The sequence below is a fragment of the uncultured Sneathiella sp. genome, assembly GCF_963976355.1.
GTDB lineage: Bacteria > Pseudomonadota > Alphaproteobacteria > Sneathiellales > Sneathiellaceae > Sneathiella.
Genome location: NZ_CAXBKA010000003.1, coordinates 227844 through 339708 on the forward strand (window position 1 = coordinate 227844; position 111865 = coordinate 339708).

The following is a 111865-nucleotide window of genomic DNA, read 5'->3' on the forward strand; positions in this document are numbered from 1 at the left end:
GCGCGAAGGGCGATATGGCACCCCGTATCGGTGGCAACCGGTGCCATCTCCGGGCGGGCATTTATCCAGAATTCCGGAAATTTCTTGCCATAGCCGATGGCCTTGGGGCGATCCGCAATCCGCGTCATGCCGAGCGGGTCGAACACCGCATCATAAAACGCCCCGCTCTTCGTCAGATCCGTCACCGCAACGGAAATATGGTCTATCGCCATGGTCACCCCTCCCCTGTTGTCCGGCATCCCATAAAAAAGGCCGCCCGCAACGGACAGCCTCTTTCACGTCGTTCCCCTCATATATCGATCAGAACGGAATGTCGTCATCAAAATCACCGCCCATGCCGCTGCCGGCCGGGCCGCCGTAGCTGCGGTCGTTGCCGCCGGAGGCTCCGCCTCCACCGTAGTCGCCGCCACCGCCTTGACCGCCGCCATAACCGCCGCCGCCCTGGCCACCGGCACTGTCGAGCATGGTAAGTGCCGAGTTAAAGCCCTGCAGCACAATCTCGGTCGAGTATTTGGTGATGCCGTCCTGCTCATACTGGCGGGTCTGGAGCTGCCCTTCGAGATAGATCTTGGAGCCTTTCTTGAGATACTGCTCGGCGATCTTGCAAAGCCCCTCGTTGAAAATGACGACGCGGTGCCATTCCGTCCGTTCGCGCCGCTCCCCGCTGTCGCGGTCGCGCCAGGATTCGCTGGTCGCCACGCGCAGGTTGCACACGGGCTTGCCGTTGTTCATATAGCGAACTTCGGGATCCGCGCCCAGATTTCCAACAAGAATGACTTTATTAACGCTGCCCGCCATAGTGTTATCCGCTTCCGATTCTGTATTGCCTTAAAAGATTCTGGCCAGACAATAACGTGCAATGCCGCCTCTGGCCAGAGGAATCAGAAGCTTTTGTGAACCGTGAACAAAATGAAAACATAATTTGTCATTATGGGTGGTAATTTCACCCGTTACCTTATAAATTCCGGCTCAGATTCAAGCTTACATCAGGTATATTATCCGAATGCAGAAAATTCTCAGCATCCGCGGCGCCCGCGAACATAACTTGCAGAATGTCAATATCGATATCCCCCGCGATGAGCTGGTGGTGATCACCGGTCTCTCAGGGTCGGGCAAGTCGTCGCTTGCCTTCGATACCATCTATGCAGAAGGGCAGCGCCGCTATGTCGAGAGCCTGTCGGCCTATGCGCGGCAGTTCCTGGAAATGATGCAGAAGCCTGATGTTGACCATATCGATGGCCTCAGTCCCGCTATCTCGATCGAACAGAAGACAACCTCGAAGAACCCCCGCTCTACGGTCGGCACGGTCACGGAGATATACGACTATCTGCGCCTGCTCTATGCCCGCATCGGCGTGCCCTATTCCCCGGCGACCGGCCTGCCGATTGCCAGCCAGACAGTCAGCCAGATGGTCGATCAGGTTCTTGCCATGGGGGATGGCAAACGGCTTTACCTGCTGGCCCCCATCGTGCGCGGCCGCAAGGGCGAATACCGCAAGGAATTTCTTGATCTTCGCAAGCGCGGGTTCCAGCGGGTCAAGGTCGATGGCGAGATTTACGACATTGAGGATACCCCCGAGCTCGACAAGCAGATCAAGCATCATATCGATGTGGTTGTCGATCGGGTCGTGATCAACGCAGACATTCAGGGTCGCCTTGCCGATTCGATTGAAACGGCGCTCGATCTTGCTGATGGGCTCTTCGCGGTGGAAGATGCCGACTCTAAAGAACGGACAATGTATTCCTCCAAGTTCGCCTGCCCGGTCTCCGGCTTCACGATCGAGGAAATCGAGCCGCGAATCTTCTCCTTCAACAACCCTTATGGCGCCTGTACGGCCTGCGGCGGCCTCGGCACCGAGATGTTCTTTGATCCCGACCAGATCGTGCCCGATGTGACGCTGACCCTGCGCGAAGGGGCCATTGCCCCCTGGTCGCGCTCCCAGACACCGGCCCCCTACTATATGCAGACACTGGAAGCCCTCGCCAAGCATTACGGCTTCACGACCACGGAGCCGTGGGAGGACATCCCGGAGGACGCCCGCAACGCGGTCCTGCATGGCACCGGGGAGGAGAAAATACAGATTACCTTCGATGATGGCTTGCGCACCTACAAGACCAACAAGCCGTTTGAAGGCGTGATCCCGAATATCGAACGGCGCTGGCGCGAAACCGACAGCGCCTGGGTGCGGGAGGATCTGGAGAAATACCAGGACAAGACCAACTGCTCCAAATGCGGCGGGCACCGGCTGAAGGAAGAAAGCCTCGCCATCCGCATCCATGACCATCATATCGGACAGGTTTGTGAGAAATCCATCCTCGATGCCCGTAAATGGTTCAAGGAGCTTTATGGCGTGCTGTCGGAGAAAGACAATTCCATCGCCGAACGGGTGCTGAAGGAAATCAATGAGCGGCTCGGCTTCCTTGTCGATGTCGGCCTTGAGTATCTGACGCTTTCGCGGGGTTCCGGCACGCTGTCGGGCGGAGAGAGCCAGCGTATTCGCCTTGCTTCCCAGATCGGTTCCGGCCTGACCGGCGTCCTCTATGTGCTCGACGAACCCTCTATCGGCCTACATCAGCGGGACAATGCCCGACTGCTCAAAACCCTCGTCAACCTGCGCGATCAGGGCAATTCCGTCATCGTCGTCGAGCATGATGAAGAAGCCATCCTGACTGCAGATCATGTGGTCGATATGGGGCCCCGCGCCGGCCGTCATGGCGGCCGTCTGATCGCACAAGGCACACCCGACGACATCATGAAAGCGCCAGAAAGCATCACCGGCAAGTATCTTTCGGGCGAGATGGAGGTACCGCTTCCCAAACAGCGGCGGGAGGTGAAGGAATCGCGCCAGATCCGCATTATCGGCGCCCGGCACAATAATCTGAAGCGCGTCAATGTGAATATCCCGCTCGGCACCTTTACCTGCGTCACCGGCGTATCGGGGGGCGGCAAATCCTCCCTGATTATTGAGACGCTCTACAAGGCCATCGCCAAGAAGCTCAACAACAACCGCAATCATCCCGGGCCGCATGATCGGATCGAGGGGATCGAATGGCTCGACAAGATCGTCGATATCGATCAGTCCCCCATCGGGCGGACCCCGCGCTCCAACCCGGCGACCTATACCGGGGCCTTCACGCCGATCCGGGAATGGTTTGCAGGGCTCCCCGAAGCCAAGGCGCGCGGCTATAAATCCGGCCGTTTCTCCTTCAACGTCAAGGGCGGCCGCTGCGAGGCCTGCAAGGGCGACGGCGTCATCAAGATCGAGATGCATTTCCTGCCCGATGTCTATGTGCAATGCGACGTCTGCAAAGGGGAGCGCTATAACCGCGAGACGCTGGAGATCAAGTTCAAGGACAAGTCGATCTATGACGTGCTGAACATGACTGTCGATGATGCGGCGGTCTTCTTCAAGGCGGTTCCGAATGTCCGCGAGAAGTTCGAAACCCTGCAACAGGTTGGCCTCGGCTATATCCATGTGGGGCAACAGGCGACGACCCTCTCCGGCGGTGAGGCGCAACGCGTCAAGCTGGCGAAGGAGCTGTCCCGCCGGGCGACAGGCCGCACGCTCTATATCCTTGATGAGCCGACCACGGGCCTCCATTTCGAGGATGTGCGGAAATTGATGGAGGTGTTGCAGGCGCTGGTCGATGCCGGGAACAGCGTCCTTGTGATCGAACATAACCTCGAAGTCATCAAGACCGCCGACTGGGTTGTCGATATGGGCCCGGATGGCGGCGATGCCGGTGGATATCTGGTTGCAGAAGGCACCCCGGAAGAGGTGGCCAAAGTGCCGGAAAGCTATACGGGGCAGTATCTGAAAGAGATTCTCGCGAAACGGCCCGCCGTCAAACAGGCGGTCGGAAAATCGAAACCGAAGAAGATAAAGAAGACGAAAGCCGCGTAATCCCATGACTGCCGAACTGAAACCGGTCCATGTCGTTGGCGGCGGCCTCGCGGGGAGTGAGGCCAGCTGGCAGATTGCAGCCAAAGGCGTGCCGGTCATCCTCCATGAAATGCGTCCCGTGCGCGGGACCGATGCCCATCTCACGGATGGGCTGGCGGAACTCGTCTGCTCCAATTCTTTCCGCTCGGACGATGCGGAGAACAACGCCGTCGGACTTCTCCACCGGGAAATGCGGGATCTCGGCTCGCTCATCATGGAAAGTGCGGATATCAACCGGGTGCCGGCGGGCGGCGCCCTCGCAGTCGACCGTAACGGCTTCTCCGCCTTTATTCAGGAGAGGATCGAGGCCCATCCGCTTATTACCCTCGCGCGGGAAGAAATCACCGACCTGCCGCCTGCCGACTGGGGCCAGGTGATTATTGCGACAGGCCCCCTTACCTCCGGCGCGCTTGCCGAAAAGATCCATGCCGCGACGGGCGCCGATGCCCTCGCCTTCTTCGATGCCATAGCCCCGATCGTCTATAGGGACAGCATCGATTTCAAGACAGCCTGGTTCCAGTCCCGCTATGACAAGGGCGACGGATCGGATTACATCAACTGCCCGATGACCGAAGCGCAATACAGGGAATTTATTCAGGCTCTTCTCGACGGCGGCAAGACGGAATTCAAGGACTGGGAGAAGAACACCCCCTATTTCGACGGCTGCCTGCCGATCGAGGTAATGGCGGAGCGCGGGCCGGAAACCCTCCGTTTCGGGCCGATGAAGCCGGTCGGCCTCACCAACCCCAATGCGGATGAAAAGCCCTACGCGGTTGTCCAGCTCCGGCAGGATAACAAGCTCGGCACCCTCTATAACATGGTTGGTTTTCAGACCAAGCTCACCTATGGGGAACAGAAACGCATCTTCCAGACCATCCCGGGGCTGGAGAAGGCGGAGTTTGCGCGCCTCGGCGGGCTGCACCGAAATACCTTCATCAACAGTCCCGAAGTACTGGATGAACAACTTCGCCTAAAGGCTTATCCTTACATTCGTTTTGCGGGCCAGATTACCGGTGTCGAAGGCTATGTCGAAAGCACGGCCATCGGCCTGATGACCGGCCGTCTTGCGGCCGCAGATGTCACGGGCGATCACTTCGCCTTGCCGCCTGCAACGACGGCGATGGGCGCGATCCTCGGTCATATCACCGGCGGAGCGGACGCCAAGACCTTCCAGCCGATGAATGTCAACTTCGGCCTGTTCCCACAACCGGAAGGCCGGGTCAGGAAAAAGGATCGCAAGCAGGCCTATACGGGACGCGCCGCGACGGATTTTTCAGACTGGATGTCACAATCCGCTCCAGTTGAACAAACCCGGCCCTAAACGCGCAAAGCCGCAGCTGCCTTACATTTCATCCGCCTTGGTAACCTTTTGTATAGAATATCCTTCTATACTCACGGACAGGTAAATATGCGGCAGTCTTCCAAACATCGGGCAGCGGCATAAGGACATGGCACTGAACCGGAAACAGGTATGAGCAACTTGCAGGCAAATCAGGTGGACGCAGAGAACGCGGCATCTGATTCAGGAGATGAGAAACGCGATCCTAATGTATATTTCGCGTTTGACCATAAGATATTCAAAGTCGCAGGCAGCTATTTCCGTCTGACTCACGACACGCGGGAACCCTGTTACTATGTCAATCTCGGCGAGATGAAGGGGGCAATCCCGACAAAGACCCTGTGTGGCGAATTCGGCATCGAAAAGGACAGCTCCGATGCGCAGCTTCTCGCCACGATTGGCAGCGCGCTGAAATTCGTCAATGAAATCCGCCCCAATGATTCCATCCCGCGCGAGCTTCTGGATGGCTCCGCCTCCTGGTCGATCAGCGATTCCCACAAGGAAATCGCCCGCGGCCGTATCACGGTGCAGCTCGTTTCCTGGATGAGCGGGAATGAGGAAATCGTCCATAACATCAAGGAATTGGAAACGATCTCCAATGACCCGGAGACGAAAGAGAATGTCCAGAAAGCCTTCCGGGAAATTGCTGAAAAACTCGGCATCAAGCGTGAAGACGTGGTTGCCAAGATTGACGACGTTATCCGCGAACTCGCCTATATCGAGGCGCTGCGGGACTATTACACCGGTATCAAGAAGATCAGCACAAACCTCCAGCGGCTGGCCTCGCTGTATCGGCGGGACCGCTCGACCTCGGAGGAACTGAACCGGATGCAGATCCTGATCGATCCGGTGATCAAGAAATTTGATCGGACCTTTACGGAAATTGACGGCCAGACCTGCGAGGTGATGGTCATCCTGAAGAACTTCCAGCCGACAGTCGACACCATCCGGCGGACCCGCGATGACCTGCATCAGCGGTTCATGGTCTGGCGTGACATGGTGGATAGTTGGGATGGCGTGATCGTCGAGGAAGGACCGGAAGTCGAACGGCTGTTGAAACTGACTTACCAGTTCCTCGCCCGGAACTTCATGCAGTCACAGACCTGGCGTCTGGGCGGCTTGTAAGCCGAAGACATCGTTACCGGCCCAGAGACAACGCCATAATTTTCCGAACCGGACCGATCTCCATTTTCGAATGCGCGGGATCAAAGCCCGCCGCGCGAAGGCGGCTGAGATACAGCGATGTCAGCGCGGCAAGCCGGAAGGCAGGTTTCTCGGATTTCGGGCGCTGTGCGACAAGCTTGCCCGCGATCTCCTGCTCCTGCCTTGCCAATTCAGTCAGTTTTCCCACGATTTTGAAGAACGCCTGCCGGTTCTCCGAACTGAACAGACTTTCCGCCGTGAGACTTTCCGCCCGGATCATCTCATCGGGGATACGCAAAACATCCTGCGCAACATGATGGGGAATGGCGCGGATAATACCGGTCAGGGCATAAGCCTTGCCGACGGCGCGCGCCGCAGCTTCCCCCTCCGTTTCCCTGCCCCCTGACATTCGGAAAACGAGACGGTTGAGAAGACCACCCGTCTCGTCCGCATAGTCGAGCAGTTCCCCGGCAGTTGCAAACGGCAGCGGGTCGAGGTCCAGCGCCCGGACATCAATCATCCGCAGCAGCATCGCAGGATCGAGTTCGTGCGCCGGAATGATTTCCGCAAGAGATTCGGCGACCGGATGGACAGGTGGCTTTCCCTGTTCCTCTATGGCCTTCAGGGCATCACGCCACCATTGCAGGCGAATATCACCCAGAAGCGGCTCCGAGACGGTTTCGCGCACGCGGGCGATCTCTGCATGAAAGGCGAGCAGCGCGAACAGCCCCGGCCGGACGGACGGCGGCGCAAAAAGCGTGGTCAGCCAGCGGTCGTAATCATAGCGTTTCACTTCGCCGGATAAATAGCCGTTCTGGTCCGTTTCCGTCACAGATGTTGTCATCTTTTAAATAGAATCATTATAAAAAACTGGAAGCCTGCTTAAATTGGTATATATCTGTAGGGACAACATATAGCGAGTTCTTTCCCCTGTCAGGGGCTTGAATTTTCACCGAAGAATAAACAACGATTTGACCACTAAAAACGGTAAGAGGATAATCATGGCTTTTGAACTTCCCCCCCTCCCTTATGCTAAAGACGCTCTGGAGCCGCATATTTCCGCAAACACGCTGGATTTCCATCATGGGAAACATCACAACACCTATGTGACGAACCTGAACAACATGCTGGAAAACGACTCCCGGACGCTTGAGGAGATCATGAAGGACACAGCCGGAGATTCTTCCAAGGCCGGTGTCTTTAACAACGCTGCCCAGGTCTGGAACCATACCTTCTACTGGCACTCAATGAAGCCGGGTGGCGGCGGCAAACCGGCCGGTGCAATTGCCGCGAAAATCGATGAAGATTTCGGTTCCTACGATAAATTTGTCGAAGAATTCAAAACCGCCGGCGCGACCCAGTTCGGAAGCGGCTGGGCCTGGCTGGTTCTCGACGGCGGCAAGCTGAAAGTCACCAAAACCCCGAATGCAGAATGCCCGTTGACCGATGGAAAGACACCGATCCTGACCATGGACGTCTGGGAGCATGCCTACTATCTCGACTATCAGAATGCCCGTCCGAAATATATCGAGACATTCCTGAACAGCCTGGTGAACTGGGATTTCGCGAACGAAAATCTCTCCAAGGCATAAGACATAGCTTGTCGAAACAAAGGCGCTTCCCGCGGGAAGCGCCTTTTTTCATGGCTGCCGTTAGAACAGGTTCTGCGCTGACACCATTGCATAGAGCATCGGGATCGATAGCAGAGTATTCGTTCTGGAAAACAGCATCGCGGTCCGGGCTGAGGCCGCCTTTGTCGCCGCATCTGCATCGACAATACCAAGGGCCTTTTTCTGGTTGGGCCAGATCACGAACCAGACATTAAACCACATGATAATGCCGAGCCACATGCCGATCCCAATGGCAAGGCTCTTGTCAACGACGAAGCCTTCCATGGCGCCAAGGGTGAGCGCATCGAGCAGATATCCGTTCATCATCGCCAGCAGTAACCCGGTGACAATCGTCGCCATCGCCGCCCAGCGGAACCAGAAGAGAGCGGCCGGCGCGATCACCTTGCCGATTGCCGGTTTCTGCTCATCGGGAATATTGGGCATATTCGGGATCTGCACGAAGTTGAAATAATAGAGCAACCCGACCCACATGACGCCGCTCAGGACATGCAGCCAGCGCATAATGAAGGCACTATAGGCATGTCCGCCCATGTCGAAACCACCGCCCGTCACCGCGCTGACGATAACCACCATGATGATGGTCAGGACGATGCCCGCAATAACCGTATTTCTGAGGTTTGATAATATCGCCGCCATAACCTTTCCCCTTTCCAAGGACACTACTGAAGGGGAATCATAAGTCTGGCTGATGGTAAATGTAAAGTCTCTAATATATAAGCGGGATCAGACGGCGATCAGCGCCGCAGCAACCTTCCGGCGCTCCAGCAGCAGGACATTGTAGGTCCGGACGGCGGGCCCGGTTCCCATGGCATCGATGACGATCCCTTTGTCCCGCAGGGCCGTGCGAATATCCTCCTCGATAAAGGCCATGGATGTGCCACAGCCGATCAGCAGTATTTCGATATCCTCACTCGCCGCGATCAGCTCCGACAGACTTTCCAGTGTCAACTGATCGATATCCTCAATCGGCCAGGGCCGGGTCTCCTCCGGCATGACAAGGACCGAACCATCATAACGGACCCCGCTCACACGAAAACCTTCATCTCCATAGCTGTTGATGAGTTGCTGTCCTTCCCTCGGAAGGCCGGAAATGTCCTGCATGCCGTCTCCTCAAGCGGACGCCGGGGCGTCAGCTTTTTTCTTCGGCGTTATCATCTGTTCTCTCGGCGCCCTGAAATCCGTCATCTTCCTCTTTCTGGTGAGTAAGACCGATATGCAGGAGAATCGGTGCGGCGACAAAAATCGACGAATAGGTACCCACGACGACGCCGAAGATCATGGCCATCGCAAAACCCCGGATCACCTCTCCCCCGAAAATGTAGAGCGCGAGAAGGGCGAGTAAAGTCGTCAACGAGGTCATCGTCGTCCGCGTCAATGTCTCGTTGATCGAGAGATTAATCAGATCCTTTACCGTCAGCTTCTTGAAGCGCCGGAAATTCTCGCGAATCCGGTCATAGACAACCACCGTATCGTTGATGGAATAGCCGACAATCGTCAAAATCGCCGCAACAGAGGCAAGGTTGAACTCAATTCCGGTGAGCGAGAACATGCCAATGGTCAGTACGACGTCATGCACCAGCGCAATTACCGCGCCCACCGAATAATGCCATTCAAAGCGGAGCCAGATATAGATCAGCATCGCCAGAACCGCGACGATCACCGCTTCCGTCGCGGCGATCACCAGTTCCTCGGACACGGTCGGGCCGACAAACTCCACCCGGCGATAGGAAATGGCCTCGCCATAATCAGATGCCAGCTGCTGCTTGATGATATTAACTGCCTCTTCCTGAGCGGAAGCATCGCCTTCCTGCCGCTGCACCCGGATCAGGATTTCAGTGTCGCTGCCAAAGGTTTGCAAGGCAATCTGCCCAAGCTCAAGGCCGCCGAGGGACGAGCGCATATCACTGAGTTCCGGCGGCGTTTCAGTCCCGATTTCAATCAAGATACCGCCCTCGAAGTCGATGCCCTTGTTCACGCCGACGGAGAAGAACATGATCGCCGACCCCAGCATCAACAATGCGGATAAGGTAAAGGCCAGCATCCTGAATTTCAGGAAAGGAATATTGGTATTGTCCGGGACCAGCTTGAGTTTATACATCTTTCCGGTTCCCCTAAATCTCGAGTGTCTTCGGCCGCTTGCGCTGCATCCAGAAGGATATCAGCATGCGCGAGAGCATGATTGCCGTAAACATGGAACAGATAATCCCGATCAGCAGCGTTACCGCAAAGCCCTTGACCGGACCGGAGCCCATAACAAACAGGATAATGGCGGCAATACCGGTCGTCACGTTCGCATCGACAATCGTCGTAAAGGCGCGGGAAAAACCAGATTCCACAGCGTTCAGTGGAGATTTCCCAACTCGAATTTCCTCCCGGATACGCTCGAAAATCAGAACATTCGCATCCACCGCCATACCGATAGTGAGCACGATACCGGCGATACCGGGAAGCGTCAGCGTCGCGCCGAGGACCGAGAGTACCGCCATGATCAGGAAGATATTCATGGCCAGCGCTACATTGGCGATAAGCCCGAACAGGCCATAGCTTGCGACCATGAAGACCGCGACGGCGATGATGCCGATGATCCCGGCAACCTCACCGGCGGCAATGGAGTCCGCGCCAAGGTCAGGCCCGACGGAGCGTTCCTCCAGAATATCAAGGGGCGCCGGCAAGGCACCGGCGCGGAGTAGCAGCGCGAGATCCTGCGCGCCTGCCACGTTGAAGCCGCCGCTGATGACGGCCGAGCCGCCCAGAATGGGTTCATTGATCCGCGGTGCGCTGACGACCTTCTCGTCGAGGACAATCGCAAAGGGTTTTCCGACATTATCGGTCGTTGCCCGCCCGAATTGCTTGGCGCCCAGCCCGTCAAAGCGGATGGAAACCACCGGCTGACCGTCCTGGAAAGTGGCCTGCGCATCCTCAAGGTTTTCGCCGGACACCATGACCCGGCTCTTGATGATGTAGTCCCGCCCGTTCTCCTCAAGCGCGGGAAGCCGTTTCGATCCCGGCGGCACCCGTCCCGCAGCCCCGACATCTGCCGTCAGATCGACCAGATGGAAGGTAAGCTGCGCAGTCTCGCCGAGCAGCCGCTTGATCCGGTCAGGATCATCAACGCCCGGAAGCTGGACCAGAATCCGGTCCGTTCCCTGCCGCTGGATGGTTGGTTCATTGACGCCGGTTTCATCGACGCGGCGGCGGACAATCTCGATCGACTGATCGACAGCGGCGCTGAGACGCTGAATGATGGCCTGCTCGCTCGGCGTTAGGGTGACACGCCCACTGCCATCAACTTCGATCACTACATCGCGCTGCCCATTGGCCATGATATTGGAGAGGCTGGATAGCCGCTCACGCGCCTTGCTTTCATCCGCCGGGTTACGCAAGCTGAAAGAAACCGCCGTCCCGTCATGCGCTAAATCGCGATAGCCGACATTGTCGCCCTGCTGGCGCAGGCTGTCGCGCACGCCATCCACCAAGCTGTCCATCATCTTGGTCTTGACGGCCGCGGCATCGACCTGCAACAGCAGATGCGAGCCGCCTTGCAGATCAAGTCCGAGGTTTAGCTGCTTCGACGGTATCCAGTCGGGCAGCCCGCTTAAGCTGGATTTGCTGACGAAATTGGGAAGTGTATAGATTATCCCGAAGGCGCAAACAATCGCGACAACGATAATCTTCCACATCGGGAAGCGGTTCATAAGGCAGGGCCGTTATTTTTTGAAAAACTTGGAGACCGGATTGCCTCCCTCGGGCTTGTCCCCTTCTGTCTTTGTCTCTCCTGCAGGTGCCGCCTGAGCGGGCTCACCCTTGGCCTTGACGTCGGTCAGGGTCGATTTCACAATATCGATACGGACATCCGGCGCCACTTCAATCTGGACAACGCCATCCTCGCGCACCTTTGTCACCTTGCCCATGATACCACCGGCAGTCACGACATTGTCGCCACGGCGCACGGCATCAATCATCGCGCGGTGCTGCTTGGCACGTTTCTGCTGCGGGCGGATGAGAAGGAAGTAAAACACGACGCCGATCAACACCAGCGGCAGAAGTTGGGTAAGTCCTTGGTCCATTGCAATCGGTCCTTTGGTACAAATCGTGACGAAGAGGCCGCAAACCGGCACGACCTCCATGAATTTCCTGAACGACTTTTATATTGTTCCTGCCCCGCAATGCAAGCCGCAATCCTGAATCCGCGTACAATTGAGGAGGCATCCCTGCATCTGTCATTATCGGACGCTTGAACATTCCGCCGTATGGTGGCATTTATGATGCCTGTCCCGTAAATTGGGGTCCGCCCCGTCCGATTTCAATTGGTGAATATGAGTAACGAACAAATTCTCGCGCAATTGCAGCGCATTGCCGACAGCCTAGAGCGGATGACACCGCCGGAACGGGCAACCTCCGATATCAACAGCGGCGATGCATTCGTCTGGGAAGCCGAGAGCAACTGGCTCCGTCCGATCCCGAAGGTCAACCATGTGGATATGTCCATCCTGCACGGGATCGACCGAGTGCGCGATATTCTGTATGAGAATACTCTTCGCTTTGCCAAGGGTTTACCGGCCAATAATGCACTTCTGTGGGGCGCTCGCGGCATGGGGAAAAGCTCCCTTGTCAAAGCCTCCCATGCCCAGGTCAACAGCGACCTCGACACGCCGCTGGTCCTGATCGAAATCCATCGCGAGGATATTCCGTCCCTGCCGATCCTGATGCAGCAACTGCAAGCGACGAAGCGGCGCTGCATCATTTTCTGCGACGACCTCTCCTTTGACAGTGACGATTCCACCTATAAATCACTCAAGACCGTGCTCGACGGCGGGCTGGAGGGACGTCCCTCCAACGTTCTATTCTACGCCACCTCCAACCGCCGCCATATGATGCGCCGGGACATGATCGAGAATGAGCGCTCCACGGCCATCATGCCCTCCGAGGCGATTGAGGAAAAAGTCTCCCTCTCCGACCGTTTCGGGCTCTGGCTCGGCTTTCATAGTTGCTCGCAGGACGAATATCTGGAAATGATTCGCCGCTATCTCAAGCATTTCAACATCCCGATCAGCGAGGAGGAATTCGTTCCCGAAGCCATTGAATGGACGCGGACGCGCGGATCCCGCTCGGGCCGCGTCGCCTGGCAATATATTCAGGATGTCGCGGGGCGCACGGGAACGACGCTCGGCTGAGCGCGGAACTGGTCTAGATGGAAGGAGACGGCAATTGGAAGCGGATTTCTGGCATGACAAATGGACGAAGAATGAAATCGGCTTCCATCAAACCAAGCCCAACACGCTGCTGGAATGCTATTTCGACAAGCTCCCGCTGACGAAGGGGCAGCGCGTCTTCCTGCCGCTCTGTGGCAAGACACTGGATATCGGATGGCTGTTATCGCAGGGTTTCCGGGTTGCCGGCGCGGAATTGAGCGAGGCCGCGATCAAACAGCTCTTTGACGAGCTCGACATGAAACCTGATATCTACGATGTTGGCCCGTTTCAGCATTATCACGCGAAAGGCATCGATATTTTCGTCGGTGATATCTTCGAGCTCACCGCCGATATGCTTGGGCACGTCGATGGCGTTTACGACCGCGCGGCGCTTGTCGCCCTGCCGGCCGACATGCGCGGCCCCTATACGCAGCATCTTGCCCGGATCACGGGCACCGCGCCGCAGCTCCTGCTTTGCTTTGAATATGACCAGACGCAGATGAGCGGTCCGCCCTTCTCCATAGACGGACAGGAAGTCATGCGGCATTATCAGGAAAGCTACGATATTACCCTTCTGGAGCGATCAGAGCTCAAGGGTGGCTTCAAAGGCAGGATACCGGCGGAGGAGACCGCCTGGCTGCTGGAGAGGCGCTAATTGAGGCCTGATCATTACCTCCGGGGTAATTGTCTTCGCTACGCCCAGAGGTAGACTGACGGTATTCACCATTGAGCAGAGAAGAAAAACATGTCCCAGAATGACCTGACCGCCTATATCCACGAAAGAATGCCGCTGACGGCAACGCTTGGCATTCAATGTACGAAGATGTCTCCGGAAGAAGTTATCCTGACCCTCGAGTGGGCGTCAGGCCTTTGCACCGGAGCCGGTATCCTTCATGGCGGCGCGATCATGGCGCTCGCCGACTCCGCGGGCGGCGCAGCGGCCTTTGCCAACCTGCCACAAGGATCCGGCGGGACCTCAACCATTGAATCGAAAACCAACTTCCTTGGCGCCGTTCGGGAGGGAACCGTCACCGCAACGGCAAAGCCGCTTCATATTGGCGGGTCGACCATCGTCATCGAGACGGAATTGCGCAATGATACCGGGAAACTGGTGGGCAAGGTGACCCAGACGCAGACCGTGCTGCGGCCCCGCGCCTAATCCAGCATGGCGACCGGGTTGATGGCCCGGCCTTTTTTACGGATTTCGAAATGCAGCTGGCTCTCGGTCACACTGCCCGATGATCCGGCATAAGCGATGATGTCGCCTTTCTTGACCGCATCGCCCTTGGCAACCACGGCCCGGTCCGTATGGCCATAGGCGGTCACATAGCCGTCCGCATGGGAAATCAGCAAGAGATTGCCGAACGACCGCATTTCATTGCCGACATAGGAAACAACGCCGTTTTCCGCCGCGCGGATAGGCGTTCCCTGCTTCACGGCAATATTCAGCCCGTCGTTATGAAAGCCAGTTTTCTTCTTGCCGAAGCCGGAAATAATCTGGCCTTTTACCGGCCAGGCGAAAGACTTGCCGCTCCGTTTCGGCGGTGTCTTGATGGAATATTGCCGCTTCGGGACCGGCGGAATATCAAGCTTCGCGACCTGATAGCCGGGCTCTGTCTTGGCGGGCGCCGCTTTTGGTGCAGGCGCAGCGGCGCTTGGCGCCGATGTCACAACGGCCGGAACCGTTTCCGATTTCGGTACATCAACGACTTCCGGCAGGGAATTGATCACCACCGCCTTTTTCGCCTGCGGTGCGGCGGTCACTGTCGGCGTAATCCACTGGGTCGAGGACGCGGACGCGACCCGTACCTCCCCCTGGTTCTTGATCGGGATTTGCAGCTTCGCCCCCGGCATCAGGGTGTAGGGCGCCGCCAGAAAATTGAAATGGGCGACCTCCGCCGTTTCCAGATCATAGACCCGGGAAATGGCATAAAGCGTCTCACCTGGGCGTACCGAATGATTGCGGAACGCTGGTATTTTCAGCTGCTGCCCCGGATAGATCCGAAAAGGCTCCCGCATATTGTTCATCGCAATGACGGCCTGCACCGGCACATTGTTCCGCTCTGCAAGGCCAGAGAGCGTGTCGCCGCTGTTCACGGTGATATGCTGATAGGAAAGTTCCTGATAAGAGGGTGAGAAATCGGCAGGCATGGAGACCTTGGTCGCCATCGGCTCCGGCCGCGGCACATTAATGACCTTGGCGTTCCGAACCCGCGGCAGATAGTCGTCATAAAGGCAGCCCGCCAGGATTGGCAGCAACAGGCATACACAGGTAACGCGACTGAAAAAGGATACATACCTCGCCATAATAGCGCCAATATTAAGCATAAACGGCCGCGAATCACAACAAAATTTACCACATACAACATATAGTGCTAAATTAAGATTATTCAGCAACCCCTTGAACCATTGGCACGAATCGAACCGGCAACAGAACCTCTTCCGAGACGTTACCTTTCTCATCCTTGGTTACCCGCAGGATATGCTGATCGGCGGAGTCCTTGCCCACCGGCAGGATCATGATTCCGTCATGTCCAAGTTGATCGAGGAGGGCTTCGGGCACTTCCTCGGAAGCGGCGGTCACGATTATCCGGTCAAACGGCGCCTGTTCCGGCCAGCCTTTGTATCCGTCTCCGTAGCGGGTGGTGATATTGGTGATTTTAAGGTCCTCGAACACCGCTTCGGCCGTCTCCAGGAGATTGCGGTACCGCTCGATCGAGTAGACCCGGCGGCATAGCCGCGCCAGGATCGCCGCCTGATATCCGGACCCGGTCCCGATCTCCAGCACCTTGCGCCGCTTGTCTAGCTTTAAAAGCTGCGTCATATAGGCGACCACATAGGGCTGGCTGATGGTCTGGCCGCTGGAAATGGGAAGGGCGATATTCTCATAAGCGCGGTCGCGGAATGTCTTCGGCACGAAGGCATCGCGGGACACCCGCTCGACTGCCGACAGAACGTCGGTATTGCTGATCCCCTGCCGGCGAAGCTCCATAATCAGGCGGATTTTCTGGGCCGGGTTATCGATCACGCAAAAACACTCTTTATCCGGTCCGCCAGCGCCACCTTGGTCAGGTTCAGCTTGAGCGGGGTAATGGAAACCCGGCCGTTGGCGACGGACCACAGATCCGTTCCCTTGGGCGGATCGCCGAATGACGGCCGGTACCCGAGCCAGAAATATTCCCGCCCGCGGGCATCGACCCGGTTGTCGATAGAGAGATTGGAAAGATCGCGCTTGCCCTGCTCGGTCACATCGATGCTCTTGACCTGGACCTTCGGCACCGCCGGGAAGTTGAGATTGATCAGGACATCCGGTCCCCATTCGAAATCCAGCAGCTTGCGGATGATATCGGGCGCCAGCGTCTCCGCCGTGTCCCAGTGGAAGGTGGCACCGTCCGGAGCGACACACTGGCTGAGCGCAATGGACCGCACGCCCAGCAGCGCGCCTTCGCTCGCCGCCGCGACGGTGCCGGAATAAAGCACATCCTCGCCAAGGTTTCCGCCCCGGTTGACCCCCGACAGGATCAGATCGGGCCGCTCATCTTTGAACAGGTAATTCATCGCCATCATGACGCAGTCCGTCGGCGTTCCCTCAACGGCATATTCCTTGTCGCCATGTTTGGTGATGCGGATCGGGTCATGCAACGTCAGGGAGCGCGAGGCGCCGCTTTGCTCTTTTTCCGGGGCCGCCACATAGATATCGTCGGAAAGCTCCGCCGCGATGCGCCTCAGCGTTTCCATTCCGGGCGCATGAAACCCGTCGTCATTGGTCAATAGAATTCGCAAAATACTCTTCCTTTTCTTATTCTTTTTCTGCCCGGATTTCCGTAACGCCGCCCATATAGGGCACCAGGACATCCGGGATTTTAATGACACCATCGGCCTGCTGGTAATTCTCCATCACCGCAATCAATGTCCGCCCGACAGCAAGACCGGAGCCGTTCAGGGTATGGACGAAATGCGTCCCCTTGCCGCCGTCAGGGCGGTAGCGCCCCTTCATCCGGCGCGCTTGGAAGTCGCCACAGTTCGAACAGCTTGAAATCTCGCGGTAGGTATCCTGCCCCGGCAGCCAGACCTCAATATCATAGGTCTTGCGCGCACCGAAGCCGGTATCGCCGGTACAGAGCACAACCACCCGATACGGCAGGCCCAGCCGTTTGAGAATATCCTCCGCGCAGGCGGTCATCCGCTCATGTTCTTCGGCGGATTGCTCCGGCGTCGTGATCGAAACCATCTCGACCTTCGCGAACTGATGCTGTCGCAGCATACCCGCCGTATCCTTGCCGGCAGAGCCCGCTTCGGAACGGAAACAGAGCGTATGGGCGGTAAAGCGCTTCGGCAATTCAGCCTCGCTCACAATACAGTCGCGCACGAGATTGGTGAGCGGCACTTCGGCGGTCGGGATCATGTAATGCCCGTCCCCCGTCTTGTACAGATCATCCTCGAACTTGGGGAGCTGTCCGGTGCCGAACAGGCTGTCACCGCGCACCATCACCGGCGGGGAGACTTCGAGATAGCCCTTCTCCTGCGTATGCACATCGAGCATGAAGGCCGCCAGCCCGCGTTCCAGCCGGGCAATCTGGCCGCTGGTAACGACGAACCGCGCACCGGAGATTTTCGCCGCCGTTTCAAAATCCATCAGTCCCAGAGCATCGCCAAGCTCATAATGTTCCTTCGGCTTGAAATCGAACGCCGGAATATCGCCAACCCGGCGCAACTCGACATTCTCCGCCTCGCTCTCACCGTCGGGCACGTCCGTATCCAGAATATTGGGCAGCACGGAAAGCGCCGTATCAAGCTCCGCCTGCAGATCGCGCTCGCGCGCCTCCAGCTCTTGCGCGGCACCTTTGAGGTCCGCGACCTCCCGGATCAGGGCGTCGGCATCCCCGCCGGACGCCTTCGCCTTGCCGATTTCCTTCGCAACCGCATTCCGCCGGGCCTGCACTTCCTGCATGTCCGTCTGGATTTTCCGCTTGTCCGCATCGAGGGAAAGAAGAGCCCCGGACTGCGGCGGCAGGCCACGACGGGCCATGGCGGCATCAAAAGCTTCCGGGTTTTCCCTGATCCATTTTAAATCGAGCATAGATACGTCATTTCGGTTTCTGAAGGATGGATGTCCTGTGTATAAGGGCGCGGCCGCCTGACGTCCAGAGGGCTTTGCGCCGTCCGCCAAAATTATCTCAAAAAAATATGATGACAGACCCACAGGACAGACGGGAAATTACAGATCGTCGTCCTCTTCCGCCTCACGCGCCTCGCGCTTCTTTTCGACCATGCGCACACTGACGATGGAGATTCCGTAAAGCACGATAATCGGAATGGCGAGGGTGATCTGACTAAGCGGGTCCGGCGGCGTCAGGATCGCCGCAGCGATAAAGGCAAACACAACCGAGTATTTGAATTTCGCCTTTAACCCCGCGGAGGAAACAATCCCCACCCGTCCGAGCAAGGTGAGCAGGACCGGCAGCTGGAAACACAGGCCGAAAGCAAAAATCAGCTTCATCGACAGGCTGAGATACTCGCTCACCCGGGTTTCCGACTGGATCGGTAGCGACATGGGTTCCGCCGGAGTCGGCAAATAGCCGCCGAGGTTCGGGAATTCCTTGACCAGGGCGGCAAAGGCGCGGGCATAGAGCGTCGCCTCGCCGCTGCTCTCGAAGCTGAGGAGGAATTTCCACGCGAGCGGCATGACAATCTCATAGGCGAGCGCACCGCCCATAAAAAACAGGATCGGCGTTACGATAAGAAAAGGCAGGAAAGCAGATTTTTCATTCTTGTAAAGACCGGGCGCCACGAATATCCATATCTGGGAGGCGACAACCGGAAAAGAGACAAAGACCGCCGTAAAGAACGCTATCTTGATATAGGTGAAGAAGGCCTCATGCAGACCGGTGAAGATCATGCGCCGGTTCTCCACGTCATCACCCATCGCCTCCACCAGAGGACGGACAAGAAAGGCAAAGAGGTCTTCCGATACCAGATAGCACAGGATGAAGGCGATAAGCAGCGCCAGAACCGAGTAGACCAGCCGGTTACGAAACTCGATCAGATGCTCCATCAACGGAGCTTTACCCTCTTCCATATCCGTTTCGCTCACGATACCTTGGTTTCCGGGTTGTTGACGGGCTTGCTCTCAGCGGGTTTTTCCGCCGTCACCTCGGTCCCGGTCGCAGCCGGTTTCTGAGCCGGCTTCTCGGCCGGGGCATCGGTCTTTGTCGGCGCCTCCGCCGCGGTATCGCTTTTCGCCGGTGGCGCGGAATAATTGTTGGCGCTGTCGCGCGGGTCCTTGATCTGCGGTTTTATATCGTTGAACAACCCGTCTTTCGATCCGGTCGGATCAACCGCATCCTCCACCTGCTTCTTGATGTTGAAGCTGGAATCCTTTTTAAGGTCCTTGGTAATTTCATCTATTTCCGTCTCGCGGGCGAGATCATTGATGCCGGACTGGAATTCCCGCGCCATGCTGCGCGCCTTGCGGATATATTTGGTGACGGTCGAGATTGCGCGCGGCAGGTCCTTGGGCCCGATCACGAGGATCGCGATCACCAGCACAAACACCATTTCCGACCAGCCAATATCAAACATGGCTTTTCACTTCATCCGATTTGAAGGGTTTCACGATAGAGCCGCGCGGCACTCAGCCTTGGGCGGCCTTATCCTTTTTTTCCACCCTGTCGTCGTTACTGGTGGATTCAAGCACTTCGGTTTTCTCGCCTTCGGCGCTTTCCGGTTTGTCTTCTTCAGTCATGCCCTTTTTGAAGTTCTTGATGCCCTTCGCCAGATCACCGGCGACACGGGGCAGCTTGCCCGCTCCAAAAATGATGAGCACGATGACAAGGATCAGTATAATTTGCCACGGACCAATACTCATGTTCTAAGCTCCCGTTCTCATATCGAGAATATCATATATTCATTTGCCTCCCGCCCTGCCCGATCTCTACCCCTATTCGGGGTATTTCCGAAAGAGCATTGGGGAAACGTCCTTTGCTTTATATAAAGGTCTATAAGGGTTTATACGACAATTAATTGACGTTTGATACGGGTTTATCAAGGATTTTGGCATTTCCATCGGGCGGAAAAACAAAAACACCGCTCAGATTGAGGACAATAGAGCAGTTTTCCCCGACGTTCGGCTGATAGGCGGAGGCCACCCGCGCCGTGACGCGGTTACCGCCTGCAAACTCGATGTCGACCAGGCTATAGGCCCCAAGATTGCGCGACAGCACGACCTTGCCCCCGGGTTTTGCGGAATCAACCTCCTGCAGAAAGCGTATTGCCTCGGGCCGGACAAGGATTTCACTCACCTTTTTGGCATTCACGCTGGACGGCACCGGGATTCGGCCAAGATCGGAGATAAGTTCGCCTCCCTCTTCCTGCACCGGCAGGCGGTTCACATCGCCGAGAAAGGACGCGACGAATTCATTTACCGGATGGTTGTAGAGATCGGCGGCACTTCCCTTCTGGACGATCCGGCCCTGCTGCATCAGCACGATTTCGTCCGCCATCCGCATGGCCTCCTCCGGATCATGGGTCACCATCAGCACCGTCGTCCCCATTTCCTTGAGCAGCGCCAGCGTCTCGTCCCGCACCCGGTTGCGCAGCACCACATCCAGCCCGGAGAAAGGCTCATCCATCAGCATGATCCGCGGATTGGGCGCCAGTGCCCGTGCCAGCGCCACCCGCTGCTGTTCCCCGCCAGAGAGCATATGGGGATATTTCCTTGCGGATTCGGCAAGCCCCACGGTTTCCAGCATATCGCGGGCACGCTTCCGCCTTGCGCCCTGCGACTGGTTCGTGAGGCCGAAGGCGACGTTATCCTCCACCGTCAGATGCGGAAACAGGGCATAATCCTGAAACATCAACCCGACACGACGATCTTCCGGCCCGACGAAAACCGCCTCATTCGCCATCACCTCACCCTGGATGCTGATTTCCCCGGAAAAAGGGACCTCAAGTCCGGCAGCGAGGCGCAAGGTCGTCGATTTCCCGCAGCCCGAGGGCCCGAGCAGGCAGACCACCTTCCCGGCCCCGACTTCCAGATGCTCGATATTGACGGAATTGACGCCGTCATAGCGATGCCGGACATTTTTGAAGACAAGATTACTCATGACATCCGGCGATCCGCTTGAAGTTTCTGGCCCGGCCGGGAGCGCGCAATCGCCCGGCTGAGGATGATAACCGGCAGAATGCCGACGATAACGATGGCGAGGGACGGCCCCGCCGCATCGATGAGCCGCTCGTCACTCGCCATTTCATAGGCCTGTATCGCTAATGTATTGAAGCCGAACGGCCGCAGCACCAGCGTTGCCGGCAGTTCCTTCATGACATCGACGAACACCAGCAGCAGCGCCGTCATCAGGCTGCCGGAGATGATGGGAATATGCACGCGGGTCAGCTTGCCAAGGCCGGTCACACCCAATGTTCGCGCCGCGCGGTCCATGTTTGGCGTGATGGTGTCCGCCCCCGCCTCCACCGTGTTCAGGGAGATGGCGAGAAAACGGACGATATAGGCAAACAACAGCGCCGTCATCGTTCCGCTCAGCAGCAGCCCCGTGGAAATGCCCACCGTCTCCCGCATCCAGTGATCGATCGTATTGTCGATAAAGCCGAAGGGCAGCAATATTCCGACGGCCAGCACCGGCCCCGGCACCGCATAGCCCATGGACGCGATTCGCAAGGCGCCCTGCTCCGTCCGCGAAGGCGCCCCCCGTTCCCGGCGCAGGCCATAGATCAAAACCAGCGCCAGCAGGAGCGACAGGATCGCCGCCAACAGGGCCACCCCGACGCTGTTCAGCACCAGCACGGGAAAACGCGCGTTGAAGATGATATCAAAATGCGCATAGCTGTCTTTCACCAGCCAGCCCGTCGGCAGCAGAAATCCGAAGAAAACCGGCAAGGCGCAGGCCAGTATCGCCAGCAGCTGGCGTCCCCGGCCGAGACGATAGCGGGTGATCTTCTGATAGCGGCCCGTCGCCTGATGGAACTTGCGCTTGCCGCGATTGAACCGTTCGATCAGGATCAGGGAAAAAACAAACAGCATCAGAACCGCCGCGAGCTGCGCTGCCGCCGCCGGCTCCCCAAGGCCGAACCATGTCCGGTAGATCCCGGTGGTGAAGGTATCGACGGCGAAAAACTGCACCGTGCCAAAGTCGCTCAGCGTTTCCATCATCGCCAGCGCGAGACCGGTGACAATTGCCGGGCGCGCGAGCGGCAGGGCGATCGAGAAGAAGCCGCGCCATGGCCCGCGCCCAAGGGTCCGTCCGACTTCCAGCGCACAGATCGACTGCTCCAGAAAGGCGGTGCGGCTGACCAGATAGACATAAGGGTAGAGCACAAGGCCGAGCATGGTAATGGCCCCGCCCAGCGTCCGGATCGCCGGGAACCAGTAATCGGCACGGCTCCAGCCGAAGGTCTCGCGCAGGACTGTCTGCACGGGCCCCGCGAAATCGAGCATGCCGGTATAGGTATAGGCAATGATATAGGCGGGCATGGCAAGCGGCAGAAACAATGCCCAGGAAAACAGCTGTCGCCCCGGAAACTCGCACATGGTGACGAGCCAGGCCGTCCCCACCCCGATCACCAGAACGACCGCCGCAACGCCAAGCCCCAGAAACAGCGTGTTGAAGAGATACACCGGCAGGACCGTGCTCGCCAGATGCGCCCAGACATCGCCCGCGGGCACGAAGACATAGCCGAAGACCACCAGCACCGGTATGGACAGCACCAGCGCCGTCAGCAATACAAGCACTGTCGCCGCCGACATGCCCGTGCGCCGCCGCCCCTGACGGATCAGGGGTTGCTGATTTTCAAATTCCAGTACGGCCAATGATTACCCTCTTTGCAGATTGCGGTGCGCGGCCTGCATACGCTGTCCGGCACTATTCGTAAATAATAATCAGTCGCAATGCGAATGGGAAGGTCGATTTAAGTGGCAATTCGCCGCGCCGGAGGAATGGCTGCCTCCCTCATGTCGATTACATTCAAGGCGGCTTCTCTTGTTGAATATAAGATATTGATTTCAATGTGTATTTATAAAAATAGCATCGTCAGAACCTCTCTGAAGAGTTCAAAAAAGCTGCTCATTCTGATTGGAAGCAGGAGAACCGGCTTTATTTGTCCGCCAGATGTTTTGTTAACTATTTTCCGATATTCATTAGGGAATGGTTTTTCATATCTGCAATAGGTCATTTCATAACCGATTTCGGGGAAACGGCTTTAATATGGCTGCACATATTTTCATGCACAGCTTCAGGTCGGTTTCAGCCCTGCTCACCGTTTATCTGTTACCGACAACTTCACTCTGGGCGGAAACATCCGGGATCGGGAACAGTCCGGCAAAAGGACAATCTCCAACAGATGGCTTGGCCTATTTGGAAATAGGTGCAGGTACTCTCCTGCTTGTCGTTGTGGGCCTGTTGGTCTGGATACGGAACCTGAAAAAAGAAGCTCGTGCGAAAACCCGAGAACTGGAACAGCAGCTGTCGATAAATCAGAAAACTAAAAAGGAATTGCGGCTTCAAAGCGGTTTAACACAAGAGGTCAGCACCCTCGCAGATGTCGGTGGCTGGCAATATGACACAACGACATCAAAACTCATTTGGAGCCCAATAGTTTACAAGATTTATGAAGTTGCGGACGACTTCATCCCAACCCCGAAGACAGCGACCAGCTTCTTCGCCCCGGAAGTCCAGGACCAAGTCCAGGAAGAATTTCGTAAGGGTGTTGCCGACGGCTCAGGCTGGGACATCGAACTTCCGATTGTCACCGCAAAAGGGAACCGTAAATGGGTCCGTTCCCGCGGTAAGTGCGAGATGAAAGACGGCGAGGTGGTAAAAATCTATGGTGCTGTCCAGGATATATCGCGCCGGAAAAAGAACGAACTGGAAGTAAAACGCCAGAAAGACCTGCTGGAACAGATTGGCGCCCTCGCAACCATCGGAGGCTGGGAAATAAATTTGCGCGCGAATGAGCACCGCTGGAGCAAAACCATATATAAAATCCATGAGGTCCCTGAAGATTTCAATCCAAATGTCGAGAAGGTAATCGAGCTTTACGCACCTGAGGCCCGGGACACCATTCGCTCAGCCTACAACCAGACCCTCATCGACGGCAACGGCTGGGATCTCGAAATCCCCCTTCTGACAGTCAAGGGAAATCGCAAATGGGTCCGATCGCGCGCTCAATGTGAAGTGATGGATGGCAAAGTCGTTCGTCTCTACGGGCTGACGCAGGATATTACCAATTACCATGAAGCCGAAACACAGCTCAAAAAAAGCCAGGAAGAACTTTCAAACCGGATCGTAGAAATGGAATTTTCCCGCCAGCAGATCGAAAAGCAGGCGGAGGAACTCGTCGCCCTCGCCGAAGAACAGAACAATCTCCGCGCCAAGGCGGAAATTGGTGAGAAGAGCAAGGCTGAATTCCTGGCTATAATGAGCCACGAGATCAGGACCCCCATGACCGGTGTCATCGGGATGACCGACCTGCTGCTTCTGGAATCCCTCACGGACGACCAGCGCCAGAAAGTGCAGACCATCAAGAATTCAAGCGAGCTGCTTCTGACAATCCTCAATGATATTCTTGATCAGTCAAAGCTCGATTCCGGCAAGTTCGAGCTCAGCAATATCGATATCCACCTGCCTGAGCTTATCCGGGAAACCACCGATCTGATGAAGGAGAAGGCGGAAAGCAAGGGCCTTACTCTTGATTACGTTCCAGCCGATGATCTGCCTGCCGGCATCAATATCGATTCCATCCGGCTGCAGCAGATCATGATCAACCTGATTTCGAACGCCATAAAATTTACCGATACCGGCGCCATCAAACTAACTGCGGCTCGCTCTGCATCGGTGGACGGTGAAGAAAGCCTGTGCTTCGAGGTGATTGATAAAGGGATCGGCATCTCCGACGATCTTCTCTCCCGCCTCTTCATGCGATTTGAACAGGCCGACGCCTCGACGGCCAGAAAATACGGCGGCTCCGGCCTCGGTCTGTCCATCTGCCGGCAGCTTGTCGAGTTGATGGGCGGGGAGATCGGTGTGGACAGCAAGCTCGGAGAGGGCAGCCGCTTCTGGTTTACCCTCCCCCTTCGTGAAGTAGAGATCGGACAGACTACCGATACCACGAGCGAGCTTTCCGCCAGTGAAAGCGGGCCGTTACATATCCTGCTCGCCGAAGACAACAAGGTGAACCAGACCCTCATTTCCACCATGCTGGAATATGCGGGACATACCGTCGAGGTGGTGGAGAACGGCCAAATGGCGGTTGACGCCGTTGCAGACGGCGCATTCGATCTCATCCTTATGGATGTTCGCATGCCGGTGATGGAAGGGCCGGAAGCCACGCGCCAAATTCGCGGCAGTGGCCATAAAAACGCCGACATCCCGATTGTCGCACTGACGGCCGATGCCGTAAAGGAAAACCTCCCGCGCTACTTCGACGCCGGAATGAATGCTGTGGAATCTAAACCGATCCAGCTGCCAAGACTTCTCCAGACAATCGACAACGTCATGGCGGAAAGCGGCACGAAGGTAACACTCGATGCGCCGGGCCTTCTGCCGGTCGTGCCCTCGCCCGAGGTGGAAATCGGCAACACCGCCAATATGGTTGAGCTCAATAATTTGCTGAATGACGACGCGATGACCGGCCTGATCACGGATGCCGCCCAGTCTGTTGCCAGCAATATTGCACTCATGAAATCCGCCATCACCACGAAAAGCGATGACGATGTTCAACGTCTCGCCCATACGATCAAGGGGATGAGTGCGTCGCTTGGGGCCATCCGCCTTGCCGAGGAAGCGTCCTTTATCCAGGAAAATATCGACGATCTTGACCAGATAGAGGCATTTCTGCCGAATTTCGAGGCAACGGCAGAACAGACGATCGCCTGGTGGCAGCAGTTTGCCCTGACCAAGCAACGGAAGCTTGCCTGATCTACCCCGCTATTACCCGATGCCGAGAAGAATCTCGCTGAGCTTGTCCGGGCTGGAGACGAAAGGGGAATGGCTGGTGTTCATTGAATGGACGATGGTTTTGGAGCCTAGCTCCGCATCCACCGTCGCGATCATATGACGCTGACCGTCGATGGGGATCGCCCGGTCATGGAGGCATTCAATAAAATGCCGCGGTACCGTGCCGAAATTCTCCCGTGTGATGGTGGAGGGTTCACTTGTCACCTGCGCCGGTTCATCGCAATGCAGGCTGGCGGTCACCTGGTCAAAGGTCTCAACGTCAACATCCCCGTAGAAGCATTCCTGCATGAGGGCGCGGTAATCCGCATCCTCGCTCCGGGTGTTGAGCCGCAACGCCCCCACCCTCTTCGGGCTCGCGCAGATAACGGACGGGATCATCTCCTCGGCCATGGAAACATGCTTGGACATGGCGTGGGCTGACATCCCGTTCACGAGCAGCATCGCTGTGAGGTAAACGGCCGCGGCGATCTCTTCCGGGATCTCCTCCGCCACCTGCGACACCGTCAAGCCGCCAAGGGAATGACCAACGAGGATGGCCTTGCCGCCGGTCTGGTTGTTCACGGCGCGAACGGCAGCGATGACCGCCTCGGTCCGCATGCGCTGTGTTATGTCCGCATTGGGAGAAGGCTCTGTCCGGAATGCCTCCGGATCGAAGGGGCGACGCATCAGGGATTTCGGCTCAGCCGCGTTCGGACCGGCCCCCGGAAGATCGACCGCGTGGAAGACGTGCCCTGCCGCCTCAAGGCGCGACTTCAGTTCGCGCCAGGTTTCGCTGTTGTGCCATGCCCCATGGATGAAGACATAGCCCTTGCGATGAGACATCTCGTTTCCTTTCGCTGCGCCCCGCGCCGGTTTCTTGTTGTTATTGGAATATCAGGACGTCTGGGCCCAAGGCCCTAGAATTCCTCTTCCTCCTCATCCTCCAGCTCGTCTTCCTCCGCCTTGGCGAGATCATTGAAAATGCCGCTGGGTTCGGTGCTGAGCAGGCCTGCGGCCTTCATTTCATCAAATCCGGGAAGGTCCTTGATATCGTCCAGTCCGAAATGGATCAGGAAATCCTCGGTCACGCCATAGGTGACGGGGCGGCCCGGCGTCCGACGCCGTCCGCGCGGCCGGATCCAGCCGGCCTCGAACAGGACATCCATGGTGCCACGGCTAAGACCAACGCCGCGAATTTCCTCAATCTCGGCGCGGGTCGCGGGCTGGTGATAGGCGATAATCGCCAGTGTTTCCAGCGCCGCCCGGCTCAACCGGCGGGTCGTCTCCCGTTCCTCCTCCAGCAGCCAGGAAAGATCGGGCGCCGTGAGAAAGGTCCATTTGCCCGCGAGCCGCGTCAGGTTTACCCCTTTATGGCGGTACTGTTCCTCAAGGGCTGCCAGAATGGCCGGAACCTCCGCCTCTTCGGGCAATCGCTGGGCCAGTGTTGCCTCATCCAGCGGCTCCTTCGCCGCAAACAGCAAGGCTTCGGCCATTCGCACATGTTCGGGATCGATACTCATTCCCCGCTTTTCCTCTTTTTCACCTGAATGGGACCGAAGGTTGATCCCTGCCGGAGTTCCAACTGCCCCTCCTTCACCATCTGCAAGCTCGCCAGCAGGGTCGACGCCTGGGCCGAGCGGCGGCGGAACGGATCGGTCAGGTTATCGGGCAGATAGGCCATCAGGTCCGTCCATTCGGGTAATGTGCCCAGCATTTTTTCCAGCCGCGCCAGCGCTGCCTCCACCGAGAAAACCGCATCGCGCATCAATCTCAGCGGATTGTCATTGCCCTTGCGCTCCTTCTGGGCGGCGTAGGCCTGCAGCAGATCGCGGAGCGAGCAGTCGAATTTCGAGTGGCGGATGATCCGCACCCCTTCCGAGCGCCCGCGCTGAAACCGGTCGCGCCCGACGATACTGCCGTTTGTCAGCTTCTCTGCCGCGGCGCGCATGGCTTCCAGCTTTCTCAGCATGAAGGCCAGCCGGTCCGCCAGTTCTTCCCCGCTCGGGCCGTCTTCCTCCTCCGTCGGGAGCAGAAGGCGTGATTTCAGATATGCCAGCCAGGCCGCCATCACCAGATAGTCCGCCGCGACTTCCAGGCGGAGCGCATGGGCCTGCTCGATGAATTTGAGATACTGCTCCGCCAGTTCGAGGATGGAGATTTTCAGAAGGTCGACCTTCTGGTCGCGGGCGAGCACCAGAAGCACATCCAGCGGCCCTTCATACCCATCCAGATCGACAAGCAGCGCATGGGTTGGCAGCGGGATGACGTCGGGGTTTTTCTGCCCCGCTTCCTCGAAGGAGCCCTTATCCACGGCGCACCGCCGCGCTTGAAAATCGTGACCCTGTTAACATGTCCAAAACTTAGACCAGACCGGCAATATTGGCAATCAGATTGACCACATATCCGATGGGCACCGTCAACAGCCAGCGGATCGGGTCGAGCTCCATGCCGAGGCCCCGGGTAATCATGGGCAGCAGGAAAATCGCACCGATCAGAATGAAGAAGCCATAGCGTTCCAGCCGGGCGAGCGGCAGCGCAAGGGAATCCGGCAGGAGGCCGACGGCAACGCGCCCGCCATCGAGCGGCGGCAGAGGAATGAGATTAAAAACTCCCAATATCACATTGAGAATAATACCATTTTTGAAATTATCCGCGAACCAGAGCGCCGTATCCTGCGGCAGCAGCGGCAGGAGATGAAAGCAGAGCGCGAACAGCAGCGCCAGCGCGAAGTTCATCCCCGGTCCCGCCAGCGCGACCCAGACCATATCCCGGCGCGGGTTGTTGAGACGGGCAAAATTCACCGGAACCGGCTTGGCATAACCGAACAGGAACGGCGCTTTGACCAGCAAGAGAAGACCCGGAATGATCACTGTGCCCAGAGGATCGATATGCTTGAACGGATTGGAGGTCACCCGCCCCTGCTGCTTGGCCGTATCATCGCCAAGCTTCCAGGCAACGAAGCCATGAGCGGCCTCATGCAGGGTGATCGCGGCCAGTGCCGGGACGATCCAGACGGAAATCTGGTAAAGAATACCGCTAATGTCCAAGAAATTGTTCCTACTCTGCGCCCAGAAGTTCTTCAAGCCGGGCCTTGTCGGCCTCGGTATCAATCGGCGGTGGTGTATGGTCGAACACCCGGTTGCCAAGATCAATCCGAGACAGCGCCTTGTCGCCGAGTTTCGGGCAGACCGCGGCGACCGCCTTCATTTCTTCCAGATTGCCGGAACAATGCAGGACGATATCCACCCCGGCGGCCAGCGCCGCCTTGGCCCGTTCGGCGAGATCGCCGTTCAGCGCCTCCATATTCAGATCGTCGGTCAGCAACAGGCCGTCAAAGCCGATAATCTTGCGAATAACGCCGTCGATCACAGCCTTTGACTGGGTCGCCGGTGCCTCCGCATCGATATCCTCGAACACGATATGGCTGGTCATCCCCCACGGCAGGAGGGAGAGCGCCTTGAACGGCGCAAAGTCAGCCTCCTGCAGCTCCGTCACCTTGGTCGCCACATGAGGCAGGTCATGATGGCTGTCGACGGTGGCGCGGCCATGGCCGGGCATATGTTTGACAACCGGAATGATCCCGGCGGTCAGCATCTCCTCCGCCACCACAGCGCCGAGACGGGCAACGACCTGCGGATCAGCGGCAAGCGCACGATCGCCGATGGCGTCCACCGTCTCCGGCAGGTGAAGGTCGAGGCAGGGCGTACAGTTCACCGTAATGCCCGCCGCCTGCAAATCCGCCGCGATCAACCGCGTCGTCAGCCGTAGCGCCTCGATCGCCCGGTCGGGATCGGCCTCGTAAAGTTCGCCGAAAAAGCCGAGCGGCTTCGCCTCGAACCAGTCCGGTTCGCGAAGCCGCTGCACCCTTCCGCCTTCCTGATCGATCAGCACCGGCGCATCGGGACGCCCGACCGCCGTTCGCAGGGATTTTACCAGCTTTTTCAGCTGCTTGGGGTTCTCCACATTACGGGCGAACAGAATGAAGCCGAGGGGCTGTTCCGCCTTGAAGAACTTCTTCTCGGCCGCGGTGAGTTTCGTGCCTTCACAGCCGAAGATGACGGCCCGGCAGTTTGAGAGATCAGCCGCTGACAACGAGACAATCCTGCTTCTGCGCCTTCAAGTCATTGCACAGCCGGTTCGCGCCATCGCGGCTGCTGAACGCGCCGAGCTGCAGGCGGAAATAGGTCCCCTTGTCCTCTACCTTCACATCCTGCACGCGGTGGCTGACATCGGACAGCATGGATTTGAACTTGCTATTCAGCATCGCCCACTGCTTTTCCGCTGCATCCTGAGAGCGGAAGGAGCCGACCTGGACCCGATACATCGGACCGCCGGTCTGGGGTTCCTCGACCTTCTTGGGCACAGGCGCCGCCGCAACCTCGACGGTCTTCTCCTCGACCTTCTGTTCGGTGGCGGGCTCTTCTGTTGTCGTCGCCGAAACGGTTTCCTCAACCTTCTCTGCAGTGCTTTCCACGACTTCCTGGGCCTTTTCCCCGGCCTCGGCCGCGTCCTTCGTCACCTTCTCGACCAGATTGTCGAGCTTGTTTTCATCCGCGGCTTTTTCCGCATCGGTCACGATCAGCTCGGCCTTTTCCTCCGGCGTGGCATCTTCCGGCGGCGGCATCAGCTTTTCAACCTTTTCCGGCGCGTCGCCCGATTGCAGAACGCTGAAGACCTGCTTGTCCTGGTTAGGAATATCCATGCCGCCCGGATCCTCTGGCTTTTCCTTGATCGGAGAGGTATCAGCGCTGATGATCGGCGGGGCCAGTTGTACGCCCTGTTTCACCCCCTGATCATAGGCATACCAAATGCCGATGCCGAAGCCGCCAACGATCACAACGGCAAGCGCGGCGCCGATCCATTTCTTCCGGTTTATGCCCGGTTCCTCGTCGCCATCATAGAAATCATCGTCAGGATAATCATCTTCGCCAACCACTACGCATACTCCTTTACCATGTCGACGCCGAGAACACGCACGCCGTCGTTTATTACCGCATCCAGGGCGCCCAGCAGTTGCCGCCGTGCAGGCCGCGTTTCTGGCGCCATCAGATATGCCGAAGACACAGGGTGTACAATGTCAAAAAGACGGAAGAAAAGCAAGGAAAGCTCCTGCAAATGCGCCGCCAGATGAAACCCGTCCGCCGTCTTCAATGCTTTTTCCGCAGCCAGCGGCCAGTTGCACAGTCCGTGCGCCAGCGCCACCTCTTCCGGTAGTTTGAAGACTGTCATGTCCACCCCGTTCTTCGCCTCTTCCCAAGTGGTGCCAAGTCGGGCCAGCATCATCCGCATATAGGGAATGGCGAAAACCGGGTTGTCATAGGCCTTGTCTATGGCCAAAATAGGGCTGAAGGCGTCGATAAAGCCCGCCGGATTGGCAATCAGGGCGAACCGCGTCTTTGCCTCCGTGCATTTGCCGATGGCCGCCGCGAGGGGGAACCCGGCCGCCACCCGCGGCGAGAGGAGTTCGTGCCGCATATCAATGCCGGCAAGCAACGACAACCTTTCAAGCGCCGCCGCGTTCACCTGCTGACGGCAGCTGAGCAGGTCATTCACCTCCGCCGGCACCGACACAGCGGCCGCCTTAACCCTCATACCGTCAAGCCCATAGGCCGCGCCCTCCTCAAGGATAAGGGGCAGCTGACCCAGCCAGAAATCCGGCCGGTATCTTATGTTGATATAGTCATTTCCCTCATGACGCACCTCGGCCACCCCTTCAAGCGCCTCGAACGCAGAAACAAGGGTATTCTGCGCCTTTTTGAAATTAATTTCTGTCTTTGATTTCAACAGGATGAGGATATTTGTTGATACATCACCCCAGCTCCGCTCCCGCGGCGGGCGCAGCACGGCTTCCGTCAGGATTTTCGCCCGCGCCGACTCCGGCAGGGCGTCGATGCCCGAAAGCGCTGTTTCCTGCGCCGCTCGGGCCGAATTAAGGTAGCTGATGGACATGGCGGGCGTTACATTTCCGGAGCGTCGATTGACAAACAAGCATAGGATTAATACATCATTTAATGTATAGTCTCTATAACGAAGGGCGCGTAACTTCGGATTTTAGGAACAAAGTGAACATGTCAGCCATGGATAATATAGAGCCGCCGGTCAAGCTTTCGGCCGAGGCCGCCGACCGGATCAACGCCATTGTCGAGGAAATGAACTCGGACAAGAAGATGCTGCGCGTTGCCGTCAACGGTGGCGGCTGCTCCGGTTTTCAGTACAGCTTTGATCTTGAGGATACGCAGAACCCGGATGACGTGGCCGTCACCAACAATGGCGCGACGCTGCTCGTCGATCAGCTGTCCCTGATGTATCTTGCCGGATCGGAAATTGATTTCGTCGAGGATATGATCGGTTCCTCTTTCCAGATCAAGAACCCGAACGCAACCGCCTCCTGTTCCTGCGGATCGTCATTTGCCATTTGATTGAGGCGGCAAAGATGCTAGAAAAAAGGCCCGGTTTTCGCCGGGCTTTTGTTTTCTGCGAGGGGTAAAATGAAGATAGCCAGCTGGAACATCAATTCGGTGAAAGCGCGCCTGCCGCGGCTCGTCGGTTACCTCAAGGACTACAAGCCGGATGTGCTCTGCCTGCAGGAACTGAAAGTCATTGACGACAATTTCCCGAGGGAAGAAGTCGAGGAACTCGGCTATAACGTCGAAACCCACGGCCAGAAAACCTACAACGGCGTGGCGATCCTCTCCAAATTTCCGATCGAGGATGTCAGGCGCGGCCTGCCCGGCGACGATGAGGATGAGCAGGCCCGCTATATCGAGGCGACGGTGAACAACGTCCGCATTGCCTCCATCTATCTGCCAAACGGCAACCCGACGGACTCGGAAAAATTTCCCTACAAGCTCGGCTGGATGGACCGGCTGATCAAGCATGCTGAGTATCTTCTCTCGCTCGAAGAGATCACCGTGCTTGCGGGGGATTACAACGTCATCCCGCAGGATGAGGATTGCTATGATCCGAAGGCCTGGGAAGGCGACGCCCTCACCCGCCCTGAGAGCCGCCACCGCTTCCGCCAGATCCTCAATCTCGGCTATACGGACGCCTACCGCGCCTTCACGACCGAGATCAACTATACCTATTGGGATTATCAGCGCGGCGCGTGGCAGAAAGACCATGGCATCCGCATCGACCATCTCCTTCTCTCGCCGAAGGCCGCCGACCGCATGGATCAGGTCGGCATCGACAAGGGCCCGCGCGGACAGGAAAAGCCCTCCGACCATACCCCGATCTGGGTCGAGCTTGCGGAGTAGGGTCAGGACCCTAGATCAGAAAAATATTAAGGATTTCCGGTTATCTTTAGTGCCTCCCGTGACCAAGGAGGTGCGAGACTATGGGCCGGTATGGAAAAATCGAGCTGATCACCGAGACGGAAGCGCTGCAGAATCCGGCGCTTCTGACTGCGAAGATGTCCTGGATCGGGCATTTGATCGTCGGGCTCTTCTTTCTGGGATGGAGCGTCGGCTTTCCGCTCTTTCTCTCGAGCAATGGCGTGTTCAGCGCGGGCGATACCTTTTTCAGCCTGATGTTTGCGGGATTCATCTGGATTTTCTGCAGCGTGATTGTACTGACCTGCGTACTCGCCGGTCTCGTCTTTCTTTTTTCTGCGCTCGCGGCCATGAAAAAAAGCAACTGGACCCTTCGCGCGGCGCCCGAGGGGATCTATCTCAAGCTCCGAAACTATAGTGATCACCGCTTGAATGCCGCAGATCCCATCGTCGCCTTTATCCCGAAGCGGGAAATCCGCCGCCTCAAATTTGTCGGGCAGAAGACCCGCATGGTCGCCGATGCGGACGTGCCGGAGGATAATCAGACCTATAAAGAAGAAAGCCTCGAGATTGCGCTCTATGGAGAGGACCTCTCGCTCATCAAGACCGCGCTTGAGGAAGAGCGTACCCGCAAGGGGCCGACCCGGATCAAGGGGGTGACGGCACGGGCAAAAGGCGCAGCGCTCCGGCTGTTCCCCGAAAGCGGCGTGATCCGCGTTGACTGGAAAACCCGCAAGACCCGCCTCACCCCGTCGGTGAAGACGGCCATGGCTGTTCTGGATGGTCTCTATCAGACAGAGACGGAAGAAATGCCAGAGGAAGCCCCGCTTCTCACCCTCTCAAAAGACGAACAGGAAGACCGCCTCCGCGAGATGGTCCGCCGCGGCGACGCCATCGGCGCCACAGCGTTGGTGCGCGAGACCCACGGCCTCACACTCACCCAGGCGCATCAGTATCTGAAAAGCCTTTAGCGCTTCAACTGACTTACGTCGCGGACGGCGCCGCGGGCGGCGCTGGTGGTCAGTGCGGCGTACGCACGCAGCGCCTGCGAGACTTTGCGGGCGCGTGGTTTCGTCGGTGCCCAGGCAGCATCGCCCTTCGCATCCATCTTAATCCGACGGTCGGCCATTTCTTCATCTGAGACGCGCAAGTTGATGGTCCGGTTCGGGATGTCGATATCGATGATATCCCCCTCCTCGACCAGGCCGATCGCTCCGCCTTCCGCCGCTTCCGGGGAGGCATGGCCGATGGAGAGGCCCGAGGTACCGCCGGAGAAGCGCCCGTCCGTCAGCAGCGCGCATTGCTTGCCGAGGCCCTTCGATTTGAGATAGGACGTCGGGTACAGCATCTCCTGCATGCCCGGGCCACCCTTCGGTCCTTCGTAAACGATCACGACCACGTCCCCGGCGACAACCTTGTCCCCAAGAATAGCGTCGACTGCCGCATCCTGACTCTCGAACAGGCGCACCGGACCGGAGAATTTGAGAATGCTCTCATCCACGCCCGCCGTCTTGACGATACAACCTTCAAGCGCAATGTTGCCATAGAGCACGGCAAGGCCGCCATCCTGGCTGTAGGCATGCTCCTTGGAGCGGATGCAGCCGTTTTCGCGGTCGGAATCAAGATCGGGGTAGCGTTTTGACTGGCTGAACGCCTCGGTCGTACGCACACCGCCCGGACCCGCGCGGTAAAATTCCTGCACGGTGTTGCTGCGGGACCTGACGATATCCCAGAGCTCGATCGCCTCCGCCATGGACGGCGAATGCACCGTCGGCACATCATCATGCAAAAGATCGCCGCGGGACAGCTCGCCGAGCAAACCCATAATACCGCCCGCGCGATGCACATCCTCCATATGATACTGCTGAGTTGACGGCGCAACCTTGCAGAGGTTCGGCACCCGGCGGCTCAGTCGATCGATATCCTTCATGGTGAAGTCAACTTCCCCTTCCTGCGCGGCGGCAAGCAGATGCAGCACCGTATTCGTCGAGCCACCCATGGCGATATCGAGCGACATGGCATTCTCAAAAGCGTCGAAAGAGGCAATTTCGCGCGGCAGCAGGCCCGGCTCGTCCATCTCGTAATGACGGCGGGTGATGTCGACAATGGTCCGCGCCGCATCGAGGAAGAGCTGCTTGCGGTCCGCATGAGTGGCGAGCATGCTGCCGTTTCCGGGCAGCGCCAGCCCCAGCGCCTCGGTCAGGCAGTTCATGGAGTTGGCGGTGAACATGCCCGAGCAGGAGCCACAGGTCGGGCAGGCGGAACGTTCGACTTCCGCGACCTGCTCATCAGAGACATTCGGGTCGCCCGCCTGGATCATCGCATCGATCAGGTCGAGGCCGATTTCCTTGCCGTCGGCCATGCCTTTCCCGGCCTCCATCGGGCCGCCGGAGACAAACACCGTCGGAATATTGAGCCGCATTGCCGCCATCAGCATGCCGGGCGTGATCTTGTCGCAGTTGGAGATGCAGACCAGAGCGTCGGCGCAATGGCCATTGACCATATATTCCACCGCATCGGCGATCACCTCGCGCGAGGGCAGGCTGTAGAGCATGCCGTCATGGCCCATGGCGATCCCGTCATCGACGGCGATGGTATTGAATTCCTTCGCCACACCGCCGCATTTTTCGATCTCCCGCGCGACCATCTGGCCAAGGTCTTTCAGATGCACATGGCCGGGCACGAACTGCGTAAAACTGTTGGAAATAGCGATGATCGGCTTTTCAAAATCTCCATCTTTCATGCCGGTGGCGCGCCAGAGCGCCCGGGCGCCCGCCATGTTGCGTCCCTGTGTCGTGGTTCTTGATCTGTATTGGGGCATGTCGCTCTCTTCTTTGAAGTTTATGCGTCAAGGGTCTGTTTCCTACCTAATACGATCCGCAGCCAAGAACAAGCACAAGCCCTGATATCTATCGTCCTATATGAATTTTATCGCATTTTTTCTACTTATACTTGTTTATAAATATTTATTTACTATTTTTAGGATTATTTAAAACGATAGAACAAGAGGCATCCAACCCATGCAATGCGAAGGAATAACACGCGCCGGCTATCGCTGCCGCAACAGGGCGCTTGATGACGAGATATTCTGCGAAGTCCATATGCGGGTGAACCGGACCTATAACCTGGCCCTGCTCGTCCCGTTCCTGACGACCCTGCTGCTCTGTTATTTCTTTGTCTTTGGGCTCTTTTTTGAGACCCTTCATTACGGGGTGTTCGATCTGAACTACCTGAAATACGCCGGACTCACCGATCTGCTCATCAGCATGTTCCGCACCGGCGGCATGCTGACCGTCGTTGTGCTAAAGCTATGGGTGATCTACGCGGTCATTGTCGGGATAATCTTCGGCATCTGGCTGATTGTGAGCGTTACCCGAAAAACCTCGCACAAACATCTAAAGCCGGTACGACGCCTCAAGATCATCGGCCTCAGCCTTGGCATTTTTTTCCTCAATATCCTGCACCGCTTTGTCGTTCTGGTGCCAAAACGAAACCGACGGCATCCGTCACAGATTCTTGTCGGGCGGGAACATCTGGCCCTCTCGCTGCAACGCCATAAAAAAGCGCTGGCGCCGGTGGACGGGCCCGATCCGTTCCAGGCAGCCACGGACATTTACCGGCGCTTTCTGGCGGTCAGCACCTTCAACAACCACCGGTTTTTCGTCACCATTCTGATGCTGGCGCTGGCGTCCAGCGGCTCCATCATCTATGCGGGCCATGAGGCCCAGAAAATGCGCAAATGTATTATTCAGGTCGCGGACAAGAAGATCGTTCCCGCCGAGGAGGTTCCTGCGTCTTCTCTCTATCCGGGACTGAATATGTCCCCGCTCTGCCAAAACTCCCTGTCGGACCTGCCCGAAGAAGTGGATGTCTCGGATAAATTCAGGCGGAGCCTTACGAGCTTCTTCACCTTCCCGGTTGTGCTTCTCGCCCGCACGGATGAGACAGATCCGCTCCTTTATCTCGGCGCGACGGACCGTTTCGAGCTCTTCTTCAATGGCAAGACCCGCCTGCCCTTCTCCGTTCCCAATGAAAATCTGGAGGCGCTGTATGGCAATGGCGACGCCGCAAGTTCGGGCCGCCTCAAAGAACTGGAAACGCGGCTGGATGACGGCATCAAGAAGATGGAAACGCGCCTGAGCGGCCTGGAAGAGATGGCGCAGCGCAACGGCAAGGCCATCGGCATGCTAGAAAAATCCACTGAGAAGCAACGAGCCGCGAATACGGCAAATCTCGAGCGCAAGCTGCTTGAACTGGAGCAGAGCGCGGAGGAGTCCGGTTTCATCCTTGCCGGTCTGCAACAGGGTCTGGACCGCATCGGCGATGTGCTGAACACGGTGGAAATGGATCACACGAAACGCATCGTCGGCACCATTCCCGATTCCTGCTGGCAGACCTCACCGCATATGGTGGTCACCTTCAAGGTCGGCTCAACCCAGGTGACCGGTGCGGAGACGAAAGAGCTGATCCGGCGTCTTGCGACCGATTACACCGTCAAGGAAAGCCGCTTCATCGTCATTTCCGGTCATTCGGACCCGAGCGGCTCGACCTTCGATAACTACCGCCTGTCGCGCGCCCGGGCGGAAGAGGTTCATGCCCTGATGCGGGATGCCGGAATAGACAGCAGCGCGCTCTATATGATCGGTCGAGGCGAGGATCACAGCAACAGCCTGCCCCGCCGGCGGGTCGAGATCAGGGATTGCACCCCTGCAGGCTAGAGGATTGGCAGGCCCTAGCTGACCTGCTTCTCCTGATCCGCCCAGTAGGGCTTGCGCAGTTCCGTCTTCAGGATCTTCCCCGCCCCGGAAAGCGGCAGCGGATCACTCACGAAGGCAACGCTGCGCGGGCATTTGAACCCGGCGATCAGGGTATGGCTGAACTCGATAATGGCCTCCTCCGTCGCGTCCTGCCCCTCATGCAGGCGGACAACCGCATGGACCTGCTCGCCCCAGGTTTCATGCGGGATGCCGATCACGGCGCATTCGGCGACCGCCGGATGCTGATAGACCGCATTCTCGACCTCGGCGGAGTACACATTCTCGCCGCCGGAGATGATCATGTCCTTCACCCGGTCGACGATATAGACGAAACCCTGCTCGTCCATATAACCACCGTCACCGGAATGCATCCAGCCGCCGCGCAGCGCCTCTGCCGTCTGCTCGGGCTTGTTCCAGTAGCCAAGCATGACATTGGCGCCGCGCACGCAAACCTCGCCGACGGTACCGCGAGGTACTTCCTCGTCATTCTCGTCAAAAATCCTTACCTCGCAGGCATAGGCCGCCCGGCCCGCCGACTTGAACCGTCCGGCATTCGGGCCTTCCAGCACATGGAATTCCGGCCCCGTAAAGGTCGAGAGCGGCGCGCATTCGGTCTGACCGTAGGCATGGGTGAAACCGGTATTGGGCAGCACCTCCAGCGCCTTGCGGATAACCGCTTCCGGCATCGGCGAGGCGCCATAGATGATGTCTTTCAGGCTGGACATATCGTATTTGGCGATATCGGGATCATTGACCACCATATTGACCATGGTCGGCACCAGCAGGGTATTGGTGATCCTGTATTCCTGCACGGCCTCCATGGTGCCCTTCGGCGTGAAGCCCGGAATGAACACATGCACGCCGAGGCCCATGGTCGCGCCGAAGACCGCCGCCCCGTCCGCAATATGGAACATCGGCGCCACATGCAGCCAGCGGGCGTCTTCTTCAAAGCTGAAACAGGGCATGGCGTTCAGCGTATTGGTGAGAAAGTTCGTATGGCTGAGCATCACACCCTTCGACACGCCGGTCGTCCCGCCGGTATAGAACAGCCCGGCGAGATCATCAAACCCGCGGCCCGCATCCGGGACCGGATCATTTTTTGCCACCAGTTCCTCATAGTTGAGCATATCCGCCGGGGTCTCCCCATCCCCGATATAGATCACCTCCCGCAGCTCCGGGACGAGCTTGCGAAGCTCCGGCACGACGCCCGCGAAGTTATCATCGACCAGCAGGATTTCCGAGCCTGAGTCATTCAGCCAATAGGCGAACTCCGGCACCGCGAGGCGTGTATTGACCGGCACGAACACGCCGCCCGCCCAGGGCGTCGCATAATAGAACTCCAGATAACGGTCCGAGTTATGGGCGAGGATAGCAACCCGCTCCCCTTCCGTAATACCATGCGCCCGGAGCGCCCCGGCAAATCTCTGCACCCGCTCGGCGAATTCGGCGTAAGTATGCTCCCGCCCTGCGCAGATGGTAGCGACGCTGCCGCCTTTCGTCTGGACGGCCCGCGTCAATAGTTGTGAAATATACATTCCCTGCTCCCTGTTTGTTTTCTGGAAGTATCAGAGAAATCGCGCCGAAGGTAAAGAGGGCGCGTTCCGGCGGACAGATTGGATATTGCCTGCCGGGGGAACATGGGCCATCCTGTTCCCTCCCTTTTGTCAGCAAAACAGGCCCGCAATGACAGCCATCTCAATCAAGGAAGCGGAAGACTTCTATGACAACAGCTTTGCTCCCTGGATCAAGGCACTGGACATCAGCTTTACCGATATCGGCCCGGACAGGGCGACGCTTCGCATCCCGGCCTCACCCAACATAAACCGTTTGGGCGGCATGATGTGCGGACAGGCGATCATGGCGCTCGCCGACACTGCCATGGTGTTTGCCGTCGCCGCCAGCGCGGGGTCCTTCGTCAACATGACATCGGTAAACATGCAGACAACCTTTCTCCGCCCGATGGAGGGCGACGAGCTGTTCGCTGAGGCGCGGGTCATCAAATCCGGACGCCGCCTCGTCTATGGAGAGGTGAACATGCATGCGGGCGATCCCGAAAAACCGGTTACCCATGTCACAACCAGTGTCATGCTGCTTTAGCGGCCACGGCCGTTATTTGCGAAAATACGGCTCCTGCCGGGCGTCATCGATGAGACTTTCCGACAGCTTGGGGGTCGCCAGCCGGAACTTCTGCGACATAGGGGGCTTCCTGCCTTCGAAAATCTCGTCGAGATTGTCATTGTCCCCGGCACCCATCCTGATCACATTCTCCGTTGCCTCGCCAAAGCTGTGACGGACCGGCCGAAACCCGCGCGCCAGCAACGAATGGTAATGCCAGGCATTATAGACAAAGATGAAAACCGGCAGGGAGAAGCCCAGCGTCGCAAGATTCATCAGCGACATGCCGACGAAGCCGAGAACATGCCCCCGGTAAAGCGCCGGAAAGGGTCCGAAAAACAGGCATGTCCAGGAAATGCCGGTATAGGCGGTCGTGCGTTTCTGCGTTTGCGGCTCAATCATCGGAATGGCATACGCCATTGTACCCTCCTGACCTGATATGCGGTTCAAGCCAGGTCCGCACCAATTTTCCGAAAATCAGGGGGGCCTCGGCGTTCATGCACTTGCCCCAAGAGATACCAAGATTTCGTAAACAAAATCTTGCGATCAACGTCCAACTTTAGGCAAGTTTTACACACACTTACGCTACTGGAGAGAAATCACCCTAAAATCAGATAGTTAGAATTGAGAGGCGGAATTAAGGCATTTTCGCGATCTTTCATGTCAGGAATGTGCCGGTGGCGGCGTGAATCCGCCGAAGGTCACCTCGATCAGTTGGCAGAGCCTGAGCGCAGTGCGATCCTCGCCATAGGCCGCGACGGCCTGAAGCCCCACGGGCAGGCCGGCGGGCGTCATCCCGGCAGGAACAACGGTCGACGGCAGGTCCACCATGTTGGAATAGCCCGCCCAGAACATCTGGTCCGTGCTCGGCTGAAGAGTGCCATTGATATCGATCATGCGGTCCTGCCGCTCTCCCGCCTGATTCTGCGGGAAGGCGGGCCCGGCGGCGGCGGGACAGATCAGAATGTCATAATCCTCGAAAAACGCCTGCCATTTGCGGGCCATCAGATGCCGCTCGTTATTGATGCGGAGCCATTCCTTATGCGGCAGCGTGCCCGCCCGCGCCATCAGGGTGAGATAGCTTTTATCGTCCGCATCGGCCTCGGCCACGATTTTCCGGAACCGTTCCAGCTGTTCCTCGTTCAGGGCGCCGGAGGTCGCCGCCCGCAGCAGCAGGATATAGGTTTCATAGGCGGCATCAATGGGGATATCCGGCCGCGCATTCCGGTCTACCCGCGCGCCCGCCGCTTCCAGCTTGTCGGCGATGTTGTTCAGCGCCGCCTGATAATCGTTATCGACATCGAACCCTTCCGCCGCCGTCATCAGGGCGATGCGGAAGTCGGAAAGACGCCGGTGACGCGCCGGCTTCAGATCGAGTTTCCAGGCGGCACTCTGCGGGCGTCCCGCCCCGGCCATCACATCGAGCGCGATCTCCAGATCGAAGGCGGAGCGCGCGATCGGACCCAGCACCGCAATATCGCTGTCGGCAACGATTCCCGGCGGCTTCTGGCCATGACCCGGAATAACGCCATAGGTCGGCTTATGCCCGCAAACGCCGCAGTAGTGGGCGGGATTGCGGATGGAAGCGCCGATGTCGGAGCCGGTCTCGATCCCGGAAAGGCCCGCGGCCATCGCCGCCGCCGATCCGCCGGAAGAACCACCCGGCGTCCGCATCAGGTCCCAGGGATTGTTCGTCGTTCCGTAAATATCATTGAAGCTCTGCCAGTCGGCAAGCATGAAGGGCACATTGGTCTTTCCGAAGATATTTGCCCCTGCATCCAGAAGGCGCTGAATACTCAGGGCATTTTCCTCCGGGAAGTGATCCTTCCAGGCCGGGTTGCCCCAGGTCGACGGGCTGCCGACAAGGTTGTAGCTCTCCTTGATCGTCATCGGCACGCCCTGCAACGGCCCGAGGCGCTCCCCCCGGATACGAGCTGCATCCGTCTCCCGCGCGCGCTTTCGTGCCGTTTCCTCATCCATCCAGATCACGGCGTTGAGGTCACCGTTATATTTGTTGATCCGGTCCAGATAATGATCAAGCAGTTCCTCGGCACCGATCTCTCCCTTGGCGATCATCGCGGCCTGCTGCCGGGCGGAGGCAAAATGTATGGCTGTCATGGCGGGGTTCTCCCTGTTGCGGCGCCGGTTTGTCTCCGGCTTTTCATTGAAATTCTTGACGGGGCAAGTCTAGAGTGAATTCGCCGCCTTACTCAATCAAAATATTGGGGCTTGAGCTTGCCCCGGAAAACCCGCTATATGCTCCTGTCGGGGTGGGCGTCCGCGCCGATATTGTCTGAGACCGCTGAAGGATCGCAAGTGTATCATGTCCAGTCCCGCTTCCCGGCTTAGCCGGTCGATCTTGCTGCTGATCGTCTGCAATGCGCTCGCCGCGTTCCTGCTGGTCTCCAATTTCACCGGTCTCTATGATATTATCTGGTCTGGCCTCGACACCCAGATTTTCCGCACTTTGAACGCCACCGTTACGCCGGACGGGATGATGACCCATTTCTGGGCCTGGACGAACAGCAAGACTTTCGATCAGGGCACCTTCGTCCTGATGCTGCTGATCTGTATCTATCTGGTGCTGTCGGCGAAGCGCGAGGACCGGATCGAGGTGATGGCGAAGCTCGGCGCAATTACCTTCCTCATCCTGCTTGCCTTGCTGATCTCGAAGCGGATTATCGGTGAATTTTACCATCCGAGCCCGGGTCTCGCCCTGCGGCCCTATAATGACATCAATGACTTCATCACCGGCTATACGGTCAAGACGTCGTCCGACAACTCCTTTCCCGGCGATCATGCGATGACAAGCGCCCTGTTCGCGGGCGGCGTGATCCTGCTGTTCAACCGGCCCTATGTGGCGATTTTAAGCGTTCTCTTGATGATTTTCGTCAGCCTGCCACGGCTTGCGGGCGGCGGCCACTGGTTCACCGACGTGATCATCGGCGGCGGCGCGGCCTGTCTGATCCTGCTGCCCTGGCTAAAAATCAGCCCGCTGGTCCAATGGATCGAACGCGTCCTAAACTGGGCCTGGAACAAGGCCCCCGCTTCTCTTAAAAGGTTTTAGACGGGCGGCCACGCCGCCCGTCCGGTCAGGTTATAGTTCCGCGAGGCGGGCTGCGGCGTCGTTGAGCTTGGCGAGCTGGGTTTCGGCATCGGCGAGCTTGGCTTTCTCGCCCGCGACCACCTCTTCGGGGGCGTTGGCGACGAATTTCTCGTTCCCGAGCTTCTTGTTGAGCTCCGTCATATAGCCCGACAGCTTGCCGATCTCTTTTTGAAGCCGCGCCTTTTCCGCATCGATATCCATGGTACCGGCGAGCGGGAGAACAACCGTCGCGCTCTTGTGCACGAACTGCAGCGCGCCCTTCGGCACCTCCGTATCGACCGTGCGATCCTCCAGCCGCGCCATGCGGGCAATGATATCCCAATGGCGCTCCAGCCACGCCTTGTCTTCGGCACTGCCCTCATTGAAGATCAGCGGGATTTTCGCGCCCGCCGGGACATTCATCTCGCTGCGCACGCCGCGGATGCCGGTAATCAGCTCCTGCACCCATTCCATCTCCCCGGCCGCAGCGGCATCGATGGCCTCCGTCGGATAAACCGGCCAGTCGGCAACGATCAGGTCGCTGCTCCGTTTTGCCGCGACGCTGCCCCAGAGTTCTTCTGTAACAAAAGGCATGAAGGGATGCAGGATTTTCAGGGTCTGGTCCAGCACCCAGGCCGCCGTCGCCTGCGTCTCCGCCTTGTCATTCCCCTGGAAGGGTAGTTTCGCGAACTCCAGATACCAGTCGCAGAACACATTCCAGGTAAAGGCATAGATGGCATTGGAAGCATCATTGAAACGATAGCTTTCCAGTGCGTCACGCACCGCTTTCTCGCATTTCACGGTTTCACCGACGATCCACCGGTTGATGGTTTCCTTGACCGCAAAGGGATCGAAACCTTCGGGAACGGCACATTCATTCATCTCGCAGAAACGGGCGGCATTCCAGAGTTTGGTGGCGAAATTGCGATAGCCCTCCACCCGCTGCTCGGAGAGGCGGACATCGCGGCCTTGCGCGGCGCTGACCGAGAGGAAAAACCGCAGCGCATCGGCGCCGTATTTATCCATCAATTCCAGCGGATCGACGACATTGCCCTTGGATTTCGACATCTTCGCGCCATGCTCGTCGCGGACAAGCGCATGGATATAGACCGTATGGAACGGCGCTTCCTCCATGAAGTGCAGGCCCATCATCATCATCCGGGCGACCCAGAAGAAGATGATGTCGAAACCGGTGACCAGAACATCGGTCGGATAATAGCGCGCGAGTTCCGGTGTCTTCTCCGGCCAGCCGAGGGTCGAGAACGGCCAGAGCGCGGAGGAAAACCAGGTATCGAGCACGTCGTTATCCTGCGTCAGATCCGTCTGCTTGCCGTAATGGTCCTCGGCGGCCTTGATGGCTTCCTCTTCCGTCTCCTCGACGAAGATCATGCCGTCCGGGCCGAACCAGGCGGGAATGCGATGGCCCCACCAGAGCTGGCGCGAAATGCACCAGGGCTGGATATTGCGCATCCAGTCGTAATAGGTGTTGGTCCATTTCTCGGGCACGAATTTTGTCTTGCCGCTCTCCACCGCGCGGATGGCAGGCTGGGCGAGCGTTGCCGCATCGGCGAACCATTGATCGGTGAGCAAAGGCTCAATGACCACGCCGGAACGGTCGCCATAGGGCACCGTATGCGGATGATCGTCAATTTTCTCGAGCAGGCCGAGGCTTTCAATCTCGGCGACGACCTTCTTGCGCGCCGCAAAGCGTTCCAGGCCCTGATAGGCGTCCGGCACCGCGTCATTGAGATGCGCGTTCTCATCCATGATGTTGATGACTTCCAGCCCGGCGCGCTTGCCAACCTCGAAGTCGTTGAAATCATGGGCGGGGGTAATTTTCACCGCGCCGGAGCCCTGCTCCGGGTCCGCATACTCGTCCGCAACAATCGGGATGCGCCGCCCGACAATCGGCAGGATGGCGAATTTGCCCACCAGATCGGTATAGCGCTCGTCTTCGGGATGAACGGCAATGCCCGTATCGCCCAGCATGGTTTCTGGCCGGGTGGTCGCGACGGTGATGAAGCGTCCCTCTTCCCCCTCGACCGGATAGCGGAAGCGCCACATATGGCCATTCACTTCCTGCTGCTCAACCTCCAGGTCGGAAATCGCCGTGTGGAATTTCGGGTCCCAGTTGACCAGCCGCTTGTCGCGATAGATCAACCCTTCCTTATAGAGCTGAACGAATACCTTGCGAACGGCCTTGGAGAGCCCCTCGTCCATGGTGAAGCGTTCGCGGTCCCAGTCGCAGGTCGCGCCGAGACGCTGGAGCTGCTGGAAAATCTGGCCGCCGGACTGGTCCTTCCATTCCCAGACCTTGTCGATGAATTTTTCCCGTCCGAGATCATGTCGGGTGATATCCTGCTCGGCCAGCTGCCGCTCGACCACCATCTGGGTCGCAATGCCCGCATGATCCATGCCCGGCTGCCATAGCGTATCCTTGCCCCGCATCCGCTCGAACCGGATCAGCACATCCTGAAGGGTATTGTTGAGGGCATGGCCCATATGCAGGCTGCCCGTCACATTCGGTGGCGGAATGACAATCGTGTAGGTATCGTCTGTCTTGGCGCGTCCACAGGAAAACGCCCCTTGCTCCATCCATTTTGAATAGAGTTTTCCCTCGACCTCATCGGGTCGATAAGACTTGTCCAGCATCGCTGAACCTCTCTTTATTGATTAGTCGGCAAATTTCGGAAGTAATATAGTCGGCTCACTACCCGGGAGAAAAGGATTTTATTCCTCTTCGTCTGCCCGGTCAGCGAGCTTGCTCACTTCGCGCTCCACAATGCGCTGCACGATCTGGGGGAGGTTCTGATCGAGCCAGTCCTTCAATATCGGACGGAGCATATCCTTGACCATATCTTCCAAAGTCGCATTTTTACCCATTTGCAGTCCTCGTGATGATGCAACGGCACCGGCCAGGCTGGCGAAGGCAGTCGTCGTTGCGGCAATTGTCGGGTCAGCCAGCAGGCTGCTACTTACTTTCTCGGTCGTCTGGGCAACCATTTCAGGCTCGGGGTCTGCCTCTTCCGGATCAGGCTCCGGTTCAACCTCCGGCTCTGCCTCTGCCGCAATCGCGGCATCAATCTCGGCTTCGACGGCGTCCTCCTCGAATTCCTCGTCAAGGGTGAGAGGTTCTTCTTCCTCCTCTTCCTCAACCGCATCCGTCAGTTCAAGGATATCCTCGTCATCGTCCGTTTCGGGTTCTGCTTCCATTTCGGGTTCAGGCTCTGGCTCCGGATCAGGCTCCGGTTCTTCCTCTGCAGCGGCCTCAACCTCCGCTTCGTCTTCCATGGTTTCGGCGGCCTCTTCCTCTGCGGCTTCCGCAGTGGCGCCTTCCTCCTGACCCTCTTCCTCTCCATCTTCGGAAATGATCCGCCGGATGGAGGCAAGAATCTCTTCCATCGTCGGTTCTTGTTCTGTCGTTGGATCGCTCATCGTCAATTCACCATTGAAACCGGGGCTCTAGTTCACGAAACCTTAATCTCGTATCGATATAAACCGCTCATTCCGCCAACTATGGCCGGTTTACTTTAATTAATTGTTAATCCAATCCGCCATCCGTACCGAACCACTTATCACGCACCCTGTCGTAGTTGACGGTCGGATCGTAGTAATCGACATTCAGATTGAGATCACGGGCATTCAGCTTGCCGATCGCCGCCAGAACGGCATACAGGGCAACATACTGATCCCGCTGCGCCGTCACCAGATCAACCTTGCTTTGCAACAGTTCCTGTTCGGCGTTCAACACATCGAGGGTCGTGCGTGAGCCGACCTGGGCTTCCTGCTCAACACCTTCAAGAGCGATCGTATTGGCCCGGACAGCCTCTTCCTTGGCGCCAATCCGCGAGCGGGAGGTTTCAAGCTGTTCCCATGACTGGATCACCGCCTCACGAATGGCCCGCACCGTTTCTTCAATTTCCTGCATCCGCTGGCTGTTGACCTGCCGCGCCTGCCGCACCTGGCTGTAGACGGAGCCGGACTGATACAGCGGAATGGTCAGAACCGCACCGATACGGGCCGTATCGTTTTCCGTTCCGGATCCGACGACATCCCGGCCCGTTGACAGGCTACCTTCAAGATCAAGAGACGGCAGCAATTGTCCGGAGGTTGCCCGAATGGTATAGCGGGAGCTTTCCTCGTTAAACTTCGCGGTTTCAATATCCGGGTGATTGGTCAGGGCGGTTGCGAGAGCGGCCTCCTCCGATTCCGGGAAGGCCTCCGGCACTAAAGGGGTTTCAAGATCCAGTGGCGGGCGGCCGACGATCCGCTCGAAATTCGCGCGGGTGGACCGGAGGTTACCCTCCGCCTGAATGACGTTGGAAATCGAGTCGGCAAGACGCGCCTGCGCCTGCGCCACGTCGGTGCGGGTAATCTCCCCCACCTCGAACCGGTCATTCGCCGCATCGAGCTGACGGCGCAGGACAACGGAGTTGTTCCGGTTCAGCTCGACCAGCGCCTCATCCCGGAGGACATTCATATAAGCCTCAACGGCGAACTGGAAAATTGTCTGTTCCGTCGAGAGCAAATCCGCCCGTGCGGCCTTCACCTGCGCTTCCGCAGACTTGGTCGAGGCGACTGTCTGGCCACCGGAATAGAGCGGCTGGGAGACGATCAGAGAAGCTTCCCGCGGGTTGGAGCCGCGGCTGGTGCCGGGTGTCGACGGATTGACATCGGAATGCTGCGAGGCAACCTCACCCACGGCATAGACTTCCGGACGCCAGCCTGACAGCGCCTGCGGCACATTTTCATCAACGCCCCGGACACTGGCGCGCTGCGCCTGCAGGGATGGATTGTTCTGATATGTCGACGCCAGTGCATCCTGCAACGTCTCGGCATTCGCCCATGACATCGGCATCGTAAGGGCGATTACAGATGCAACCGTCAAAGCTACTTTTTTCATTAAACTCGCCTCTCGAACCTAAAATTCAGGCCGTCCAGAAATTAACCATAGTCAAATTTAGTCTCGATACCGGTTTCGATCAACAATTTTAAATAAATCGTCTGATCTCTCTCCGGCCCCGGAACTCCGCGTATTTCATGCCATGCCCTTCCTATAATAAAGAAAAACATGGCAAAATTGTAACACCCCGCACAGACTCTCAGAACTCGAACCGGGCCTCATCCTGCATATCGGGCAAGGGCGGCACCGACGCATCGAAGGCCGCATGCGGGAAAAACCGGTCTCCCAACCGGCGGTATACTGTCGCGACACCCGGATTGTCCCCAAGCACGCAGATCAGGCGCCCGCCTTCCGCCAGCTGATCGAGCAGGCTTTGCGGCGCCGATGAAATCGACCCGTTGATATGAATGACATTATAAGGCCCCTGCTTGGGGTTCCCCGCCGCCAGCGCACCTTCGACAACGGCGACATTGTCGCATTCCAGCCGCACCAGAATATCAGTCGCACGAGCCACAAGTTCCGGATCGCTCTCGATCGCGACGACCGCCTGACCGAGAAAGCCGAGAACCGCAGAGGAATATCCCGTGCCGCAACCGATATCCAGAATAACATCTTTCGGGCCGATATTCGCCTCCTGCAGCAAGCGGCCGAAGACCCGCGGCTCAACCACGAAACGGCCCGGCGCCACCTCCAGATCCTCATCGAGATAGGCAACGCCCTTGAGTTCCTTCGGTACGAACTCCTCCCGCGGCACCGTATCCATGGCCTCCGCCACGCGGCCATCCGTTACCCGGTTCGGCCGCAACTGACTGAGCACCATATGGTGGCGCGCCTCGGCGAATTTTTCTGAAATCATGGTCGTCCCGATCACCCCTGAATAAAACTACCGTGGTTATACTGAAAAAGCGCCCCGATACGCAAGTCATAAGGTAACGGAAATCCGCCGGTATATGACAACCGCACGGCCCTAGAACTTGAAATCGGGAAGCGAGCGGAACGCTTCTTTCAGCGCCTCTCCCCATCCGGTCGAAATCTGGTTGAAATAGGGATCCTCCGCGGCAATCTGCTGTTCCCGCGTGATCTGGAAGCTGTCATTCTCATAGACCTGCAGGTCAAGCGGCAGGCCGACCGAGAGATTGGCCTTTATGGTCGAATCAAAAGACACCATCATCAGCTTGATCGCATCTTCAAAGCTCATATCCGGATCATAGGCCCGCACCAGGATCGGACGGCCGTATTTCGTCTCGCCGATCTGGAAGAAGGGCGTCTCGGATGAAGCTTCAATGAAGTTCCCTTCCGGATAAATCAGGAAAAGCCGCGGCGGGCTGCCCTTGATCTGGCCGCCAATAATCAAAGTTGCGTTAAAGGAAGAGTCCGCCTCCTGTCCTTCAAAGCTGTTGGCGTGGATTTCCTCGCGCACCGTTGCCCCGACAAGCCGGGCCACCTGGAACATCGACGGCGCCTCCAGGATCGAAGGCTTGCGGTCTTCCGGTGCCTTGGAACGTTCATCAAGGGTGCTGATAATGGCCTGCGTCGTCGCCAGGTTGCCCGCCGTCATCATGGTGATGACCCGCTCCCCGGGAATGATCCAGCTATGCATTTTCTTGAAAACGGAGATATTGTCGACGCCGGCGTTTGTGCGCGTGTCCGACATAAAAACGAGGCCCCTGTTGAGCCTCAAGCCGACACAATATGTCATGTTCGTTTACTTTTCCGTCCTTGACCGTAAATAAAGCTACTGTTGTTGAACCTGTATCGAGACATCCATGGATTCACCCATCGATCCTGTTCCATTGCCGATGCTCAGCCCCGAAATAGGGGCAGCGTCCTTGTAATCAAGGCCCGTCGCCACGCGGATGTAGCGATCATCCGGGGAAATGCCGTTGGACACATCAAAGCCGACCCAGCCGATGTCTGGAATATAGGCTTCGGCCCAGGCGTGGGTTGCCTCCTGATCGATCCGGTCATTCATCATCAGATATCCGCTCACATAGCGGGCCGGAAAGCCCATTTCACGCACCGTTGAAATAAAAATATGTGCATGGTCCTGACAGACACCGTTGTGCGCGGCGAGAGCCTCTTCCGCTGTCGTTTCCGAATGGGTTTCTCCCGTCTGATAAGGAACGATTTCCCCGATCAGGCGGGACAGCGCATGCATCATTGTCACTTCCGTATCATAGCTGTCCCGGCCAATCTGCTTGATCAGCTTCTGCACCCCGCTGCCCGCTTGGGTCAACGGCGTTGAGCGCAGGAAGAACCAGAGCGGCGCGAAGCCATAATTCTGGCCGATAATGCCATGCAGATCCGTCGTCTCGACTTCCCCCTCACATGTGATGGAGATTTCTGTCTGGCCCGGATCGATATTGACAAGCATCGCATGATTATTGAACTGATCGTCAAATTCCAGTTCCTTCACGCCGCCGTCCACCGTGACATCCCAGCGATTTACGTTCTGTCCCACACCGCTTCTGGGCATAAGACGAAGCTGCTGCAGCGCATAATGCACTGGCTGGTCAAAACGATATTTCGTCAAATGCGAGATTTTCAGAAGCATAAGGTCATCCGATAAATCGATAGTCCTGTTCAACCTGTTGTCCGAGTGCCATATTGTCCCGGATGAAGGCGGAGAGAAATTCGTGCAATCCTTCATCGAAGATGGAATTGATCGAGCTTTCCTTCAGTCTTTTCAAGATGGGGACCGCCATTTCGTGGCAATCGAGCCGGAGACCGTAATCATCCTCCAGATAGCCGAGATTATCAACTATTTTCGAATAGCAAAAGACCAGAGATCGCGGCAGGCGCCGGTCGAGAATGATGAACTCGGCGATGCTCATCGGGTTGATTTCCCCGGGATTGAGCCAGCGGAAAGCCCGTTGCGCCGAGACCGATCGCAGGATCGACTCCCACTGCACATTATCGAGCGAGGAGCCGACGAAAGAGGCCGACGGCAGCAGCACATAATATTTCACGTCAAGGATTCGCGCCGTGTTATCCGCCCGTTCCAGAAAGGTGCCGAGACGCGCAAAGTCAAAAATATCATTCCGCAGCATCGTTCCATGCAGCGCCCCGCGCACCAGCGCACTCTGCTGGCGAATCGTTCCCAGAACTTCCGGCAGGTCCCGCTCCGATACGGGCGAAGACAAGAGGTCCTTCATGGTGATCCAGCATTCGTTCGTCGCCTCCCACACTTCGCGGGTCAGGGCCGTGCGCACCATCCGGGCATTGTTGCGGGCGGCATCGATCACCGACCAGACACTCGACGGATTGGTTTTATCGCGGAGCAGGAAGTCGATGACATGGCGGGCGACATACTGATCATATTTTTCCGTGTAAGCCTGGGTCGATCCCGCAGTCGCCACCACAGAGGCCCATTCATTCTCGGCCGCAGTCGAACGGGTGAGCGCGATGCGGAACCCGGCATCGAGTAGCCGCGCCGTATTCTCGCTGCGTTCAAGGAAGCGGAACATCCAGAAAAGGCCGCCGGCGGTTTTTCCCAACATGCCGCTATTCCTCCAATACCCAGGTGTCCTTGGTGCCGCCCCCTTGGCTCGAATTGACAACAAGCGACCCGGCTTTCAATGCCACCCGCGTCAGGCCGCCCGGCGTAATATCGATCCGCCGCGGCGAGACCAGCACGAAGGGGCGCAAATCCACATGGCGGGGCGCCAGACCCTTCTTCGTCAGGATCGGACAGGTCGACAGCGCGAGCGTCGGCTGCGCAATGTAGTTGCCGGGCTTGGCCTTCAGCTTCGTGCGGAATTTGGAGATTTCCCGCTTGCTGGCGGCCGGACCGACCAGCATGCCGTAGCCGCCGGAGCCATGTACTTCTTTCACCACCAGCTCTTCGAGGTTGTCGAGCACATAGGCGAGCGCGTCCGGTTCGGCGCAGCGCCATGTCGGCACGTTTTTCAGCATCGCCTTCTCGCCGGTGTAGAATTCGACAATGTCGGGGATGTAGGAATAGATTGCCTTGTCATCGGCGATGCCCGTGCCGGGGGCGTTGGCGATGGTGATGCCGCCCGCGCGGTAGACATCCATGATCCCGGCAACGCCGAGCTGCGATTGCGGATTGAAAGTCAGCGGATCGAGAAAATCATCATCGACCCGGCGGTAGAGGACATCGATCGGATCATAACCGCGCGTTGTCCGCATGGCGATGCGTCCGTCAACTACGCGCAGGTCATGCCCCTCCACCAGTTCCGCGCCCATCTGGTCGGCAAGGAACGAATGCTCGAAATAGGCGGAATTATGGATGCCCGGGGTCAGAACAGCGACGACCGGTTTGCCCTCGCAGGCCGGCGGCGCGCAATCGCCAAGCGAGCGGCGAAGAGTCTTGGGATAGTCGCTCACGGACCGCACCCTCACCTGCGTAAACAGTTCGGGGAACATATGCAGCATGGTCTCGCGGTTTTCCAGCATGTAGGAAACGCCCGACGGCGTGCGCGCGTTATCCTCAAGGACGTAAAACTCATCCTCACCCGTCCGCACAAGGTCGGTGCCGACAATATGGGTATAGACCCCACCCGGCGGAGAAACCCCGATCATCTGCGGCAGGAACGCCTCGTTATTGGCAATCAGTTCGCGTGGAATACGCCCGGCGCGCAAAATTTCCTGCCGGTGGTAGATATCATGAAGGAAGGCATTGATCGCCCGCACCCGCTGTTCGATCCCGCGTTCAAGCCGCGCCCATTCCCGGCCGGAAATAACCCGGGGCACGATATCGAAAGGGATGAGTCGCTCTGCCGCCTCTTCGCGTCCATAGACGTTGAAGGTGATGCCGGTACGGCGGAAGAAGGCTTCGGAAGCGGCGGATTTGCGATGCAGTCTGGCCGGATCTTCTGTCTCCAACCACTTCTGGTATTCCTGGTAGGGATAGCGGACGTCGCCTGCCTCCCCGTTCATTTCATCAAAAACATTTTGTGTTTTTTGCATCTTACTACAGTAGAGGATTTGTGTTGCAGCGCAACAGTAAAATTTTACGCAACCCCCGAACTTCTGCGAAAAATGAGTCTCTAACCGTCTTTCTCATCCGGATCGTCAGACGCGCTCTGCGCATCGGTCGAAATCCGCGAGAGGACTTTCTGCAGCAGGGCCTCGGTTTTGCGCCGGTCCGCCGGGGACATGTCTTTGAGGTTGATATCAAGCTTGAGATTCTCGTTTTCTTCCTGAATGACGTCCAGCACCTCCGGCGCGTGATCGAGCTCCTGAAGCGCGGCATAAGTATGCACCGGAAAGCGGAATCCCTTGACCGTGATTTCCTCGCGCTTGCCGCACAGGATCACGTCCTTCACATTGACATAGGTCTCATGGGAAATCTGGATTTCGCCGGTATTTGCCGTCGATTCCAGTCGCGAGGCGAGATTGACCCCATTGCCGATGGCCGTATAGTCCATGCGCTCGCTGCTGCCGAAATTGCCGACGGTGCAATAGCCGGTATTGATGCCCATGCGGCATTGCAGGGGCCGTTCCAGCCCGATGTCGAACCAGATGTCATTGAGTTCCGCGAGCCGCTTCTTCATGGCGAGCGCCATGCGTACGCAGGCGATGGCGTCCTGCTTGACGCCCCTGCTTTCCGGATCGCCGAAAAAGATGACAATGGAATCGCCGACGAACTTGTCGATGGTCGCGCCGTATTTCAGCGCAATCTCCGACATTTCGGTCAGATACTGGTTGAGGATACGGGTCAGGTCCTCCGCCTCCATCCGCTCGGTGATCTCCGTGAAGCCGACGATATCGGAAAAGAAGACGGTCAGCTTCTTGCGGCGGCTGGTGATGTCGCCCCTGTTGCGCCCCTCGAAAATGGAGGCGTAAACCTGCGGCGAGAGATATTTCGCGAGTTGGTTGGAGAGCCTTTCTAATGCCCGCGACTGTTCCGAGATCGCCTGCTCCTGCTGCTTAATCTGGGTAATATCAGAATAGACGGCGACGGTGCTGCTGTCCTCCGTCTTGCGCTCGTTGATCAGGATCCAGCGGTCATCGGCGCGTCGCTGCATTTCGGTGCTAAGCCGCTTGCGGTGATTCTGTAGCCGTTCGCGCAGCCAGTCTTCCTCGCGCTCCCAGGCATCCTGGATCAGGCCCTGCATCGCGGCGCGGCGCATGATCTCCTCAAAGCTCTTTCCGATTTCCGTCTCGATAATCTTTTTCGGAAAGAACAGGTCGCGATAAACGCTGTTGCAGACCACCAGCCTGTCGTTGGAATCATAGAGGGAGAAACCCTCGGAGATATTTTCGATCGCGTTGATCAGGCGGCGGCGTCCCTCCTCGATCTCGCGGTGGTTGGATTCCTGGATTTCAATGGCGGTATCGCGGAACACCGCCAGCGCATTGGCCATGTCGCCAACTTCGTCATTGCGCTCCCGCCAGGGGATTTTCACGCCCGTATCCCCCGCCGCCAGCCGGGTCATGGCCTCGGTGATATTTTCAAGCGGACGGATGATGCGCGGGCGGATATAGAGGAACATGACCAGCAGCGCCGTCGCCAGACTTGCAATGGCAACCAGCGCCAGCAGATATTTGCCCAGCTCGATCACCCGCTCCGAATTGCTTTCGGCAAGGCCGCCCCGTTCCCGCGCGGCCGCAACCAGCTTGGCGACTTCCGTCTGCAGGCTGGCGGAAAGTTCACGGCTCTCCATCAGAGCCGCCGCGGCGCGGCCGCTACTCTCAAGTTCCGCCCGGTGGATATCGAACAGGTTGTTGTCCCCCGACCCAAGGGCGAGCAGGCTCAAAGTGACATTCTGCATATCATCCGTGGTCAGTTCGGCCAGCATGTCGCGTATCCGCGCTTCCGATGCCTCGAACCGATCGGCAAAGGGTTCTATGCTGGCGACATTCGGCACATTCGACATCTCCCCCAGAATGCTCGCCACCAGATTGCCCTCGGCGCGTAACGAGAGGAGGACATGCAGGTTGTTCGCCCCGTCGAGGATGAGCTTGCCTAGTTCCGTGCCCGATTGCCGGGCCTCCCTCTGGAAGCTGATCTCAAGGTTTTTGACCACATCGACGACGGCCTTGGAATAGACCGTATGAAAACTCTCATGGGCAAGCCGCAGGAGATTTCCCTTCTGCACCAGCCGCGGCGAGAGGGTTGTGTTCTGCCCCTCCGGCGTCTGCCAGAGTTCCTGCTCTTTCAGGATGAAGACGTTGTCGAGGCCGCGCCCGAAATCGATGATATTCTGCGCAAGCTCGACAAAGGCCGGTTCCCCCGCCTGCGCCGCCCAGGTCGCGACATTCTCCTCGATCTCCGCCTCGAGATCGTTATAGCGGGTCTGAAGCGGACCGAAGCTCTCAAGATCGGAGGCCAGTATCACCTCCGACAGGACCCCTTCCAGATCATCGATGCGATCGCCGAATTGCAGAAACTCGCTGACTTTTTGCGTCGAGTTTTCCACGAGGTCGGAGATATACACATTGCTCTTGGCGGAGAGCCATTCCCCCTGCATGACAAAATCGAACACCGCATCGTCGATCATCGGCTCCGTTTTCAGGAGAAACGCCTCATGCAGCCGGCTGAGCTGATCGGTCGCGGCATTGCGCGCCTCCCGCTTCGCCAGTTTTGTCTCGACAGCGGATTTGAGTACATCGAGGCTCTCGACCAGTTGCCGCTCGATCTCGCGCAAGGTCGAGACACTCTCCGTATCTCCATAAATATCGCGGGACCTCTCCGTCAGCGCCGACAGCTCGAACGCCCGGCGGTTCAGATCCGACACCGATTTCTTGTGATCCTCAAGCGTGAGGTTCGCCATCAGATCCGGCGCCGAGGACGAGATTTCAGCACTTTTCTGCGCGAGCTGCATGGCCGTCTCGATCTCGGGGAGGCTTTGATGCGCGATCACCTCCGTCGATTTGGAGACATGATCGAAGGAATACCAGGCAATGATCCCGGCGACGACACTCATTCCTGCCAGAAAGCTGAGCGACAGGATCAGCTTGCCATTGATCCCGAGAGATGGCCCCGTGGCCTTTTCGGTCGTTGCGTATTCTGCGGGTGGATGATCTGTCATTTTGGCAGCCGATCAATGGCCCGGAACGAGCCATCCCCCTTCAATTCGGTCAGGAAGACACGGTTGAGTCCCTGATTGTCCCCCGGCCCGAACAACAGCTCCAGCCCGTCGATGTCGAACCTCCGCGTCGTCTCCACCTTTTCCAGAAACGCCTCCCGCGTGACGTCCGGCCCCAGTTCTTCGAGCACCGCCGCAACAAACCGCCCGGCGAGATACCCCTCCAGCGAGACAAAGCCTGTTTCCAGCGCCGGGTTGAAGGCCGTCAGGGCCTTCTGATAGCTCTGCACCAGCGGGATATCCGTATCGTCCGGAAAGGGCACCACCTGCGTGACATAGACGCGCCGCCCGTCCCCCTCCAGCTCCGCCGAGAGCGCCTTCGAGCCGACGAAGGAAATGTTCATGAAGATCACGTCGAGGCCGAGCTGCCGCGCGAGCTTGATAAAGGCGGCGCTCGCCTTGTAGGCGCCGATCATGGCGACCGCCTCGGGGTTATGGCTCCGGATCGCCAGCAGGGCGCGCTTGACCGCCGTCGTATTGCGCATATAGCGCCCCTCCCCGGCAAGCTTCAGCCCCCGTTTCTCAAGGGCGGCCTTTACCCCGTCGAGCCCGGCGCGGCCAAAGCTGTCATCCTGATAGAAGGCGGCAATCCGCGTGATCCCGAGGTCTTTTGTCAGATGCTCGACCCAGGCTTCCGTCTCCTCGGCGTAGGACGCGCGGATATTGACGATATTTTTGGCAGAGGCTTCACGCAGGAAACCGGCGCCCGTAAACGGGCCAATGAGTGGAACCTCTTCCGCCGCTGCTATCGGGGCGATGGCCTTGCTGGTGGGCGTACCGACACAGCCGACCAGTGCGAAGACCTTATCGTGACCGATCAGGCGATTGACATTGGCGATGGCTTTCGCTGGCTGGTACCCGTCGTCATAGGAGATCAGCCGGAGCTTGCGCCCTGCCACACCGCCGTTGCGGTTGACCTCCTCGAAGGCGGCGAGAACGCCGTTGCGCATTTCCTCCCCGAGTTGAGCGGAAGGCCCTTCAAAGGCGGCGGTCTGCCCGAACAGGATTTCATCCGGCGTAACCTGCGCCTTTGCCTGATGAATAAACAGCAGCAGGAACACAAGAACGACGGAAGACAGAGGTCTGAGAAGAAACTGTGGCACCGTACCCTGATATTCCCCTGTATCAGGCGCCCTGCCGCGCCTATCAAAGCTGAAATGAGATCGGGGCTTGCGCCCCGACCTTAGCGGGTAATGGTACCCAATTCACACTTTGATTAGAAGAATTTTTTCAAAGCCTAGTCCGAAAGCGCCGCAATATCGCCGATCACACGCACCCGTGCCCGGATTGCATGGCCGGGAATATAGGCGATGGGCAGATCCTCCATCTCGATAGTTTTGAGCGAATCTGCCGCCGCGCCGGAACTGACCGCCTTCTCCTCGGCGATCTTGAGGGCCTCGGCCAGCGCCTCATCACGGGAAAGGCCCTGGAATACCTGGTCCGCCTCCCCGCTGATCTGGGCAATGGCCGCGCCGACCGCATTGGCGACAGCGTAATTCTCGACATGATGAACCCGCGAGATACCGGGAATTTCGGTCGGGATCAGCGGCGCCCCGCCGCCGACGGCAATCAGCGGGACTTCCGTTGCCTCGGTCTTGATGCGGTCCACATTGCTGGCAATGCGGTCATGCACGATGGCGAGAATGTCATCGACATAGCCCGGCGCGAGATCGGCAATTTTACTTGCCTCCCCCGCCTCCATCAGCCCTTTCGAGACCGCGACATCGGTCAGGGTCAGCTGCTCCCCGCCGAAGACCCGCGCTTCTTCCGTCAGGCGGAAGCCGACGCTGTCCGGGCCGACATCCAGCGGATCGTCATGCACCCGCGTGCCGCCGCCGATCCCGATGGAAATGAGATCCGGCATGCGGAACAATGTCCGCACCCCGCCGACGGTGACCGTGCTGTTGGCCTCCCGCGGAAATCCATTCACCAGCGATCCGATATCCGTCGTCGTGCCGCCGACATCGCAGACGATGGCATTCTCGATCTTCGAGAGGAAAGCCGCGCCGCGCATGCTGTTGGTGGCGCCGGAGGCAAAGCAGTAGACCGGGAATTTCCGCGTCATCTCCGCATTGGTCACCGTCCCGTCATTGAGCGCGATATAGAGCGGTGCGGTGATGCCGAGCTGTTTAAGTGCATCCTGAAAGGCGGTTGTCGCCTCCTCCGCGAGGTCGAGCAGCGCCGCATTCAGCAAGGTCGCATTCTCCCGTTCCAGCAGGCCAAGACGGCCAAGGCTGTGCGAACAGGTGATGCGAATGCCGGGACATTCGGCCTCAATAATCTCTTTTGCGCGTTCCTCGAATTCCGCATTGAGCGGCGAGAAAACGGCGCTGATCCCGACGGAAGTGATCCCCGCGGAGCGGATTTCGCGCCCCACTCGGTGAAGTTCCTCTTCATCAAGCGGGACAATCTCCCGCCCGTCATATTCATGGCCGCCGCGCACCAGATAATGGCCGCCATTGGCAATCGCCGCTACATCGGCGGGCCAGTCAACGAAGGGCGGCAGGCTGGCCGACGCCGGCAGGCACAGCCGCACCGCCGCAACCTTGTTCAGCCGCCGCCGCTCGACCACTGCATTCAGGAAATGCGTGGTGCCGACGGTGACGGAGCTCGCGTTCTTCGCTTCCGGCCCGACCAGGGCAATAAGGTCTTCAAGCGCCTTGCGCACCCCGCCGGTGACGTCCCGGGTGGTCGGGGTCTTGACCGCACCAACCACCTTATCCTGATCGACGAGAACCGCGTCCGTATTGGTTCCGCCAACATCTATGCCAATGCGTTGCATGAGAATAGTCCCTTAAAATACTGATTTATAGTCGAAATCAAACCCGAAAGCACGCGGTCCCACAAGCTCCAGCCCGCGTGGGCTCAGGAAGATATCCGGCGCCGGCAAAGCCAGAACCGTCACCCGCTGTCCATAACGAATGGTCTCTGTCGCAATGCCGTCACCATTGATGCTGTCGACCACGCAGATCAGGTCCGGCGTCATCACAACGGGTTTCCCGCCCTCGGAGCCCACGGAATATTCATTCTGGAAATCGAGAGTGAACTGTCTGCCCTGATCCTCATCCATGCCTTCCAACTCGGCGCGGCCGCGCAAGAAGCCCTCCGTCGTCCGCCGCTCGATATCGGTGATCTTGCCCTTGAACAGCTTGATCCCGTCGCAATTCTCGACAATCGCCGCCAACGGATCGGTGTGGTTCTTGCGTGCCTCGAACACGGCGCGGCCCAGGCTGATCGCCTTTGTCGTCGTGTGCAGCACGCCGTATTTCTTCACCTCCTCGCCAGAGCGGGGCGCCTTGCAGGTCGAGGCGGTGGAGCCCATCTCGGTGCAGATTTTCCGGCTGATCCGCTCCATCCATTTCCAGCTGTCGGCGGTCTTGATCAGGATTTCATTACTGCGGATATCCGCCATGGCGAGCGGATAGCATTGCAGCCCGGCGGCGGAGAAGCTGGTCATCTGCGCCTCCGGATAGGCGCGGCCCATGCTGTCCGCATCGATGGTCGGCAGGCCGGAAATGGCCGCAACCGCGAGGGGGAGCATGCCGTTGCCACCGCCGATTTCCACCGGCATCACCGCATCGAACTTGCGCCCGAGATAATCCTCCAGAATACGCAGGGGTTTAAGGGAATTCTCCGGATCGGCGAGCCGTTCCATGCCAACAATCGGCGCGCCCTGTGTGGAGAGAACGGCAACCAGCGCATCATCGGGCAGACTCATGGGATCTTTCAGGACAACCTTGTGACCTTTCCTGTACAGCTCCCGCACATTCAGGAGGTTGAGATAGGGTGACCCGCCGCCGCCTGTTCCCAATATCCAGGCCCCGAGCGCGAGCGCCTCGACCTCCTCCGCCGTGATGTAACGCTCTCCGGGTCCGAGCGGGCGTTCCTCGCTTTGCGCGGTCAGCGCGACCCCTAACTGTTCAGCCATTTTTCTCTCGCCATTTCTTTTCGATTTGATGACTGAAATCTACCGCAAGGGGCGGCTTTCAAAAATACGTAGAGGTACCTAAAGGCAGATTTCAGTTTTTCTTTACACTGGCGTAGAACGCGCGGCGCGATATAGTAGTGAAAGACAATGCGCGACAAGGACAGGGACAGCAGCTTGCAACGCATCACCTTCATCACGGCCGGCCAGTCGCCGCGCCAGGAAATGATTGAAGAAATTATCGCCGATCTGCCGGAGCCGGTGGAGGTGACGGAATTCGGCGCGCTCGATGGTATGGCCTTCGCCGAGATCATGGAGCTGGAACCCCGGCCCGACGAAACCGGCATCGCAACCAGCCTGAGCGACGGAACCATTGTCGCCATCTCGGAGAGCTGGCTACGCCACAGGGTGCTGGAGCTGTGCGAGGGGCGCGGCAAGAGCATCAATGACCTGACCGTCATCGCCTCTACCGGCGTTTTCGATCTCGGCACCACCAATCCCTATGTCGTCCATGCGCAGAACGTGCTCGACAAGTTCATGGAATCGATCCTGATTGCCGGTCAGAAGGTCGGGCAGATCCGCCCCTTGAAAGGCCAGCTGGCACCCGGCAAGGAATTCGGCGCCAACCGGATCAAGTCCGTCTATGGCCCGGCCTTCAGCGACAACGCCCTTATCGACGCGGCCCGGAAACTTTCCGATTGCGATATCATCGTTCTCAATTCCGTCGGCTATGATGCGCGCATGCGGGGGCTGATCATGGCGGAATCCGGCCGGCCCGTGGTGCAGATGCGACGGATCATCTCCGGCAATCTCGCAAAAATTCTCAAGCAAAGCCGCAAGAGTACGACCGGCGCGGAACTGCTGGAGGGAAGCGCCCTCAGCCTGCGTCTTGAGAAGCTGACGAAGCGGGAGGATCAGGTATTCGATCTCCTGATCAAGGGCCTCGCCAACAAGGAAATCGCGGCAGAACTCGGCATCAGCCCGCGCACGGTGGAAATTCACCGCGCCCGGATGCTGGCGAAAATGGGTGTTTCCACAGGCGGAGAGCTGATGCGGCTGATCGTCCGCAATATCTCCAACGCGCGGCTCTAGAGGGCGGCCGCCGCAGCTGCTGCCTGCGGCTGCACCTCCGGATCATACAGCACGCAGCGCACGCGCCGTCCATCCTCCGTTGTGAAGTTGGGCACCGGTTTCTGATCGCAGACCCCGGCAATCGCCTTTTCACAGCGCGTATTGAAGAAACATCCCTTGGGCAGGTTGAGCGGGCTCGGAATATCGCCGACAATCGGCTTGCCGCGCCGGGGCTGGCCGGGTTCAGGCAGCGGCACCGCCTCCAAAAGCGCCTTGGTATAGGGATGCTTGGGGTTGCTGAACACTTCCTCCGTCTCCCCCTGCTCGACGATCTGGCCGAGATACATCACCGCCACCCGGTTGCAGACATAACGGATGACCGCAAGGTTATGGGAGATGAAGAGATAGGTAAGGTCGAGTTCCTTCTGGATCGATTTCAGGAATTCGAGGATCTGCGCCTGAACCGACACATCAAGCGCCGAGGTCGGCTCGTCCAGCACCAGAAGCTCCGGATTGAGCGCAATGGCCCGGGCGATGCAGACGCGCTGCTTCTGCCCGCCGGAAAGCTCATGCGGATAGCGGTAGAGGAACTGTTTTTGCAGTCCGACAATCTCAAGCAGGGATCCGACCTTCTCGCGCAGCTCGGCGCCGCGGAGCTTGGTATGCAGGATCAGCGGTTCGGCGACCGAGCGCATGATCGTCATGCGCGGGTTGAGCGCCGAATGCGGGTCCTGAAACACCATCTGCGCCCGGCGCCGAAGCACCTTCTCATCCGCCGCATTCAGGCGGGTGATGTCCTGCCCGTCGAGAGTGACACTGCCGCCGGTCGCCCGGTTCAGATGCAGGATCGTCCGCCCCACCGTTGACTTGCCGGAACCGGATTCGCCCACCAGCCCGAGCGCGTCGCCCTTCTCGATGCGCAAATTGACCTTGTTGACCGCCGTCAGGATCGCTTTTTTGCCATCAGCGCGGACGGGAAAACCGACGGTCAGATCATGGGTTTCAAGCATCCGCAAATCCTTCCTCATAGAGGTGGCAGAGCACGGTCCGGTCATGAACCGCATTATTCCGGTTCTTAGGTGGTGTGCCGCAAATATCCATCGCCTTCGGGCAGCGCGCCTGAAAGCGGCAGCCCGCCGGCGGCGTCAGCAAATTCGGCAGGAAGCCCGGAATGCCATAGAGTTCCTCCGGCGGTTTGCCGGGGTGCGGAATGGATTTCAAAAGCCCTTCCGTATAGGGATGTTTGGGCCGGCCGAACACTTCCTCGATCGTGCCATACTCCACCACCTGCCCCGCATACATGACGGCGACATTATCGCAGATTTTCGCGACCACGCCGAGATCATGGGTGATGATGACGACGGAGAGGCCCATATCCTCTACCAGCTCGGCGATGAGGTCGAGGATCTGCGCCTGGATCGTTACATCGAGGGCCGTCGTCGGCTCATCGGCGATCAGCAGTTTCGGCGAGCCCGAGAGCGCCATGGCGATCAGCACCCGCTGGCGCATCCCGCCCGAGAGCTCATGCGGATAACGGTCGATCTGGCTCTCCGGATTCGGCAGATGCACCTTGCGCAGCATCTCGATCGCATGCGCCTTCGCCTCTTTCCTGTTCTTACGGGCATGCTTGTCGAGCGCCTTCTGATGGGTCAGGATCACGTCGATCATCTGCGTGCCGATGGTGAACACCGGGTTGAGATAGGTCATCGGGTCCTGAAAGATCATGGCAATCTCGATCCCGCGGATTTTCTGCATCTCTTCCGGCGTGACCTTCAGCATGTCCTTGCCGTTATAGAGAATCTCGCCGGAGATCACTTCGGCGGGCGGGCTTGGCAGCAGACCGAGCACATTGCGCACGGTCACCGACTTGCCGCAGCCCGTCTCCCCGACGATACCGAGGGACTGGCCCTTGCCGACCGCGAGATTGACGCCGTCCAGTGCATGATAAACACCGTCGAAGGTATTGAAATTCAAACGATAATCGCGAATTTCAAGAACCGGAGCTTCCGTCATTATTCCCTCCCCTTCGGATCAAGAATGTCGCGCAGGCCGTCGCCCAGCAGGTTGAAGCCGAGCACGGTCAGGAAGATGGCAAGGCCCGGGAAGAAGGAATACCACCACCAGTCCGGCAGATAGTTCCGCCCGACGCTGATCATCGCGCCCCATTCGGGGAACGGCGGCTGCGCCCCAAGGCCGAGGAAGCCGAGGCTGGCCGCGTAGAGGATCGCCATGCCCATGTCCATGCTGACCTTGACGATGATCGGCGACAGGCAGTTGGGCAGGATATGCACGAAGACAATCCGCATCTTGCTTGCCCCCATGGAGCGGGCGGCGTCCACATAGATCGCGCTTTTGAGGGACAGGGTTTTCGCCTGCACCAGCCGGACATAGCCCGGCCACCAGACCAGAGAGATGGCAAGCATGGCATTCCCGATCCCCGGCCCCAGCACCCCGACAATCGCAATGGCGAGGATGAGGCCGGGGATGGACAGGAAGACATCGGTTACGCGCATAATCGTCTCTTCGACCCAGCCGCCGACATAGCCCGCGATAATCCCGAGCGGCACCCCGATCAGCATGGAAATACCGGTAATGATCAGGCCGATCTGCAGCGAGACACGGGCGCCGATCACGACGCGGGTGAAGACATCATTGCCGACCTCGTCGGTGCCGAACCAGTGCTCCGCGCTGGGTGGTTGCAGTTTCTTCTCGATATGCGTCGCGCCAAGGGCATCCTCCGGATAAGGCACGATGGAGGGGCCGAAGATCACCAGGAACATGAATCCGGCAATGATGATCAGCCCGAGCATCGCCGCGCCGTTGTTGCGGAAAGTCCGGGCGTAGAGCCGCCAGGTGCGGATGGTGCTGGCATGCCTTTCGCGGAAGGTCGGTTCGGCGGTCGTGTCAATTATATCCGTCATTACCCTCTCCCTCAGGCTCTCGCTCGGACCCGGGGGTCGAGTATGCCGTAAATGATGTCGATGAGAAAATTAGTCAGCATGAACCAGGCGCCGAGGATCAGGGTCACGGCCATCACCGGCTCAAAATCGGAGGCGGTAATCGCCTGCAGCGCATAAAGGCCGACGCCGGGCCAGTCGAACACACTCTCGATCAGGACCGTCCCGCCCAGCATCCAGCCGAAGCGCAGGCCAATGATGGCCAGCGTCGGCAGCATCGCGTTTTTGAGCGCATAGATCGCGATCATGCGGAATTTGGAGATACCTTGCGCGCGGGCGTTGGTGACATAGTCCAGGCTCAGCGTCTCGATCATTTCCGCGCGGTTGACCCGGACGATGGAGGCGAGCGCCGGAAAGCTGAGCGCCACGGCGGGCAGCACCATATAATGGAGCGCCTCGACAAAGACGCCGAAGCGCAAGGTCAGCAACGCATCGATGGTATACATGCCGGTGATCGTCGTCGGCGGATCGGTCATCAGGTCGAGCCTGCCCCCTAAGGGAAACCAGCCAAGCTGCAGGCCGAAATAGAGTTGCAGCATCAGGCCGAGCCAGAACATCGGCAGCCCGACGCCGGAGGAGGAGATAATGCGGACGATATTATCGACCCAGCCGTTCTGCTTGACGGCGGAAATCACGCCCATGGGAATGCCGAGAACAATCGCGAACAGGATCGAATAAAGCACGAGTTCCAGTGTTGCCGGGAAATAGACCATAAGGTCCTGCGCCACGGGCCGGGTCGTATAGACGGATCGTCCGAGATTGCCCTCGAAGATACCCCTCACATAGATAAAGAACTGCTGCACCAGCGGCTTGTCGAAACCATATTCCTCGCGGATCTGATCGATCATCTCCTGGGTCGCATTCGGACCCGCCGCGAGACTGGCGGGATCACCCGGGGCCACATGGGAAATCGTGAAAGTGATGACCAGCAGCCCCAGAAGCATGCCGAGCATCAGAATACTGCGCTTGCCGATCATATAAAGCATGTCATTTCCTCAGGCATGTAAAGGGTCCTGCCGGATCATTATAGACCCGACAGGACAGGCAGGAAGGGAGTTAATTTCCGATGCCTAAGCCATAATAGTCGATTTCCGATGTCATACGGACCGGGGTGTAGGAGAAACCCGTCACGTAATCGCGGTAGGCAATGAGCCTTTTGCGCATCATGCCGAAGATTTCCGGCTGATCCTCAACGATCAGTTTCTGGATTTCCGCATACATCGGCGCCCGTTCTTCCCAATCGGTGGTATAGCGCGCCTTCTCGATCAGTTCCGTCACTTTCGGATTTTCATAGAAATGCGTGCCATAATACTTGCCCCAGGATTCCGGGTGATACTGATAGGCCACCGCGTCCGGATCGGTCGAAACAGGCGTAGCGAAGATCGCCATCATATCTCCCGATGTTTCCGGCTTCGATCCGCGGGCGACTATGTTCGGAAAGGTCAGCGGCACCATCTTCACGGTGATGTTGAGGTCTTTCAGCTTGTCGATCAGGACGAGACCCATCAGACGTTCGATCTCGAGGCCCTGGACATAGACATATTCCAGCTCGATCCCGCCATCCGGCCACTGGGATTTCGCAAGATACTCCTTGGCCTTTTCCATATCATGGCGCGGAATGCCCGGCACGTCGATCTTGCCCTTGATATCATCGGTGAAGGGGCTCGTCTGCAGAACCGCCTTGCCGTTGAAGATGGCAATCAGCGCATCATAATCGAAGGCGTATGCCACGGCTTTGCGCAGGTTCTTATCGGACATGTATTTGCCCTTGGTGTTGAACTTGAGCCCGAAAGCAGTCAGGGCCGGCTCGGTGGAAGTCTTTATCCCCTTGGCCTTGGCAACCTGATCGAACTCGTCCGGTGACAGGTCGAGAACGATATCGGCCTCGCCCTTCATCAGCGCCGCCCGCTGTGCGGAGGTTTCACGGACCAGCTTGTAGACGATGCCTTCGATATTGGAACCGCCGTCGCCTTTCCAGTAATCCTTGACCCGCTCGACTTCATAGAGCGTGCCCTGATCGAAACGTTTCAGTTTGTACGGGCCGCTGCCAGCCTCATTCTCGGTCAACCATTTCTGACCATAATCATCGCCTTCGACATTGGCCTCCACAACTGCCGGATCCATGATGTACCACCATGGCAGAAAGGACAGGAAGGCCGCATAGGGCTTGTCAAGATTGAACTGAACCGTGTAATCGTCAACAACAACAATACCTTCAGGTTTCAGGAAATCAGACAGCATCCACGACGGCCCCTTATTAATCTCCAATGACCGGGTGAAAGAATATTTGACCGCCTCGGCAGTCACCGGATTACCACTGTGGAATTTCGCGTTCTTGACGAGGTGAAATGTCCAGGTCTTCCCGTCCTCGCTGGATTCCCAGCTTTCCGCAAGCCATGGCTTGACGGTTGGCGGATTGTCTTCATATTTCACCAGTGCGTCATAGAGCGCCTGCTGCAGGGTCCGGATAGAAGCATTGTATTTTATGCTGGGATCCAGCGTATCAACGGACTGCCGACCGGCGATGACCAAAATCTTGCCGCCATCGACACGCTCGAACGCGGCAACGTCCTGCGCTACCGTCCCGAAACCCGCCATCGCGACCCCCGCAATGGCACAGGCTTTCACAAGCCTGCCAAAACTACGTCTACTTAGGTTCTTCATCTTCTCGTCCTCCAGGTTGAATTCTCACTCGCCGCGGTTTTTTGCAGCTTTATTCCCACCTGACCCCTTATGCCGGAGCCTTTTGCATTAGTGATTTACCGACATGCTTCATGAACAGCTGGCGCACGGTCATGGTCGGTACATTTGCCGCCGCCTCCACCTTCGCCGCCATGGCGCTGTCAAAACCCATGCAGTTCATGATGATGACATCCGTCTCTTTCAGTTTCTCACCCGCCTTGGCAAACTCATCGACGGCATAGGGCGACGCCGAGGCGAAGCGTGCCTCATCCTCCGCTGTGAAATGCGCCTGCATCTTGCCGATCTGGTCCGCATGGGGGGAGATGACACCAACCACGTCCTTCGCGGCGCGGCGCTCGTCAATTTCTGCGCTCAGGCTGTCGTAGGGCGAAAAGACGGGCAAGCTGTGCACCGCCGCCTCAAGCTTGCCCGAACAGAGCATCAGGATCGCATCGAATTTTTCCGGATCGATCTTATCAAAGACATGCTCCAGCCGTTTCTCGATTTCGGCGGCGGAACAGACAACCTCGCTGCCGTCGGTCATGCGGGACACGAGGCATTCCTCCCCGCCCTTCGGGGCAAGCCTCGCCACCTCTTCCTTCGTCAGGCCGTCCAGCGCGCCAAACTCAGTGATGTCATATTCTGCATCCAGACCCTGCATCATATCCGGGGTGATATCCACGCGCGGCGCCTGTCCGATCGTTACCAGCGCCAGCCGCTTGCCGTTGATCTTTTTCATGCTCATTGACTTGCCCCCGAAATTTCTGAAAACTGATTTATTCAGTCTGGGAAGTTTGAACCTTGTTACGGTTTCATGAAATACGTAAGAGCCCTTACACCCTTCCAATGCCTTGAATTTCGCGGAAAAGTGCGATTATAACGTCATTTTCAGGGAAGGAGCACAGATGGCGCGACTGCCGAGAATAGCTTTCGTGACGATCGGTCAGGCCCCCCGGCCCGATATCGTACCGCAGCTTGTCCGCCAGCTCGATACCGAGATCCTCATTGAGGAATTCGGCGCCCTCGACGGGATCGATCCGGCGGAGTTCGACCGCCTGCCCCTGTCCCCCAACCAGATCACCCTGCATACCCGCTTTGCCAATGGCGACTACAAGATCGTCTCCGCCGATTTCGTGGAAAGGCGGATCGCCGCGCTTTGCGAACGGCTGGACCGGGAAAATTACGATTTTATCGTCATCGTCAGCACCGGCCTGCGGCAGGAGATTGTGACGAAAACCCCGCTTCTCAACGGCCAGACAATCGTCGAATCCTGGGTGCAGTCGCTCTCGATGGTCGGCTGCCGTGTCGGCATCATCTATTCCGTCGATCTGCAGGGAACCGAGAATATCTTTACCCATGGCTCGGCCATCCGCCAGTCGGTGAGCTATACCCTGCCCGGCCCCAGCGGCAATATCGATGACATCACCCGCAACCTCAGGAACTGCGATTTCATCGTCATGTACAGCATGGCCTATTCCGGCGAGATGGCCCAGAAGGTCAGCGCCCAGAGCGGCAAGCCCGTCGCCACGGCGCGCAACATTCTGGCAAGCTCCCTTCGGATGCAGCTCAACTCCATGACGGATACCCGCCCGCATGAGAAGAAGGATATCGCCATGCGCATGTCGCAGGCCTACCCGCAGCTCACCCGGCGGGAGATCGAGGTCGCCGAGAATGTCGTCGCCGGGCTCTCCAACAAGGAGATTGCCCGCGTCCTCGACATCAGCCACCGCACGGTTGAAATCCACCGCGGCCGGGTGATGAAGAAGCTCGGCGTGACGACCGTGTCCGGCCTGATCCGCCAGGTGCTGGTGCTGTAGCGGCATACGTAGTCGCCCTCATAGCCCTCTTTTCCTGAAGCAGGGTAGCCTGAGGCTGGGACATAACAACATGACGGCGGCGGACCATGCTGAAACAAATCATCGATATCTTTGAAATTCTGGATTCGCCAACGGCAAGCGGCGCGCGGGTGCAGGAATATATCAGCAGTATCGGGGAGGTCGGCTGCGAGATCAAACGCGCCATCTCCGACAAGGGGGCGACGGATTTCATCCGGATCACTATCCCCGGCATTCGCGGAAAGTCTATGGGCGGAGAGGCCCCGACCCTCGGCATCATCGGCCGTCTCGGCGGGCTCGGTGCCCGGCCGGAGCGGATCGGCTTCGTCTCCGATGGCGACGGCGCATTGGCCGTGCTGGCGGCGGCGGCGAAGCTCGCCAAGATGTCGGCGCAGGGCGACCGGCTGGCGGGCGATGTCATTCTCACCACCCATATCTGTCCCGATGCGCCGACCCGGCCACACAAGCCGGTGCCCTTCATGGATTCGCCCATCCCGATGGAGCTCAAGAATGAGTGGGAAGTCTCCGGGGAGATGGACGCCATTCTCTCCGTCGATACGACCAAGGGCAACAAGATCCTCAACCATCGGGGTTTCGCCCTCTCCCCCACGGTGAAGGAAGGCTATATCCTAAAGACCAGCGATGACCTGCTCGAGCTGATGGCACAGGTGACGGGTCGGCTGCCGCAGGTTTTCGCCCTCACCCAGCAGGACATCACGCCCTATGGCAACGGCCTCTATCATCTCAACAGCATTCTGCAGCCCAGTACCGCGACGGCGGCGCCGGTTGTCGGCGTCGCCATCACCACGGAAGTAGCGGTCGCGGGCTGCGCGACGGGCGCCACCCATCTCATGGATGTCGAGGCGGCGGCGCGCTTCACGCTGGAAGTTGCAAAAAGTTTCACCGAGGGGGCTTGCGTCTTTTTCGATGCGGCGGAATTTGCGAAAATCCAGTCCCTCTATGGCCCGATGACGCATTTTCAGACGAGTGGAAACGGAGCCGCCTGAGACGGCCGGGGCCGCCGTCCGGCGCGGTCCACGGTTGCGCTTGACACTCCCGCATGAAAGACTTACAACGCCTAGGCTTTTGGCAACACACCACGTGATCAGGGGCCTGGTGGCGGAGTGGTGACGCAGCGGATTGCAAATCCGTCTACACCGGTTCGATTCCGGTCCAGGCCTCCAGTTTTTCCCGCATATCCCCCTTAAAATTCTCACAATGACGGCGTAAGATGCGTCCTGTCTCCGGCGCGTCCTGTTAATGCGCCGCTGTCCTGTCCGGCAATGAGGAGACAATAATGTATATTGCAATTGGAATTTTGCTGCCCTGGCTCATGTTTTTCATGCTGGGCCGCACGATGGAGGGGATTATATGCCTGATCCTGCAGTTGACGGTTCTGGGTTGGTTGCCTGCGGCGATTTGGGCGATGGTGGCGCTGCACCGCTCCCGCCCCTCCGCCGCCAAGCCGAAAGACACCAAGCCCGGCAAATAACCCGGCGGCAAGATAAAGGCCCTCCCGCCCTTCCATCATTCCGCCGATTGCCAAGCCGCGCAAGGTTGGGTAAGCTGCCGTCAGTTCATTAATAAGAGGGGTGGCCACCATGCGCCTGATTTTAGCGATCCTTTTACCGTTCGTCGTCTTCTTCACCATCGGCAAGCCGTTTCAGGGCATTCTCTGCCTGATCCTGCAGATCACGCTGATCGGCTGGATTCCGGCGGCGATCTGGGCGGTCTATGCGCTCAGCCAGTATAATACGGACAAGAAAATCGCCGCGGCCCACGGCCGGGAATAGGTCCCTGCGCCTTTTGCGCCCGGATGCGCGTTTTTTTAGCCAAAAACTGAAATCAAGGCTTGGCAGGCCAAGGCGCAATTGCTATAAGCCGCCAACCCGCTATAGTACGGGCCCTGATCCCCGATAGCTCAGTTGGTAGAGCAGCTGACTGTTAATCAGCCTGTCACAGGTTCGAGTCCTGTTCGGGGAGCCAATTCAAAAGCCTTCGGAAGCAATTCCGGAGGCTTTTTTCATGCCGCCGCGACCGGCTTTTCATGCAGCCCGTCGATCGCCATTTTTAGCATCACTTTCGCCGCCGGCGACATGACCCAGTCTTTACGCGTAATGATGCCGACCGGGCGCAGGATATTCGGCTTTTCAAGGGGAATCGCGACGAGGCCGTCCATCTGGATCGCGCTGAGGTAGGAGGAGAGAATAACTCCGAGCCCGGCGCCCGCGGAGACGAGCGAGGCCGCCGTCTGGACCAGCGCCGGTTCCAGGATTGGCTTCAGCGTGATGCCGGTCCCCTCCAGCGCCGCATCGATGCTCTGGCGAACGCCGGTGGCCGGCGACAGGACAATGATTTCCTCCTCCATGATCTGGTGCCAGGACAGCGATTTCTCTGACGCCAGCGGATGATCCTCCGTGGCCAGCAGCATCACCTCGTCGTTATAAATCTCCTGATAGGCGAGGTTGCCCATCACCGGCGGCCGCGAGCCGATGCCGAAATCGGCCTCGCCGGAGCGCACACTCTCCACGACCGTGTTCCAGATGCCGTCGACGACCTGCACCCGGACCTTCGGATAGCGCCGCCGGAAGGCCACCAGGATCGGCGGCAGCTGGTTCGCCGCGACGGAGGGAAAGGCCGCAACCGTCACCTTCCCCTGCTCCAACTCCGCCAGGTCCCGCATATGGCGCACTGCGGCGTCCATATCCAGCACCACATTCTCGGCCAGCGGCAGGAACGCCTTGCCCATCTCGGTGAGCGCGACCTGCCGGGTGCTGCGGGTGATCAGCTTTACTTTCAGCTTCTCCTCAAGCTGCCGGATCAGCAGGGAGAGCGACGGCTGCGTGATGTGAATTTCCTCCGCCGCCTTGGTGAAATGCAGATGCCGCGCCACCGCGACAAAGGCTCTGAAATGCTTGTCCATATTGCCCTGCTAATTTATAGTATTTTGATATAAATAACTTAATAATTATTATTTATCATATTAATGCAACGGATATAAGCTCCTTCTTGCTAGCGCTGAGAGGGAGCCATGACAATAAGAAGAAGAACAATGATCCTCGCTGGCTCGGACGTTGAGGGACTGGGAGGTAACCTCAGCATAACGAATCCGGCGAATGGCTCCCTCATCAGCGAGCTGGGCATGGCCTCAGCCGAGCAGGTCGACCTCGCATTTGCGAAGGCAAAGGCTGTTCTCCGGAAAAATGACTGGTTCGCCCGACCCCCGCATGAGCGGGCGTCGGTACTGTTCCGGGCGGCCGAGCTGATGCTGGAACGAAAAGACGAGCTCGCCCATTTGCAGACATCGGAAAATGGCAAGACGCTGAAGGAATCGCTCGGCCAAGTCAGCGCCGCCGCCGGGATCGTCCGCTATTTCGCCTCGGTCTGCGAGACGGTCGAGGGAGAGACACCACCGCCGCGCGGCCCCTATCTTTCGGTCACCACCTATGAGCCGCTCGGCGTAGTCGCTGCCATCACCCCATGGAATTCGCCGCTGACCATGGCGGCCCAGAAACTCGCCCCGGCCCTCGCCGCCGGTAATGCGGTGATTTTAAAACCGTCGGAACTGACGACGCTGGTCTCGATCGAGCTGGCCCGCGCCTTTGTGGATGCAGGCCTGCCAGAGGGGTTGCTGAGTGTCCTTCCCGGCAACTCCTCGACCGGCGAGGCAATCATCAACCATCCGGACCTTGCCATGGTCTCCTTCACCGGGGGAACCAATGCCGGGCGCGCCATCGCCAGCGCCGTGGCGGGCCGCTTCATCCCGACCATTCTCGAGCTTGGCGGCAAATCGCCGACCATCGTGTTCGCCGATGCCGATCTCGACAAGGCTGCCGCCGATGTCTCTTCCGCGATTTTCGGCTCCGGCGGGCAGTCCTGCGTTGCCGGATCGCGCCTTTTTGTCGAGAAAAGCATCTATGACGATTTTCTGGACCGGCTCATCGCCGTTTCGAAGAAGCTGAACGTCGGCCCGCCGCTTTCGGACACCAGCAATATCGGCCCCATGGCGTCGGAGGCACAGCGCGCGCGGATCGAGGGCTATGTGGACCTCGCGAAGAAGGAAGGCGGGCGTATCCTGCTGGGCGGCACGCGGCCCAATACCGATGACTGCCGCGACGGCGCCTATTACCTGCCGACGATCATCGACGGGCTCGATCATGGCTCCGCTGTCTGTCAGGAGGAGATTTTCGGCAGCGTCCTCGTCGCCCTGCCCTTCACCTCGGAAGACGATCTGGTCGCACAGGCGAATGATACGGTCTTCGGCCTCGCCTGCGGCATCTGGAGCCGGGATCTAACCAAGGCCTGGCGCATTGCCGGGGCGATCAAGGCAGGCACGGTCTGGATCAATACCTACAAGCAACTCAGCATCGCGGCGCCGTTCGGCGGCTATAAGGAGAGCGGGCTCGGGCGGGAAAAAGGCATACAGGGGCTTCGCGCCTATCAGCAGGCCAAGAGCATCTATCTTGGCGGCCTCGGCGGCTAACTTGCCCCCTTCCCCGTCCCGTCCATAACAAAGGAACAACAAGATGGGCAATGTCGATACAATCGGATTTATCGGTCTCGGTGTCATGGGAGAGCCCATCTGCCGGAACATGACAGGGGCGGAGCTCGGCCCGATGGTGGTGTTCGATCTCGCGGCGGAGCCCGTAGCGCGGCTTGAGGCCGATGGCACCCGCGCCGCCGCCTCCGTCGCGGAGGTCGCGAAAGCCGCCAATATCATCTTCCTCTCCCTTCCCGGCGGAGTAGAGGTGGAGAAAATCATTCTCGGGCCGGACGGCCTGCTGGAACATGGACGCAAGGGGCAGATCATTGTCGATATGAGCACCTGCCCCGTCGCCATTGCGCGAAAGGCTGCGGCGGCGCTTCAAGAAAAGGGCATGATCTTCGCCGATGCGCCGGTCGCCCGCACCCGCCAGGCAGCCATCGACGGCACCTTGAGCATCATGGTCGGCTCCGATGAGGAAACGTTCGAGACCTTGCGTCCCTATCTCGCCGCCGCCGCGACCGACATCACCCATTGCGGCGGGGTCGGCACCGGGCAGGTCCTGAAACTGCTCAACAACATGCTGCTGATCCAGTCCGTCGTCGCCCTAGGCGAGGCCCTCACGATAGGCGAGCGCGCGGGCGTCGATCGCGCGCTACTGGTCGAGACGCTTTCGAAAGGATCGGCGGACAGCTTTGCGCTCCGCAACCATGTGAAGAAGGCGATGCTGCCGCGGGAATTTCCCGTCGGTGCCTTCGGCACGGATTACGCCACCAAGGATATAACCTACGCCCTTGAGCTGGCGACCGATGCCAGGGTCAAATCTCCCGCCGGGGAACTGGCAAAAGAGATGCTGGAGAAAACGAGCGCGGCGGGCTATGGCGCGGAATATTTTCCGGTGCTGCTGAAACTGATCGAAGGGGAGAGATAATGGCCGAGAGCCGGTATGATGTTGTTGTGGTCGGGGCCGGAAACGCGGCGCTCTGTGCCGCCTTGAGCGCGGAGGAAAACGGCGCGAAAGTCCTCGTCCTTGAATGCGCGCCGGAGGATTTGAGCGGCGGCAACTCCCGCTTTACCGCCGGCGCCATCCGCTTCGCCTACAACGGCCTTGACGACCTTCTCGCGGTCATGCCGGACCTGACCGAGACGGAAATCGAGACGACGGATTTCGGCACCTATACGGAAGATCAGTTCTTCGACGACATGTTCCGCGTAACCCAGCACCGGACCGATCCGGACCTCTGCGAAGTCCTTGTGCGGCAAAGCTTTCACACCATCCGCTGGATGCGGGAAAAGGGCGTGCGCTTCGTGCCGATCTACGGGCGGCAGGCCTTCAAGGTGGACGGGAAATTCAAATTCTGGGGCGGGCTGACGGTGGAGGCCTGGGGCGGTGGTCCGGGACTGGTGGACGCGCTCCTGAAATCGGCCGGAAACTACGGCATCGATGTCTGGTATGACGCCCGCGCGCTGGAGCTTCTGACCGATGGCACTGCCGTCAGTGGCGTAAAAATCCGCCGCAAGGGCAAGATCGAGGCGGTTTCCGCAAAATCCGTCATCCTCGCGGCGGGCGGTTTTCAGGCGAACACGGAAATGCGCACCCGCTATCTCGGGCCGAACTGGGATCTCGCAAAGGTTCGCGGCACCCCCTATAACACCGGCGACGGTATCCGCATGGCGATGGACATCGGGGCGAGCAGCGCGGGCAACTGGTCCGGCTGTCATGCCGTCGGATGGGAGCGCAATGCGCCCGAATTCGGCGACCTTGCCGTCGGCGACGGGTTCCAGAAACATTCCTATCCCTTCGGCATCATCGTCAATGCAAAGGGCGAGCGTTTCGTCGATGAAGGGGCGGATTTCCGCAACTATACATATGCAAAATACGGCCGCGAAGTGCTGGCCCAGCCCGGCCATTTCGCCTGGCAGATTTTCGATGCGAAGACCCTGCACCTCCTGCGCGACGAGTACCGCATCCGTGAGGTAACAAAAGTCTCCGCCGACAGCATTGAAGGACTGGCTAAAAAGCTTGAAGGGGTGGATCCGGAAGGCTTTATCGCGACGGTCAAGGCCTATAACGCAGCGGTTGAGACCGATATTCCCTTCAATCCGAATGTAAAGGACGGGCGCGCGACAAAAGGCCTCTCCGTGCCCAAGAGCAACTGGGCCAACCAGCTTACCGACGCCCCGTTCGAAGCCTATGCCATCACTTGCGGCATTACCTTCACCTTCGGGGGCTTGCGCATCGATACGGACGCACAGGTCCAGAGCACGGACTACACACCTATTCCCGGCCTGTTCGCCGCGGGAGAGATGGTCGGCGGGATATTCTATAACAACTACCCCGGCGGCACCGGCCTCATGAACGGCGCCGTCTTCGGCAAGATCGCCGGCAAATCGGCGGCGGCGTATATAGGCAGCAAAAGCTGACCTGACGGCGCAATTAGCCTGTGCTTAGCGCAGTATCAGATCAAGAAAGGGAGGCCGGTTAGAGCCTCCCTTTTTGTTGGTCAGGTCGCTTTTTCAAGCGCGGCGTCGATGACGCGGCGGAGGTCGGTGGCCTCCTCCCCCACATGGTTGAGGATGGTGTCGACATCGGCCTGGGAGAGCTCGCCTTTTTGCGCCCGGAGCGCGGCATTGACGAGGAAGGCGCCGCCCTCCAGGAGGGCGAGGATGGAAGCGGAGGTAATGGTCATGACTCAGCTCCTTTTTCCGCTGTCCGCCTCGGCGGCGAGCCGCGCCTCCAGCAGGATCACCGACTGCGCGCTCAGGCGGCTGAGTGCCGCCGCATAGTCCGCATCGCCGGTGCAGCTTTCCTCCACCACCACGCTCGCCGCTCGGATACGCGCAAGCGTCGCCGCATTGTCAATTGTCCCGTCGAGGATGAAGTTCTTGACAATGCCCATGGTGGTCGCCAGCCCGTCGCAGGTGAGCAACAGCTGATCGCGCGCGGAAAGCTGGCTGAACGAGGTACTGCAGGCCGCCAGCATCAGCATCAGCGCGGCAAGGACCGCGCCCTTCATTTCTGTGCCTCGGTCGTGATGGCGGCGCGGATGGTCATGGCGGTGAGCGCGGCGAACACCGCCTCGATCATGTCCTGCATTGCGATTTCATCGAGCAGATAGCTGCCCACCGCCGCGACGATCGCGAGGAACGCCGTGACATAGGTTTTCTTGCCTTTCAAATAGTCCTTCATGAGTAAGGTCCTTCCGTTAGGGGATGGGCGCATTCCAGATATTTCGCCACCGTGCCGCGCCCGAGCGGGGTGTTGTAATGCCTCTTCCAATAGGCGGCCTGCCCTTCGAAATCCGCCGGGATCGGTTCCGGCACCCGCCAGTAATGGATGCGGCAGATCGCCGTGGCGTATCGCAGGTTCCAGACAAGCTGGGACGCCTCCGGCACGCCCTCCCCCGCCATCAGCAGCCGGAGCCGCCGGAGAAGCACGGGGCGCCGCCCGAGATAGCAAAGAATGTCGTCATAGGTCGCCGGTTCGCACTGATAGAAACCGAGCGCCGGCCCGCCGATCTGGCGGAGATGGCGAAAGCCGCTTTCGACCAGCCCGGTGCCGAGAAGGAGGTTCTCCGCATTCACACCGCCCATCTGCAGGACGTTTAATGTCGGACGGATGATGAGGTCGCGTAAATCCCGGATTTGCATGGCATTGCTCCGTCGTGAAGGCCGTAAACTGAAGGAAATAAATGCATGGAGAATGAGTCTTCCACGGCATCGCCCGCCGCGCGTCCGGGGGCGTTCCGCCGTCTTATCCGCGGGACCACCACGCCGCTTGCCTCCATCTTCGGGAGCGGCTTTCTGGTGGTCGTCTCCCTGCTGGCGAGCACGGTCGGCCCCTATTCCCTGTTCGCCATCATCGGGATCTGCGCCTTCGCCTATGCAATCGGATGGGTGATCCGCCATAACATCCGCCATGTCGAACCCGCCCTTGCCGCCGCATCGCCGCCGCGTACGGTGCGCCTGCTGGAACAGCTCTCCGACATCACGCTCATCCCGGCCTATATCATTTCGGTGACGCTGTATTTGCGGATTATGGCATCCTACGTCCTCGGCTATTTCGAGGCCGATGCGGAAGTCTATGAGAGGCTGCTGACCAGCGGGATCATCATTGCCATTCTCCTGATCGAACTGACGAAAGGCCTTAAAATCCTGGAAGGGCTGGAACGATGGACCCTGATCATCACGCTCGCCATTATCTTCCTCATGATCGGCAGCTTCGCACTTTACAATGCGGCGGCCATCACGGCGGGCACGCTGATCCTGCCGGACCTGCCCGATCATTCCCTCTGGCAGACCATCACCATTCTCTGCGGCATCCTGATCGTCGTGCAGGGGTTCGAGACAACCCGCTATCTCGGCGACGAGCTGGATGCGGATACGCGCATCCGGGCCAGCCGGAATTCACAGATTTTCTCCGCCGCCATCTATATCCTGTTCATTCTGGTGGCGACGCCGCTGATGCATCTGTTCAGCGGGGAGGCCAAGGGCAACGGCCTGATCATGCTGGCCGCCGAGGTTGCCGCCTGGCTGGTCGTGCCGCTGGTTTTTGCCGCCGTTTTCAGCCAGTTCGGCGCCGCCATTGCCGAGGCCATCAGCGCGTCCGGCAATATCATGGAGCTAACCCGCCACCGCCTCACGACAAGCGTGACCTATGTCATCATCTGCGGCCTTGCCATCGCCCTCACCTGGACGGCGGATACATTCGAGATTCTGGCGCTCGCCTCGCGGGCCTTCGCCTTTTACTTTTTCCTGCAATGTCTCGTTGCCTGTACTGTCGCCGAGAAAAAAGGGCGCAAGGCCGCCTTCGCGATCCTCGCCGCCCTTCTACTCTTTATCACGATCTTTTCGGTGCCCGCGGGCTAAGGCTCAGCCGCGGCCATCCTTGTGCGAAAGCAAGAGCGCATAGGCCATGTCATGGAACGGGCTTTCCAGGCCAAGGCGTTTGCTCTCCCGGCAGAGCCAGCCGATGATGCTCTCCAGCTCCAGCGGCTTGCCCCGCTCCAGATCCTCGAGCATCGAGGCGCGGGTCGCCGGGTTGGTGGCGGTGACCGCGAAATGCAGCTTCTTCTCCGCGATATCCGGATCGATACTGACGCCTTTCGCCTCGGCAAGTGCCGTCACCTCCTTCATTGCTTTCAGGAACAGCGCCTGCATTTCGGGCGAGTCGCGCCAGCCACCGATGGATTCCCGCGTCAGGCAACCGACCGCGTGAAACGGCGCGAGAACGACATATTTCTCCCAGATCTGCGGCATCGGTTCTTTGAGCGCATGGGCATCCGTTCCCTGGGACTGAAGCGCCGCCGCAATCTCGTCATGCAGGGTCATGTCGCGGGGCTCATACGGTCCGAAGACGGAGCGGGTCAGGCTGCCGGTGCGGGTGATCTGGCCCGGTGCCTCGACCACTGCCGGCACATAGGTAATCCCCGGCGAGACATGGTCAGTGCCATACATCTCCGCCAGCAGCTCGATCCCGTAGAGGCCGTTCTGCAGGCTGATAATCTCGGTTTCGGGGCCGATCATGGGGCGCATATCCGCCGCCGCCTGATCCGTGGACTGTCCCTTCACCGCGAACAGCACCGCATCGCAGACGCCAAGCGTTGCCGGATCGTCGGACACAGCCGCAAAATGCACCGTCTCGACACCGTTTTCCGAGGTGATGGTGAGGCCGTCTTTTAGCAGCGCATCGCGGGTTTTCCCCCGCGCCAGCACGACGACCTCCATGCCGGCCTTGACCAGCTGCGCCGCGAAATAGCCGCCAATGGCGCCCGCCCCGATAATTCCGATTTTCAGTGACATTTCCTATCCTTCTTCTTCTGGTTAGCGCACCGGTCTTCAGGATACGGTAGGAAAAATAACCGCGCCCGGCAAGCGCCAAACGTCAGTAATCCTGCCTCACCGGCTGTAGGCCGATCGTTTCCCGATAGAGGATCGAGACGAAGGAGATGAAAACCGCCAGCACAAAGGGCATGATCAGGAAGCTGGACAGCAGGAAGAACAGCATGCCCGCAAGGTCCGGCTTGTTCAACAGGACCAGCAGCAGCATCGGCATATATATCAGGACATAGAGCCCGACCACCGCCACGATCGACAGCAGGAACGTCCCGACAAGCGAGAAAAACATCTCCAGCACCGATTTGGCAAAGTCGGTTATGGCCAGCGGCTGATCCAGCGCAATCGCCGGGAAGACGAACATCAGCGGCATGAAACAGAGCAGCAGCAGCGCAACGAACAGGACAAGCGACGCGCCCGAGCCATCGCCGCCACCCGCCACATAAATCCGCGCCAGAATATAGGTGATGACCACATAACCGATCAGCGCCCCGGCGTATTTGATCTCGCGCAGGCCGAAGTGAAGACCGAACCCGGCATTTTCGCGTTCGAATCCCAGCAGGGTATAGCGGCTCCAATAGACAGCGAAGATCGCATAGAGCAGTTCGTTGATAACAAGGCGGAAATAATCGGCGGAGGCCAGGATATTCGTCTCCAGCCAGGACACGAGCCCCGTCATCATGACAACCGGCACCGCCCGGACCAGACAGGGCCAGCGATGGTGAATCACGAAGCGAAAGGCCTCCAGAAGGCAGGCTGTCGGCTTGACCGGGCGCGTTAGTTCCATGTCCATGACAATAGGGCCGATCCCCTAACTATTCTTTAATCAGGGCATGACGGTGCCCGACTAGCGGCCCGAAACCGGCAAAGAATCCCCTTACCGCGCGGCCCGGTTTATTTTTTTAGTTGCTTTTCCCGTGCCTCGGCCCGCAAATCCGCAAGAGAGCGACGGCGGCGGCGACCGAGATAGGCAATCCCGACAAGTGCCGCGCCGAACAGCATCAGACCGGTGGTCGACAGGCTGTCGGATGACAAGGCGCCCTTCCCCAGACTCTTCTCTCCCTGCCCCGAAAAGGCAAGGGCGCCCGTTTTCGCAACCTTATCTTCCGCTGAGGGAAACAGCCAGGCAACGACCGTGCCAAAACCGCTATCCGACGTTTTTAGTTCGTCGTTGCAGGTGGCCTGCTCCTGTATGGACAAGGGTTTCAGACAGTCGTTGGGAGACGCCGCCGCATGGCCCGTCCTGGCAGCCCCCGGCCCCAGGGCAACAGCCACACCGATAGCAAGGCCCGTTAAAATCGCAGTAAATCGCGTTTTCTGAAGGTGAACAGACATGGAAAGCCCCATTAAAAATCAATTTTCGATCAGTTGATCGTTTGAAAAGCAACTGTTGGAAATACAACAAAAAAGGGAATTTTTTGATTAGTATGCACGAATTTTACCACGAATTCACACGAATACCAGTGGTTTTTCGCTTATGGTTAACGAAAATCCACAAAATCCCAAAAAGTCCCTCAAAGCTGCTTTCGCACACTGCAGGCAGTGACACGGCCTTCCCAAGCCTGAAAAGTTACATAGCGATCCTTTGTGACGATAATGTGAAAAAGCGATTGTGGGACGCTCCGATTGTGGTAATTTACGCCATGGAACAGCTTCTCTCCCTTGCCATCGTCAGCTTCGGGCTGGCCATCATTCCGGGGCCCAATGTCGCGCTGACGCTCGCGAATTCGGTGCGTTACGGGGCGTTGTATGGCCTCTGGACCGTCGCCGGAACCACAGTTGGCGTCGGGTTGCAGCTGCTTCTCGTGGTCCTCGGGATCGGTACGCTGCTGGAACTTGCCGCCGATATCCTCACCTGGATGAAATGGGCGGGTGTCCTGTACCTGCTCTATCTCGGCTACAGGAGCTGGTCCGCCCCGATCGACGATCTGTCCGCGATCAAGGCGGTCAAGGCACCGGTGTTCGGCCTGTTCTGGCGTGGCCTGATGGTGGCTATCCTCAATCCAAAGACGCTGATTTTCAATGCCGCGCTGCTGCCGCAATTCATCGCGCCCGAGGGGGATTATGTCTCGCAGCTGGCGATCGTCGCCTTTGTCTTCCTGACCGTTCTGACCTTTGTCGATATTCTCTGGGCAATGTTTGCGGGCGCCCTGCGCCCCCTGATGTTCCGGTTTCAAAGACTGCGCAACCGGATCACCGGGGGTTTCCTCATTGCCGCCGGTCTTGGCCTCGCCCTTGCTGAACGGAAGTGAGCAACCGGCGACGCCGCCACTTTAGTCCTCGAAATCCGGAAAGAGTCCTTCCGTCTCCTCATCGAGAAAGCCGCGCCCGCCGCGCCGGGGGTCGGAGAAATCGAGCTCACCCCGGCGGTTCAGATCGTCCGACCGCTCATCAAGGCGGCTTTCCTCCTCAAGTCCCGTCCGGGTGCGGGTCGTTTCCGTATCCCGCCAGATACAGCCCTGCAGGATTTCATGGGCCGGGAAATTGTCATTGGCCTCGACTTCCTCTCCGTCATAGGAAAGATAGGCCGCTTCGGCGCTTTCCTCGATAAAGGCATCACCGCCGAGATCCTGTTCCTGCTGATAGGCTTTGTGAACTAACGTCATCTTCCTGCTCCCTTAACTTTCCGGTTGTTGAACCTGATACTGCCCGCGCCGGCGCATCTTTAGGCCGGCGATATAGGCGCTGATCGAATGGCCGAAGCCCGGCAGTCGGACCGTCCGCCCGACATGCACATAGCGTTCCCGGCGGGCCGGACCGTCGCCCTCAACATCGCCGCTGAACGGCAGCCGCGCCAGCACGTCGCCGCGGTTGACATAGCGGCTGACGCGGATCGAGCGGGAATAACCGTCAGCAAACGCCTGATTGCCGATGCGTGGGCTGGCGAAGGCATGGACCCGCTCCACCTCCAGCACCATCGCCGCCAGCGTCGCCAGCGCCCCGCCCATGGAATGGCCGGTCAGCACCACATCGGTGGCATCTTCAAGGCCGCGTCGGACCGCGCCGAGGATTTGCCAGAGGGCCTGATAATAACCTGCATGCACCAACCCCTCCCCGATCCAGGGGATCAGGTTTGTCGAGAGGTTGCTGCGATAGCTTTTGACTTCGCGCCCGAACAAAGACGTGCCGCGAAAGGCGACGACCGTGATCCCGTCCTTGCTGCCGATCCAGGCGAAATGCTCCCGGCTTTCAATCGGCAGATAGCTGTAGCCGAGCCGCTGCGCCCGCATCGCGCCGTCCGGGTCATAGGCGATCTTGGCGCAGATGGCCGCTTCGAACGGACTCATCTGTCGTCGGCATTCTTGTTCTGGCCGACATTCCCGGCGATCAGGTTGAGGATCCGGAACAGCCGGTCGAGCCATTCCGCCTCCCATCGCGTCGGCGTCAGGGCCGTGAGGACCGTCGCCAGCGTGACAAGAAAGGCCAGCCCCTCGACTGCCAGCCTCAAGGCCTCCCGCCAGTCGAAATAAGTGACAAACGCGCCCACGGCATTGCTCCTTGTGAATTTACAGATTGAATGGCCGGAAATTCTGGCCAATCCAGGCGGCAAATGTGGTTAACGCCGCGACAAGGCTTCCTGTGATGCCGATAACTTTGAGCGCGCCGCGCCCCATGCTGACCTGCAGAGTGAGGCTTTTCACATCGTCGCGCAGTTCCACCATATCGAGGTGGAGATTCTCGATACGCACCCGCATGGCGCCGATTTCCTGCTCAAGATTGTCCATGGGTATCCTCCTGCTGATGCGGTGTTTGCGCGGGCGCTGTCGCGGGCTGGCGGGTGATCCGCTCAGGCCGCACCCGTTGCGCGTTCCAGTATTCGCCGGTGGCTTTAAGGCAGCTCTGACCGCTCGCATCGGTTTCGGTCAGCGACCATCTGTCCCGCGATTTCGTCGCGAATATCTCGGTCAGCACCCCGCGGTTATCGAGGCCCTGCGCGATCAGCAGCTCGCCATATTTCTGCGCCATATGCAGGCGCAGCTCGCTCCGCGGCAGGCACAGGCCAGCAGCCCCGGCGGTGGCGGCGGACAGAAAAAAAGCGGCCCCGAGGACCGCCGCTCTCATGGCATATTTCATGATGTCTCCCTTCCCTCTCATGGCTTATTCCACGGCCTGGATGCTGAACCAGGTCGCGACATTGCTCTCGATGCTGCGGCTCGATCCGCTGTCCTGCCAGGCAACCATCTCGAAATAATCGCCGGGGCTGACGGCCAGCACCGGCGAGACAAAGCTCTGCATGGTAAAATGGGTTTGCGCGCCCAAATGCTGGAACGGCCGCCCGTCATAGGCGGTGGAGCCGTTTTTCTGCACAAGTATCTCCCGCGTGCCCGATGTGTTGCTGTCCCAGCGCGCCTGGCCACTGATGATCACCTTGCTGACACCGCTCGGCACCGTCAGGCGGCTGTTGTTGGTGCTATTGTCGTGATAGCCGTCGGTGTCAAAGCTCTCGCCGCCCCAGCTCAGGACGACGTTCGAGTTGTTGGCGATCGTCTGGTTGGCGCTCAGCTTGACCAGTGCTCCGGCATGGCCGCCACCGCCGCCGCCCTCCGATGTCGTATCGCTGAGGCCGAGCACATCCAGCCCGTCGCAATAGAAGAGCCGCGTCTCCCCGTCCAGCACCTGCCCCGCCGCGCCGGTGGCCGTCTTGACGGTCGCCGTCTCGCCGCTGCCATTGGTGACCATGAAGGGGCGCTTGATACCCGGAATGATGAAATTGAAGGCCCCTGCCGGGGTGCCGCCGATGACATGATGCCAGGCGGTGCGGAACTCGGCGTCGGTGAGGGTTACGTCGCCCGCGCTCGGGTCATGATCCGCGATCTCGTCACATAGCGCGGATTCCAGCTTCGCATCCGCATCGTTGGAGGTGACATAGGCGAGCGCCTGGCTCTCGGCGATTTGCGGTAAATCCAGTTCTGACATGCTAAATAGTCTCCGTTGCCGGAAAGCCCCGGCCGATGGTTTCTGAGAGTTGATAGAGGGTGAGGTCGAGTTCCGGCACCGCGCTTTCCGCGGCGTCGAAATCGGCGTTAAAATCCTCGACGCTGTAGAGATATTCCGTCGCGTCCGACACATATTTCGACACGCTCGCGCCGCCATGGGTGAAGCGAAGCTCATAGCGCTCGAACGCTTCCGACAGCGGCACCAGCCCGTTGAGCGCGCCGCCGCCGACGCGGGTCCGCCGCTGCCAGCCGAGGGTGAGATCACCGCCGCTCCGCGCCGCCGAAATCTGCACGGGCGCGTATGGCTTGAGGTCTTTCCCCGACAGCGCCCGCACCGTGACCGGCGCCGCCTCGATCAGGCGGCCTTCCCCGACCGCTTTCCAGCGCCGCGGCACCTCGATATCACCGAGCGCGGAAAAGCCGCGACCCAGATCACCGGGACGCAAGAGGATAACCCGCTCCCCGACTTTATGGCCCGCCATCGCCCCTTCCGTGCCACGGCGGCCGCGGATGAAGGTATCCAGGCGATAGCTGCCGTCGCCGTTCAGGGTGACATTGGCGAAATGCACGATCTCGTCCCCCACCAGCAATGTATTGCCGCCGTTCAGCAGCGCCGCCTCCGTGATGCTCTCGAGTTCGTCCCCGCCGTTTACAAAGCGGATATCGAGGGTCGAGGTGGTGTCCGTCTGCCAGGGTGTGCCGGGATCGGCAAGAGCGCCAAGCGCCACGCCCCAGACAGCGCCGGCGGCCACCGTTCCCTCCAGCTCGAAGCTCTCCGCATCGAAGGCGGAATAGAGCGCCCCTTCCGACCAGCCGGACGGATGGCCGTCCATGGCATAGTAGAAACGGCTACCGCTGCCCGCCGTCGCATCCTGATCGCGCAGGAGCGGCAGATCGAGCAGGAACAACTCCGCATAACTGCCGCGCCGGATCAGCGCCTGTTCATAGCCGCTGCCCGCATCGCTCGACAGGGCAGAGCTGTAGGAGAGCGGCGCGAGCGTGACCGCCTCCGCCTCCAGCGTGATATCGGCACCAAGCCGCGACTGCATCAGCCGCGCCGAGGCCGCCCCGCCGTCAAGGCCGACCGTCACCACATCCGCCGGATCGAGGGCGAGATATTTCATCGGCAGGGACAGACCCAGCGTCTGTCGCTCCGCCCAGGCGGAATACAGCGTTTTCGCCGCTGCCCGCCGCGCCTGATCCGCCGTCAGCGCCATCGGCAGATCGCGGGCCAACTGGTTGCGGCCGAACATGGTCGCGACCGGGCGGAAGCTGCGCTTCTCCATCTGCGTGCCCACCTGATAGCCCGCATCGGCGGCAAGATAGGAAAGCGATATCCGCTCCGGCAGTTCACTCTCCTGCAAACGGCGCAGATCGGGCGGCGCCAGCATGACGGAATGATCGAGGACGACGCCACTATCCGCGCTGTTACGCGGGATGAAGTTCAGCTTGTAACCGCTTTCAACGGCGTCAAAAAATCCGTAATGGCTGAGCGGCGTCAGCGCCTCGCTCACCGGCATCGGCCGATTGACCACATAGCCGGGAACCTCGGCATCAAGCGCCGAGACATCGATGTCCCCGGCCGCCAGTCCCGCCCGCCCGCAGAGATCGGAAACGATCTCCGCGAGGTCAGCGGAGGCACCACTCGCCCGCCGCAGGAACAGGCGCTTCACCCCGAAATCACCGTTGAACGCGATCAGGCTGTCGGTCGCGGCATCATAAATCCCGTTCACCGAGGTCGCGACCCCGTCGAACTCATAGAGATCGACGCGCTCGCGCTCCTCCAGCGTTTCCGCGCTCAGGTAAACCGCATACCGCCCGGCGCTGATCAGCACCAGCTCGGCGCCGTTATGAGTATGTACAAGCGAGAGATCACCGCTCAGGTCGCTGACATCGCGGGCCGTGGTGATTGCGCCCGCAACCGTCGACCATTTGAACAGCCGGTAGTCATTCTGAAAGACAAGCTCCCCGGTTGCCGGAAGATAGCCGACGAGGCGGGTAATCGTGTTGGTCTCGCTCCCCGTCCCGCCGAGAGGGGTGAGGTTCGCCGCCGCAATCGTGTAGATGTCGCTGGTCACGGAATAATCGGTGCCGTCCATATCGGGGCTGCCGAAGACGGAAACGCGGACGATCTGCAAATCGCTCACCACCGGGCCGGTCGCCCAGCCGGACATGGCAACCCAGGCGACCTCCTCCTCATCCGTGACCGCGCCGGTGCAGACGCGCGAGGCCGTGGGGATGGTCTCCACCACCTCAAGGCTTTCATCAAAGATAACGACCTGATAGCTCTGCTGCGATCCGGCAACCTGAAACTGTGCGCTAGTCAGCGGATTGACGATATCCGTCGAGAAGGTCACCGCGCCGACGCCATCCGTCAAGTCCGCGCTGCCCAAGAGGATCATCGCCTCCCCGTCGACCCGGTGGATCTGCCGCCCGGCGAGCACTGCCGCGCCCGTCCCGATCCAGAAGACGCCCTTGCGATCTCGCGCAAGGCCGCGCGTGGCATCGGGCAGGCGCGGAAACTCCGATCCGATCCCGGCACTCGCCAGTTCCTCAAGGGTCAGCGCGTCGATCTTGCGGATCACATCGACACCGCCTACCACCTCATAGCTGTAAGCGATGCCGCGCTCCGCATCATAGGCGAAGGAGCTGGCCGTCACCGCAGAAATCGCGCTGTCGGTCAGCGGATACGCGCCGAGCCCGTCCGTCGCCACCAGCACCTCGATATTCGGAATGCGGTTGCCATAGGGCGCGAGCGGCAGGTCATCAAACACAAGATAGCTGAGGCCGCGATAGGCGGGCACATTGCCCGCGCCCTCCGTCGCCTCGATCACACTGTCGGGGAGCTGCGCTTCATCTCCGCCGTAAAAGCGAAAGCGCAGATCGGCGGCGATCACCTCTCCGGCAGCGCTGGCATCATAGATCACCTTGCCATCGGCCCATATCTTGAGAAGACGGGCGAGCTGTCCCTCCGCGATGGCGACGGCGAAACTGGTGAAATAGGCGTAACCGGTTGTCCGGCTGCCACCGGAGGCACCGCCCTTGCCGCCGCCCCCGCCGCTGGTCACGGCTTCGGACCGCAGGCTGGAGGCCCAGATGATATTCCCCGCAAGACGCATGGTGCCGTATATTTTCGGGATCGGTGCGCCATAGCTTGCACCGGTGATTTTAAGATCGCTGAGGCGCGGTCCGGGGGCGGCGGAACTGTCCTCGGGGAAGAGAACACGGCCGAGCGTCGTGCCGACCATCCAACCGGCTCCAACTCCCACACCGGTTATCGCACCGATACCGGCACCGGCAACTCCTAAGGCCAATGTCGCCATTATTTTACCTCCGGCAGGGAAAACACAAGAAAGGGCGCGCCATAGACGGCCAGCGGTTCCTCGATCACCTGGCGCCGCCGGGCATGGGCATGGATCACGGTCGGCACGCCATCCTGGACGCCAAGAAAACCGACATGGATCGGGAAACTGCTTTCCTTGAACACGCCGATATTCCCTTCTTTCCAATTAGTTGTTGGAATATTTTGAAGTTGTCTGTGAATTTCAGTCAGAAGCTGACGACCATCCTGCCGCCGCCGGTAGGCGGTGACATCCTGTACCGGCAGCCCCATCTCGCGCGCGACCATGACGATGAGGCCGATGCAATCGACCCCGCCCGCCCGGCTCCGTCCCTGATGCTGCCAGCGCGTGCCGATCCAGCCGCGCGCAGCCTCGATTACCTGCGTGCGCTTAGTCATTGCCACTCTCCAGCAGGGCGTCGGTGCCCGGAATATGCGGGAACCCCCGGAAATTCAGATGGTTGCCATAGACATCGCGGCAGGTCGCATAGCGCTTGTCGCAGCCGGGAAAGAAGCTGACCGCATCGCCCTCGGCAACCGGAAACGGCATCTCCAGATAGAGGGTCACCGTCTTCTCCGCCTGCACCCAGCCCCGGATTTCCGAGGATCGGCCCGCATTCTCCCCGCTGGTGAAGGTCAGCACGCCGCCGGTCAGCACATCATCCGCGCCGCTATAGCTTGTAAGGGTGAACACCCCGCGCGAGGTAACGCTGGCGACGCTATCGGCTTCCGTCAGCGCGTCGATATCGACGCCGCATTTTGCGTCCCCAAGATCGGCGCTGCAAAGCGGCGCATAGACGCCGCCGATCTCGTGCAACAGGGCCTGCGACAGGCCGCGCAGCTCCGCCGTGAAGGCACCGTCGCGGGCCGAGATTTCACCGAGCCACCCCTTGCGGAGCGGGATCGTTCCCATGGAGATATCCTGCCAGTTGATCATGAAAATCCGCACTTCCGCATAGTCATAAAGGCCCGAAAACAGGTCCGCCTCGCTGATAACCTCGCTTTGCAAATTGCCAATGATATCAAGGTTATCGACGGTGAAGCTGCTGGAATTCGCAATCGCGCTGCGTGAATAGCCGCTGGCCGCGAGATAGGTATCGCCGCCCACCACCAGATCCTCATCGAAATCGGTGAAGAAGAGTTCCACACCGTCCTGCCGGGTCAGCGCCCAGCAGGTCGCCAGGGTCAGCACTTCGCCCTGCAGATGGCTGTTCATGGCTGTGCTCAGGCTTTTCATACGCGTATCTCCACCAGCTTGACGCTTTGCCAGTGATGCACGTCGGGCCCCGGAATGGCCGCCTGCATCAGGTCGGTATCGAAGCGGACCGGCACATCGAACTCGCAGGCAACCGTGATATCCGCATCCGCAGCGGGGGCGCTCTCGAAGGTGAGGATGCCGCTCGTCTCATCGACGGACCAGCCGCTCGCCATCGGGCTCGCCGCCACGGCCACACTGACGCTGTCCGCGACGATCTTCTTGAGGTCCCGGTCATAAGGCGGGGCCAGCGCGTCGTCATCGATATAGCGCTTGAAAATCTGGAACGCGATGCTGCTGCCATCGCCGGTGGCAATAGATTGCGCCGGCATCACAAAATCGGAGAAATCCTTCAGGCGGAAACCATAGGCGCGCCCGCGCCGGGCATGGAAGAAATCCAGCACCGCCGTCCATTCCGCGCCGCGGCTCGGGCTGATATCGACGATATACTCGCGCCGGGCCTGTGCCCAGTTGATATTGCGCTGTTCGAACCCGGAATTCAGGATCTGCACGGTCGTCGAGAATCGCGGCCCCCCCATCGCCCCGTAGGACACACGGGTCGGGAATCGCACTTCGTGAAAGCTCATGATATTATCCGTTTCTGTTCAGGGCCCGCTGCGCCTGCCGGAGCGCCTCGCCCTGGATTTGCGACTGGCTGAGGCGGAAGCTGGCGGCGTCGGGGGTCGAGATATTGAAGGCCATATGGATGACCGGCGAAGGCGCCCCGTTATTGCTGCGCTGCTGCGCCGGGGTTTCGATGGTAACCCGCTCCCCGCGCGTCAGCCGGAGCGGCACGAGGTTCCGGTCCACGCCAGTCGCGCCGCCGACGGTGAACTGCCCGCCGCTTGCAAAGCCGGGGATGAGGCTCTTGAGTGATCTGCTGCCGCCAAAAAACATCCCCGCGAGATCGGTGAGCAGTCCGCCGGAGCCGCCAAGGTTCTGTCCCGCCGCCGAGGTCAGCGTGCGGGTACCGAGACGGATCAGGTCGTTCTCCAGCCCTTTCAGGACCGACTTGAAATCCTTGCCCGAGACGAGCAGCTTCTCAAAGGCCGAGCCGAACGCATCGCCGAGTTTCCCGGCAATCCTGCCGCCAAGATCGCCGAGACTGCCAAGCTCGGTCTTTGCGGAGGCAAGCCCGCGGGCAAGCTCATCGACAAAGCCGCCCTTTCCGGGGGCCGCAAGATCAGTCTTGAGGCCGCCAAACTGCCGGGTGAGCGATTTTGCCTCCTGCTCGGCCTTGCGGGATTTCTCGCTCAACTGATCGAGGCTTTTGAGCGCCGCCGCCAGACCGTCGGTATCCACCTCAAGGCCAAGCCGCGACAGGGTCGTTCTTTGCGCCATTTATCCAGTCCTTTTCCTTATTCAGGGCGCGATTGCGCCCGCCAGAGTTCCAGCAGGTCGAGAAAGAGGCCGATTTCGAACCCGGTTGCCCGCAGTCCGAAGCGGGCCATGATATCGTCGGCAATCTGCGACGGGCGCACCGCCCCCTCTTCCGCCGCATAGACCGGCAGGAGGGCGATGAACCAGTCCCACAGATGCCGCAAACACTCGGGCGGACGGGCGGAGGTTTCTGCCGCCGCCGGAGCCTTTCCGGTCACTTTCGCCACCTGCGCAAAGGCCGCGCGGCGGCTCATCCCGCCGCCGACATCCGCCGCCAGCCAGAGCTGATGCCGCAGCCAGGCCTTGAGATCGGCGGCGGCTAGGGCAAAAAATTTGCCCGGTCCTCTACAAAGGCGACCACCTGATCGCGAATCCAGAGCTGCTCGCGATAGAGCTTCTTCGCATTCTCCGGCGTGCCGTCACACTGCACGCCGTTCAGCTCGATATTCTCGAAGCGCTGCGTGATGGCGACCAGCCGCTCGATCAGCCTTTCCTCCAGCTCCGCTGCGGTCAGCTCCAGCTTGCGCTCGCTGATCTGCCGGTCGATCTGCGCCCGGAGGGTCCTGCGGTAATTTTCCGCATCCTCCCCCTGCAGCCAGATCACGGCGGGGAGTTTCTCCCCCGTCTTCGGATGGCGCAGGGTCAGCGGCGCGCCCGCCTCGCTGCGGGCCCGCAAATCGAAGGCCGCGACGTCAAATACATTCTTTGGCATATTTCCTCCTTAGGCGGCTGTCCGGGTGAGCTTGAGATTGGTTGCCTCGCCTGCGTCATAGAGCGCGGTGAAGGGCAGCGACAGTGTGATCGGGCCTGCGCCCAGCGCCGGATTCTCGGCCCCTGTATAGACAATGCGCGGCAGTTCGAACGTCAGGCTGCCGCCCGCCCCGCTGAGAGTAAGCGCAAGGCTGCTTTCGGTTCGATCGATGAATTTTTCGAGAAGGCCCGCATCCTCGAAATAGATGACGATCTCGCCGCTGATCCGGGACTGCCCCGCCAGCAGGGCCTCGGCCTCCGCATCGCCGATGACAAAGGCCTGCTCCAGCCCGTTGTCAATAACAAGGTCGAGACCGGCGACAATGCCGATGGCCGCGCCGCCCTCGGTAAGCGATCCTGAAAAACTGTCCATCGGATCATTGGCCACGGCGGCGGTCGGTGCGCTATCGAGGGAGGTTTCGGAGAGCGCGGAGGATTTCCCGATGATCGAGAGTTTCCCGCTCACCAGCCGGTCCGGCCGCACCGAAAGGCGCAAGCTATCCATCACGCAGCCGGTCAGGACCTGATACTGCCCGATGTCCGCAAAACCGCGCTCGAAAGTGAAGCTCGGCTGGCTCGCCCCCGCTTTCAGCACATCCGAGGACCAGTCCGACTGCATCAGGGCGGCGAGGATGTCATCGAAGGCGCCATAGGAGAGCTCGAAATCGATATCGCCCGCGACGGTTTTCTGGCCGTGCAGCAGGTGGGAAATCTGCCGGTCACTTCGGATCTCCGCCGTTTCCAGCGTCGTCTTCCTGAGGCCGAGGCTGCAGGCCGTATGACGAAATCGGGTCATGTCCGGGGAGGCCGGCGTCGTGCCGAACGTCTCCTCCGCGATATAGCTCAGCCCGTGCTGGGCTCCGGTGGCAAAGGTCATTATGTTGGCTCCTTAAAAATAGCTGCGCCAGAAAATGAGAAGCGGGAGAATGACTTTCTTGAGGTCGCCCTCATTGGCGCCGACCGCCGCCCCGTCGAGATGAACGTCGAGGCCGTCGAAGCTGAGGACCCGCCCCTTGTTGAAATGCGCCCGGAGCGCATCGATCCGGCTCTGGGCGGCGATCATATCGGCGTCATGCACGGTGATGCGGTAGTCGCCCGTATGCAGTTCCACCGCGCCGGAGCCGAGGAATATCCCTTCCGCCGGGGCGGGCAGGAAACTTGCCTGAAGATAGGCCTTGCCGTGGGCCGGGTAATAGGGCCGCGCGGGAAAGGCCACATCCTCGCTCTGATAGACCTGAAGACGCGCATCCAGCGCCGCCTGAATTTTGCGATAGCTCATTGGTAGCTCACCTCGTAAAGAATGCCCGCGCCGGTATCGGCGGCGACCACCTGCAGCAATGTGAAAGTTTCCGCCCCGATGACGAGATCATCATCGGCCTTCGGCGTCACCGCCTCGCATTCGATCAGGGCGTGATGCCGCGCCGGGTTGATGACCGCGCCGTCGGCGTTCGCAGCATCGGCAAGGGTTTTCTCCGTGCGGACAAGACGGATGGCGGTATCGCCGGTTGTCTCTTCGGCGCTGCTGCCGGGGTCATAGTCGCCTTGCGTTTTCTGGCGGAGGGTTGCGCTTACCGCCACCTCCCCTGCGAGATCGAAAAGGTCGCGCACCATGCGCCGGATGGAGTCATTCCGCATTGCCCTACCCCCTTACCAGATTGTTCGTGGACACCCGCGCGCCGATCTGCTGCAACAGGCGGAAGATGAAGCTCATGCGCTTTCTGCCTTCCTCATAGGAGACCTCTATGGGGCCGATTTTCTGCCGCACCGGCTGGCGCGTATCGAGGCCGTCGCCATCGGCAAGGAAGATAGCCGCCAGTTCCAGCGCCGCCGTGCGCAGCGCATGGGGAATGCCGGTGATGGCGCGGCCGTCATTGTCATAGGCGCCGCTCCTTGGCCATTTAAGCCCCTGATCCCGCTCCAGGACGACGCCGGGATAGAGATAGCTGTCGATATGCAGGGCCGCCCGGATAAGCGCCTGTTCCCGCGCCCCGTCGGCGGCGGCGGTCCAGCCGTCATGGGCGAGCGCCGTGAAATGGCTGTCGGCCTCGGAGAGAGAGACGTAAGCAGTCGCCCCGGTGACGCCGCTGCCGGTTTCGGTTATCAAGGTCATGGATGTCTTCCTGCTAGATCTTTCAAGAAAAAGGGAGCGGCGATGTTTCGCACCGCTCCCCCGGTCAGTCAGCCCGCGAGGCGGACGGCCAGTTCCGGCCGAACCAGCGCGACACCCCAGAGGATGTCGAACTCCCAAACCACCTGCTTGTACTGGCGCGAGACCTCCAGACGCAGCGAGATTCCCGTCTCCGGATCGGTCATCGACATGATCTGGCTGCCGAGCCCCATATCCTGCGTGCTGTAGGCCAGCGGCCGGTTGGCGAAGGCGAAGGCGTCGCGGTTGAACACCAGATTGACCACATGATCATCGACGAAGGTCATCGCCGCGTCATTGGCCGGGGCCGAAGTGATCGCGGGGGAGATGGTCAGGGTCGATTCCGTGCCCGACAAATCCGTCGCGGCGAGCACGACATATTGCTGGGCATCGCCATCGATGGTGAAGATGTCGCCAACGGACGGCTTGGTCGTGAAACCGTCGGCAATCAGGGTCGAGCCGGTCTGCGATCCGCCCTTGACCAGCGTCGTGCCTTCCGCCCCGGTGACATGGGTGGCGACATGATCGTCGCTGTACCAGTCAATGCCGTATTTGCGGCCGATCTCACCGTCGATCTTGACGGAATTGCTGCCCGCCCGGTCGGCATCGGCGAAGGCCGCGAGATCGAGCGCGTTGGATTCCGCATCGAAATCAAGCACGCCATAGCGGAACTCCTTCGGGGCCTTCTGCTCCATCAGCAGCTTGCGCGCCGCTGTGGCATCGCTGGCGTCCGTCGCGAAGGGCGTCGTGCCCGCCGCGCCGACAAGGCCGTAGATGCCGGTATATTGCGCGTGGATCGACTGGTTGACCGCATTGGCCAGCGCCCGGATCGCGGCACTCGCCTGCACGGGCATGAAGCTCTCGCGCGCATCGACCTCCATCATCTCCTTGTCGGTGAGATAGAAGTCCGCCTTTTTCCAGTTGTTCAGCTCGATCTGCACTTTCTCAAGGGTCGAGCTGGTCGGTGTTGGCGGGGTGGTGCCCGGCGTCACATCCTCCGCTGTCAGGTCAGAGGGGAGGATCACATCGATGGTGTCGCCTTTCTGCGCCGCATCGGCACTGAAGTCGCCATTGACGAGGCGCGGCATCACGGTTTGTTCGCGCAGGGCCATCAGGCCGCGCGCCAGGATTTTCGGTATGGCGGCCGAGATATCATTTGCCATTTTTGTCTCCGTTATTCTGGGATTGATGAAAGACTGTCGCTGCCCGTCCCGGGCGGATGCCGCATCCCGCGGACTTATGCGCTAGAGGCTGACCGACACCTTCCCGGTGGCGATATCCTCGATGCGCGTATTCAGGGCCCATTGGTTATGGCCGTTGATGGTGGAGCGGCGGACCGGCGTTGCGGCCGGGTCCATGCCGGAGCCGCGGTTGCCCGTGGGGTCGAACGCCCTGGCGAAAACGGGGGAGTTTCGCATCTCGGCGACAAGCTCGGGGAGTGTCATCGGCGTCCCTTCCGATGTTTCGCGAATGCTCCCGTCAGTGCCGAGGATGCGGATATGGGCCGCTCCCCCGTCTTCAACCAGCGCAACGGCACTCCGGATATGCGGCATCAGGAGATCAACGCTCCCCCCTGCCTTCAGAAGTGCATCATGCGCTCGCGTGGTGATCAGAAATTCCGCGTTGCTTTCTTTGAGCCGCGCGATCTCCGCGTCCTTTGCGGCCAGCACCGCATCGAACTGCTCCGTGAATTCCGCCGTGAGTGCCTTTGCCTTCTCGGCCCAGGCGGTCTCCGGATCGGCGCCGAGCTGTCGCCAGGCTTTCAGCTCCTTCTCCAGCGACTGGCCGGAGCCGCGCTCCTTCTCCAGCGCCGAGAGAAGACCGGAAACATCGAGCCTCGAAGCCAGCACGGGATCGAGGATAAACCCCTCCTCCCCCGGCTGGTAGAGGCTCCGGTAGCTCTCGGAAACATCGGCAAGGTCAGTAACATTTTCAGGAAAATCAAACATGGCAACCTCAATAAAAAAGCCCCGGAAAACGGGGCTGTGTTTCGACAAATAGGACCGGATCCGGGATCAGCTCAGACAGGCGCGGCATTCACCTTCAGGCTGTCGGTGAGCAGCCCGCGCACCTTCGCTTCGCGCAGGAACTCCTCCTTGCTGACATCGCCAAGCCGCCGCGCCTCCATCAGGAAGTCGAGATCGGCCGCCCCCGGCTTTTGCGCATCGAACCCGGCGCTGATCCCAATTGTGCCGGTTACCGGTTGGTTCATCCAATCGGCGATGAGGGCCAGCATGGCGTTCAGGCTGTCCTCCAGGTTCATCGCCATCGCGCCCAGCGGAGAGAGCGCATCGGCAGCGTCCAGCGCCCGGCCGGTCGCCGTTTCCGCCTGCTTCGCCGTCTCGAACTGCAGGCCGAACAGGTTCATCGCCTGCTCCAGCGCTTCCAGTTCCCGTGCCCCCGCCTCCAGCGCCGCGCCGGAGCTTTCGACATAATAATATTTGCCCTCGCTCTCGCTGGTGGTCAGCACCTTGTTGGGGCCAACCTCGATGGGGCCGTCAATCTCCGGGTTGTAACCGCTCGCCGCCAAGATGGGGAAGGACGCGACATTGAGCGCGTTCCGCTGGTCGGAGCGGATCTGGTAATGTTCAAGATTGAGAAACGCCAGGTCTTCAAGCGGCGGATCGGCGAGCAGAAACCCTTTCCGCGCCGTATAGAGCGTGACCAGCGGGATGCGGCCAAGGCTGTTGTCGCCGGCCTCTGCCTCGATCCATTTGCCGCCCTTGTCCTGCCGGTAAAGCCGCCAGCGGTCGGGCTCAATCACGCGGATCTGCTCCTGCTCCACTTCCTCGAACCCGTGATAGCGCACCGCCTTCTCGCGGATGCGGATCTGCGTCAGTATCTTGTCGCCGCCCCGGCTGTCCCATTGCGCCGCGATCAGCTGATCGGCGCGCACATGTACGGCATAGGGCCGGGCGCCGTTCTCGCGTTCCTCGGCCAGCGAGGCACCGCCCGCCGCGCTCGGAAAATCGACCAGCACATGGGACAGACCGCAGACCATCGCGTCCTCGAACCAGTCGCGGGCGAAGACATTGAGGCCGCGCCCGACCAGATCGATATTCCGCAAGATGGCGACGATTTCATCCGGCATATCGTCGGAGATGATCAGCGGTTCGGCAAAGACCCGCCCGACAAGCTTCTGCACCGTGCGGCGGAAATAATTACGCAGGACAGAGCGGCTCGCCCGTTCCGCATAGATCGCGCTGTTTTCCGCCGGATGGCGCGGCAGGAACTTTGTACCCGCCGCCTGCATGGCGAGGGTGCCGCCCATCAGCGTCTGCGGCAGCGACCATTTCGCCGCCATGCCGTCATAGAGCGGGGAGGTTTTGGACGGATCGTTCATGAGTACATATCCTGTTGTGATTTCTGACTATGTTGGGTGAGCAGGTTAAACGCCTCGCAGACAGCATCCACCTGGTCGTCATGGCGGCCCGCCGGGAAATTTTCGAGCTCGGTGAGGAAATCCGCATTCCACGGCCCCGCCACCAGCTTCACGTTCCCCGCCTCGCATTGCGAGGAAAAGGGCATCGCCCGGACGATCTTGCTGCCGGTCACCGGCTGGCTCTTCACCCGGAACCCGGCGAGCAGGCGGACCAGCGCCAGCGCCTGCGACTTGCCCGCCTGCCCCGGGTCCTGCGGCAGGGCGATGGTCGTCTCCCGCCCGTCGCTGCCCGCGAGATTATAGATGGTGCGGTCAACCTCGTTCGGAGTGCCCTGCAACCGTTCCACATGCTCGATATAGAAAATGCCGTCCTTGTCCCGCGCAAGAAGGACACCCGCGGTCCAGTCGGGCTGCGCGCCCGCCTCGGCATGGCTGCCCGCGAGGTCCCAGCCGCGTACGCGTCGCACCTCCGCCGGGGCACTCGTCACCACCGGAAACCAGCTCCGGCGAAAATAGGCGCCTGCCGCCGGGCGGATTTTCCAGTTGCCCGAGAGCAGCCGTTCGCGATCCACGGTCGAGAGCGCAGCGAGATTGGCGCGATAACCCGGGTCCCGTTCCATCAGGATCTTGTTATTCTCGATCCGCGCGGCGATGAAGGTCGCCGACTTGGCGATCTTGCCCTTATGCGCCGCCTCCAGCGCCGCCTTGTCATCGCCCCAGACGAGGCTGTCCTCCTCGCGCACGAACCAGCGCAGCTTGCCCGAGCGCGCCGGGACCGGATAACCCGTCTCCGGATCGATCCACCAGCGGATAAAATCCGCGACCCAGCTGTCCGCATCCGGATTGCAGGTTGCCCGCACATAGGGCGCCGCCCCGCTGACCGAGCGGTTGCGGCTCAGGAGATAGAAGAACTGGCTCTCGGTGAAATGGGTCAGCTCGTCAAAGCCAAGATAGGCCAGCTCCGATCCCTGCCAGTCATATTTGTTCTTTTCATGCTCCAGATGGCCGAAGCTGATGGAGGCACCGCTCGGGAATTTCCAGCTGAGCTCGCTCTCCCGCCCCTTGGCGCCGAGGAGGCCGTAGAGTCCGCAGGACGCATCCCAGAGCCCGCCCTCGTTGCGCACCTGTTTCGAGGTGCGGCGAAAGATGACGGCGCTGAACCCCGGCGCCGCCACATGACGGAGCGGTTCCATCAGCAGCGCGAAGCTCTTGCCGCCGCCCGCCGCGCCGCCATAGATGGCGATGTCCGCCGGGCTGGAGAGGAACATCTCCTGCGGGCCCGGCTGCGGCCTAATCACGTCCATTTTCCGGTATATACAGGCGCGGCGTAAAGAAGCCGCCCTTGCCCTTGTCATTCGCCGCCGCGCCGTCGCCATATTGCGCGGGCGCCAGATGCGCCATCAGCCATTTGCGCGTATCGATCCGCAGTTTGGAGCGGGAGACATCCTCTTTCACCTCACCCGGCGTTTCGGCATTGTCATTGGCGCCATCGGCGATTTCCAGAATTTCCCCGGCGAAGACATCGGCGACGAACCGGCGGATGGTTTCCTCCTCTTTACGTTGAAAGACGGAGCCCAGCAGCGCAACGATATCATTGATACGCCCCGCCTTCTTGATCTCTTCTAGTAAGGGAAGCGCCGTGCTGCGCCGCCATAATTTATTGTTGAGGGCAGCCTTCATCAGGTCAATGGTTTTCATTTATTGCGCCTTAAAATGATAAAATTTTATACTTTAATTACTACTAATAGATGTATTTCTATGAATGGAAATATCTGTATAGGCAGGCTTCAGGATCCGGATTATCTCCGGAATATGTAAAGTTACTTAGAAAAAATGTATAATTTACATAAGTATTACAATGCAATACATCAAATAAAAAGGCCTGCAGAAAAATTTATTTTCCGCAGGCCCAATTTCCGACTATGAGAAATAGTTTATCCTATCGCTCCCCGTATGTCAATTCATTTTCTATTATTGAGTGTTTTTTATCCGCTGATCGTAGAGGTCAAGGCTGTCCAGCAGTTGCGAACGGGAAAAACCGTTTCGTTTCTGCCGCTCCCGATCGACAGTGCGGAAACTTTTCTCGAACACAATTATATCCAGAACAGTCGCAACGGACATGCCGTTCTGCTGCACTGCCACCGCCCAGCGCATGAACCGCCGCACCAGCTCCGATTGCTTCTCCTCGATATTGCCGGTAGACGGCGGGAGGATGGAAAAGGACTGCGTCCGCATTCCGATGCCGGATGTGCGAAGTTGAAAGCCCCGGACAATCATCTCGACCGTGCGGATCTGATCATCCGTCAGTGCCGCATAGAATCGGGCACCGCCCTGACGACGCTGCTTCGGTCTGTGTTCTCCGGCCGCTCCGCTTTTCCGGCAGGCGCAGTGCTTTTTTAAGGGTTGGCCGCTCTCCCGTGCCGACGAGTGAACCGCTACCTTGGGCATGATTCGACGCTCCCGCAAGCTGCGGGGGCTGCTGTCTTCGAATGTCATAGTACCTCTCAATCCCAAAAATAAACTTGACTGTTTCTTTATGAATGCAGCCCGGCGGGGGACGCCTTCTGCCAATCCCGTACAGCCGCCGGATAGTCGGAAATCGTTTGCGCATACCTGTGTCCGGAGTTCGCAACGCCTAGGTCAATGGAGAGAAAAATAGAATCTCAAAATCAGGTAAAGCGGGTTCGTATAGTGTGTTATGAAAATTAAATTTATATAAATATAACTTATATTATAATCGATTGATATAATTCCGTCAATATTCCACTTCTGCGGACGGCCCTCGCGGCGGCGCTCAACCGGCATCCGGCCGGCGCTTTTATTTATCCTTCGTATCTTGACGTACCGATGGTATATGGCCAGATTAACAGTAATGCACTGGTAATCATAAAAAACTACAGATCGGCATCATGGAAATCCGCAAAGACTTTATCGACAGCATCGGCAACACGCCCCTCATTCGCCTCACCGCCGCCTCCGAGGCGACAGGATGCGATATTTTCGGCAAGGCCGAGTTTCTCAATCCCGGCGGATCGGTCAAGGACCGCGCGGCGCTGGCCATCATCAAGGATGCCGAGGAAAAGGGCCTGCTCAAGCCCGGCGGCATGATTGTCGAGGGCACGGCGGGCAATACCGGCATCGGCCTGGCGCTGGTCGCCAATGCCAAGGGCTATAAGACCGTCATCGTCATGCCCGAAACCCAGACCGAGGAGAAAAAGGCGCTGCTGCGCTATTGCGGCGTTGATCTACGCCTGGTCCCGGCCAAACCCTACAAGGACCCGGACAATTACATCAAATATTCCGGCCGACTGGCGGAGGAAATGGCGAAAACCCATCCCGGCGGCGCCATCTGGGCCAACCAGTTCGATAATGTCGCCAACCGTCAGGGTCATATCGACACCACGGGCCCGGAGATCTGGAACCAGACGGACGGCAAGATCGACGGCTTCATCTGCGCGGTCGGCAGCGGCGGCACGCTGGCCGGTGTGGCGACGGCGCTCCGGGCGCAAAAGCCCGGCGTCAAGATCGGCCTCGCCGATCCCATGGGCGCCGCACTCTATAATTACTACAAGAACGGCGAGATGAAATCGGAAGGCAGCTCAATCACCGAAGGCATCGGCCAGGGGCGGATCACCGCCAACCTGGAAGGGTTGGAGATCGACTTTCCCTATCAGATCGACGATGTGGAAGCCTTGAACGTGCTCTATGACCTCAATATCCATGAGGGGCTGCAGATGGGTCTCTCCTCCGGGATCAACGTCGCCGGGGCGATTCGCATGGCGAAGGAAATGGGGCCCGGACATACCATTGTCACGGTTCTGTGCGATACGGCGCAAAAATACTTTAGCAAACTGATGGACGTTGATATGCTGAAGGAAAAGAACCTGCCGGTGGCCCCCTGGCTTTCCGGCGTGAGCTGATCAACAACCCGGAGCCTGTAATGACAACACCGCTATTTCGCGACGACGCCTATCTGACCCGAACGGCGGCGGTGGTCACCGGCGTGACTGATCGCGGCGGCATCCTTCTCGACCAGACTGTCTTCTATCCGACCGGCGGCGGCCAGCCCGGCGACAGGGGAACACTGACGCTCGGCGACGGCACGGTGATCGAGATTGCAACGGCGGTCAAGGGCGAGGCCCCGGACGAGGTGGTCCATGTCCCGGCGGAAGGCAGCCGCCTGCCCGAGGTCGGCGCGGAGGTGACCGCCGAGATTGACTGGGACACCCGCCACCGCCTGATGCGGATGCATAGTTGCCTGCATCTTCTCTCCGCCGTGCTGCCCTATCCGGTGACCGGCGGGCAGGTCTCCGACGGCAAGGGGCGGCTTGATTTCGATCTGCCCGAGGCAACCCTCGACAAGGAGGAGATCACGGCGGAACTCAACCGGATCATCGGCGAAAACCATGCGGTGAGCAGCGACTGGATCAGCGAGGCGGAACTGGACGCCCAGCCCGAGCTTGTGAAAACCATGTCCGTGCAGCCTCCGCGCGGGGCCGGGAAAATCCGGCTGATCAAGGTGGCCAATGTCGATTTGCAGCCCTGCGGCGGCACCCATGTCCGCAACACATCGGAGATTGGCGCCGTCCGGGTCAGAAAAATTGAAAAGAAGGGTCGGCAAAACCGCCGGGTGTCGCTAGAATTCGCAGAATAATACTCAGGAACCGATGGCGGGCGAAGACGCCGCAAAAAGCGTGGAAGAATTAAAATGTCCTATGTAAACCCTACCTCTCTCGTCTCAACCGACTGGCTGGCAGAGCATATGGAGGCGCCGGATGTGCGCATCGTCGATGCCTCCTGGCACATGCCCTTCACCGGGCGCAATCCCCGCGCTGAATATGAGGCCGAACATATCCCCGGCGCGGTCTTCTTCGATATTGATGACATCGCCGATACGGACAACCCCCTTCCCCATATGGTGCCCAGCCCGGAGAAATTCTCGAGCCGGATGCGCAAACTGGGCCTGGGCGACGGCAACCGCATCGTCGTTTACGATACCCTCGGTCTGGTCACCGCCGCCCGCGCCTGGTGGCTGCTGCGCCTGTTCGGCCATCAGGATGTCGCCATTCTCGATGGCGGCCTGCCGAAATGGAAGGCGGAGGGACGTGCGGTCGAGGATGCTCCTGTCAAACCGGCGGAACGCCATTTCACCGCCCGCATCAACAGCTTCCTGCTGCGTGAGAAGGACCAGATCGCCCGCAATATCGGCATGGAACGGGAACAGGTGCTCGATGCCCGCTCCGCCGGGCGCTTCTCCGGGGATGAACCGGAACCGCGCGAAGGCCTGCGCGGCGGCCATATTCCGGGATCGCTCAACCTGCCCTATACGGACCTGTTGAACAGTGATGACAAGACATTTCGGGGTGCTGATGAGCTAAAAGCAACTTTTGATAGAACAGGACTTGATTTCAAGAAACCGGTGATTACATCCTGTGGATCAGGCGTGACGGCATGCGTACTTGCTTTCGGCCTGCATTTACTGGGGCATCACCGGGTTGCCGTCTATGACGGATCCTGGACCGAATGGGCCCTTGACGAAGAACAGCCTGTCGATACCGGAAAGTAGAAATGCCCCTCAAACGCCCTCCCCAGCCTACTCTCGCGGGCAGATGGCCAGTGACAATCACCTTCCTTGAGATGACGGAGCGGGTCAGCGCGGCCCCGCCGCCGCCGCCCGCCGCGCCCCATGCCATTATCCGGGCGGAAAACCCCACCATCTCCTTCTATCGCTATCTCTATGATGCGGTCGGGCGGGACTGGGGCTGGGTCGACCGCAAGCGGATTTCCGATGACGAGCTGGCGGACATCCTCGGCCATGCGGGGACGGAACTCTATGTGCTCTATATGGAGGGCGTGCCCGCAGGCTTTGTCGAGATCAACGGCGCCAACCTGCCCGACACCGTCGATATCGCCTATTTCGGGATCATGCCGGAATTTATCGGCCGCAAGCTCGGCCCGTGGTTCCTGGGCTGGGCGCTGGAGCAGGCCTGGTTCAAGGAGCCGGAGAAAGTCACCATCAACACCTGCACCCTCGACCATCCCAAGGCCCTGCCGATGTATCAGCGCGCCGGGTTCGAGCCGGTCCTCCGCCGGGAAATCGAGATCGAGCCGATCGAGGAAATCTGATCGCGAAGTCGTGACGTGGCGAGCGCGTTGACCGGCGCGCCGTATCAGTTTATCCTGATATATATGTCCGCCCTTCACACTGCGGGAGACTTCCGATGACATCGCTGACCAAACGCCTGCCCCTGTCCCTTTTCACCGCCGCCGCGCTGACCGGCACTCTCGCCGCCGCGTCGGCCCTCGCCGCCCCGCAGATTCTGGCGGTGGCCCAGACGGAACTGACCCTGCCCGTCACCTGCGAGCGCGGGGAATGCACTGTGGAGCTGACCACCATCTGCCTGCAGGAGCATCGCGCCTCTCCCAATCCCGGCAACCGCTATTACGTGCATGGCGACCGCTTTTTCGACCTGACCGGCACGACACCCGCCGGGCAGGAAATTTCCCTCAGCCACCTGCCGGTCACGATCACTGCCGCGCGCGGCCATAACGCCGTCCGCGTCGCCTTCCGGGAAACGGCCCTGAAGAAATACGGCCCGCTAACAGTCAGCATCGCGGTGCCGGAGAATCTCTCGCTTCTCCCGATGCCGATCGAGAATGACGTGAACCCGCAAACGGAGGAGGATATTCTGCTGGCGACCGGCCCCTTGCGCGAAGCGGCAACGCAGCTTGTTGACCTCGACACCAACAAGAAGGGCGCCGCCGAGCTGATCAGCCAGGCCATCAACCGCCTGCCGGAGCGCGGACGCGCAAGTGATGATGCCCGCGCCACCGCCCGCGCCGGTTTCGAGGCCGTCAGCAGCCGCTCCGGCTTCAGCGACAGCGCCCGGGATAACGCGAACGCCGTGGTCCGGGAATGTTATGAGAGCACTACCGCCGGCAGCCTCAGCTTCCGCGGCTGTTTGGGAAGCTGGCACGACCGGATGATCGGCAAGCTCAACACAAAATACTGGAAATCCCTTGGCGCCGGAACCTAGGCGCCGCCTTAAATAACTTCACATTGCTCCAATTGTGAGGAAAACTTGCCATCCGGCATGTCGAGCATGTCAATGTGTATATTCGCTTCTCTCACAACCTTTGCCTCGACGACAACTTCCTTAGCGAGATTGTTGTTCCGATACAGCCACTCCGCTACCTGATACCAGTCCCAGAGAGGATGATTCGATGTGAACTTGACAGTAGGATGGGGAAATTCTTCTAACCTCTCCCCTTTGGCATACAAAGAGATTCTTTGTCGGCTCAAATTAGAACGCTCCGCAATTTCAGACAAGCTTACCAGATAGTCAGGTTCAATCCGCTCAATCTTTACACCCGTCTGACGAAGCTGATGACAGGCTGAAGCAATGGCTTTTGCGAATGACTCTGCTTCCCGTGCAAATTCAGCAACAATTACGCCTTTTTGAAATGACAACGTGGCATCATCACAACCAGCTTCAAAAACAGCATTCAAGAATTCATCATCCTCGATACTCTGACCGAAGGCAACTATTGCAAATTCAAACATTTTCATAATCAGCCCTCCTTGGCAAGGTGTGGACAGCGGTCCACAGATCTCATGATATCCTTTGCATGATTTTGCGCATTCCTCGGTGTCGACCACACAACAACTATGCAGCCCTCTCTATCGTGGAAGTGGCAATACAGCTTACCCCACGGATGTCCTTTGGATAACTTAACTGTCCAGCCGTTCAATACAGCATAACTAATAGCGCTTTCAATATGCTTATCTGGATGTCTTTGTCTAGTCACTCGACAACACCAAATATAACTCAATGTTTACATTTGTCAACATTCTATCAACACATTGTTTATTAAACATTAACAACATCGTAAATTGATCTCACTGCAATAAAACAATTAAACTTACCACAATAAATAGAGTAGACAATACATCAATACGCAAAAAAAGCCCGGTAAAATCACCGGGCTTTTTCTTATTATAGAAAGACTTATCAGGCGTTGTGCAGAATTTGGCTGAGGAATAGTTTGGTCCGTTCGCTTTGCGGGTTCTCGAAGAACTCCTGCGGCGGGGCCTGCTCGATAATCTCGCCGGCGTCCATGAACAGCACCCGGTCGGCGACCGTCTTGGCGAAGCCCATTTCATGGGTCACGCAGATCATGGTCATCCCCTCCTCGGCGAGGCTGATCATGGTGTCCAGCACCTCGGAGATCATTTCCGGATCAAGCGCCGATGTCGGCTCATCGAACAGCATGATGCGCGGGTTCATGCAGAGCGAGCGGGCAATCGCCACACGCTGCTGCTGACCGCCGGAAAGCTGGCCGGGGTATTTGTTCGCCTGCTCGGGGATTTTCACCCGCTCCAGGAACTTCATCGCCGTTGCCTCGGCTTCCGCCTTTGGCGTCTTGCGCACCCAGATCGGTGCCAGCGTGCAGTTCTCCAGAACCGTGAGATGCGGGAACAGGTTGAAATGCTGGAAAACCATACCCACCTCACGGCGGATTTCATCGATTTTTTTCACATCATTGGTCAGCTCGATCCCGTCCACAATGATCTGGCCCTGCTGATGCTCTTCCAGCCGGTTGATGCAGCGGATCATCGTCGACTTACCGGAACCGGATGGCCCGCAGACAACGATTTTCTCGCCCCGCTCAACACTCAGGTTGATGTCTTTGAGGACATGGAAATCCCCATACCATTTGTGCATTCCGATCAACTGGATCGCAACATCGCTTTGTTGTTGGCTCATGGCAGCGTCGCTCATATTTGCGCCCTCCTATCTCTTGTGACCGGTATGGAGCTTGTTCTCCAACCAGATGCTATAACGTGACATTCCAAAACAGAAGATCCAGAAAGTGGCGGCTACGAAGACATAGCCTTCGGTCGCCAATCCGACCCATTCCTTATCCGTTGTGCCGGCCTTGACGATACTCAACAGATCCAGCAGCCCGATGATCAGCACCAGCGTCGTATCCTTGAACAGGCCGATGAAGGTGTTAACGATCGAGGGGATGGAAATCTTGAGGGCCTGCGGCAGGACAATCAGCCCCATCGACTGCCAGTAGCCGAGGCCGAGTGAACTCGCCGCCTCCGTCTGACCCTTGCCGATGGCCTGCAGGCCGCCGCGCACCACCTCGGCCATATAGGCAGCGGAGAAGAGCGACATGCCGACGAGCGCCCGGATGAGCTTGTCGAAATTCACCCCTTCGGGCAGGAACAGCGGCAACATGACCGAGGCCATGAACAGCACCGTAATCAGCGGTACGCCGCGGATCAGCTCAATAAAGCCGACACAGAGCATCCGCACGATCGGCATGGTCGAGCGCCGTCCGAGCGCCAGGACGATCCCGAGCGGCAGGGCCACAAAGATCGAGACTGACGCCAGCACCAGCGTCAGGAACAGACCGCCCCACTGCGAGGTTTCGACAACCGGCAGCCCGAAGAATCCACCGTAGAACAGGAAGTAACAGACAACAGGAACAAAGACGAAGGTATAGATCGCCGGCCATTTCTTGTTCTTCACAAAGTCGGACAGGACCAGGAACAGCCCGATCGCCGCCAGAACATAGCCGACATCGATGCGCCAGCGCTCCTCGACCGGATAGAAGCCGTACATGATCTGACCCCAGCGGGCCTTGATAAAGACCCAGCAGGCACCACTCCCCGTGCAGTCCTCGCGGGTTTCGCCAACGAAGTTCGCATTGATAAAGGCGTAGGAAACAATCGCGCTGAGCGCCCACCAGACCACATAAATCGATACGACGGTCAGCAGGATGTTCAGCGGACTTGAAAACAAATTCTCCCGCATCCAGCCGATAACACCGGTCTGGGAGGCAGGGGGCGGCATATCCGCATGGCGTTGTGTTTTGACGATGGCCATCTTATCTCTCCACCAGTGCTATGCGTTTGTTGTACCAGTTCATAAACATCGAGATCAGGAGGCTTATGGTCAGGTAGAACACCATGGTTATCAGAATAACCTCAATCGCCTGACCGGTCTGGTTCAGCGACGTGCCGGCGAAGATCGCCGTAATATCCGCATAGCCGATGGCGGTCGCAAGCGAGGAGTTTTTCGTCAGGTTCAGATATTGGCTTGTCAGCGGCGGAACGATCACCCGGAGCGCCTGCGGCAGGATCACCAGCCGCATCGTGAAGCTGCCCCGGATCCCGAGGGAATGGGCCGCCTCTGTCTGGCCATGGCTGACCGAGTTGATACCGGAGCGGACGATTTCCGCGATAAAGGCGCCGGTATAAATCGCCAGCCCGAGCAGCAAGGCCAGAAATTCCGGTTCAAGCGACCAGCCCCCGTTGATGCTGAAGCGGCCGAATTCCGGATAGCTGATCGTGTAGGGAAGCCCCATGATCAGCGCCGCAATCACCGGCAGGGCGATAATCAGGCCGACACTCGTCCAGAATACCGGGAAAATCTGTCCGGTCAGGTCCTGGCGCTTGCTGGCCCATTTACCGATCATCACCGAGGCGATAATGGCCACCACCAGCGCGACCGGGATAAGCCAGAACCCGGCTGAGGGGATAATCGCCGGGAAATTCATACCGCGGTTATTGATGTAGAAACTGTCACCGAGGGAGATACTGTCCCCGACGAGTGGCAGGACCGACAACACCGCGAAATACCAGAACATCAACTGTACCAGCAGCGGAATATTGCGGACCACCTCGATATAGACGGCGGCGATCTTGTTAACGACCCAGTTTTTCGACAGGCGCAGGACGCCGAAGACAAAACCGATGAGGGTCGCAAAGAAAATGCCGGAAATTGAAACAGCGAGAGTATTGATAATACCGATAATCAGCACATCAAGATGGGTCGATGTCTGACTGCTGTAGTCCATCAGGAGGACAATGCCGATGCCGAATCCCGAAGGCTGGCTTAGAAATCCAAATCCGGAGGCGATACCGCGTTTCTCCAGATTGACCGCCGTATTGTGGCTGACATAGGCGACGAATAGAATAAATAGCGCGATTACGACAATCTGGTAGAAAATTGCACGGTATCGCGGGTCTCGAAATTTGCTGAGTTTGGCAACTTCAAGATCAGCTGCTTCTGCCGTCATAAACTACTCCTCCCCAAGGATTGTTAAGACTACGGCTGTTAAAAAGCAAAAGGAGTGTATGTCCGGTTAAAACAGGCCATACACTCCTTTCACATAATCGCTATGACTTCTTACTTAGCGAAGCGGTGGTGCGTAGAGGATGCCTCCCTTGCTCCACTGCTGGTTCAGTCCACGATCGATGTTCAGGGGCGTTCCCTCACCAAGGTTGCGGGCAAAGACTTCACCGTAGTTACCGACATCCTTGATGATGTTGTAGGCCCATTCGTTGTCAAGGCCCAGCTGTTGGCCCAGATCACCGGATACACCGAGGATACGCTGAATGCTCGGGTTCTCGCTGTCTGCTTTCAGAGATTCGACATTCTCGGAAGTGATGTTCAGCTCTTCCCCTTCGATCATCGCATTCAGCGTCCAGCGGGCAATATCACCCCACTGGTTGTCGCCGTGGCGCACGAGCGGGCCGAGCGGCTCTTTCGAGATGATTTCCGGCAGAATGATATGCGCTGACGGATCGGCAACAACCGACCGCTGTGCATAAAGACCGGACGCATCTGTCGTATACACGTCGCAGGTATCTTTCAGATATGCTTCACGCACCTCATCGGCGGTGTCGAACACGACTGAGTCGTATTTCATGCCGTTGGCGGTGAAATAGTCTGCAAGGTTCAGTTCGGTCGTTGTACCGGACTGGACGCACACACGGGCGCCGTCAAGCTCCTTCGCGGACTTAACGCCGAGAGCCTTTTTGACCATGAAGCCCTGACCGTCGTAGTAATTAACGCCGACGAATTCAAAACCGAGGTTCACGTCGCGGCTGAAGGTCCAGGTCGTGTTCCGGGCCAGCACATCGATTTCACCGGACTGAAGCGCGGTGAAACGCTCCTTGGCGGTTGTCGGCGTGTATTTGACGTTATCCGGAGTTCCAAAGATAGCCGCCGACATGGCGCGGCAGAAATCCACGTCAAAGCCTTCCCACTTACCTTCGTTATTCGGCGCGGCAAAGCCGGCGAGACCGGTCGTAACGCCGCACTGGATAAAGCCCTTGGCTTTCACGTCGTCCAATGTGGCTGCGGTTGCCGCTGTCGCCATAAAAGTCGCTGCTGTTGCGACAGCAATAAAACTCGCTTTTTTCATGAAATGACCTTCCTGTCCATTGATGATTAGTCAATATTTGTCAGTTACATCACATGCTTCTCTTAAGATATTAACCTTCTTTCTGAGCATTCTCGTGATTTACATTTGAAAGTCATGATTTAAATTACCATGACCTCCTAAGTGTTTGACGATAGTATTTTTGTTCCTTGCGTCAATGTAAAAATATGCTGCGCTTGCGAAAAAATATCAAATCCGGCTGCTCAAAGCCGGAAATTTATCCCTTTTAAGTTGCCTGCGGTTCCTATATTCAACATGAGTTATAAAAACACAGAAAGTACAGGTTCTATTGCGATGAAAGATGAAACAAGAATCGTGGTTGCCGGTCGGGATCCGGAGTCAAATCACGGCGTCGTCAACGTCCCGGTCTATCATGCCTCGACCATTCTTTTTCCGTCATTGAAGGCGCGTAAAGAAGCCCATGCCGCACGCGCGGCGGGCGAACGTCTTGTCTCCTACGGGCGGATCGGCACCCCGACCACCTGGTCGCTGGAGGATGCGGTCGCGGAACTGGAAGGCGGCTACCGCGCCCAGGTCTTCCCCTCCGGCATGGCGGCCTGCGCCAATGCGATCCTTGCCTTCGTGAAGGCCGGGGATCATATTCTGGTACTCGATACGGTCTACAGTCCGGTTCGTTCTTTCTGCGATGGATATCTGAAACGGTTCGGGGTCGAGACGACCTATTACGATCCGCTGATCGGCGCCGGAATTGCCGATCTGATGCAGCCCAATACGCGCCTCGTCTATGTCGAGGCGCCGGGCTCCCTCACCTTCGAGATGCAGGACATCCCGGCCATCGCGGACGTAGCGCACTCAAGGGATGCGCTGGTGGTGATGGACAACACCTGGGCCTCCCCGCTCTTCTTCAAACCGTTCGCGCATGGCGTCGATATCTCGGTCCAGGCGGGCACGAAATACATCGTCGGCCACAGCGATGTAATGATCGGCATCGTCACCACGACGAAGGACTGCTGGCCGGTCCTGCAGAAGGGAGCAAATCTGCTCGGCCAGACGACCGGACCCGATGATGCCTATCTCGCGCAGCGCGGCATCCGCACCCTGTCCGTGCGGCTGAAGCAGCATATGGAGAATGCCATTGCCATCGCCGAATGGCTGAAGGGCCGCGACGAGGTGGCAGCGGTGTATCATCCCGCCCTGCCCGACGATCCGGGTCACGCCATCTGGAAGCGCGACTTCCTCGGTTCGTCCGGACTGTTCTCTTTCCGACTTCGCGAAGTCTCCGAGGAGGTGATGGCCGCCTTCATGGACCCGCTGGAATTTTTCGGCATGGGATCATCCTGGGGCGGATATGAGAGTCTGATCCTGCCTGCCGACCCGACCGGTGTCCGGACGGCGACCAAATGGGACAACCGGGATCCGCTGATCCGGATTCATGTCGGGCTGGAATCGGTCGATGACCTGATTGCCGACCTGGAAGCCGGATTTGACCGTCTGAACGCGGCAAAATAGTGAAAATTTTACGAATCGGTGCCAATGATTCGCAATTTCAGAACAGGAAATCAGGATGAGCAGCGACATTCTCGATAAAATCACTTTCGATTCGAACGGTCTGGTCCCGGCCATCGCCCAACAGCATGACAGCGGCGACGTGCTGATGATGGCCTGGATGAATGCCGATGCCATTCGGGAAACGCTGGCAACCGGCACCGTCTGCTACTGGTCCCGTTCCCGCCGCCAACTCTGGCGCAAGGGGGAAACATCAGGCCATGTGCAGCGCCTCGTCGATTTCCGGATCGACTGCGACGGCGACACGTTATTGCTGCTGGTCGATCAGACCGGCGTCGCCTGCCACACCGGGCGGCACACCTGTTTCTTCACTGCCATTCGGGACGGCGCGGCGGAGATTATCAGCGAGGTCGAGGTGCCGCCGGAGGAAATGTACGGGAATTCGCCCGCAGGGTCATCATGATCCACAAGAGGTCATAAGCATGTCATCGGCGGAGATGGAAATCGTCCTGCTTTCCTTAAAAGTCGCTCTCTGGTGCGTCGGCCTCTCCTTGCTGCCCGCCCTGTTCGTCGCCTGGCTGCTGGCGCGGCGGGAGTTTTACGGCAAGACGCTGCTCAATGTGCTGGTGCATCTGCCGATCGTCCTGCCGCCGGTGGTTGTCGGTTATTTCCTGCTGATCATGCTCGGCAATCGCGGACTGATCGGCGGCTGGCTTCATGACACATTCGGCCTGTCGCTGATTTTCAACTGGAAGGGTGTCGTTGCCGCCACCGCCGTAATGGCCTTTCCCTTCATCGTCCGCTCCATCCGCCAGGCGATCGAGGCGGTCGATGCAAATCTTGAAGTTGCCGCCCTCACCCTCGGCCGGTCGCCGGTGATGGTGTTCCTGACCATTACCCTGCCGCTGATCCTGCCAGGAATTCTGGCGGGCGCGACCCTCGGCTTTGCCCGGACGCTTGGCGAGTTCGGCGCGACCATTACCTTCGTTGCCAATATCCCGGGCCAGACCCAGACCCTGCCGCTCGCCATCTATTCCCTGCTTCAGGTGCCGGGCGGGGAGAGCGCCGTCTGGCGGCTGGTCATCCTCTCCGTCCTGCTCGCCTTCGCGGCGATTGCGCTTTCTGAATGGCTGAGCCGCCGCTCGGCAAAACTGCTGGAGGGGCGTGACTGATGCTCGACATCCGGCTCAAGAAGACATTTCATGGGTTTCATACCAGCGCGGAATTCAAGGCGGAGCCCGGCCTGACCGCAGTGTTCGGCCCCTCCGGCGCGGGCAAGACGATGCTCGCCAAGATGCTGGCCGGGCTCATCACCCCCGATGAGGGCCGGATCGAGATTGACGGGCGGACCGTGTTCGATACCGCGAAATCGATCAACATTCCCGTTCATCAGCGTCATGTCGGCTTTATCTTTCAGGAGCACCGCCTGTTCCCGCATTATTCCGTGCGCGGCAATCTTACCTATGGCAAGCGGCAACTGGCGCACGGCAGTCCCGCTATCGCCTTCGACAAGGTGGTCGGCATTCTCGGTATCGAAAAACTGCTGGACCGCAAGCCCGCCTCCCTCTCCGGCGGGGAACGCCAGAGGGTTGCCATCGGGCGGGCGCTGCTCAGTAATCCGAAACTGCTGATCATGGACGAGCCGCTGTCCAGTCTGGATGCGGGCCGCAAGGCGGAAATCCTGCCCCTGATCGAGGCGCTGAAATCGGAGTTCGGCCTGACAACGCTCTATATCTCCCATTCGATCGAGGAGATTTCCCGCCTCGCCGATACCATTGTGCTGCTCGACAAGGG

The 111865-nt window shown here is 58.9% G+C and carries 116 protein-coding genes and 2 tRNA genes (2 of these 118 only partly in view); 36 read left to right on the forward strand and 82 right to left on the reverse strand.

Going from position 1 to position 111865, the window contains the following annotated elements; translation table 11 throughout:
* Positions 1-212, reverse strand: the 5' portion of a protein-coding gene (locus tag AAC599_RS08100) for a VOC family protein (RefSeq protein ID WP_340149897.1). It extends 172 nt beyond the left edge of the window; 212 of the gene's 384 nt are visible here — the first part of the coding sequence; it begins with the start codon at positions 210-212; its stop codon lies beyond the left edge, outside the window.
* Positions 213-300: 88 nt separating this feature from the next.
* Entirely contained in the window at positions 301-798 is a 498-nt protein-coding gene (locus AAC599_RS08105; protein ID WP_340149898.1) for a single-stranded DNA-binding protein, read from the reverse strand.
* A gap of 205 nt (positions 799-1003) precedes the next feature.
* On the opposite strand from AAC599_RS08105, the gene uvrA reads away from it, so the two are divergent.
* The 3 genes from uvrA to AAC599_RS08120 all read left to right on the forward strand — a co-directional run bounded on the left by uvrA (position 1004) and on the right by AAC599_RS08120 (position 6407).
* The gene (gene uvrA, locus AAC599_RS08110) at positions 1004-3904 is read left to right on the forward strand and encodes an excinuclease ABC subunit UvrA (RefSeq protein ID WP_340149899.1); all 2901 of its coding nucleotides are present in this window, start codon (positions 1004-1006) and stop codon (positions 3902-3904) included.
* Between the two features lie 4 nt (positions 3905-3908).
* Complete coding sequence (trmFO, locus tag AAC599_RS08115) at positions 3909-5264, forward strand: methylenetetrahydrofolate--tRNA-(uracil(54)-C(5))-methyltransferase (FADH(2)-oxidizing) TrmFO (protein WP_340149900.1); 1356 nt, start codon at positions 3909-3911, stop codon at positions 5262-5264.
* A 150-nt stretch (positions 5265-5414) separates the two neighbouring features.
* Positions 5415-6407: a hypothetical protein gene (locus tag AAC599_RS08120; protein WP_340149901.1), complete on the forward strand. Its 993-nt coding sequence runs from the start codon at positions 5415-5417 to the stop codon at positions 6405-6407.
* Positions 6408-6420: 13 nt separating this feature from the next.
* Here AAC599_RS08120 and AAC599_RS08125 read toward each other — a convergent pair whose 3' ends face one another.
* Positions 6421-7269, reverse strand: coding sequence for a phytoene/squalene synthase family protein (locus tag AAC599_RS08125; protein ID WP_340149902.1), 849 nt, complete (start codon positions 7267-7269; stop codon positions 6421-6423).
* A 157-nt stretch (positions 7270-7426) separates the two neighbouring features.
* Here AAC599_RS08125 and AAC599_RS08130 point away from each other — a divergent pair, with 157 nt between their 5' ends.
* Entirely contained in the window at positions 7427-8017 is a 591-nt protein-coding gene (locus AAC599_RS08130) for a superoxide dismutase (RefSeq protein WP_340149903.1), read from the forward strand.
* A gap of 60 nt (positions 8018-8077) precedes the next feature.
* Here AAC599_RS08130 and AAC599_RS08135 read toward each other — a convergent pair whose 3' ends face one another.
* The 5 genes from AAC599_RS08135 to yajC all read right to left on the reverse strand — a co-directional run bounded on the left by AAC599_RS08135 (position 8078) and on the right by yajC (position 12123).
* On the reverse strand, positions 8078-8692 hold the full coding sequence (locus AAC599_RS08135) for a urate hydroxylase PuuD (RefSeq protein WP_340149904.1): 615 nt from the start codon (positions 8690-8692) through the stop codon (positions 8078-8080).
* An 87-nt stretch (positions 8693-8779) separates the two neighbouring features.
* On the reverse strand, positions 8780-9157 hold the full coding sequence (locus AAC599_RS08140) for an Mth938-like domain-containing protein (RefSeq protein WP_340149905.1): 378 nt from the start codon (positions 9155-9157) through the stop codon (positions 8780-8782).
* A gap of 28 nt (positions 9158-9185) precedes the next feature.
* Positions 9186-10154: a protein translocase subunit SecF gene (gene secF, locus AAC599_RS08145; RefSeq protein WP_340149906.1), complete on the reverse strand. Its 969-nt coding sequence runs from the start codon at positions 10152-10154 to the stop codon at positions 9186-9188.
* Positions 10155-10167: 13 nt separating this feature from the next.
* Positions 10168-11751, reverse strand: a complete 1584-nt coding sequence (secD, locus tag AAC599_RS08150) for a protein translocase subunit SecD (RefSeq protein WP_340149907.1) — start codon at positions 11749-11751, stop codon at positions 10168-10170.
* Positions 11752-11763: 12 nt separating this feature from the next.
* Complete coding sequence (gene yajC / locus AAC599_RS08155; RefSeq protein ID WP_340149908.1) at positions 11764-12123, reverse strand: preprotein translocase subunit YajC; 360 nt, start codon at positions 12121-12123, stop codon at positions 11764-11766.
* Positions 12124-12372: 249 nt separating this feature from the next.
* Here yajC and AAC599_RS08160 point away from each other — a divergent pair, with 249 nt between their 5' ends.
* From AAC599_RS08160 to AAC599_RS08170, 3 genes are all read left to right on the forward strand, one after another.
* On the forward strand, positions 12373-13230 hold the full coding sequence (locus tag AAC599_RS08160; protein ID WP_340149909.1) for an ATP-binding protein: 858 nt from the start codon (positions 12373-12375) through the stop codon (positions 13228-13230).
* Between the two features lie 34 nt (positions 13231-13264).
* Positions 13265-13903, forward strand: coding sequence for a thiopurine S-methyltransferase (gene tmpT, locus AAC599_RS08165; RefSeq protein WP_340149910.1), 639 nt, complete (start codon positions 13265-13267; stop codon positions 13901-13903).
* A gap of 90 nt (positions 13904-13993) precedes the next feature.
* Positions 13994-14407: a PaaI family thioesterase gene (locus AAC599_RS08170; protein WP_340149911.1), complete on the forward strand. Its 414-nt coding sequence runs from the start codon at positions 13994-13996 to the stop codon at positions 14405-14407.
* On the opposite strand, the gene AAC599_RS08175 is transcribed toward AAC599_RS08170, so the two are convergent.
* The 9 genes from AAC599_RS08175 to AAC599_RS08215 form a co-directional block, all read right to left on the reverse strand.
* Positions 14404-15555 carry a LysM peptidoglycan-binding domain-containing M23 family metallopeptidase gene (locus tag AAC599_RS08175; RefSeq protein WP_340149912.1) on the reverse strand — a complete coding sequence of 384 codons (1152 nt, stop codon included), beginning with the start codon at positions 15553-15555 and terminating at the stop codon, positions 14404-14406. The genes AAC599_RS08170 and AAC599_RS08175 overlap by 4 nt on opposite strands.
* Positions 15556-15634: 79 nt before the next feature.
* Entirely contained in the window at positions 15635-16276 is a 642-nt protein-coding gene (locus tag AAC599_RS08180; protein ID WP_340149913.1) for a protein-L-isoaspartate(D-aspartate) O-methyltransferase, read from the reverse strand.
* Positions 16273-17031: a 5'/3'-nucleotidase SurE gene (surE, locus tag AAC599_RS08185; RefSeq protein ID WP_340149914.1), complete on the reverse strand. Its 759-nt coding sequence runs from the start codon at positions 17029-17031 to the stop codon at positions 16273-16275. The genes AAC599_RS08180 and surE overlap by 4 nt, the downstream gene beginning before the upstream one ends.
* Positions 17032-17047: 16 nt before the next feature.
* Positions 17048-18328: a serine--tRNA ligase gene (gene serS, locus AAC599_RS08190; protein ID WP_340149915.1), complete on the reverse strand. Its 1281-nt coding sequence runs from the start codon at positions 18326-18328 to the stop codon at positions 17048-17050.
* A gap of 138 nt (positions 18329-18466) precedes the next feature.
* Positions 18467-19342, reverse strand: a complete 876-nt coding sequence (locus tag AAC599_RS08195; RefSeq protein WP_340149916.1) for a twin-arginine translocase subunit TatC — start codon at positions 19340-19342, stop codon at positions 18467-18469.
* Positions 19339-19830, reverse strand: a complete 492-nt coding sequence (gene tatB / locus AAC599_RS08200) for a Sec-independent protein translocase protein TatB (RefSeq protein WP_340149917.1) — start codon at positions 19828-19830, stop codon at positions 19339-19341. Before tatB ends, AAC599_RS08195 begins: the two co-directional genes overlap by 4 nt.
* Before the next feature lie 52 nt (positions 19831-19882).
* Entirely contained in the window at positions 19883-20116 is a 234-nt protein-coding gene (tatA, locus tag AAC599_RS08205; RefSeq protein ID WP_340149918.1) for a twin-arginine translocase TatA/TatE family subunit, read from the reverse strand.
* A gap of 151 nt (positions 20117-20267) precedes the next feature.
* A complete protein-coding gene (locus tag AAC599_RS08210; protein WP_340149919.1) occupies positions 20268-21353 on the reverse strand; it encodes an ABC transporter ATP-binding protein in 1086 nt (361 codons plus the stop codon).
* The gene (locus tag AAC599_RS08215) at positions 21350-23071 is read right to left on the reverse strand and encodes an iron ABC transporter permease (RefSeq protein ID WP_340149920.1); all 1722 of its coding nucleotides are present in this window, start codon (positions 23069-23071) and stop codon (positions 21350-21352) included. Before AAC599_RS08215 ends, AAC599_RS08210 begins: the two co-directional genes overlap by 4 nt.
* A gap of 102 nt (positions 23072-23173) precedes the next feature.
* Between AAC599_RS08215 and AAC599_RS08220 the strand changes: the two genes are divergently transcribed.
* Positions 23174-23428, forward strand: coding sequence for a hypothetical protein (locus AAC599_RS08220; protein WP_340149921.1), 255 nt, complete (start codon positions 23174-23176; stop codon positions 23426-23428).
* A gap of 37 nt (positions 23429-23465) precedes the next feature.
* On the forward strand, positions 23466-26177 hold the full coding sequence (locus AAC599_RS08225) for an ATP-binding protein (protein WP_340149922.1): 2712 nt from the start codon (positions 23466-23468) through the stop codon (positions 26175-26177).
* 12 nt (positions 26178-26189) lie between these two features.
* On the opposite strand, the gene AAC599_RS08230 is transcribed toward AAC599_RS08225, so the two are convergent.
* The 7 genes from AAC599_RS08230 to AAC599_RS08260 all read right to left on the reverse strand — a co-directional run bounded on the left by AAC599_RS08230 (position 26190) and on the right by AAC599_RS08260 (position 32144).
* Positions 26190-27038, reverse strand: a complete 849-nt coding sequence (locus tag AAC599_RS08230; protein ID WP_340149923.1) for an alpha/beta fold hydrolase — start codon at positions 27036-27038, stop codon at positions 26190-26192.
* Positions 27039-27112: 74 nt separating this feature from the next.
* Positions 27113-27715, reverse strand: coding sequence for an SMC-Scp complex subunit ScpB (scpB, locus tag AAC599_RS08235; protein ID WP_340149924.1), 603 nt, complete (start codon positions 27713-27715; stop codon positions 27113-27115).
* Entirely contained in the window at positions 27712-28506 is a 795-nt protein-coding gene (locus tag AAC599_RS08240; RefSeq protein WP_340149925.1) for a ScpA family protein, read from the reverse strand. The genes scpB and AAC599_RS08240 overlap by 4 nt, the downstream gene beginning before the upstream one ends.
* 49 nt (positions 28507-28555) lie before the next feature.
* Entirely contained in the window at positions 28556-29242 is a 687-nt protein-coding gene (locus tag AAC599_RS08245; RefSeq protein WP_340149926.1) for a site-2 protease family protein, read from the reverse strand.
* Between the two features lie 10 nt (positions 29243-29252).
* The gene (nagZ, locus tag AAC599_RS08250; protein ID WP_340149927.1) at positions 29253-30287 is read right to left on the reverse strand and encodes a beta-N-acetylhexosaminidase; all 1035 of its coding nucleotides are present in this window, start codon (positions 30285-30287) and stop codon (positions 29253-29255) included.
* A complete protein-coding gene (locus AAC599_RS08255; protein WP_340149928.1) occupies positions 30274-31131 on the reverse strand; it encodes an SPOR domain-containing protein in 858 nt (285 codons plus the stop codon). Before AAC599_RS08255 ends, nagZ begins: the two co-directional genes overlap by 14 nt.
* On the reverse strand, positions 31131-32144 hold the full coding sequence (locus AAC599_RS08260; protein ID WP_340149929.1) for a DALR anticodon-binding domain-containing protein: 1014 nt from the start codon (positions 32142-32144) through the stop codon (positions 31131-31133). The genes AAC599_RS08255 and AAC599_RS08260 overlap by 1 nt, the downstream gene beginning before the upstream one ends.
* Before the next feature lie 119 nt (positions 32145-32263).
* Between AAC599_RS08260 and erpA the strand changes: the two genes are divergently transcribed.
* From erpA to AAC599_RS08275, 3 genes are all read left to right on the forward strand, one after another.
* A complete protein-coding gene (gene erpA / locus AAC599_RS08265) occupies positions 32264-32614 on the forward strand; it encodes an iron-sulfur cluster insertion protein ErpA (protein WP_340149930.1) in 351 nt (116 codons plus the stop codon).
* Positions 32615-32683: 69 nt separating this feature from the next.
* Positions 32684-33451, forward strand: a complete 768-nt coding sequence (gene xth, locus AAC599_RS08270) for an exodeoxyribonuclease III (protein ID WP_340149931.1) — start codon at positions 32684-32686, stop codon at positions 33449-33451.
* A gap of 80 nt (positions 33452-33531) precedes the next feature.
* Positions 33532-34437: a hypothetical protein gene (locus tag AAC599_RS08275; protein ID WP_340149932.1), complete on the forward strand. Its 906-nt coding sequence runs from the start codon at positions 33532-33534 to the stop codon at positions 34435-34437.
* On the opposite strand, the gene ilvD is transcribed toward AAC599_RS08275, so the two are convergent.
* Positions 34434-36287: a dihydroxy-acid dehydratase gene (gene ilvD, locus AAC599_RS08280; RefSeq protein WP_340149933.1), complete on the reverse strand. Its 1854-nt coding sequence runs from the start codon at positions 36285-36287 to the stop codon at positions 34434-34436. The two genes, AAC599_RS08275 and ilvD, sit on opposite strands and share 4 nt — an antisense overlap.
* 199 nt (positions 36288-36486) lie before the next feature.
* Here ilvD and AAC599_RS08285 point away from each other — a divergent pair, with 199 nt between their 5' ends.
* Positions 36487-38184, forward strand: coding sequence for an OmpA family protein (locus AAC599_RS08285; protein ID WP_340149934.1), 1698 nt, complete (start codon positions 36487-36489; stop codon positions 38182-38184).
* Positions 38185-38198: 14 nt separating this feature from the next.
* Here the strand turns inward: AAC599_RS08285 and AAC599_RS08290 are convergent, their stop codons facing one another.
* Positions 38199-39758, reverse strand: coding sequence for a long-chain-fatty-acid--CoA ligase (locus AAC599_RS08290; RefSeq protein ID WP_340149935.1), 1560 nt, complete (start codon positions 39756-39758; stop codon positions 38199-38201).
* 148 nt (positions 39759-39906) lie between these two features.
* Between AAC599_RS08290 and AAC599_RS08295 the strand changes: the two genes are divergently transcribed.
* Positions 39907-40320: a PaaI family thioesterase gene (locus AAC599_RS08295; protein WP_340149936.1), complete on the forward strand. Its 414-nt coding sequence runs from the start codon at positions 39907-39909 to the stop codon at positions 40318-40320.
* A gap of 12 nt (positions 40321-40332) precedes the next feature.
* On the opposite strand, the gene AAC599_RS08300 is transcribed toward AAC599_RS08295, so the two are convergent.
* Complete coding sequence (locus AAC599_RS08300) at positions 40333-40758, reverse strand: hypothetical protein (protein WP_340149937.1); 426 nt, start codon at positions 40756-40758, stop codon at positions 40333-40335.
* A 243-nt stretch (positions 40759-41001) separates the two neighbouring features.
* Positions 41002-42456 carry an amidase gene (locus tag AAC599_RS08305; RefSeq protein ID WP_340149938.1) on the reverse strand — a complete coding sequence of 485 codons (1455 nt, stop codon included), beginning with the start codon at positions 42454-42456 and terminating at the stop codon, positions 41002-41004.
* Between the two features lie 205 nt (positions 42457-42661).
* On the opposite strand from AAC599_RS08305, the gene AAC599_RS08310 reads away from it, so the two are divergent.
* The gene (locus AAC599_RS08310) at positions 42662-43405 is read left to right on the forward strand and encodes a phosphatase PAP2 family protein (RefSeq protein WP_340149939.1); all 744 of its coding nucleotides are present in this window, start codon (positions 42662-42664) and stop codon (positions 43403-43405) included.
* A 30-nt stretch (positions 43406-43435) separates the two neighbouring features.
* Here AAC599_RS08310 and AAC599_RS08315 read toward each other — a convergent pair whose 3' ends face one another.
* The 12 genes from AAC599_RS08315 to AAC599_RS08370 all read right to left on the reverse strand — a co-directional run bounded on the left by AAC599_RS08315 (position 43436) and on the right by AAC599_RS08370 (position 60311).
* Positions 43436-46075 carry a valine--tRNA ligase gene (locus tag AAC599_RS08315; RefSeq protein ID WP_340149940.1) on the reverse strand — a complete coding sequence of 880 codons (2640 nt, stop codon included), beginning with the start codon at positions 46073-46075 and terminating at the stop codon, positions 43436-43438.
* A 78-nt stretch (positions 46076-46153) separates the two neighbouring features.
* Positions 46154-46858: a DUF2497 domain-containing protein gene (locus AAC599_RS08320; RefSeq protein ID WP_340149941.1), complete on the reverse strand. Its 705-nt coding sequence runs from the start codon at positions 46856-46858 to the stop codon at positions 46154-46156.
* A 106-nt stretch (positions 46859-46964) separates the two neighbouring features.
* Positions 46965-48326: a TolC family outer membrane protein gene (locus AAC599_RS08325; RefSeq protein WP_340149942.1), complete on the reverse strand. Its 1362-nt coding sequence runs from the start codon at positions 48324-48326 to the stop codon at positions 46965-46967.
* A gap of 199 nt (positions 48327-48525) precedes the next feature.
* On the reverse strand, positions 48526-49182 hold the full coding sequence (locus AAC599_RS08330) for a protein-L-isoaspartate O-methyltransferase (protein ID WP_340149943.1): 657 nt from the start codon (positions 49180-49182) through the stop codon (positions 48526-48528).
* A 111-nt stretch (positions 49183-49293) separates the two neighbouring features.
* Positions 49294-50025 carry a proteasome-type protease gene (locus tag AAC599_RS08335; protein WP_340149944.1) on the reverse strand — a complete coding sequence of 244 codons (732 nt, stop codon included), beginning with the start codon at positions 50023-50025 and terminating at the stop codon, positions 49294-49296.
* Between the two features lie 36 nt (positions 50026-50061).
* A complete protein-coding gene (locus AAC599_RS08340) occupies positions 50062-50880 on the reverse strand; it encodes a transglutaminase family protein (RefSeq protein WP_340149945.1) in 819 nt (272 codons plus the stop codon).
* Between the two features lie 4 nt (positions 50881-50884).
* Positions 50885-51826 carry an alpha-E domain-containing protein gene (locus AAC599_RS08345; RefSeq protein ID WP_340149946.1) on the reverse strand — a complete coding sequence of 314 codons (942 nt, stop codon included), beginning with the start codon at positions 51824-51826 and terminating at the stop codon, positions 50885-50887.
* A 4-nt stretch (positions 51827-51830) separates the two neighbouring features.
* Positions 51831-53258 (reverse strand): circularly permuted type 2 ATP-grasp protein, encoded by a 1428-nt coding sequence (locus tag AAC599_RS08350; RefSeq protein WP_340149947.1) that lies wholly within the window; start codon positions 53256-53258, stop codon positions 51831-51833.
* A gap of 80 nt (positions 53259-53338) precedes the next feature.
* Entirely contained in the window at positions 53339-56326 is a 2988-nt protein-coding gene (locus AAC599_RS08355; RefSeq protein ID WP_340149948.1) for an adenylate/guanylate cyclase domain-containing protein, read from the reverse strand.
* On the reverse strand, positions 56323-57486 hold the full coding sequence (locus AAC599_RS08360) for an ABC transporter substrate-binding protein (RefSeq protein WP_340149949.1): 1164 nt from the start codon (positions 57484-57486) through the stop codon (positions 56323-56325). The genes AAC599_RS08355 and AAC599_RS08360 overlap by 4 nt, the downstream gene beginning before the upstream one ends.
* 134 nt (positions 57487-57620) lie before the next feature.
* Positions 57621-59165 carry a hydantoinase/oxoprolinase family protein gene (locus tag AAC599_RS08365; protein ID WP_340149950.1) on the reverse strand — a complete coding sequence of 515 codons (1545 nt, stop codon included), beginning with the start codon at positions 59163-59165 and terminating at the stop codon, positions 57621-57623.
* Between the two features lie 12 nt (positions 59166-59177).
* Positions 59178-60311 (reverse strand): DUF917 domain-containing protein, encoded by a 1134-nt coding sequence (locus AAC599_RS08370; protein WP_340149951.1) that lies wholly within the window; start codon positions 60309-60311, stop codon positions 59178-59180.
* A gap of 147 nt (positions 60312-60458) precedes the next feature.
* On the opposite strand from AAC599_RS08370, the gene AAC599_RS08375 reads away from it, so the two are divergent.
* Positions 60459-61400, forward strand: a complete 942-nt coding sequence (locus tag AAC599_RS08375; RefSeq protein WP_340149952.1) for an AroM family protein — start codon at positions 60459-60461, stop codon at positions 61398-61400.
* On the opposite strand, the gene AAC599_RS08380 is transcribed toward AAC599_RS08375, so the two are convergent.
* The 6 genes from AAC599_RS08380 to AAC599_RS08405 form a co-directional block, all read right to left on the reverse strand.
* Positions 61397-62389 (reverse strand): ABC transporter ATP-binding protein, encoded by a 993-nt coding sequence (locus AAC599_RS08380; RefSeq protein ID WP_340149953.1) that lies wholly within the window; start codon positions 62387-62389, stop codon positions 61397-61399. The genes AAC599_RS08375 and AAC599_RS08380 overlap by 4 nt on opposite strands.
* A complete protein-coding gene (locus tag AAC599_RS08385) occupies positions 62382-63392 on the reverse strand; it encodes an ABC transporter ATP-binding protein (RefSeq protein ID WP_340149954.1) in 1011 nt (336 codons plus the stop codon). Before AAC599_RS08385 ends, AAC599_RS08380 begins: the two co-directional genes overlap by 8 nt.
* Positions 63392-64300 carry a nickel transporter permease gene (gene nikC, locus AAC599_RS08390; protein WP_340149955.1) on the reverse strand — a complete coding sequence of 303 codons (909 nt, stop codon included), beginning with the start codon at positions 64298-64300 and terminating at the stop codon, positions 63392-63394. The genes AAC599_RS08385 and nikC overlap by 1 nt, the downstream gene beginning before the upstream one ends.
* A gap of 11 nt (positions 64301-64311) precedes the next feature.
* A complete protein-coding gene (locus AAC599_RS08395; RefSeq protein WP_340149956.1) occupies positions 64312-65322 on the reverse strand; it encodes an ABC transporter permease in 1011 nt (336 codons plus the stop codon).
* Positions 65323-65392: 70 nt separating this feature from the next.
* Positions 65393-67000 (reverse strand): ABC transporter substrate-binding protein, encoded by a 1608-nt coding sequence (locus AAC599_RS08400; RefSeq protein WP_340149957.1) that lies wholly within the window; start codon positions 66998-67000, stop codon positions 65393-65395.
* A gap of 67 nt (positions 67001-67067) precedes the next feature.
* Entirely contained in the window at positions 67068-67763 is a 696-nt protein-coding gene (locus AAC599_RS08405) for an AroM family protein (RefSeq protein WP_340149958.1), read from the reverse strand.
* A 160-nt stretch (positions 67764-67923) separates the two neighbouring features.
* Between AAC599_RS08405 and AAC599_RS08410 the strand changes: the two genes are divergently transcribed.
* The 6 genes from AAC599_RS08410 to AAC599_RS08435 all read left to right on the forward strand — a co-directional run bounded on the left by AAC599_RS08410 (position 67924) and on the right by AAC599_RS08435 (position 70839).
* Entirely contained in the window at positions 67924-68835 is a 912-nt protein-coding gene (locus AAC599_RS08410; RefSeq protein ID WP_340149959.1) for an AroM family protein, read from the forward strand.
* Between the two features lie 86 nt (positions 68836-68921).
* Positions 68922-69860 (forward strand): DUF1177 domain-containing protein, encoded by a 939-nt coding sequence (locus AAC599_RS08415; RefSeq protein WP_340149960.1) that lies wholly within the window; start codon positions 68922-68924, stop codon positions 69858-69860.
* A gap of 103 nt (positions 69861-69963) precedes the next feature.
* Positions 69964-70037, forward strand: a tRNA-Cys gene (locus tag AAC599_RS08420).
* 113 nt (positions 70038-70150) lie between these two features.
* The gene (locus AAC599_RS08425; RefSeq protein ID WP_340149961.1) at positions 70151-70345 is read left to right on the forward strand and encodes a YqaE/Pmp3 family membrane protein; all 195 of its coding nucleotides are present in this window, start codon (positions 70151-70153) and stop codon (positions 70343-70345) included.
* Positions 70346-70454: 109 nt separating this feature from the next.
* Positions 70455-70646, forward strand: coding sequence for a YqaE/Pmp3 family membrane protein (locus AAC599_RS08430; protein WP_340149962.1), 192 nt, complete (start codon positions 70455-70457; stop codon positions 70644-70646).
* 117 nt (positions 70647-70763) lie between these two features.
* Positions 70764-70839: transfer RNA gene (locus AAC599_RS08435), tRNA-Asn, on the forward strand.
* Positions 70840-70876: 37 nt separating this feature from the next.
* Here AAC599_RS08435 and AAC599_RS08440 read toward each other — a convergent pair.
* On the reverse strand, positions 70877-71776 hold the full coding sequence (locus tag AAC599_RS08440) for a LysR family transcriptional regulator (RefSeq protein WP_340149963.1): 900 nt from the start codon (positions 71774-71776) through the stop codon (positions 70877-70879).
* A gap of 108 nt (positions 71777-71884) precedes the next feature.
* Here AAC599_RS08440 and AAC599_RS08445 point away from each other — a divergent pair, with 108 nt between their 5' ends.
* From AAC599_RS08445 to tcuA, 3 genes are read left to right on the forward strand one after another with little or no spacing between them, the layout of a single operon-like run.
* Entirely contained in the window at positions 71885-73336 is a 1452-nt protein-coding gene (locus AAC599_RS08445) for an aldehyde dehydrogenase (RefSeq protein ID WP_340149964.1), read from the forward strand.
* Between the two features lie 43 nt (positions 73337-73379).
* A complete protein-coding gene (locus AAC599_RS08450) occupies positions 73380-74267 on the forward strand; it encodes an NAD(P)-dependent oxidoreductase (protein ID WP_340149965.1) in 888 nt (295 codons plus the stop codon).
* The gene (gene tcuA, locus AAC599_RS08455) at positions 74267-75760 is read left to right on the forward strand and encodes an FAD-dependent tricarballylate dehydrogenase TcuA (protein WP_340149966.1); all 1494 of its coding nucleotides are present in this window, start codon (positions 74267-74269) and stop codon (positions 75758-75760) included. The genes AAC599_RS08450 and tcuA overlap by 1 nt, the downstream gene beginning before the upstream one ends.
* Positions 75761-75840: 80 nt before the next feature.
* Here the strand turns inward: tcuA and AAC599_RS08460 are convergent, their stop codons facing one another.
* The 4 genes from AAC599_RS08460 to AAC599_RS08475 are packed head-to-tail and all read right to left on the reverse strand — an operon-like array spanning position 75841 to position 76987.
* Positions 75841-76026: a hypothetical protein gene (locus AAC599_RS08460; RefSeq protein ID WP_340149967.1), complete on the reverse strand. Its 186-nt coding sequence runs from the start codon at positions 76024-76026 to the stop codon at positions 75841-75843.
* A gap of 3 nt (positions 76027-76029) precedes the next feature.
* Entirely contained in the window at positions 76030-76353 is a 324-nt protein-coding gene (locus AAC599_RS08465) for a hypothetical protein (protein WP_340149968.1), read from the reverse strand.
* Positions 76350-76526 carry a hypothetical protein gene (locus AAC599_RS08470; RefSeq protein ID WP_340149969.1) on the reverse strand — a complete coding sequence of 59 codons (177 nt, stop codon included), beginning with the start codon at positions 76524-76526 and terminating at the stop codon, positions 76350-76352. Before AAC599_RS08470 ends, AAC599_RS08465 begins: the two co-directional genes overlap by 4 nt.
* Positions 76523-76987 (reverse strand): hypothetical protein, encoded by a 465-nt coding sequence (locus AAC599_RS08475; RefSeq protein ID WP_340149970.1) that lies wholly within the window; start codon positions 76985-76987, stop codon positions 76523-76525. The genes AAC599_RS08470 and AAC599_RS08475 overlap by 4 nt, the downstream gene beginning before the upstream one ends.
* 45 nt (positions 76988-77032) lie before the next feature.
* Here AAC599_RS08475 and AAC599_RS08480 point away from each other — a divergent pair, with 45 nt between their 5' ends.
* The gene (locus AAC599_RS08480) at positions 77033-78205 is read left to right on the forward strand and encodes a hypothetical protein (protein ID WP_340149971.1); all 1173 of its coding nucleotides are present in this window, start codon (positions 77033-77035) and stop codon (positions 78203-78205) included.
* A 3-nt stretch (positions 78206-78208) separates the two neighbouring features.
* Here AAC599_RS08480 and AAC599_RS08485 read toward each other — a convergent pair whose 3' ends face one another.
* The 3 genes from AAC599_RS08485 to AAC599_RS08495 form a co-directional block, all read right to left on the reverse strand.
* On the reverse strand, positions 78209-79138 hold the full coding sequence (locus tag AAC599_RS08485; protein ID WP_340149972.1) for a 2-dehydropantoate 2-reductase: 930 nt from the start codon (positions 79136-79138) through the stop codon (positions 78209-78211).
* An 82-nt stretch (positions 79139-79220) separates the two neighbouring features.
* Entirely contained in the window at positions 79221-79964 is a 744-nt protein-coding gene (locus tag AAC599_RS08490; protein WP_340149973.1) for a hypothetical protein, read from the reverse strand.
* A 101-nt stretch (positions 79965-80065) separates the two neighbouring features.
* Positions 80066-80506, reverse strand: coding sequence for a hypothetical protein (locus tag AAC599_RS08495; RefSeq protein ID WP_340149974.1), 441 nt, complete (start codon positions 80504-80506; stop codon positions 80066-80068).
* A gap of 263 nt (positions 80507-80769) precedes the next feature.
* Here AAC599_RS08495 and AAC599_RS08500 point away from each other — a divergent pair, with 263 nt between their 5' ends.
* Positions 80770-81423, forward strand: a complete 654-nt coding sequence (locus AAC599_RS08500; protein ID WP_340149975.1) for a LysE family translocator — start codon at positions 80770-80772, stop codon at positions 81421-81423.
* 21 nt (positions 81424-81444) lie between these two features.
* On the opposite strand, the gene AAC599_RS08505 is transcribed toward AAC599_RS08500, so the two are convergent.
* From AAC599_RS08505 to AAC599_RS08615, 23 genes are all read right to left on the reverse strand, one after another.
* Entirely contained in the window at positions 81445-81777 is a 333-nt protein-coding gene (locus tag AAC599_RS08505; protein WP_340149976.1) for a hypothetical protein, read from the reverse strand.
* 12 nt (positions 81778-81789) lie between these two features.
* On the reverse strand, positions 81790-82458 hold the full coding sequence (locus AAC599_RS08510; RefSeq protein WP_340149977.1) for a lipase family protein: 669 nt from the start codon (positions 82456-82458) through the stop codon (positions 81790-81792).
* Complete coding sequence (locus tag AAC599_RS08515; protein WP_340149978.1) at positions 82455-82658, reverse strand: hypothetical protein; 204 nt, start codon at positions 82656-82658, stop codon at positions 82455-82457. The genes AAC599_RS08510 and AAC599_RS08515 overlap by 4 nt, the downstream gene beginning before the upstream one ends.
* Before the next feature lie 19 nt (positions 82659-82677).
* Positions 82678-82896 (reverse strand): hypothetical protein, encoded by a 219-nt coding sequence (locus tag AAC599_RS08520; protein ID WP_340149979.1) that lies wholly within the window; start codon positions 82894-82896, stop codon positions 82678-82680.
* Positions 82883-83245 carry a hypothetical protein gene (locus tag AAC599_RS08525; protein WP_340149980.1) on the reverse strand — a complete coding sequence of 121 codons (363 nt, stop codon included), beginning with the start codon at positions 83243-83245 and terminating at the stop codon, positions 82883-82885. The genes AAC599_RS08520 and AAC599_RS08525 overlap by 14 nt, the downstream gene beginning before the upstream one ends.
* A 24-nt stretch (positions 83246-83269) precedes the next feature.
* The gene (locus AAC599_RS08530; RefSeq protein WP_340149981.1) at positions 83270-84088 is read right to left on the reverse strand and encodes a hypothetical protein; all 819 of its coding nucleotides are present in this window, start codon (positions 84086-84088) and stop codon (positions 83270-83272) included.
* A gap of 1 nt (position 84089) precedes the next feature.
* Positions 84090-87431 carry a phage tail protein gene (locus tag AAC599_RS08535; protein WP_340149982.1) on the reverse strand — a complete coding sequence of 1114 codons (3342 nt, stop codon included), beginning with the start codon at positions 87429-87431 and terminating at the stop codon, positions 84090-84092.
* Entirely contained in the window at positions 87431-87847 is a 417-nt protein-coding gene (locus AAC599_RS08540; protein ID WP_340149983.1) for a hypothetical protein, read from the reverse strand. Before AAC599_RS08540 ends, AAC599_RS08535 begins: the two co-directional genes overlap by 1 nt.
* The gene (locus AAC599_RS08545) at positions 87840-88685 is read right to left on the reverse strand and encodes a DUF2163 domain-containing protein (RefSeq protein WP_340149984.1); all 846 of its coding nucleotides are present in this window, start codon (positions 88683-88685) and stop codon (positions 87840-87842) included. The genes AAC599_RS08540 and AAC599_RS08545 overlap by 8 nt, the downstream gene beginning before the upstream one ends.
* Entirely contained in the window at positions 88682-89290 is a 609-nt protein-coding gene (locus AAC599_RS08550) for a DUF2460 domain-containing protein (protein ID WP_340149985.1), read from the reverse strand. The genes AAC599_RS08545 and AAC599_RS08550 overlap by 4 nt, the downstream gene beginning before the upstream one ends.
* A 4-nt stretch (positions 89291-89294) precedes the next feature.
* A complete protein-coding gene (locus AAC599_RS08555) occupies positions 89295-90044 on the reverse strand; it encodes a hypothetical protein (protein WP_340149986.1) in 750 nt (249 codons plus the stop codon).
* Positions 90045-90061: 17 nt separating this feature from the next.
* Positions 90062-90337, reverse strand: coding sequence for a hypothetical protein (locus AAC599_RS08560; RefSeq protein WP_340149987.1), 276 nt, complete (start codon positions 90335-90337; stop codon positions 90062-90064).
* Between the two features lie 65 nt (positions 90338-90402).
* Complete coding sequence (locus AAC599_RS08565; RefSeq protein ID WP_340149988.1) at positions 90403-90795, reverse strand: hypothetical protein; 393 nt, start codon at positions 90793-90795, stop codon at positions 90403-90405.
* A gap of 9 nt (positions 90796-90804) precedes the next feature.
* Positions 90805-91710 (reverse strand): phage tail tube protein, encoded by a 906-nt coding sequence (locus tag AAC599_RS08570; RefSeq protein WP_340149989.1) that lies wholly within the window; start codon positions 91708-91710, stop codon positions 90805-90807.
* Positions 91711-91722: 12 nt separating this feature from the next.
* Complete coding sequence (locus tag AAC599_RS08575) at positions 91723-92112, reverse strand: phage tail terminator-like protein (RefSeq protein ID WP_340149990.1); 390 nt, start codon at positions 92110-92112, stop codon at positions 91723-91725.
* Positions 92109-92468: a hypothetical protein gene (locus AAC599_RS08580; protein ID WP_340149991.1), complete on the reverse strand. Its 360-nt coding sequence runs from the start codon at positions 92466-92468 to the stop codon at positions 92109-92111. Before AAC599_RS08580 ends, AAC599_RS08575 begins: the two co-directional genes overlap by 4 nt.
* Before the next feature lie 4 nt (positions 92469-92472).
* Positions 92473-92943 carry a DnaT-like ssDNA-binding protein gene (locus AAC599_RS08585; protein ID WP_340149992.1) on the reverse strand — a complete coding sequence of 157 codons (471 nt, stop codon included), beginning with the start codon at positions 92941-92943 and terminating at the stop codon, positions 92473-92475.
* Positions 92944-93011: 68 nt separating this feature from the next.
* Complete coding sequence (locus AAC599_RS08590) at positions 93012-94142, reverse strand: P22 phage major capsid protein family protein (RefSeq protein ID WP_340149993.1); 1131 nt, start codon at positions 94140-94142, stop codon at positions 93012-93014.
* 81 nt (positions 94143-94223) lie between these two features.
* Complete coding sequence (locus tag AAC599_RS08595) at positions 94224-94928, reverse strand: hypothetical protein (protein WP_340149994.1); 705 nt, start codon at positions 94926-94928, stop codon at positions 94224-94226.
* A gap of 71 nt (positions 94929-94999) precedes the next feature.
* Entirely contained in the window at positions 95000-96322 is a 1323-nt protein-coding gene (locus tag AAC599_RS08600) for a DUF4055 domain-containing protein (protein ID WP_340149995.1), read from the reverse strand.
* A complete protein-coding gene (gene terL, locus AAC599_RS08605) occupies positions 96319-97659 on the reverse strand; it encodes a phage terminase large subunit (RefSeq protein ID WP_340149996.1) in 1341 nt (446 codons plus the stop codon). Before terL ends, AAC599_RS08600 begins: the two co-directional genes overlap by 4 nt.
* A complete protein-coding gene (locus AAC599_RS08610; protein ID WP_340149997.1) occupies positions 97652-98059 on the reverse strand; it encodes a hypothetical protein in 408 nt (135 codons plus the stop codon). Before AAC599_RS08610 ends, terL begins: the two co-directional genes overlap by 8 nt.
* 273 nt (positions 98060-98332) lie before the next feature.
* Positions 98333-98857, reverse strand: a complete 525-nt coding sequence (locus AAC599_RS08615; RefSeq protein ID WP_340149998.1) for a hypothetical protein — start codon at positions 98855-98857, stop codon at positions 98333-98335.
* Positions 98858-99270: 413 nt separating this feature from the next.
* On the opposite strand from AAC599_RS08615, the gene AAC599_RS08620 reads away from it, so the two are divergent.
* The 5 genes from AAC599_RS08620 (at position 99271) to AAC599_RS08640 (ending at position 103398) form a co-directional block, all read left to right on the forward strand.
* A complete protein-coding gene (locus AAC599_RS08620; protein WP_340149999.1) occupies positions 99271-100281 on the forward strand; it encodes a cysteine synthase A in 1011 nt (336 codons plus the stop codon).
* A gap of 20 nt (positions 100282-100301) precedes the next feature.
* Positions 100302-101015 carry an alanyl-tRNA editing protein gene (locus tag AAC599_RS08625; protein ID WP_340150000.1) on the forward strand — a complete coding sequence of 238 codons (714 nt, stop codon included), beginning with the start codon at positions 100302-100304 and terminating at the stop codon, positions 101013-101015.
* A gap of 54 nt (positions 101016-101069) precedes the next feature.
* Entirely contained in the window at positions 101070-101927 is an 858-nt protein-coding gene (gene sseA / locus AAC599_RS08630; RefSeq protein WP_340150001.1) for a 3-mercaptopyruvate sulfurtransferase, read from the forward strand.
* A 2-nt stretch (positions 101928-101929) separates the two neighbouring features.
* Positions 101930-102487, forward strand: a complete 558-nt coding sequence (locus AAC599_RS08635) for a GNAT family N-acetyltransferase (protein ID WP_340150002.1) — start codon at positions 101930-101932, stop codon at positions 102485-102487.
* Between the two features lie 95 nt (positions 102488-102582).
* Positions 102583-103398: a hypothetical protein gene (locus AAC599_RS08640; RefSeq protein ID WP_340150003.1), complete on the forward strand. Its 816-nt coding sequence runs from the start codon at positions 102583-102585 to the stop codon at positions 103396-103398.
* 8 nt (positions 103399-103406) lie between these two features.
* On the opposite strand, the gene AAC599_RS08645 is transcribed toward AAC599_RS08640, so the two are convergent.
* The 5 genes from AAC599_RS08645 to AAC599_RS08665 all read right to left on the reverse strand — a co-directional run bounded on the left by AAC599_RS08645 (position 103407) and on the right by AAC599_RS08665 (position 108586).
* On the reverse strand, positions 103407-103931 hold the full coding sequence (locus tag AAC599_RS08645; RefSeq protein WP_340150004.1) for a hypothetical protein: 525 nt from the start codon (positions 103929-103931) through the stop codon (positions 103407-103409).
* Positions 103932-104373: 442 nt separating this feature from the next.
* Positions 104374-105144 carry an amino acid ABC transporter ATP-binding protein gene (locus AAC599_RS08650; protein ID WP_340150005.1) on the reverse strand — a complete coding sequence of 257 codons (771 nt, stop codon included), beginning with the start codon at positions 105142-105144 and terminating at the stop codon, positions 104374-104376.
* Positions 105145-105156: 12 nt separating this feature from the next.
* A complete protein-coding gene (locus AAC599_RS08655) occupies positions 105157-106260 on the reverse strand; it encodes an amino acid ABC transporter permease (RefSeq protein WP_340150006.1) in 1104 nt (367 codons plus the stop codon).
* A 1-nt stretch (position 106261) separates the two neighbouring features.
* Positions 106262-107455, reverse strand: coding sequence for an amino acid ABC transporter permease (locus AAC599_RS08660; protein ID WP_340150007.1), 1194 nt, complete (start codon positions 107453-107455; stop codon positions 106262-106264).
* A 114-nt stretch (positions 107456-107569) separates the two neighbouring features.
* Positions 107570-108586 carry a transporter substrate-binding domain-containing protein gene (locus AAC599_RS08665; protein ID WP_340150008.1) on the reverse strand — a complete coding sequence of 339 codons (1017 nt, stop codon included), beginning with the start codon at positions 108584-108586 and terminating at the stop codon, positions 107570-107572.
* 312 nt (positions 108587-108898) lie between these two features.
* Here AAC599_RS08665 and metC point away from each other — a divergent pair, with 312 nt between their 5' ends.
* The 4 genes in view from metC to modC are tightly spaced (at most 55 nt apart) and all read left to right on the forward strand, a layout consistent with a single transcriptional unit that may run on beyond the window.
* On the forward strand, positions 108899-110074 hold the full coding sequence (gene metC / locus AAC599_RS08670) for a cystathionine beta-lyase (RefSeq protein WP_340150009.1): 1176 nt from the start codon (positions 108899-108901) through the stop codon (positions 110072-110074).
* Between the two features lie 55 nt (positions 110075-110129).
* Positions 110130-110534, forward strand: coding sequence for a phosphoribosyl-AMP cyclohydrolase (gene hisI / locus AAC599_RS08675; protein ID WP_340150010.1), 405 nt, complete (start codon positions 110130-110132; stop codon positions 110532-110534).
* A gap of 19 nt (positions 110535-110553) precedes the next feature.
* Positions 110554-111243, forward strand: coding sequence for a molybdate ABC transporter permease subunit (gene modB, locus AAC599_RS08680; protein ID WP_340150011.1), 690 nt, complete (start codon positions 110554-110556; stop codon positions 111241-111243).
* Positions 111243-111865, forward strand: the 5' portion of a protein-coding gene (gene modC / locus AAC599_RS08685) for a molybdenum ABC transporter ATP-binding protein (protein ID WP_340150012.1). The gene runs 451 nt beyond the window's last position; the window shows 623 of its 1074 coding nt (coding positions 1-623); it begins with the start codon at positions 111243-111245; its stop codon lies off the right edge, out of view. The genes modB and modC overlap by 1 nt, the downstream gene beginning before the upstream one ends.

What these genes read in the sequence shown, in the direction of transcription:
- AAC599_RS08225 (WP_340149922.1), top strand. Translation starts at nt 23,466, where the DNA reads ATGGCTGCACATATTTTCATGCACAGCTTCAGGTCGGTTTCAGCCCTG.
- scpB (WP_340149924.1), bottom strand. Translation starts at nt 27,715, where the DNA reads ATGAGTATCGATCCCGAACATGTGCGAATGGCCGAAGCCTTGCTGTTT.
- AAC599_RS08370 (WP_340149951.1), bottom strand. Translation starts at nt 60,311, where the DNA reads ATGGCTGAACAGTTAGGGGTCGCGCTGACCGCGCAAAGCGAGGAACGC.
- AAC599_RS08450 (WP_340149965.1), top strand. Translation starts at nt 73,380, where the DNA reads ATGGGCAATGTCGATACAATCGGATTTATCGGTCTCGGTGTCATGGGA.
- AAC599_RS08135 (WP_340149904.1), bottom strand. Translation starts at nt 8,692, where the DNA reads ATGGCGGCGATATTATCAAACCTCAGAAATACGGTTATTGCGGGCATC.
- AAC599_RS08460 (WP_340149967.1), bottom strand. Translation starts at nt 76,026, where the DNA reads ATGACCATTACCTCCGCTTCCATCCTCGCCCTCCTGGAGGGCGGCGCC.
- AAC599_RS08580 (WP_340149991.1), bottom strand. Translation starts at nt 92,468, where the DNA reads ATGCGGAATGACTCCATCCGGCGCATGGTGCGCGACCTTTTCGATCTC.
- AAC599_RS08345 (WP_340149946.1), bottom strand. Translation starts at nt 51,826, where the DNA reads ATGTTGGGAAAAACCGCCGGCGGCCTTTTCTGGATGTTCCGCTTCCTT.
- AAC599_RS08620 (WP_340149999.1), top strand. Translation starts at nt 99,271, where the DNA reads ATGGAAATCCGCAAAGACTTTATCGACAGCATCGGCAACACGCCCCTC.
- AAC599_RS08230 (WP_340149923.1), bottom strand. Translation starts at nt 27,038, where the DNA reads ATGTCTCATCGCAAGGGCTATGTCTTCATCCATGGGGCATGGCACAAC.
- AAC599_RS08445 (WP_340149964.1), top strand. Translation starts at nt 71,885, where the DNA reads ATGACAATAAGAAGAAGAACAATGATCCTCGCTGGCTCGGACGTTGAG.
- AAC599_RS08315 (WP_340149940.1), bottom strand. Translation starts at nt 46,075, where the DNA reads ATGCTGGACAAGTCTTATCGACCCGATGAGGTCGAGGGAAAACTCTAT.
- AAC599_RS08480 (WP_340149971.1), top strand. Translation starts at nt 77,033, where the DNA reads ATGGAGAATGAGTCTTCCACGGCATCGCCCGCCGCGCGTCCGGGGGCG.
- AAC599_RS08380 (WP_340149953.1), bottom strand. Translation starts at nt 62,389, where the DNA reads ATGCTTGAAACCCATGATCTGACCGTCGGTTTTCCCGTCCGCGCTGAT.
- sseA (WP_340150001.1), top strand. Translation starts at nt 101,070, where the DNA reads ATGTCCTATGTAAACCCTACCTCTCTCGTCTCAACCGACTGGCTGGCA.
- AAC599_RS08260 (WP_340149929.1), bottom strand. Translation starts at nt 32,144, where the DNA reads ATGTCCATCAGCTACCTTAATTCGGCCCGAGCGGCGCAGGAAACAGCG.
- AAC599_RS08395 (WP_340149956.1), bottom strand. Translation starts at nt 65,322, where the DNA reads ATGCTTTATATGATCGGCAAGCGCAGTATTCTGATGCTCGGCATGCTT.
- AAC599_RS08355 (WP_340149948.1), bottom strand. Translation starts at nt 56,326, where the DNA reads ATGACAGATCATCCACCCGCAGAATACGCAACGACCGAAAAGGCCACG.
- AAC599_RS08545 (WP_340149984.1), bottom strand. Translation starts at nt 88,685, where the DNA reads ATGAAAAGCCTGAGCACAGCCATGAACAGCCATCTGCAGGGCGAAGTG.
- AAC599_RS08505 (WP_340149976.1), bottom strand. Translation starts at nt 81,777, where the DNA reads ATGACGTTAGTTCACAAAGCCTATCAGCAGGAACAGGATCTCGGCGGT.
- AAC599_RS08465 (WP_340149968.1), bottom strand. Translation starts at nt 76,353, where the DNA reads ATGAAGGGCGCGGTCCTTGCCGCGCTGATGCTGATGCTGGCGGCCTGC.
- AAC599_RS08375 (WP_340149952.1), top strand. Translation starts at nt 60,459, where the DNA reads ATGCGCGACAAGGACAGGGACAGCAGCTTGCAACGCATCACCTTCATC.
- AAC599_RS08470 (WP_340149969.1), bottom strand. Translation starts at nt 76,526, where the DNA reads ATGAAGGACTATTTGAAAGGCAAGAAAACCTATGTCACGGCGTTCCTC.
- AAC599_RS08550 (WP_340149985.1), bottom strand. Translation starts at nt 89,290, where the DNA reads ATGAGCTTTCACGAAGTGCGATTCCCGACCCGTGTGTCCTACGGGGCG.
- AAC599_RS08490 (WP_340149973.1), bottom strand. Translation starts at nt 79,964, where the DNA reads ATGGACATGGAACTAACGCGCCCGGTCAAGCCGACAGCCTGCCTTCTG.
- tatA (WP_340149918.1), bottom strand. Translation starts at nt 20,116, where the DNA reads ATGAGTATTGGTCCGTGGCAAATTATACTGATCCTTGTCATCGTGCTC.
- AAC599_RS08120 (WP_340149901.1), top strand. Translation starts at nt 5,415, where the DNA reads ATGAGCAACTTGCAGGCAAATCAGGTGGACGCAGAGAACGCGGCATCT.
- AAC599_RS08495 (WP_340149974.1), bottom strand. Translation starts at nt 80,506, where the DNA reads ATGTCTGTTCACCTTCAGAAAACGCGATTTACTGCGATTTTAACGGGC.
- AAC599_RS08535 (WP_340149982.1), bottom strand. Translation starts at nt 87,431, where the DNA reads ATGGCGACATTGGCCTTAGGAGTTGCCGGTGCCGGTATCGGTGCGATA.
- yajC (WP_340149908.1), bottom strand. Translation starts at nt 12,123, where the DNA reads ATGGACCAAGGACTTACCCAACTTCTGCCGCTGGTGTTGATCGGCGTC.
- AAC599_RS08660 (WP_340150007.1), bottom strand. Translation starts at nt 107,455, where the DNA reads ATGACGGCAGAAGCAGCTGATCTTGAAGTTGCCAAACTCAGCAAATTT.
- AAC599_RS08400 (WP_340149957.1), bottom strand. Translation starts at nt 67,000, where the DNA reads ATGAAGAACCTAAGTAGACGTAGTTTTGGCAGGCTTGTGAAAGCCTGT.
- AAC599_RS08175 (WP_340149912.1), bottom strand. Translation starts at nt 15,555, where the DNA reads ATGGCGAGGTATGTATCCTTTTTCAGTCGCGTTACCTGTGTATGCCTG.
- tcuA (WP_340149966.1), top strand. Translation starts at nt 74,267, where the DNA reads ATGGCCGAGAGCCGGTATGATGTTGTTGTGGTCGGGGCCGGAAACGCG.
- AAC599_RS08475 (WP_340149970.1), bottom strand. Translation starts at nt 76,987, where the DNA reads ATGCAAATCCGGGATTTACGCGACCTCATCATCCGTCCGACATTAAAC.
- AAC599_RS08560 (WP_340149987.1), bottom strand. Translation starts at nt 90,337, where the DNA reads ATGAGCCGCCGCGCGGCCTTTGCGCAGGTGGCGAAAGTGACCGGAAAG.
- AAC599_RS08650 (WP_340150005.1), bottom strand. Translation starts at nt 105,144, where the DNA reads ATGAGCGACGCTGCCATGAGCCAACAACAAAGCGATGTTGCGATCCAG.
- AAC599_RS08340 (WP_340149945.1), bottom strand. Translation starts at nt 50,880, where the DNA reads ATGCTTCTGAAAATCTCGCATTTGACGAAATATCGTTTTGACCAGCCA.
- uvrA (WP_340149899.1), top strand. Translation starts at nt 1,004, where the DNA reads ATGCAGAAAATTCTCAGCATCCGCGGCGCCCGCGAACATAACTTGCAG.
- tatB (WP_340149917.1), bottom strand. Translation starts at nt 19,830, where the DNA reads ATGTTTGATATTGGCTGGTCGGAAATGGTGTTTGTGCTGGTGATCGCG.
- AAC599_RS08285 (WP_340149934.1), top strand. Translation starts at nt 36,487, where the DNA reads ATGCAATGCGAAGGAATAACACGCGCCGGCTATCGCTGCCGCAACAGG.
- AAC599_RS08125 (WP_340149902.1), bottom strand. Translation starts at nt 7,269, where the DNA reads ATGACAACATCTGTGACGGAAACGGACCAGAACGGCTATTTATCCGGC.
- AAC599_RS08640 (WP_340150003.1), top strand. Translation starts at nt 102,583, where the DNA reads ATGACATCGCTGACCAAACGCCTGCCCCTGTCCCTTTTCACCGCCGCC.
- AAC599_RS08330 (WP_340149943.1), bottom strand. Translation starts at nt 49,182, where the DNA reads ATGATTTCAGAAAAATTCGCCGAGGCGCGCCACCATATGGTGCTCAGT.
- AAC599_RS08160 (WP_340149909.1), top strand. Translation starts at nt 12,373, where the DNA reads ATGAGTAACGAACAAATTCTCGCGCAATTGCAGCGCATTGCCGACAGC.
- AAC599_RS08520 (WP_340149979.1), bottom strand. Translation starts at nt 82,896, where the DNA reads ATGGACAATCTTGAGCAGGAAATCGGCGCCATGCGGGTGCGTATCGAG.
- AAC599_RS08385 (WP_340149954.1), bottom strand. Translation starts at nt 63,392, where the DNA reads ATGACGGAAGCTCCGGTTCTTGAAATTCGCGATTATCGTTTGAATTTC.
- AAC599_RS08405 (WP_340149958.1), bottom strand. Translation starts at nt 67,763, where the DNA reads ATGAGCATGAAAAAGATCAACGGCAAGCGGCTGGCGCTGGTAACGATC.
- hisI (WP_340150010.1), top strand. Translation starts at nt 110,130, where the DNA reads ATGAGCAGCGACATTCTCGATAAAATCACTTTCGATTCGAACGGTCTG.
- AAC599_RS08610 (WP_340149997.1), bottom strand. Translation starts at nt 98,059, where the DNA reads ATGAAAACCATTGACCTGATGAAGGCTGCCCTCAACAATAAATTATGG.
- AAC599_RS08570 (WP_340149989.1), bottom strand. Translation starts at nt 91,710, where the DNA reads ATGACCTTTGCCACCGGAGCCCAGCACGGGCTGAGCTATATCGCGGAG.
- AAC599_RS08625 (WP_340150000.1), top strand. Translation starts at nt 100,302, where the DNA reads ATGACAACACCGCTATTTCGCGACGACGCCTATCTGACCCGAACGGCG.
- AAC599_RS08655 (WP_340150006.1), bottom strand. Translation starts at nt 106,260, where the DNA reads ATGGCCATCGTCAAAACACAACGCCATGCGGATATGCCGCCCCCTGCC.
- AAC599_RS08540 (WP_340149983.1), bottom strand. Translation starts at nt 87,847, where the DNA reads ATGACTAAGCGCACGCAGGTAATCGAGGCTGCGCGCGGCTGGATCGGC.
- AAC599_RS08365 (WP_340149950.1), bottom strand. Translation starts at nt 59,165, where the DNA reads ATGCAACGCATTGGCATAGATGTTGGCGGAACCAATACGGACGCGGTT.
- trmFO (WP_340149900.1), top strand. Translation starts at nt 3,909, where the DNA reads ATGACTGCCGAACTGAAACCGGTCCATGTCGTTGGCGGCGGCCTCGCG.
- AAC599_RS08525 (WP_340149980.1), bottom strand. Translation starts at nt 83,245, where the DNA reads ATGAAATATGCCATGAGAGCGGCGGTCCTCGGGGCCGCTTTTTTTCTG.
- AAC599_RS08510 (WP_340149977.1), bottom strand. Translation starts at nt 82,458, where the DNA reads ATGAGTCCGTTCGAAGCGGCCATCTGCGCCAAGATCGCCTATGACCCG.
- AAC599_RS08425 (WP_340149961.1), top strand. Translation starts at nt 70,151, where the DNA reads ATGTATATTGCAATTGGAATTTTGCTGCCCTGGCTCATGTTTTTCATG.
- modB (WP_340150011.1), top strand. Translation starts at nt 110,554, where the DNA reads ATGTCATCGGCGGAGATGGAAATCGTCCTGCTTTCCTTAAAAGTCGCT.
- ilvD (WP_340149933.1), bottom strand. Translation starts at nt 36,287, where the DNA reads ATGCCCCAATACAGATCAAGAACCACGACACAGGGACGCAACATGGCG.
- secF (WP_340149906.1), bottom strand. Translation starts at nt 10,154, where the DNA reads ATGTATAAACTCAAGCTGGTCCCGGACAATACCAATATTCCTTTCCTG.
- AAC599_RS08300 (WP_340149937.1), bottom strand. Translation starts at nt 40,758, where the DNA reads ATGGCGTATGCCATTCCGATGATTGAGCCGCAAACGCAGAAACGCACG.
- secD (WP_340149907.1), bottom strand. Translation starts at nt 11,751, where the DNA reads ATGAACCGCTTCCCGATGTGGAAGATTATCGTTGTCGCGATTGTTTGC.
- AAC599_RS08600 (WP_340149995.1), bottom strand. Translation starts at nt 96,322, where the DNA reads ATGAACGATCCGTCCAAAACCTCCCCGCTCTATGACGGCATGGCGGCG.
- AAC599_RS08130 (WP_340149903.1), top strand. Translation starts at nt 7,427, where the DNA reads ATGGCTTTTGAACTTCCCCCCCTCCCTTATGCTAAAGACGCTCTGGAG.
- nikC (WP_340149955.1), bottom strand. Translation starts at nt 64,300, where the DNA reads ATGACGGATATAATTGACACGACCGCCGAACCGACCTTCCGCGAAAGG.
- AAC599_RS08335 (WP_340149944.1), bottom strand. Translation starts at nt 50,025, where the DNA reads ATGACATATTGTGTCGGCTTGAGGCTCAACAGGGGCCTCGTTTTTATG.
- AAC599_RS08295 (WP_340149936.1), top strand. Translation starts at nt 39,907, where the DNA reads ATGACAGCCATCTCAATCAAGGAAGCGGAAGACTTCTATGACAACAGC.
- AAC599_RS08210 (WP_340149919.1), bottom strand. Translation starts at nt 21,353, where the DNA reads ATGAGTAATCTTGTCTTCAAAAATGTCCGGCATCGCTATGACGGCGTC.
- AAC599_RS08530 (WP_340149981.1), bottom strand. Translation starts at nt 84,088, where the DNA reads ATGTCAGAACTGGATTTACCGCAAATCGCCGAGAGCCAGGCGCTCGCC.
- AAC599_RS08485 (WP_340149972.1), bottom strand. Translation starts at nt 79,138, where the DNA reads ATGTCACTGAAAATCGGAATTATCGGGGCGGGCGCCATTGGCGGCTAT.
- AAC599_RS08105 (WP_340149898.1), bottom strand. Translation starts at nt 798, where the DNA reads ATGGCGGGCAGCGTTAATAAAGTCATTCTTGTTGGAAATCTGGGCGCG.
- metC (WP_340150009.1), top strand. Translation starts at nt 108,899, where the DNA reads ATGAAAGATGAAACAAGAATCGTGGTTGCCGGTCGGGATCCGGAGTCA.
- AAC599_RS08645 (WP_340150004.1), bottom strand. Translation starts at nt 103,931, where the DNA reads ATGAAAATGTTTGAATTTGCAATAGTTGCCTTCGGTCAGAGTATCGAG.
- AAC599_RS08565 (WP_340149988.1), bottom strand. Translation starts at nt 90,795, where the DNA reads ATGCCAAAGAATGTATTTGACGTCGCGGCCTTCGATTTGCGGGCCCGC.
- AAC599_RS08635 (WP_340150002.1), top strand. Translation starts at nt 101,930, where the DNA reads ATGCCCCTCAAACGCCCTCCCCAGCCTACTCTCGCGGGCAGATGGCCA.
- AAC599_RS08350 (WP_340149947.1), bottom strand. Translation starts at nt 53,258, where the DNA reads ATGCAAAAAACACAAAATGTTTTTGATGAAATGAACGGGGAGGCAGGC.
- AAC599_RS08430 (WP_340149962.1), top strand. Translation starts at nt 70,455, where the DNA reads ATGCGCCTGATTTTAGCGATCCTTTTACCGTTCGTCGTCTTCTTCACC.
- AAC599_RS08440 (WP_340149963.1), bottom strand. Translation starts at nt 71,776, where the DNA reads ATGGACAAGCATTTCAGAGCCTTTGTCGCGGTGGCGCGGCATCTGCAT.
- AAC599_RS08310 (WP_340149939.1), top strand. Translation starts at nt 42,662, where the DNA reads ATGTCCAGTCCCGCTTCCCGGCTTAGCCGGTCGATCTTGCTGCTGATC.
- AAC599_RS08290 (WP_340149935.1), bottom strand. Translation starts at nt 39,758, where the DNA reads ATGTATATTTCACAACTATTGACGCGGGCCGTCCAGACGAAAGGCGGC.
- AAC599_RS08140 (WP_340149905.1), bottom strand. Translation starts at nt 9,157, where the DNA reads ATGCAGGACATTTCCGGCCTTCCGAGGGAAGGACAGCAACTCATCAAC.
- AAC599_RS08585 (WP_340149992.1), bottom strand. Translation starts at nt 92,943, where the DNA reads ATGACCTTGATAACCGAAACCGGCAGCGGCGTCACCGGGGCGACTGCT.
- AAC599_RS08595 (WP_340149994.1), bottom strand. Translation starts at nt 94,928, where the DNA reads ATGTTTGATTTTCCTGAAAATGTTACTGACCTTGCCGATGTTTCCGAG.
- xth (WP_340149931.1), top strand. Translation starts at nt 32,684, where the DNA reads ATGAAGATAGCCAGCTGGAACATCAATTCGGTGAAAGCGCGCCTGCCG.
- AAC599_RS08170 (WP_340149911.1), top strand. Translation starts at nt 13,994, where the DNA reads ATGTCCCAGAATGACCTGACCGCCTATATCCACGAAAGAATGCCGCTG.
- AAC599_RS08415 (WP_340149960.1), top strand. Translation starts at nt 68,922, where the DNA reads ATGCTGAAACAAATCATCGATATCTTTGAAATTCTGGATTCGCCAACG.
- AAC599_RS08320 (WP_340149941.1), bottom strand. Translation starts at nt 46,858, where the DNA reads ATGAGCGATCCAACGACAGAACAAGAACCGACGATGGAAGAGATTCTT.
- AAC599_RS08615 (WP_340149998.1), bottom strand. Translation starts at nt 98,857, where the DNA reads ATGACATTCGAAGACAGCAGCCCCCGCAGCTTGCGGGAGCGTCGAATC.
- AAC599_RS08325 (WP_340149942.1), bottom strand. Translation starts at nt 48,326, where the DNA reads ATGAAAAAAGTAGCTTTGACGGTTGCATCTGTAATCGCCCTTACGATG.
- erpA (WP_340149930.1), top strand. Translation starts at nt 32,264, where the DNA reads ATGTCAGCCATGGATAATATAGAGCCGCCGGTCAAGCTTTCGGCCGAG.
- AAC599_RS08575 (WP_340149990.1), bottom strand. Translation starts at nt 92,112, where the DNA reads ATGAGCTATCGCAAAATTCAGGCGGCGCTGGATGCGCGTCTTCAGGTC.
- AAC599_RS08305 (WP_340149938.1), bottom strand. Translation starts at nt 42,456, where the DNA reads ATGACAGCCATACATTTTGCCTCCGCCCGGCAGCAGGCCGCGATGATC.
- AAC599_RS08555 (WP_340149986.1), bottom strand. Translation starts at nt 90,044, where the DNA reads ATGGCGCAAAGAACGACCCTGTCGCGGCTTGGCCTTGAGGTGGATACC.
- serS (WP_340149915.1), bottom strand. Translation starts at nt 18,328, where the DNA reads ATGCTCGATTTAAAATGGATCAGGGAAAACCCGGAAGCTTTTGATGCC.
- AAC599_RS08275 (WP_340149932.1), top strand. Translation starts at nt 33,532, where the DNA reads ATGGGCCGGTATGGAAAAATCGAGCTGATCACCGAGACGGAAGCGCTG.
- AAC599_RS08590 (WP_340149993.1), bottom strand. Translation starts at nt 94,142, where the DNA reads ATGGCAAATGATATCTCGGCCGCCATACCGAAAATCCTGGCGCGCGGC.
- AAC599_RS08665 (WP_340150008.1), bottom strand. Translation starts at nt 108,586, where the DNA reads ATGAAAAAAGCGAGTTTTATTGCTGTCGCAACAGCAGCGACTTTTATG.
- AAC599_RS08410 (WP_340149959.1), top strand. Translation starts at nt 67,924, where the DNA reads ATGGCGCGACTGCCGAGAATAGCTTTCGTGACGATCGGTCAGGCCCCC.